The organism is Azospirillum sp. Sh1 (assembly GCF_008365135.1).
Classification (GTDB): domain Bacteria; phylum Pseudomonadota; class Alphaproteobacteria; order Azospirillales; family Azospirillaceae; genus Azospirillum; species Azospirillum oryzae.
Window position 1 is genome coordinate 1 of the sequence record NZ_VTTK01000020.1, and the last position, 111,744, is coordinate 111,744.

Consider the following 111,744-nt stretch of genomic DNA (forward strand, 5'->3'; position numbering starts at 1 on the left):
CCCGACGACGAAAACGCCAGACCGAAAACATACCGGCTCCCTTCATAAGGAAGCCGGTATGTTAGCGCCTATGCCCTAACCCTCCCCCACCTTCGGTGGGAGAGGGAACTGCCGCCGCTTCGCATAAGGCACCCTCTCCCGCGTAGCGGGGGAGGGTTGGGGAGGGGGCAACAGCACTTTGCCCCTCACGCATAATCCCGGAAGCTCTCCGCTGTCGCGCGGTCATAACCCAGGCTGGCGCGCAGGAGTTGCAGGGTGTAGGGCTCGCGCGCGGCACCCCGGCGCAGTTCCTCCACCGTCATCTCCTCCACCAGACGGCCGCGGTTCATCACCGCCAGCCGGTCGCACAGGTTGGCGACGACGGCAAGGTTGTGGGTGACCAGCACCAGGGTCAGGCCATGCTCCGCCCGCAGCCGGCGGAGCAGGTTCAGGATTTCCGCCTGGACCGACACGTCGAGCGCCGAGGTCGGCTCGTCCAGCAGCAGGACGCGAGGCTCCAGCACCAGGGCGCGGGCGATGGCGACGCGCTGGCGCTGGCCGCCCGACAGCTGGTGCGGGTAGCGGAAGCGGAAGGCGGGGCCAAGACCGACATCGCGCAGCACCCGGTCGATGCGCGCATCGGCGTCGTTCAGCCCGTGGATGGCGATGGGCTCGGCCAGGATGCGGTCCACCGTGTGGCGCGGGTGCAGCGAGCCGTAGGGGTCCTGGAACACCATCTGGCAGAGCTTGTAGAAGGCCTTTTGCCGCTTCGGTCCCTGATCCGCGCCGGCGACGGCGATGCGGCCGGTCCAGTCGTCGTTCAGGCCGCTGACCGCGCGCAGGACGGTGGACTTGCCGGAGCCGGACTCGCCGACGAGGCCGAAGCTTTCCCCCTCCCGCACCGACAGGGTGACGCCGTCCACCGCGGTGACGGCGTCGGCGCCGTCGCCGAAACTGACCCGCAGGTCCTGGATGTCGATCATCATCGTCAGCCCTCCAGCCCATCGGCCAGCCCATCGGCCAGCCATGCGGGATCGCGGCTCAGCACCGGCAGGTCGCCCGGCGGCTCGTCGATCTTCGGCAGGCTGGCCAGCAGGCCACGGGTGTAGGGGTGCCGCGCCGCGTGCAGATCCGACGCGCGGCAGCTCTCCACCACCCGGCCGGCATACATGATGAGGATGCGGTCGCAGAAGGAGGCGACGAGGTTCAGGTCGTGGCTGACGAAGATCATGCCCATGCCGCGCTGGGAACAGAGGTCGTCGAGGATCGCCAGCACCTGCATCTGCACGGTGACGTCCAGGGCGGAGGTCGGTTCGTCGGCGATCAGCAGGTCGGGGTCGGGGATCAGCATCATCGCGATCATGATGCGCTGGCCCATGCCGCCCGACACCTCGTGCGGGTAGCGGTCATAGACCCGCTCCGGATCGCGGATGCGCACGGCGGCCAGCATCTCCAGCGCGCGGCGCTTGGCCTCGGCGGCGCCGGCCTTGCTGTGGACGCGATAGGCCTCGGCTATCTGGCGGCCGACGGTCATCACCGGGTTCAGCGAGTATTTCGGATCCTGCATCACCATGGCGATGCGCCGGCCGCGGATGTCGCGCATGCGCTTGGCCGAGGCCGTCAGCAGATCCTCGCCGTTGAAGGCAAGCCGGTCGGCGGTGACCCGGCCCGGCGGCGGCACGAGGCGCAGGATGGAGCGGCCGGTCATCGACTTGCCGGAGCCCGACTCGCCGACGATGCCCAGTTTCTCCCGGCCCAAGGTGAAGGAGACGCCGCGCACCGCCTCGGCCATGCCGGTGCGGGTGGGGAAGGCGACGCGGAGGTTGGAGACTTCAAGCAGGGGAGTGTTGTCCGCCATCTTTTGATTGGCCATGGCTCAATCCCCCTTCGGGTCCAGCACGTCGCGCAAGCCATCGCCCAGCAGGTTGAAGCCCAGGCTGACGATGAAAATGGCAAGGCCGGGCATGGCGGCGACCCACCATTGCTCCAGCACATATTGCCGGCCGCTGGCGATCATCGCCCCCCATTCCGGCAGCGGAGGCTGGGCGCCGAGGCCGAGGAAGCCCAGCCCGGCGGCGGTCAGGATCACCCCGGCCATGTCCAGCGTCGTCCGCACGATCAGCGAGGCGACGCACAGCGGCATGATGTGGCCGAGGATGATGCGCAGGCTGGACGCGCCCTGCAGCCGGGCGGCGCTGATGAAGTCGGCGCGGCGGACGGTCAGCGTCTCCGCCCGCGCGATGCGGGCATAGGGCGGCCAGGAGGTGATGGCGATGGCGATCACCGCATTCTCGATGCCGGGGCCGAGCGCGGCGACGAAGGCCAGCGCCAGGATCAGCTTGGGAAAGGCCAGCGCGATGTCGGTGATGCGCATCAGCACGGTGTCGACCCAGCCGCCGAAATAGCCGGCGACCGTGCCGATCACCAGCCCGGCCAGCGGCGCCGTCGCCGCCACCAGCGTCACGATCATCAGCGTCAGCCGCGCGCCATGGATCAGTCGGGACAGGATGTCGCGCCCGAAGGCGTCGGTGCCCAGCCAATGGGCCGCGCTTGGCGGCATCAGCCGGTTGTCCAGATTCTGGGCATAGGGATGGTAGGGCGCCAGCACCGGGGCCAGCGCCGCGACGACGACCAGGGCCAGCACGATCAGCAGCCCGGCGACGGCCAGCCGGTTGCGGCGGAAGGCGGTCCAGCCGGCCCAGGCGCGGCCCAGCCGGGCCTGCGCGCGGGACTGCGGCGTGTCGGTGGTCAGCCATTCCCGCCAGCCGGCGGATTGGGTTTCGGTGCGCGCGGTCATCGGGCCCGGGGATCCAGTAGGCGATAGAGCAGGTCGGACAGCAGGTTCAGCGCGATGAAGACCGCGCCGACCACCAGCGTCCCGCCCAGCACCGCGTTCATGTCGGCGCTGAGCAGCGAATTGGTGATGTAGAGCCCCAGGCCGGGCCAGGCGAACACCGTCTCTGTCAGTACCGACCCTTCCAGCAGGCTGGCATAGGACAGGGCGATGACGGTGATCAACGGCACCGCGATGTTGCCCAGCGCATGGCGCCAGACCACCCGGGTCTCCGACAGTCCCTTCACCCGTGCGGTGGTGATGTATTCCTGGCGCAGCTGGTCCAGCATGAAGCCGCGCGTCATCCGCGCGATGTAGGCGACGCTGTAGAGCCCGAGGATGGCCGACGGCAGAACCAGATGATGAACGGCGTTCCAAAACATCTCGGTCTCGCCGGCCAGCAGGGCGTCGACGGTGACGATGCCGGTCACCGGATCGACCATGCCCTCGTAGAAGACGTCGACCCGCCCCGGTCCCGGCACCCAGTCCAGCTTGGCGTAGAACAGCAGCAGCGCCATCAGCCCCAGCCAGAAGATCGGCACCGAATGGCCGATCAGACCGAGCAGGCGGATGGCGTGGTCGGGCCAGCGCCCGCGGTGGGTGGCGGCGAACACCCCGGCCGGCACGCCCAGCAGGGCGCCGAGCACGACGGCGACCGTCGCCAGTTCCAGCGTCGCCGGGAAGACGCGCAGCACATCCTCCAGCACCGGGCGGGAGGTCAGCACCGAGGTGCCGAGGTCGCCCTGCAGCACATCGCCGACATAGCGGAGGAACTGCTGCCACAGCGGCAGGTCGAGGCCCAGCTGCGTGCGCATCTGCGCATAGCTTTCGGCGTTCGCCCGGTCGCCGAGCGCGGACAACACCGGGTCGATCGGCACGACGCGGCCGATCAGGAACGTGACCAGCAGCAGGCCCAGCAGGGTGGCGGCGACCGTGACCAGCAGGGTCAGGCCGCGTTTCAGCGTAGGCAAGAGGACTCCCTCGCGAATGGACGCGCTAAGGAATCACAGTCGCGGCTTTGTGCAAAGCCCGTCAAGGGCATAGGGGGGTATGGGGAGGTGGGTGCGGTGGATGCCCCCTCCCCAACCCTCCCCCGCTTCGCGGGAGAGGGAGTCGGTCGCATAGCGGCGGAGTTCCCTCTCCCACCGAAGGTGGGGGAGGGTTAGGGAGGGGGCATCCGCCGCGTATCCTTACCTGCCGCTCACCACGTCCCGGCCGGGCTGGGGTCGCCATGGGCGCCGGCGGCGGGCTCGTGGTGGGCGAGCCAGCGCTCGGCCTCCAGCGCGGCCATGCAGCCCATGCCGGCGGCGGTGACGGCCTGACGATAGACCTTGTCCTTCACGTCGCCGGCGGCGAAGACGCCCGCGATGTCGGTGGCGGTCGAATCGGGGGCGGTGACGATATAGCCCGACTCGTCCATCTTCACCTTGCCCTTGAAGATGCCGGTCGCCGGCTCGTGGCCGATGGCGACGAAGACGCCGGCCACGGGAATGACGCGCTCCTCGCCCGACTTGACGTTCTTCACGCGCACGCCGGTGACGGCGCGCGGGTTGCCCATGGTGCCGTCACCCTCGCCGACGATCTCCTCCACCGTGCTGTCCCACACCACCTCGATCTTCGGGTGACGGAACAGGCGGTCCTGCATGATGCGTTCGGCGCGGAAGCTGTCGCGGCGGTGGATAACCGTCACCTTGGTGGCGTGGTTGGTCAGGTACAGCGCCTCCTCGACCGCGGAGTTGCCGCCGCCGATCACCGCGACCTCCTTGCCGCGGAAGAAGAAGCCGTCGCAGGTGGCGCAGGCCGACACGCCGAAGCCGCGATAGATCTCCTCGGTCGAGATGCCGAGCCAGCGCGCCTGGGCACCGGTGGCGATGATGACGCTGTCGGCGGTGTAGGTGTCGCCGCTGTCGCCCTTGCAGACGAAGGGACGCTGGCTGAAGTCGACGTCGGTGATCAGGTCGAACACCATCTTGGTGCCGACATGCTCCGCCTGCTTCTGCATCTGCTCCATCAGCCAGGGGCCCTGGATCGGATCGGCGAAGCCGGGGTAATTCTCCACATCGGTGGTGATCATCAGCTGCCCGCCCGGCTGCATGCCCTGGACCATCAGCGGTTCCAGATTGGCGCGCGCGGCATAGATGGCGGCGGTGTAGCCGGCCGGGCCGGCGCCGATGATGAGGACCTTGGTGTGGTGGGTCGTGGCCATGGACGTGATCCCGCAGTGTATCGGCAGAATGGGAGGCGATTGAAACGGTTCTAGAAACCGAACATATGGTCGAGGCTGAAGGCGCTGTCACCGGCCGCAAGGCAGCCATGGTAGCCGAACAGGCGGCAGGTGGTGTCGCGGATCAGCACATAGGCATGCTCGCCCGCCGCCAGCCGTTCCGCTTCCGTAAACATCTCGTGATAGCGCCAGAAGCGCGAGCCGCCGCAGGGGATCGCCAGCCGCTTGCGCGCCACTTCGACACCGTCGCGCCGCACCAGGATCAGGCTGGTGTCGGACGTGGCATGCCACCGGGTCGAGGCAGGGTAGACGAGGTGGCAGAGCGTGTCCCACGGGTCGGTGCCCAGCCGCAGGAACAGGCGGGTCGACAGTCCGGGCGGGCGGCCATGGTAGCTCTGGGGTTCGTCGCGATAGATCATCGCCATGTTGAACATGTGGCTGCCGAAGCTGGTCTCCGCAACATGGCCGGTCGTTACGTCCTCGTAACGGACCAGCGCGTGCAGCCAACCGTCGGCGATCGTTCCGGCTTCGAAATCATAGACCAGTTCGACATGGCCCCAGCCGCCATCTCCTGTTTCATCGACGACGCCTTTGTCGGCGACCAGCCCAGTCACGTCCAGCGCCACGCTGTCGGACCGCTTGAGGTTGCCGAAGCGGTGTTCGGCCACCGCGGCGCCGTTGCGGTCGTAGACGACGGCCTTCACCGGCAGTTCGTTCTGCGCCGTGCTCATCGGCGTCGGCAGCAGAATGGTGCGCCAGCGGCCCATCGGCAGCAGCGGCGCCGGCAGGATGTGGCCCTTGCCGACGACGCCCTTGTCCATGGCGCCACCGGTCAGTTGCGGCAACTTCGGATCGGGCTTCAGGTCGGTGCGCTCGACATTGGCATGGGCCATGCGGCGTCGGCCGTCGGCGGCGACGATCTCGTAACGCGGGCGGACGAAATGCTTGCCGGCCTGAACCTCGAACTGCTGCGGCCAGCGCGCCTCGGGGAACAGGTCGGCGACGTCCAGTTCGACGGTGGCGAAGGCCGGGACCGTCCGGTCGAGCCTGCGGATCTCCGGCGACCCCATCAGGTTCAGGCCGACGGCGCCGGCCGGGATCGGCGTCGGGTGGCTGTTCTGGATCCACAGGGTCACCCGCTCGCCCTCGCGCGGGGCGGGCAGGCCGGCATAGAGGTCGGCCGGCCAGGCGTTGGCGTCGTGGGTGCAGGACAGCACCGTGTCGTCGTCGCCATAGGTGTCGAGCGCGTATTTGACCACGTCATGCCCGGCGGCGCCGATGACGTGCAGGAACAGCGAGCCGCAGAAGTCGGACAGGTTGAAGCGCTCGCGCACCTGCCGGCTGTCGATCACCACCGTGCCGTCGGTCGGCGGCATCGGCTCCGTCCAGTCGGCGATGGGGCGCCCCTCGCCGTCGAACAGGCAGGCCCACAGCCGGGTGCCCTTGGCGCCGTAGCGCGGCCAGTAATTGGCCGACACCACGCGGGTGTGGTGGCCGTCGCCGTCGCGGAACCAGGCGAAGTTGGTCGCCCAGTTGAACTTCGACAGGTAATGGCCGGGGTCGTTCAGCATGTCCTCCGGCACGCGCATGGCGTCGAGCGAGACGACGCCGGCCTGCTTCGGGATCAGGTGCGCGATGTGGCCTTCCAGCCGCTGGGAATCGAAGGCGACGATGAAGACGGTGCGGGCGCCGCTGGACGGCAGGTCGGTCACCGGGCGGGCGGCGTGGCCGAACGCCTCGCGGCCCACCTGCTCCACGTCCTGGACATAGATGCCGCCGATGTCGATCGACGACAGGTCATAGAACTCCGCCAGACCCGACAGCAGGCCCAGCGGGTCATAGACCGCCACCGGGCCGAAGGAAGCCAGCCGTGCGATCAGGATCGCGGCCTTGGGCGCCGCCAGCGGATGGCCCACCGCCTTGAAGAAGCTGGAGCCGCCGGTGACGTTGGAAAAGGTCTCGATCCGAAGAGGCATGAGGACACACACGCGCGATAGCAATGCCAGGGCGTCGGTTATAGCCCCTTCGGCCGGGCGGGCGACAGAGATTTGCAGGCGGACGCGATTTGTCCGGGGGTACGAACGCCTGCCCGAACGATCCCTCTTGTCTGAGAGCGGGTTTCGATATATCTAAGTTTTCGTTATATCGAAACTGCATCAAGAGAGGGTTCCATGTTTCGGCACCTGTTTCACAATCACGGCCGCCGCTTCTCGCGTCCGGAATTTGAAGACGAGGCTCCGGAGGGACGCGGCCGGCACGGGCGCCACGGCCATCGCGGCGGCTGGGAAGGCTGGGGCGGCCAGGGGAAAGGCGGCCGGGGCGAGCGGCGCATCTTCGACCATGGCGACCTGCGCCTGGTCCTGCTGTGGCTGATCGCGGAGAAGCCGCGCTCCGGCTACGACCTGATCAAGACGATCGAGGAGAAGGTCGGCGGCGCCTACAGCCCCAGCCCCGGCGTCGTCTACCCGACCCTGACCCTGCTGGAGGAGCAGGGTCACATCCGCGTCGGCGCCACCGAAGGCAACAAGAAGCTCTACGAGATCACGCCGGAGGGCACGGCGGCGCTGGCGGCGGCGGAGCCGACGGTGGCGGCGGTGCGCGAACGCATCGCCCATGCGAAGGCCTGCCGCCAGCGTGAATCGTCGCCGCAGATCGTCCGTGCCGTCGAGAACTTCAAGATGGCCCTGCGGATGCGCCTGTCGCGCGGCGACCTGACGACGGAGCAGACCCAGGCCATCGCCGACATCATCGACAACGCCGCCCGCAGCGTCGAACGCATCTGACCGGACAGGAGACAACGGCCATGGCCGCATCGACCGCACGCATCGTAACGCCGAACGGGCGCCGCTACATGACCCAACTGTGCAAGCACTGGGCGCACAAGTTCGAGGTCGTTTATGACGAGACCCAGGGCCTCGTCCCCTTCAGCCCCGACAGCCGCTGCCGCATGGCGGCCGACGACGCGGGACTGACCCTGACCCTGGAAGTGGAGGATTCCGGGCAGATGGAGCGTATGCAGGGGGTGGTGATCGACCACCTGAAACGCTTCGCCTTCCGCGAAGAACTGGGGCAGGTGGCCTGGGCTCCGGTGGGGTGAGGCGCATTTTCCCGAATCTGTCTGCGACAAATCCTGTTGAGAATTACCGCGTCTGCGGTGTAAAACGGTTCTTAACCAACAGGCGGGAATGGGAGAGAAGGCGGTTTTCCACCGCCGGGCCGCCCATGGACAGATCACCGGGAGTCTTTCGTGATGCTCCGCATCTCCAAGAAGCTGATGTTCGCCATCGAGGCGGTCCTCGACATCGCCTACAACGCGGGCACCGAGCCGGTGCAATCGGGGGAGATCACCCGGCGCCAGGGCATCCCGAAGCGTTATCTGGAACAGGTGCTGCAGCAGTTGGTGCGCGAAGGCGTGCTGGCGGGTGTGCGGGGCCCGCGTGGCGGCTACCGGCTGGCGCGCGAGCGGCGGCGGATCACGCTGGGCGAGATCGTCAAGGTCGTCCGCGCGATGGAGACCGCCACCGACCCGATCGAAGAGCCGGCCGGTTCCGTGCTGGGCCATCAGGTGGTGCGCCCGCTGTGGGGCGAACTGCAGGAAGAATGCATGTTGAAGCTCGACACCATCACCATCGAGGACCTGTGCATGCGCGCCCGCCGCGCCGGGGTGGAGAGCGAGACCGAGGACCGGATCGACTTCACCATCTGATCTGGCCGGGCTGACGGGGTCGGCATAGGCTGGTGCGGACGGCCGGGGCACCCCACTTGCCGTTCGCCGCACTTGCCGTTTGACAGTGCCCCTGTGCTGGATAATGCTCCGCCTGGGGTGTTGAACTCACTTATAACACAAATCTCAGAGGTGGAATCATGGCTGCACCGGAGTTCCGCGGCAAGATCTACGACAGCATCCTCGACACGATCGGCGCCACGCCGCTGGTACGGCTGGACCGCCTCGCCGCCGAGGCGGGGGTGAAGGCCCAGATCATCGGCAAGCTGGAGTTCTTCAACCCGCTCGCCAGCGTCAAGGACCGCATCGGCCGCGCCATGATCGAGGCCGCCGAGGCCGCCGGCACCATCGCCCCCGGCCGCACGACGCTGGTCGAACCCACCTCCGGCAACACCGGCATCGCGCTGGCCTTCGTCGCCGCCGCCAAGGGCTACAAGCTGATCCTGACCATGCCGGAAAGCATGTCGGTGGAGCGGCGCAAGATGCTGAAGCTGCTGGGCGCCGAGCTGGTGCTGACCCCGGCGGCGGAAGGCATGAAGGGCGCCATCCGCAAGGCGGAGGAGATCCTGGCCGCCGACCCGAACGCCTATCTGCTGCAGCAGTTCAAGAACGCCGCCAACCCGGCCGTCCACCGCGCCACCACGGCGGAGGAGATCTGGAAGGACACCGACGGTCAGGTCGATTTCCTGATCTCCGGCGTCGGCACCGGCGGCACGCTGACCGGGACCGCCGAGGTCATCAAGGCGCGCAAGCCCTCCTTCAAGGCGGTGGCGGTCGAGCCGGAAGACAGCCCCGTCCTGTCCGGCGGCATGCCCGGCCCGCACAAGATCCAGGGCATCGGCGCCGGCTTCGTGCCCGACATCCTGAAGAAAGAGCTGATCGACGAGGTGGTGCGCATCTCCAACCAGCGCGCCTTCGAGACCGCCCGCAACGTCGCCCGCCTGGAAGGCGTGCCGGTCGGCATCTCGTCCGGCGCGGCGCTGGCGGCGGCGCTGGAGATCGGCGCCCGGGCGGAGAATGCGGGCAAGCAGATCGTCGTGATCCTGCCGTCCTTCGCCGAACGCTACCTGTCGACCGCCCTGTTCGAAGGGCTGGAGTAAAGGCGCATCGATGCGGGTGGGGGGTGATCTTCGCCCCCACCCGCAGCTTCGGTTCGCAGCTTGGCGGCGAAATTCCGGCCCGAAATTTGACGGATTTCGCCGTTTCGGCTAATCTTCCGGGTGACCGCACCGCCGTTCCGTCCGTGCCGCCGGGGAGTGACCGCCATGACGGATATTACCGCCGCCACCTACGTTCCGAACCTGTCGAGCAGCGCCTTCTCCCAGTTCAAGGGGAAGACGACCAAGATCGGTTCGGACGGGGCCAACGCCGATAGCCAGACCTTCACGGTCAGCAAGTCCGGCGAGTTCAATTTCAAGATCAACGACACCTTCACCAACGTCGAGATCCGCAACGACCGCAACGAGGTGGTGACCACCATCCGGTCGAAGGAATCGGCGGCGGACGCCAGCGCGCGGCTGGGACCCGGCACCTACACCGCGACCTTTTCGCAGGCCAACCGGGCGGCCGGCGTGCGCGACTATTCGATGGATGTCACGGAACGGCAGAACGTTCTGGTGACCGGCGGCGGCGCGACCTTGAAGGGGACCGCACAGCCGCCGGGGAACGGCGACACCGGCGTCCAGAAGCACACCTTCAACGTCGTGCAGGGCGGCACCTTCACCGCCGACATCTCGCTCGCCAACACGCGCTGGGCGATGATGGACAAGGACGGCAAGGTGGTGGCCGCCAGCGACTCGGGCAAGACCGATGCAGAGCAGAACTTCCTGCAGAAGCCGACCTACAAGCTGGAGCCCGGCCAATATTCGATGGTGGTGGTGCCGCCGTCCAGCCTGAAGAGCCCGACGGATTTCCGGCTGAGCTTCGTCCCGCGCAATCCGGACCTGTCGGACAGCGGCCTCAACCAGGAAAGCGCCATCCAGAAGACTCTGCGCGAACGTCAGGACCGGCTGCGCCAGTGGGCGTCGGAAGCGAAGCCAACCACCTCGACCAAAGCATAACGGGAGCGGGGCCTGACCGGCGGCACTGCCGGCTTGCGGAAAACGCGGCATCGAATGTTGCTGCAACGGCCCGTCCTTGCGCTATGCTGCGGGCCATGGACTTCACGGATACCCAGCTTCACCGCTATTCCCGCCACATCGTGCTGCCGGAAGTCGGCGGCATCGGCCAGGAAAAGCTGTTGCGTTCCAAGGTGCTGGTCGTCGGTGCCGGCGGCCTGGGCGCGCCCCTGCTGCTCTATCTGGCGGCGGCCGGCGTCGGCACCATCGGCATCGTCGACGACGACACCGTCGACCTGTCGAACCTGCAGCGGCAGGTGATCCACGACGAGTCGTCGCTCGGCCTGCCGAAGGTGGACAGTGCCGCCGCCCGCATCCGGGCGCTGAACCCGGATGTCCGGGTGGAGACGCACCGGACGCGGATCAGCCGCGACAACGCGATGGAGCTGATCGCCGGCTATGATCTGGTCGCCGACGGGTCGGACAATTTCGCCACGCGCTTTCTGCTGAACGACGCCTGCTTCCTGGCCGGCAAGACGCTGGTGTCGGCGGCGATCCTGCGCTTCGACGGGCAGCTGACCACCTTCAAGGCGCATCTGGGCGCGCCGCACCCCTGCTATCGCTGCCTTTTCCCCGAGCCGCCGCCGCGCGGCACGGTGCCGTCCTGCTCGGAAGGCGGGGTTCTAGGTGCGTTGGCCGGCTCCGTCGGCTCGCTGCAGGCGACGGAGGTGCTGAAGGAACTGCTGGGGCTGGGCGAAAGCCTGTCGGGCAGCCTGCTGATGATGGACACGCTCTATGCGTCCTATCAGCGCATCTCCATCAAGCGGGATCCCGACTGCGCGCTTTGCGGCGATCATCCGACGATCCACGACCTCTCCGCCCATTGAAGGGCGCCACGGCAACGACGGGAGGCGGCCACCATGTCCACTGCCCTGCCTGAAACCATGCCCAACTCAATACCGGCGACGGGAGCCGGCGGCACGTCGGCCCTGTCCATCGTCTTATTCGCCGGCGGCTTCGACCGCGTCCATTACGCGCTGGTGATGGCCAGCGCCGCGGCGGCCACCAACCGCAAGGTCACGCTGTTCTTCACCGGCCGCGCCCTGCGTGCCCTGGTGCATGAGACGGAGCCGGGGGTGCTGGGCTGGCACGACCTGGACCCGGCCGACGACGGCAGCACGCCGGTGGCGCGCGACCGGTATTTCGCCACCCACGGCCTCGCCACCTTCGAGGAATTGCTGGAGGCCTGCGTCGCCATGGGCGTCACCGTGATGGCCTGCGAGATGGGGCTGCGGGCTTTGGGGTTGCCGCCGGGCGTCTCGCTGCGGGCGGACGTGCCGGTCGCCACCGGCGGGGTCGTCACCTTCCTCAACCAAGCGTCCAGCGGGGCGCCCGGCGGCGGCGCCATGCTGTTCGTCTGAAGCTGTTGGATAGAGCATGACCGACAACCGCGAGATCCTCGACCTCGCCAACCGGTTCGAGTCGATCGCCACCGACGGGTTCGAGGGGCGTCCCTACCGGCCGGCGCTGGCCGAGCTTGCCGTCCGCGTGCGCGAGCGGCCGGGCATGGCGCCGCGCGTCGCCCATGCGCTTGGGATCATGATCCAGCTGATCGGCGAGAGCGATCCCGAGGGGCGGTTCGCCGCCAAGATCGCCATCCTGCGCGAGGCGGTTGGGCTGCTCGGCGACGCCTGAGGTGCGCGCCCGAGCCAAGCGCAAGGCAGCCATGCGTCACGCTGGAGATGGGCGCCCCGTCATGGGGGGTGAAGACACTCCAGATGAGGATGAACACCATGGCTTTCCGTTTCACCGTCGCCACCGACGCTCCGTCCCTGTACGCCACGCTGTTCGCCACCGCCAAGACCATCCGCGGCAGCGGCCTGCCGACCGGGCTGATCCACCTGATCGACCTGCGCGTGTCGCAGATCAACGGCTGCACCTATTGCATCGATTTGCATACCAAGGAAGCCCGCCACGACGGCCAGTCCGACCAGCGCATCGCCGCCCTTGCCGAGTGGGAGCGGTCGGACCTGTTCCTGCCGGACGAGCGCGCCGCCTTCGCCTGGGCCGAGGTGCTGACCCGCACCCAGCATGACCGCATCGACGAAGCCTACCGGGCGCTGCAACGCCATTTCAGTGCCGAGCAGATTGCCCAACTGACCGTGACGGCGGCGCAGATCAACGCCTGGAACCGCATCGGTATCGCCCAGCATATCGAGGGCACCGCCGTCGGGATGGCGGCGTGACGGCGCTGGCCGACCCGGACACCGCACTCGCCGCCTTCGCGGGCGAGCGGGCGCGGCTGCGCGCCCTGGCCTACCGGCTGCTCGGCTCGGTGGCGGAGGCGGAGGACACGCTGCAGGACGCCTGGCTGCGCTGGTCCACGGTTGCGCCCGGCAGCGTCGGGTCGGCCCCCGCCTTTCTGACGACGCTGGTGACGCGGCTGGCGCTCGACCGGCTGCGCTCCGCCCGGGTGGCGCGGGAACGTTATTACGGGCTGTGGCTGCCCGAGCCCGAGGTCGCCGACTGGGATGACGGGCTGGAGGACGGGCCAGGGGACGGAGCGGAGGCCGAGTCGGTGCCGATGGCGATGCTGCTGCTGCTGGAACGGCTGGCGCCGGACCAGCGGGCGGTCTTCGTCCTGCGCGAGGCGATGGATCTGGATTACGCGGAAATCGCGGCGATGCTCGGCAAGTCGGTCGAGGCCTGCCGCCAGATCATGCGGCGCGCCCGCGCCCGCATGGCCGAGCCGTCCGCCGCGATGGCCGATCCGGATGCCGGACGCCGTCTGGCCGCTGCCTTCGCCGAGGCCAGCGTCCGGCGCGACTATGCCGCCATCGTCGCCCTGCTGTCGGACGACGCCCAGTGGCTGAGCGATGGCGGTGGGATGGTGCGGACGGCGGTCAAGCCGCTGTTCGGCGCCGACCGCATCGCCCGCTTCCTGATCGGCGTCCAGCGCAAGCGCGCCGTCAGCTTCCGATTCGTGCCAGTGCGGGTCAATGGCGGGCCGGGACTGCTGACCGATCTGGGCGGATCGTTCCGTAGCGTGCTGGCCTTCGATGTTGCCGATGGTCGCATCCTGCGGGTCTATCAGGTCGCAAACCCGCAGAAGCTGGAGCGCGTGCGGAGCTTTTAAGCCGTCGCCTCGTCCAGCCAGCGGTCGAGCGCGGTCAGATCGACCGGGCGGGGCAGGATGGGGAAGGGCAGGTTCGGCATCCGCGGACCGGTCATCAGGATGCGGGTCTGCGGATAGAGCATCGCCGCCAGCGTCGCGGCGCGGTCGCCCTCGTCGCCCTCATGATCCAGCGGCAGCAAGGCGACGACCGGCGCCTCCGCACCGATGAGGGTCAGGGCCTCCAGCGCACCGGCGGTCTGCGAAACCTGAAAGCCGCGGCCGGACAGATGGCCGGCCAGCGCCTCGCGCTGGATGCGGTCGGCATCGGCGACCACGGCGCGGCGCCCGCCGTACCCCGGCATCCGGATGTCCGCTTCGATGCTGAAAGCCACGTTCCCCCTCCGTCCATCATGTTTTTGTTATGGACGAGGGGAGTATGCGGGTGGGTGGACGGGTTGTAAACGGCCGCTACCTGTGGTTCGACCTTCGTCGAATACGGACCACTTCGCCCTTGTGCATCAGCGCCAGCATCGGCAGGTCGCTGGGATGGTTGCCATAGCCCCAGGTGGCGGCGACCGGGCCGTTGCCGGCGATCCAGCCCGTCACCCGTTCCGCCTTGTCCAGCCGCACGCAGTTGGCGGTGCTGAGCCGGCCGGTCAGCCTGCCGTCCACCACCTCCATGCCCGTCGCCAGCAGGTCGTCCACCTCCAGCCCGCGCAGCAGCGCCGGCATGTAGAGGTCGAGCGCGCCGGTGGCGACCACCACGCGGCGACCCTGCCGGCGATGCTCCTTCAGCACATCGAGCATCGGCTGGTGCCAGCGCACGCGCGGGACCATCCGCTCCGCCGCGGCCAGCGCGTCGGCCACCGGCAGGCCGCGCAGGGTGCGCTTCAGATAGATCGCCTTGACCGACCCCGGAAAATCGCAGCCCGGCCCGCGGCCGCGGACATGGCGGTGCAGGGCCGATCGGATGGCATCGGCCAGTGCCAGGGCGGCGCGGCGCCGGCCGATCACCTCGCCGACGAACATCGGCAGGCTGTCGCCATGGATCAGCGTCCCGTCGAAGTCGAAGAAGGCCACACCGGCCGGCCCCAAAACCGATGACTCGATAGCCGGCGAATCGGGAGCCATCGCCAGCAGCGGCGTGGGCGGCGTGAGGCTGGTCCGGGGCTCGATGCCGCGGGGCGGAACGGACGTCGTTTGCATGACCATGTTTATCCGGCCGGCGCGGTGCGGCAGGCAAGGACTTTCAGGTCAGCCCTGGCCAAGTCGGCTCTGGCGATACCGATCAATGCAGCATGGTGGGGCCGCAGGGCGCTTCGAAGAGCGGTCCCTCTTCCGCCCCGTCCTCCGCGTCGTCGGATGCGAAGTCCGCTCCGGCGCTGTCGTCCACCTCTTCCAGCTGGGCGATCAGGTCGCCGGACGCCTCCTCCAGCCCTGCCTTGACGGCGATCAGCAGGTTGATGATCTCGCCATTGTCCTGCTCCAGGCTGCGGACACGCTCTTCCAGCCGGTCGATGCGTCGCATCAGCAGGTCGGACAGGCGGTCCAGCCGTTCGAGGACGGGGTCGGGGCCCGAGCCTGCGGCGTTGGCTGCGGTCTTGGGAATGTCCGGCCCGGCCGTGCTCGGCGGGCTTTCGGGCCGGGCGTCGGGGCGTCGGTCTTGGCGATTGTCGGGACGATCATCCATGGTGCGGCCGGTTCCGGTCAGTGAGGTTTGCTCCTCGCCTAACCTTGGACCAGTGGCCGGCAAGGTCCAGACCGGCACCCGATGCACCCCGCAAGCGATGGCCGCCTGACCCGCCCGTCCCGCGTGTGGAGATTCCGGGGAAGGGAGAGTTAGCCTGCACCCCTTGTGCGCATCGCCAAGAAGTTCTTCATAAAGTTAAGACTCAGATTTATCGGTCCGGCGTTTGCGCGGAACACCGTACAGTTCCAACCGATGGCCGATCAGGTCATAGCCAAGTTCGCGGGCGATGCTTTCCTTCAGCCGTTCCATTTCATCGTTGGTGAACTCGATCACTTCTCCTGAGTCGACATCGATCAGATGGTGGTGATGATCGGTTCTGGTTTCTTCGTAGCGCGCACGGCCGTCACCGAAATCCAGCCGGTCGATGACGTGCGCCTCTTCGAACAGCCGCATCGTGCGATAGACCGTGGCGATGGAAATGCGCGGATCGATGGCGGATGCACGGCGGTGCACTTCCTCCACATCGGGGTGGTCCGTCGCCTCCGACAGCACGCGCGAGATCACGCGGCGCTGATCGGTCATCTTCAATCCCTTCTTCACGCACAGTTCTTCAAGGCGCGAGGGCATGGACATCCCCTGTGTTCCTGTCTTTGTTCGACGGGCGACGGTTCGCCCCTCCGGTCTCCCTGATCCCCGGGCACGCCAGCACCGAACGCCGACCGGATGTTCCATCCCGGCCGGCCCTTTGCGGCACCCCGAATATCCGACCAATATACTGTGTTTCGGACGCATTCTCAAACACCCACGGCCACCGACAGCCCTGCCGGACGGCCGAGCGGAAGAGGCTTTGCCGGCCAAAGCCATAGTACTTTCCGGCTATCGTTCAGCGGGAGCGGATGGTTGGAACGGAAACGAATTGCTCATAATCCCCTGCTAGGTTTTGTCGGATGGAGCGCCGTGCAGTCCGGGACGGCGCCTGATCGGACGTGACCATGCCGGACAGGGAGGGGGAGGAGCCGCAATGACGCCATTCGATGTCCCGCCTCCCGCCCCGACGATTGCGGCGGAGCCGCCCATGGACGAACCCGCCTTCACCGCAGCGGGGCTGGCCGTTCCGGTGCCGCCGCTGACCCTTGACCAGGAGTGTGCCGCCGCGCTCGCCCGTTTCCGGCGCCAGCCGGAGCTTGCCGCCCTGCCGGTGGTCGACGGCGACGGCCGCGTCGCCGGGCTGCTGGAGCGTGGCCGGCTGCCGCCGGCCGGCGGGGGAGAGGGGGGCGGCATGCCGCTGGTCTCCGACGCGATGGACCCGCATCCGCTGCTGATCGAAGGGGCGACGCCGCTGGCGGAGATCGGTCGGCAGTTGGCCCGGCTGAAGCCGGCGGCGCTGGTGACGGGATTCCTGGTGGTGGAGCGGAGCCGCTATCTCGGCGTCGGCACGGTGACCGTGCTGATGGCGCGCTCGGCCGAACAGACGGAGCTGCGCGCCCGCCAGCTGGAGGAGGCGCGCCGGCAGGCCGAACAGGCGATCCGGGCCAAGACCGCCTTCCTCGCCAACATGAGCCACGAGATCCGTACGCCGCTGACCGCGATGATGGGCTTCGCCGAACTTCTGGAGCAGGAGGTGCTGGGGCCGCACGCCATCCCGCTCTATCGGGAATACGCCCGCGACATCGCCGAGAGCGGCCGGCACCTGATGGAACTGATCAACGACCTGCTCGACCTGTCCAAGGCCGACGCCGACCGGCTGGAACTGGTGGACGGCACGGTGGACGTGGTGCGGGTGGCGATCGGCACGGCGCGGCTGCTGGCCGAGCGGGCGTCGCGCCATGGTGTCAGCATCGCCACCGAGGTGCCGCTGGACCTGCCGCCGCTGCGCGCCGACGAACGCAAGCTGCGCCAGATGCTGCTGAACCTGCTGTCGAACGCGGTGAAGTTTACCCCGACGAATGGCGTGGTGACGCTCGGCGCCCGGGTGGCGGCGGACGGCGCCTTGTGGCTGTCGGTGCGCGACACCGGCATCGGCATGACCGGGGAGGAACTGGGCAAGGCGCTGGAGCCCTGGGGGCAGGTGGACAGCGCGCTGGCCCGCGCCCAGGTCGGCACCGGCCTGGGACTGCCGCTGACCAAGCGGCTGATCGAACTGCATGGCGGCCGCCTGGACGTCGTCAGCCGCCGCGACGAAGGCACCACCATGTCGCTGGTCTTTCCGGCCAAACGGGTCGGGCGGGGGTAAAGGAAAAGCCCCCTCCTCCGGGGAGGAGAGGGCTTTTCCGTCAGACTTTCCTGTTCAGGGCGAACCTTACGCCAGCCCCTTCTCCATTGCGCTCGCCAGACGGCGGGCGAAGGCGGCGGGGTCGGGCAGGGGCTCGCCTTCGACGATGCGGGCCTGATCGAGCAGGAGCCACGCCGCATCCTCCAGCGTGTCGGTGGCGCCGCTGCCCTTGGCCCGTTCGGCCAGACGCTTGATCAGGGCGTGGGATGGGTTGATCTCCAGGATGCGCTTGCCGACCTCGCCGTTCAGCTGCTTGTGCTGCTTCAGCAGGCGTTCCAGGTGCATGTCCATGTCGTTGTCGTCGGCGACCAGACAGACGGCGCTGTCGGTCAGGCGTTCGGACTTGCGGACGTCCTTCACCGCGTCGGACAGGGTCAGCTTCAGCAGGGCCAGCAGGTCGGTCAGCTCGCCTTCCGGCGCCTTCTCCTCCGGCTTCTCGGCCTCTTCGCCCTTGATCTTGCCGAGATCGGCGCCGCCGCGGGTCACCGACTTGAAGGGCTTGCCGTCATAGACGCCGACAGACGGCATCCAGAACTCGTCCACCGGGTCGGTCAGCAGCAGCACCTCGACGCCCTTGGCCTTGAAGCCTTCCAACTGCGGGCTGCGCAGCAGGGTGTCGATGTCGTCGCCGCTGATGGTGAAGATGGCGTCCTGGCCCTCCTTCATGCGGGCGACATACTGCTCCAGAGAGACCAGATCCTCGCCGGCGGTGGTGCGGAAGCGCAGCAGCTTCAGCAGCTCGTCCCGGTGCTCGTAGTCCTCGTAGAGGCCTTCCTTCAGCACCGCGCCGAAATTCTCCCAGAAGCTGTCGTATTCGGCCGCGTTCTCGCTGTCCTTGGCCTTCTTCGACAGCTCCGACAGGACGCGCCGCGTGATGCCGGCCTTGATCTTGGCCAGCATCGGGTTGTGCTGCAGCATCTCGCGGCTGATGTTCAGCGGCAGATCCTCGCTGTCGACCACGCCGCGCAGGAAGCGCAGATAGGGCGGGATCAGCCCTTCGGCCGCATCGGTGATGAAGACGCGCTTGACGTACAGCTTCACCCGGTGGGCGCGCTTGGGGTCGAACAGGTCGAACGGCTTGGTCGAGGGCACATAGAGCAGGTTGGTGTATTCCAGCGCGCCTTCGGCCCGCCAGTGCAGGGTCAGCCACGGATCGTCGAAGGCGTGGCCGACATGGTGGTAGAATTCCTTGTACTGGTCGGCGGTGATCTCCGACTTCGACCGGGTCCACAGGGCCGACGCGCTGTTCAGCGCCTTGGCGTCGTCACCCTCGCCGAACAGGATCGGGATGGCGATGTGGTCGGAATATTTGCGGACGATGCCGCCGAGCCGCGCCTCGTCCAGATACTCGTCATCGCCGGCGCGCAGGTGCAGGACGATCTTCGTGCCGCGCGGCAGGCCGTCGGTCTCGGCGATGGTGAACTCGCCCTTGCCGTCGGATTCCCAGCGCCAGCCCTGATTCTCGCCGGCCTTGCGGGTCAGCACGGTGACCTTGTCGGCGGCCATGAAGGCGGAATAGAAGCCGACGCCGAACTGGCCGATCAGGTTGACGTCCTTCTTTCCGTCACCCTTCTCGGCGGTTTCCAGCGACTTCATGAAGGCGGCGGTGCCGGAGCGGGCGATGGTGCCGAGATTCTCGACCAGATCCTCGCGGTTCATGCCGATGCCGTTGTCGGCGACGGTCAGGGTCCGCGCGTCCTTGTCGACCAGCAGGCGGACCTTGAGGTTCGGATCGTCGGCCGAGAGTTCCGGCTGGGTCAGCGCGGCGTAGCGCAGGCGGTCGCAGGCGTCCGACGCGTTGGAGACCAGTTCGCGCAGGAACACTTCCTTCTCGCTGTAGAGCGAGTGGGCGACGATGTCGAGCAGACGGCTGACCTCGGCTTGAAAACTGAGCCGTTCCTCGGTCATGGGGGCACCTTCGTTGGTTTTGCACGGGTGTTGGCGTCAAGACGGCGGAGATATGTGAAAGCGTCCCGGCCGTTCAAGAGGCTTGTGCCGTGCAACCGCGGGAGGTGTGCGGCGGGGTGTCGCGGTGGAGAGGCCTGAACCGGAGGTCCCGACACCTTCCTCCCTTCGCCGCTTCAGGGCCCCCGGCCTTCGTTCCTCCTTTCATTCCATGGGAGGCGATTCGCTGTACAGCTGTTCCGCCAGTCCTTTCTGGTACATCGCGTCGATCTGGTCGGCCGTCAGATCCGCCAGTCCCGCCTGGTCCTTCACCATCTGGCCGGGAGACGGCATGTCTTGCGGTACGGACCAGGCGTCCGGTTGCCACAGATGCGAGCGGCGCAGCGCCTTGCCGCAATGGAATAAGGCTTCCCGCACGGACAGGCGGATGGCGGCCTTGGGGATCCGCCCTTCCTCCGTCAGCCGTTCCAGCAGGGGCGGGGCCGTGGTGACGGTGGCGATGCCGTTGATCCGCAGGAAGATGTCCACGCCCGGCACCAGGAACACCAGTCCGCACCCGCCGTCGGAGGTGAGGATGTTGGTGATCGACGAAACCTTGTTGTTGCCGGGCCAGTCGGGCAGGGCCAGCGTCTGGCGGTCTTCGGCATGGACAAAGCCCGGCCGCCCGCCGCGCGGCGAACAATCCATCCCGCTTTCCGCCATGGTGGCGACGAAGACCAGCGGCGATTCGGCGACGAAGCGCAGGCAGTGATCGTCCAGGAAGGGGAAGCTCATCTTCACGATGCGCTCGGACGGCATGTCGTAGAGCTGCCGCAGCGCCTCGACCGTGTGGATGCGATGGGGATCCATGGACGTTCCTCTGCTGGGCCGCGGTGCGCGGCGACGGATAAACTAACGTTGTTAGATTTGGCCTAACAGCGTTAGTTTGTCAATCCCGGCAGGAAGAGGCGGACTTACGGCCATGCGTGTGCAACGACAGGACATCATCGACGCCGCGATGACCCTGCTCGACGAGGTGGGGATCGAGGGGTTGACGATGCGGCGCCTCGCCGGGGCGCTGCGGATTCAGGCCCCGTCGCTCTATTGGCATTTCGCCGGCAAGCAGGCGCTTCTCGATGCGATGGCCGACGCCCTGCTGGCCGAGATGAGGCTTCCCGCCGATGCCGGACTGCCATGGGACGAGTGGCTGCGCGAGGTGGCGACGGAGTTCCGCCGCGCCTTGAAGTCCCGGCGCGACGGGGCGCGTGTCTATGCCGGAACCTTCCCGGTCATGGACAATGTCCTGCGCGTCAGCGACCGCGCGATTGCGACCCTGCGCGCCGCCGGTGCCGACGAGCGCACGGCGGCCCATATGCTGTTCACGATGCTGTATTTCGTGATCGGCTTCACCATCGAGGAACAGGCGACCCTGCCGCCTCCCGGCGGAAGCAGTGAGGGGATCGACCTGAAACGGGTGGCGCAGCAGCTGACGGCGGAGCAGGAGGCACGCTACCCCCACGCCGCCGCCACGGTGAGGCTGCTCGTCGCGGACAATGACGACGAGGCCCGCTTCCGGTTTGGTCGGGACCGTCTGATCGACGGGTTGAGGGCCGCCATCCCCAGTTCCAGCACCAATCCAAACAAAGCCCCCGATCCAGGTTTGCCGGGATCGGGGGCTTGGCAGGTCTGAAGCTTCGGCGTGCTGTTTGCCGGGCTTACTTCTTCTTCGGCTTTTCCGCCGGGGCCGGGGCCGGGGCCGATTCGCCGCCGCCGGCCAGCAGCGGGGTCATGTCGGCGCCGTTCAACAGGAGCTGGCCGGCCTCCGTCACCTCGAACTTGTAGGTGCGGATGTCGGCGCCGGTGTCGTCCTTGCCGGCCTGCCCCATGGCCTGGACCATCGCCAGACCGCCCAGCAGATCCTGGGTCTCCTTGTCGGGCTTGGCGCCCGGGGCCGGCTGCATCGCCTTCACCGCGGCGTCGATGCCGCGCAGCAGGACGTTGGCGCCGCCGGTGACGCCGAAGGCGGCCTGGGTGGCGACCTTGACCGCGCCGGTGGCGGTGCCGGCCGTCGCCGGGGTGTCGAGGTTCAGCGCGTCGATCCGCAGCTCCGTCCCGGCCTCGCCCATCGCGGCCATCGCCTGCTGCATGACGACGTCGGAGGAGGGCGGCGGCGGCGGGGCGGCCTTGGCCTTGGCGCCCTTCTTCGGCGGCGGGGCCTCTTCCGCCTCGGCGGCCTTGGCCAGTTCGGTGAAGGCCTTCCACAGGGCGCTGTTCGGCAGCTTGGCGACCGACAGCTTCATTTCGAAGGCGCGCGGGGTGAAGGCGGCGGGCGCCGGCGACGGCGTCATGGCGAAGTCGCGCGCCTCGATGCCCATGCTGACGGTCGACATCGCCTGGTCGAGGTCGGTCAGGCCGCTGCGGAAGGCGAGCTGGCCCAGCGTCACCGTGGTCCCGTCCTCCGGATTGACGACGGACAGGTTGGACAGGCGCATCGCGCCGCTGACGCCGCCGAAGATGCCCTGCAGCTTCGGCAGCAGCTCGGCACTGGTCGGGGCAGCCCCCTTGGCGGCGGTCTGTTCCGACAGCTTCTGCAGCGCGCTGACCTTGGTCAGGTCGACGCGGGTATAGGTGGCCTCGGCGGTGACGCCGCCGATCTTCACCAGTTCCTTGTTCTTGTCGTCCTTCACCGACAGGCCGCCGAAGGCGAAGGCGGCCGGGCCGCTCCACAGGGTGGCGCCGCCGGTCCCGGCCTCCGGCTTCAGGTCCTGGACCATGGTCATGGAGGCGACGGAGATCTTGCCCTTGCCGTCGGCGGCGTTGACCGCGATGTCGTTGTAGGCGGCATCGACGGCCAGCAGCGTCTCCAGCGCGCCCGACCAGGTGCTGGTGAAGGACTGCTTGCCGATGGAGATGGTGGCGGCGTCGACATACTCGTCATTGTCGTCGAGGTTCTGCACCTTGATCGCGCTGGGCAGCGTGATCGACACGCCATACTGGCCGTCATCCTTCGGCGTCACCGACAAGAGGACGGTGCCGATGTCGAACAGCGTGCCTTCGGCATCCTCGGCCGACAGGCGGGGCAGGGCGACGTCGTAATGGTCGCCGGCCGGCTTGACGGTGGGTTCGCCCTGCCATTCGAAGCCGACTCCCTCGCCATCCTCGCTGGGCGGCGGGAACCAGCGGGGCAGGTCCTTCTTCAGCGAGGCGGCGAGCGCCTTGGCCCCGGCGTCGTCGACGGCGGGGGCGGCCTGGACGGGCGACCAGCCGGCCACCAGCGCCAGCATGCCGCCGGCGATCAGGGCGGGCCTCAGGGAACGGACCGGCAGGGCCGGGACGGGCGAAAGACGGCTGAGACGCATCGAGGAACTTCTCCCGGGTACGATTTGGGAGCACGTTAAGCTTGATACGCGAGGCCGGTCCATGCCCCTGATGGGCCAATTCTCAAGAAGCGGTTAAAAATCCAGGTCGGCGTAGTGCCTGGGCGGCGGGCAGCCGGTGATGTTGTCGGCCAGCAGCGCGCGGAAACTGGGGCGCGACTTGATCCGGGCGTACCAGTCCTTGGCCTCCGGACTGCGGTCCCACGGCACGTTGTCGATATAGTCCAGGCAGGACAGCTGCGCCGCGGCGGCGATGTCGGCCAGGGTGAAGACCGACCCGGCCAGCCAGGGCCGCCGTTCCGACAGGAAGGCGATGTAGTCGAGGTGATAGGTGACGTTGGCCAGTCCGGCGCGAATCGCCGGGGCGAAGGGGTGGCCCTGGCCGGACAGCCGCTTGATCAGCTTCTCGCCGACGAGGTTCTCGGTCACCTCGCGTTCGAACTTGTTCAGGAACCAGTCGGCGACCCGCCGCACCTCCGCCCGCGCCGCGATCTCGCGCGGCAGCAGGGGGGTATCGGGATAGGCCTCTTCCAGATATTCGATCACGGCGAGACCGCCGGCGACGACCGTCCCGTCCTCCTCCACCAGAACCGGAACCTCGGCGGCCGGGTTCAGCTTCAGGAAGTCGGTGCGCCGCTCCCATGGCCTTTCGACCACGGGTTCGAAGGGCAGGGCCTTCTCGGCGAGCATCACGCGCGCGGTGCGCGACAGGGCGTGGATCGGGTGGTGGTACAGGGTTCGCATGGCGGCGCGACTTTACCGCAACGCCGCAAAGGAAAACAGCCTGCGCATCCGGGCCTGCGGGTCTCGTTGGGGGTGGGTCGGACGGTGTCAGGAACGGCGTTTCAGGTATTTGCGCTTCAAAGCCTCACCAAATAAAAACAGGATAGCGCCCAATACCACTCCAGTTGGAAACGACATGTGGTAAGCGTCAGACAGTGAAGATATTCCGCTTGGTGTTATGGTGCTCGATAGAAAAAAACAGAATGATATCACCATGAATGCCGAATTCTCTAAACCATCGTCAATAAAATGACGAGCATATTTCTTTATCATATAGAAGATGTTTGTTATCGATCGGTGCATGATGAAAGCATATATGGCGGAAAGTATTGTTATGAATGTGCCATTATTTTGATGATAATTTGATAATACAGCCATAATAAAATATAGCATTGGCATCAATACAGATAAAATCCATAGCAATTTTCTATTTTTACTATCGACAACTGAAAAATTCTTCTTCGAAGATAGGAAAAATGATGCTCCATCGATAATGCGAAAAACTATAACGGGTATCATTATTGATGCTTCTGTGATTTTGCTCGGTGATATAACGAAACACAGAATTACTACTACTATCATATTTACTATACAGGATGTTATAATCTTCCTTTCTGGAGGATTTGATGATTCAATAAGGTCCATAATTTTTGGAATAAAAAAATAATATAAAGTAAATGCATATATCAAGAAAGAGGCAATTTCAATTACTGGGTCGTTGCTTCCTAAATTGGAATGCGGAGGATTTTTAAATTCAGGGAGAGTATCAATTGTTTCAAGTATCATTTTGGGCTCTAGTTTCGCACTAAATAGTTGAGAATTATCGATCTAGCTCGTATTATATCCTCCAATCCTATAGCGAACCAGCGTATCGGCTTGACTCGATGTCGCGTCCACCGGCGTCCAGCCGTTGCGCTCGTAGAAGGCGCGGGCGGCGGCGTTGCGGGCGGCGCAGGCCAGCTCGACCGGGTGGGGGCCGCCGCGCAGCAGGGCCAGCGCCTCGCGCAGCAGGGCGGATCCGATGCCGCGCTTGTGCCATTCAGGATCGATGAACAGGTTGTGGATGACGCCGGCCTTGGGATCGAGCGAGACGAAGCCGACCACCGTCCCAGCCCCGGCCCCGGTCCCGTCGACCTCGGCGACCAGCACCGAATCCTCGCGCACGCAGTCGTAGTAATCGTCCAGGCCGAATCGGTCGGCGGGTTGCCAGGAGAAGGCCTGGCGGCGGCCGTGCAGGAAGATCTCGGCACAGCGTTCGGAGTCGGCGCTGCGGGCGGAACGGATCGCGATGCGCACCCCTTCCCCGGCCGGCATGCCTTCCTCCTTCTGCCCGTTGCGCCCGATCCTGAGGATCAACCGGATCTCCGGTCAGACTATTCCACTGCCGGGCCATCCGGGAACGGTCCTTTCGTCCTGTCCGGAGCAAGGGAGGTTCAGCGCGGCGCCTTGTCCCCGGCCGCCTTCCCGGTGGCAGTCTTTTCGGCAGGGGGCTTTTCGGCCGGGGGCTTTTCGGCCGGGGTCTTCTCGGCGGGAGGCGTGTTGGCGGGGGGCTTCCCGTTCGCGGCCTTCTCGCCGCCGGCGGGGGTGGTGTCCGTGCCGGTCCCGCCGGTGGGCGCCCGTGCCGGTTCGTTGGCGGCGTTGCCGAGCAGGCCGGCCTCGCGGTAATAGCGCTCCGCCCCCGGATGCAGGGGAACCGAGACGTTGGCGACCGCGCGGGCGGGATCGAAGTTGCGGCCCTGCGGGTGGCCTTCGGCCAGGACGCGGCGGGTGTTCTCGTGCCACAGCGCACGGACGACGCCATAGATCAGGTCGGGATCGCGGTCGGCGCGGGTCAGCAGTTCCGCCCCCAGGCTGAGCGTCGGGGTGGGGGCGCTGCCGGGATAGGCGTTGGCGGGGATCTCGTGCTCGATATAGAAGCGCTGGGTCCGCAGCAGCCGGTCGGCGGGCTCGCCGTCCAGCGGCACCAGCCGGATCGGCACCCGCGCCGCCACGTCGCTGACCGCCGCCACCGGATAGCCGCCGACCATGAAGAAGCCGTCCAGCTCGCCCTTCGCCAGCCGGTCCGCCGCCATGCCGGGCTTCAGGTAGAGCGGCGTGATCGTGCTTTCCGACAAACCGTAGGCGTCCAGGATCAGCCGCGCCTCCACCAGCGTGCCGGAGCCCTCCTCGCCCAGCGAGATGCTGCGGCCCTTCAGGTCGGTCATGCGGTCGATGAAGCCGTCGGAACGGACGACGACCTGGATCGCCTCCGCATAGAGCATGCCGAGCGAGCGCAGTTCGGCGAACGGGCGCTTGCCGGTGAAGCTGCCGGTGCCGCTGTAGGCCCAATAGGCGACGTCGGCCTGGGCGAAGCCGGCCTCCACCGTGCCGGCGCGCAGCATCTCGACATTGTCGACCGAGCCGTTGCTGGCCTGCGCCACCACGATCAGGCCGGGGATGCCGCAGCTTCCCCCCTTGTCGCAGGGGCGGGAACCCGGCGGGTTGGAGATGGCGTTGGCGATCAGCCCGCCGATCGGGAAATAGGTGCCGGCGGTGGTGCCGGTGCCGATGCGGAAATAGCGCAGATCCTGCGCGGCGGCGGGCGTGCCCAGCAGCAGGCCGGCGGAGGGTAGAAGCGGCGCCAGGGCCACCCCGCCCAGCAGGCGGCCCAGCAGACGGCGGCGGGTCAGAATGGGCATCCGGGGGGCGGACATGCCGGGGCCGTCCCGAAGTCCCGATGAGGGGAGCTCCGGCGGGGTAAGGCAGGCTTTGGCGTCTGCGCGGGGCACCGGGGCGTTCCGTTCGTCTGGCCCGTTGGTCCCGGAAGGGAGGGGCGGGCGGGAAAGGAGGGGCGTGTCTTCAAAGATTTCCGCGCAACCCCGTCATTTCAAGGCGCAACCGGTCAAATCACGCCGACGAGGTCAAGAACGCCGGCGACTGCTACCACACCGCCACACAGCCGCACCGCGCGGTCCGACTCGGCCTGGGTCACCGCGACCGACAGACCCAGCCCGCCGCAGGCGACCAGCATCAGTCCAGCGGCGAAGCCGGCCCAATAAAGCGGCGGTCCCTGGTGGGCATGGCCGTGGAACACGGCAGCGACCGCGGCGATCAGCACCGCCAGCACGGCGGGCGCCCGCACCCCCAGCGCCACCAGCGATCCGATCACCAGCAGCGAGGCGGCCAGTCCCGGCCCGGCATAGGGCAGCCGCACGCCCATCTGGGCGGCGAAGCCCGCCGCCAGCGCGGCGGTCACGGCGGCGGCCGGCACCTGCCAGACCGCGGAGCCGCCGGCCTGCCCGGCCCACATGCCGATGCCGAGGATGCCCAGCAGATGCTGCAGCACCCACACCGGCGTGGTCAGCCCGGTGCCGAAGGCCCCCGTCAGCGTCGTCATGCCCCCGCATCTCCATCCCGTGTCGCTCCGGCAGCCGGTATGGCGGCTGAGGCGGGGCGGGGTCAAGCGGTCAGGCTCCAGGTCGGGGAAGGGGGGAGGCTACCGCGCCAGCGGGTCGCCCCATTGCCGCAGGTCGTTCTCGCGCTTCATCAGCTCGCGCTGGCCCAGCGGGTCGAGCCGTCCCATGGCGTCGTCGGTGCGCATGCGGTCGACCTCCGGCCGGATCAGGTCGCGCTTGAAGGCATCGGTGGCGCTCTGGGACGAGGGCGGGGGCGGCACCGGGATCGGACGCGGCGGCTGGGGCAGGGCGGCCGGGTCGGGCGGGGGCGACGAACTGCCGCGGCGGCGCTTGGGCGGCGGCCGGTCGTTGTCGCCTAAGTCGCGGCTTGCCTGCGGGACCTCTGCCTGTCGGGCCTGGGTGGTGGGCTTCGAGCCGGCGCGCGACTGCTCCGCCTGGATCTGGCTCCAGGTCCGCCGCTCCCCGCCGCCGGGAATCACCGTCTGCTCGTGGATCGGCGGAAAGGCCTGGGCGCGGCCGGGCATGTCGTCGCGCAGGTCCGGCGGCGCGCAGGCGCCGGCCGCCAGCAGGAGAACGAGCGGAGCCAGATGATAGGCCAGGGGCGGGAGATGTGGGGTCATCGATGGAATGTCGGCACTGCCGATCGTTTCGGCAAGATGACCCCAAAGGAGGGACTCGCCCCAAGGCCAAGCCAGCGCTAGAATGTTCTTTGTTTGTTCTTGGTTGTTGAGTTCCGTATGACGCACCCCCCTCGCCACCCGCCTTTATCTCCCTCTCCCCCCCGGGGAGAGGGTCGGGGTGAGGGGGATGTGCCGCGTGCCCTCCCGAAAATCCTCGCCACGTTCCCCCCTCACCCTAACCCTCTCCCCGCCTTTCGGCGAAGCTGCGCTTCGCCTGTCGGCGCCGTAAGCCAAGCTTACGGCGGGGGGGAGAGGGGATCTCAATGCGGCGAAAAGAAGGGATCTTATCGTGCTGGAGAGAAGGGAAAGCGCCGCATCCTCGCCTTGTGGCTCCCTCGCCTATCCACCGATGCGCGGGAGCGGCTGATGCCGCCGGACCAGCGCGCTCGTCCGTTCGCCCTGCTGCGGACGGAGCGCCAGCGGCGGATGGTGGTCGCGGTCAACCGGGCGGCGGCGATGCTGGGCATTGTTCCCGGTCAGACCCTCAGCGATGCCCGTGCGCTGGAACCGGCGCTGGAGGTGGCGGAGGCGACGCCGGAGGCCGACTCGGCCCTGCTCGGCCGCATCGCCGACTGGGCGCGGCGCTACAGCCCCTGGACCGCGGCGGACGAGCCGGACGGGGTGGTGATCGACATCACCGGCTGCGCCCACCTGTTCGGCAATCATCTTTTAGAGGGCGAAGAGGCGCTGGCCGCCGACCTGACCGGCCGGCTGCGCGCCGCCGGCTTCAGCGTCCGCGCCGCCATCGCGGACACTCCGGCCGCCGCCTGGGGGCTGGTGCGCTTCGGCAGCCCGGAGGAGCGGCGGCGGGAAGCGTTGGACGGCCTGCCGCTCGCCGCCCTGCGCTTGGCCCCGGAGATGGTGGAGGGGTTGCATGCGCTGGGTCTGCGCCGGATCGGCGACCTGCATGCCATGCCGCGGGCCGGGCTGGCCGCAAGGTTCGGGGGCAGGTTGCTGCAACGCTACGATCAGGCGTTCGGCCGGCTGGACGAGCCGATCTCGCCGCGCCGGCCGGTGGCGGACCATCGCGAGCGCCTGACCTTCGCCGAACCGATCGCCACGCCCGAGTCGATCGCCGGGGCGTTGCGCCATCTGCTGGGCCGGCTGTGCAAGGGGCTGGAGGCGGCGGGGCTGGGCGCGCGCCGGCTCCGACTCGACGCCCACCGCACCGACCAGCGGGTGGACGACGAGCCGCAGAGCCTGACGCTCGGCACCAGCCGCCCGACCCGCGACCCGGCGGCGCTGGCCCGGCTGTTCACTCCGCTGCTGGAACGGATCGAGCCGGGGCCGGGGCTGGAAACGCTGGTGCTGTCGGCGACGGAGACGGGGCCGCTGTCGGCCGTGCAGACCGGCATGGATGGGGAGGGGGCTGACGGCCCAGGGATCAACGATGGATTGGCCGAGCTGGTAGACCGGCTGACGCTGCGGCTGGGGGAGCGGGCGGTGCTGCGGCTGGTGCCGCGGGAAAGCTGGCTGCCGGAGCGCTGCGTGGCGCCGCATCCGCCGCTGGAGAGGTTGCCGTCGCCGAAGCCCTGGCCGGCGGGACAGCCGCGCCCGTTGCGCCTGCTGACCCCGCCCGAACCGGTGGAGGCCACCGCCCCGCTGCCCGACGACCCGCCGCTGCAATTCGTCTGGCGCGGCGTGCGCCACCGCGTCAGCCGGGCCGAGGGGCCGGAGCGGATCGAATGCGAATGGTGGCGTGGAGAAGGGTCGCTGGGGCTGGCCGTGCGCGATTACTACCGCGTGGAGGATGGCGACGGCCGCCGTTTCTGGCTGTTCAGGGCCGGGCTGTACCGGCCGGGGGAGAACCCGCGCTGGTTTCTGCACGGGTTCCTGGGGTGAAACTCACCCCAGCCCCTTCTGCCCCATCTCAAGGAACTTCTCACGGCGCTTGGCGCGCAGGGTGGCGCCGTCCAGGCCGTCCAGTTCGCCCAGCGACTCCTCGATGCAGTCGCCCAGCTTCTTGATCGTCTCGGCCGGATCGCGGTGGGCGCCGCCGATCGGCTCGCTCACCACATGGTCGATGACGCCCAGTTCCTTCAGGTCCTGGCTGATCAGGCGCAGCGCGATGGCCGCCTCGCCCGCCATGTCGGAGCTGCGCCACAGGATCGACGCGCAGCCTTCCGGTGAGATCACCGAATAGATGGCGTGTTCCAGCATCAGCACGCGGTCGGCGGTGGCGATGGCGATGGCGCCGCCCGAGCCGCCCTCGCCGATCACCGAGGCGACCATCGGCACGTTCAGCCGCAGGCAGCGTTCGATGCTCTTGGCGATGGCCTCGGCCTGGCCGCGCTCCTCCGCCTGGACGCCGGGGAAGGCGCCGGCTGTGTCGACCAGCGAGACGACCGGCAGCTTGAAGCGGTCGGCCAGATCCATCAGGCGCTGGGCCTTGCGGTAGCCCTCGGGCTTCGCCATGCCGAAATTGTGGCGGACGCGCGTTTCGGTGTCGTTGCCCTTTTCCTGGCCGATCACCACCACCGAGCGGCCACGGAAGCGACCCAGCCCGCCGATGACCGCGCGGTCCTCGGCGAAATGGCGGTCGCCGGCCAGCGGCGTGAAATCCTCGATCAGGCCGTTCACATAGTCCAGGCAGTGCGGCCGATTGGGGTGGCGGGCCACCTGAACCTTCTGCGCGGGCGTGAGCTTGGCGTAGGTCTGCCGCAGGAGCTTGTCGACCTTGGCCTGCAGCTTGGCGACCTCGTCGGCGATGTTGATGTCGCCGGCGTTGGTCAGGTGCCGCAACTCCTCGATCTTGCCTTCAAGCTCGGCGATCGGCTTTTCGAATTCCAGGAAGGTCTGCATGCCGGACACGGGTGGTTGGCGAGGCGCACAAAAAAGCGCGCGCTTGGTAGCACGCCCGGCGCGCCTGCGCCACAGCGGAAAGATGCGGGACAGCCTGGGAAGGGTTCCGCGACGAACCCACAGGGTTTATCCTTAACCGCCGGGAAATTCCAAGCCTAATCGTTGCCCGGATCGTGCAAGGCGGATCGCTGCATGTCGCTCTTCAAGGACCATTTTTCCGGCCATGCCGGCGATTACCGCGCCTTCCGCCCCACCTATCCGTCCGGTCTGGCCGCCGCCCTGGCCGATGCGGCGCCGGCCCGCGACCTGGCCTGGGACGTCGGTTGCGGCAACGGGCAGTTCTCCGTTTCGCTGGCCGACCAGTTCGCGGCGGTCCACGCCACCGACGCCAGCGCGGAGCAGATCGCGCAAGGACAAGCGCATCCGCGGGTCCGCTACGCCGTCGCCCCGGCGGAGGACAGTGGATTGCCCGACGGCTGCTGCGACCTGATCGTCGCGGCGCAGGCGGCGCATTGGTTCGACCTGGGTCGCTTCTATGCCGAGGTGCGGCGGGTGGCGAAGCCGGGGGCGGCGGTGGCGCTGGTCTGCTACGGCCGGCAATGGCTCGACGATCCCATGCTGGATCCGGTGGTGGAGCGCTTCCACAACGGCACGCTGGGACGGTATTGGCCGGCCGACCGCTGGAAGGTGATCGGGGGCTATCGCGGCATGGACTTCCCGTTTCCGGAACTGCCGGTGCCGCCGCTGGCGATGGAGGCGGTTTGGACGCTGCCGCGGCTGCTCGGCTACATGAACACCTGGTCGGGGGTGAAGGCGGCAACCAAGGCGCTGGGCTGCAACCCGTTGGAGGCGTTTGCGGAGCAGATCGCGCCGCTGTGGGGTAATGCGGAGACGGAGCGGCGGATCCGCTGGCCGCTGACGGTTCGGTTGGGGCGGGTTTTGCCCCCTCCCTAACCCTCCCCCACCTTCGGTGGGAGAGGGGACTGCCGCATTCTTACCCTCCACCGCCAACGGCGGGGGAGGGAGGGACCCGCGGCGAAGCCGTGGGAGGGAGGGGGCAAGGAGGCCGGCGCTTACGCCCCCTCCGCCACCACGCGCTCATAGGCCGGCAGGGTCAGGAAGTCGGTGAAGTCCTCGCGCGCGACCAGATCGCGGAACAGCGACGCGGCGTCGGCGTAGCGGCCCTTGGCGTAGGCGTCGGCACCGACGCGGGTCTTCCAGGCCGATAGCTCTTCGGCAATCACGCGGTCGACGAGGTCCAGCGTGACAACCTGCCCGTCGTCCAGCGCCGTGCCGGTGTGAAGCCACTGCCAGACCTGGGTGCGGCTGATCTCCGCCGTGGCGGCGTCCTCCATCAGGTTGAACAGCGGGACGCAACCCTGGCCGCGCAGCCACGCCTCGATATAGCCGATGCCGACCGCCACGTTGTTGCGCAAGGCCCCTTCCGTCTTCGGCCCGGCGGGCACCGCCAGCAGGTCGGCGGCGGTGACGGTCACGTCGGTGCGCTTGCGGGCGATCTGGTTCGGCGTGGGCATGTAGGCGTCGAACACCTCGCGCGCCACCTGGACCAGTCCGGGATGCGCGACCCAGGTGCCGTCATGGCCGTTGGACGCCTCGCGCTCCTTGTCGGCGCGGACGCGGGAGAAGGCGGCCTCGTTGGCCTGGAGGTCGTCCTTGACCGGGATGAAGGCGGCCATGCCGCCGATGGCCGGCGCGCCGCGGCGGTGGCAGGTCTTGATCGCCAGCTGGCTGTAGGCCGACAGGAAGGGGGTGGCCATCGTCACCTCCGCCCGGTCGGGCATGACGGCGGCGGGATCCTTCCGGAACTTCTTGATGAAGCTGAAGATATAATCCCAGCGCCCGCAGTTCAGGCCGGCCGAATGCTCGCGCAGCTCATACAGGATCTCGTCCATCTCGAAGGCGGCGAGGATGGTCTCGATCAGCACCGTCGCCTTGATCGAACCGTGCGGCAGGTGGAGATACTCCTCCGCCACCAGGAAGACCTCGCGCCACAGCCGCGCCTCGAAATGGCTTTCCAGCTTGGGCAGGTAGAAATAGGGACCGCTGCCGCGCGCCAGCAGCTCCTTGGCGTTGTGGAAGACATGCAGGCCGAAGTCGAACAGCGCGCCGGACATCGGCTCGCCGTCCATCAGCACATGGCGTTCCTCCAGATGCCAGCCGCGCGGCCGGACCTTCAGCACCGCGGTCTTGTCGCTGAGCCGGTATTTCTTCCCGCTGGCGGGGTCCTCGTACGAAATGGTCCGGCGCACGGCGTCGCGGATGTTGATCTGCCCCTCGACCAGATTGGTCCAGGTCGGGCAGGTCGCATCCTCGTAATCGGCCATGAAGACATTGGCGCCGCTGTTCAGCGCGTTGATGACCATCTTGCGGTCGACCGGGCCGGTGATCTCCACCCGGCGGTCGAGCAGATCGACCGGCAGCGGGGCGATGGTCCAGTCGGCCTCGCGGATCGCGCGGGTTTCCGGCAGGAAATCGGGCTTGTGGCCCTGGTCGAGCAGCGCCTGCCGCTTGGTCCGCACATCCAGCAGCCGCAGCCGTTCGCCGCCGAAGCGCCCCTCCAGCTCCGCCAGGAAGGCCATCGCCTCCGGCGTCAGGATTTCCTCGAAACCGGGCTTGATCGGACCACGGATTTCAAGACCGGACATGCTGGTGGCCATCGTGCTGCTCCCCTTCCCGCATTGTGACGAACCGCTCTCGCGACGGTTGGACAACCGGTATAGCACGGGAAACGCACGATCCGGGGACGGCCTAAGGTCGCAGATGGGCGGGCGGGATCAGCCCGTGCTTCTTCAGCATGCCGCGCAACTGGTGATAGCCAAGCCCCAGCGCATCGGCGGTCTGGCGCTGGTTGAAGCGGTTGCGCTCCAGCGCCTCGCGCAGCCGGGCGGCCTCGAAGGCGCGGACCTGATCGAGGATGCCGCCGTCGAACTCGGACGTTGCGACCTTCTCCGCGATGGGCGCGGCCTCAATGCGGGCAGTCGGTGCTGTGGCCAGGGCGGCTGTGGGGCGCCAGGGCGACTCGAAGGGGTCGAGGATGACGTGGTCGAGCGGCCCGTCGGGATCGGCGGCGGCGACGGAGCGCTCCACCGCGTTGCGCAGCTCGCGAACGTTGCCGGGCCAGTCATGGCCGCGCAGCCGGTCCAGCGCGGCGGCGGTGAAGCCGTGGAACAGCGGGCGTTGCAGTTCGCGCACCATGCCCAGCGCGAAATGCTCGGCCAGCGGCGGGATGTCGTCGGGACGGGCGCGCAGCGGCGGCAGGGTCACCACGTCGAAGGCCAGCCGGTCCAGCAGGTCGGCGCGGAACCGCCCGGCGGCGGCCAGCGCCGGCAGGTCGGCGTTGGTGGCGCCGACCACCCGGACATCGACGGTGGCGGTGCGGCCGCCGACCCGTTCGATCTCGCCATACTCGACGGCGCGCAGTAGCTTTTCCTGAACGGCGGGGGAGGCGGTGGCGATCTCGTCCAGGAACAGGGTGCCGCCGTCGGCCTGCTCGATCCGGCCGATCTGCCGGCGGGTGGCGCCGGTGAAGGCCCCGGCCTCGTGCCCGAACAGCTCCGAATCCAGCAGCGACTCAGGCAACGCCGCGCAGTTGACCTTGACGAAGGGGCGCTCCCACCGCTGCGACAGGTAGTGCAGGCGGGCGGCGATCAGCTCCTTGCCGGTCCCGCGCTCGCCGATCACCAGCACCGGCCGCTCCAGCGGCGCCACCCGCGACACATGCGCCAGCGCCGCCAGGAAGGCCGGCGATTCGCCGAGCAGGGACGGGGGAGTGATGGTCATCGTGATTTTCACCACTGTTTCGCCAAATTGACGATTATATCGTCCTATCGGCAAAGCCGCAATCCTGGGCATGCACGGGCGTAAGCTTGGCAAGTCCAGGCTTCCCAACGGTTTGGCGCCGATTCGCCGGGATTGGCACGGCGGTTGCGATACCGGTGGCATGGCAAGGAGGTCATCCATGAGCGACTTCAGCGATTTCCGCCGCCGCTATGGCGGTGACCGCTTCAACACCACGCAAGCGCGCCCGACGATGCGGCGCGTGCGCAACTATCTCGCCACCCGGCCGGCGGAAAGCTGGCTGTTCTTCTTCGCCGGCATCGTCGCCGGCGCCATCCTCGGCTGATTCACGGGACATCCATCATGAGCATCTTTTCGCGCCTGACCGACATCGTGCAGTCGAACCTGAATTCCCTGCTCGACCGCGCCGAGGAGCCGGAGAAGCTGATCCGCCTGATCATCCAGGAGATGGAAGACACGCTGGTCGAGGTGCGCTCCTCCACCGTCAAGATCATCGCGGAGAAGAAGGAGATCGAACGCCGCGTCGCCGATCTCCACCGTGAGCGCGACGAATGGGACCGCAAGGCCGAGGTGGCGCTGACCCGCGACCGCGAGGATCTGGCCAAGGGCGCCCTGATGGCGAAGTCCAAGGTCGCCGAGCAGGCCGACGCGCTGGCCGAGCAGCTGGTGCAGGTCGAGGCCGCGCTGTCCAAGGCCAACGAGGATATCGGCCGCCTGCAGGCCAAGCTGACCGACGCCAAGACCCGCGAGAAGGCGCTGGTCGCCCGCACCCAGACGGCCAGCAACCGCGTCAAGGTCCGCACCGTCCTGCATGACGAGCGCATCAACGACGCCCTGTCACGCTTCGAGCAGGTCGAGCGCAACCTGGACGAGATGGAGGGCCGGGTCGAGGCCTATGACGTCGGCCGCACCAAGAGCCTGACCGAGGAGATCGCCGAGCTTGAGGCGACCCACAAGGTCGAGGAGGATCTGGCCGCGCTGAAGGCCCGCATCGCCGCCCGCCGCAACGGCTGACCGTGGCTTGGTGCCGGGGTGGGGCGGTGACGCCCCGCCCGCTCTTCTCACGACAATAAGAAGGCCCGACGACCATGGGGTTCCTGGGTTTCGTCCTCGCGGTGCTGTTCATGGTGGTGGTGGCGCCGGTCTGGATCGTCTTCCACTACATCACCAAATGGCGCTCCCAGCGCGGGCTCACCGCGCAGGACGAACGGCTTCTGGCCGAATTGTGGGAGATCTCCAACCGGCTGGAGGCCCGCGTCCACTCGCTGGAGCGCGTGCTCGACACCGAGGCGCCGAACTGGCGCAACAAGGTGTGAGGGGCAGACGGAGTGTCGGCTTCGAATGCCCCCTCCCTAACCCTCCCCCGCTAAAGCGGGAGAGGGGACTGCCGCAGCTTCGGCAGTTGCGTGATGTCGCCAAGCATCCTGCCCCCTCTCCCTCGAAGAGGGGGAGGGATGGGGAGGGGGCAACCGCTGCAGAACCTCCCGCCCAACCCGAAACTTAATGAAAGGACCGAGCCCGCCATGGACCGCGCGTCCCCCTACGACTCGCCGAATCCGCACCGGCTCTATCGCGATCCGCAGCGCGGGGTGCTGGGCGGGGTGTGCACGGGTGTTGCCGATTACTTCGGCGTGCAGCCGGCCGTCATCCGGCTGGCGATGCTGTTCGCCCTGTTCTTCTTTTCGGTGCCGCTGGTGATCGCCTATGTCATCGCGCTGATGGTGCTGCCGGTGCGTCCGGCGCAGCTGTATCGCGATGCCGAGGAGGAGGCCTTCTGGCGCACGGTGTCGACCAAGCCCGACCGGACGCTCGCCGGTCTGACCCAGCGCTTCCGCGACATGGAGAAGCGGATCGTCGGAATGGAGGCCTACGTCGCCTCCAAGGAATTCGAGCTGAACCGCGCGATCCGCGACCTGGATCGCTGATTGCCTTCGGCAATGATCGCCGCTTGCCTTCGACAAGCCGAACCGCTGATCCCCGACCGGAAAGGCCGGGGGCCGGTGTCGTCAACGCCGCTGGCGGCGCCGGTCGCGGACGCGGATCGGAATCGGTTTCGGCGTGGGCATCGTGGCGATCAGACCGGCCAACGCCGCAGCCGTCGCCACCGCACCACCGAGCAGAACGAGATCCATCATAGGCCCTCCACCATCGAGATCCCCGCGTTCACCCACATGGTGAAGCAGATGGTTAGAACATGGTAGCGAAAAGAGAGACTGACAACATCTCTCCCATCGGGGCAGCCCCCAGTACATAGGTCATGGGACACCCTCCGCGTCGCCCGGGCCTTGATCCAAATCACGAGCCGGGCCGTTATTGGTCGAAGGAACAGGGTGCGGTCCTTTCCAGATGGGAAGCGATCGTGCCTTTGTCGAATCCCCGGCCTTTGACGGAGCCCCGCCCCGATGTCCGATACCAGTCTTCGCCAAAGCGCCCCCCGCCGGCGCAGGTCCATGGTGCTCCGTGCCCTGATGCTGAACGGCGCGTCAATGGTGGTGACGGTGCTTCTGTTCGTCCTGCTGCTGTCGCTGGTGGCGCCGCCGATGGGCATCAACGCGCCGGGCGCGCGGATGGCGCTGTGGGCGCGGCTGGTCGTCTGGCCGGCGCTGGTCCTGTTCGGCATGGTCATCGGGGTGATGGCGATGCGCGGCCGCACCCAGGCCTTCAATCCCATCGAGGACCCCGAATCGCGCTGTCAGCGCGTCTGCCAGCGGGTGCTCGCCAACAGCGTTGAGCAGTCCGCCATCTTCGTGCCGGCGCTGGCCGCCCTGGTCGCCACCCTGCCGCAGCCTTCGCTGGGCGCGGCGGTGGCGGCGACCGGGCTGTTCGTGCTGGGCCGGCTGCTGTTCTGGGCGGGCTATCTGGTGCATCCCTTCGCCCGCGCGCCGGGCATGGCGATGACGCTGACCGTCAATCTGATCGTGCTGGGCTGGGCCGTTCTGCTGCAACTGGGCGGGATGCAGCCCGGCTGACGGGCTTCTCCGCCGGCTTTCTTTCAGGAGGCGCGCTGGCCGGGGCCGCCGTCTTCGCCAGATGCAGCCAGCGGCGGTAGGCCTCGGCGCTCACCGGCGCCCGGTGCTTCAGCCCGATGCGCAGGATCTGCGGCAGGGCGAGCAGCACCTTCAGGTCGGTCATCCGCGGGCCGTGGCGCAGGTTCTTCCAACTGTTGCCGGCCCAACTGCGCGCCAGCCGCCACGCCATCAGCGAGGACGGGCAACGCGCCACCTCGCGGATCAGGTCGTTGCGGTGGTTGTAGAAGCGCTCCATCCCCGGCTTGCGGCCCTTCTCGCTCTTGTCGTGGTAGACCATGATGTCGGGCAATGCCACGACGCGGTAGCCGGCGCCGACCAGCCGCAGGCAGCGGTCCTTCTCCTCCCCCTGGCGGTAGAGTTCCGGCATGTAGAGTCCGACCTGCTCGACCGCGCTGCGCCGCAGCAGATGGCCGCAGCCGACATACCAGGGCACGTCGAAAGGGGCGGCGCCCTTGGGGAAATAGACCAGCCCGTCGCGCGTCTCGATGTTGCAGGCGACGGCGGCGACCTCCGGGTTCTCTTCCAGATAGGCGACGCAGCGGGCCAGCCCGTCGGGATCCTCGAACCAGCTGTCGTCGTCAACCGACAGGATGCAGTCGCCGGTGGTGTTCACGAAACCGAAGTTGCGGGCGAGGATCAGCCCGCCATTGTGCGGCTGGCGGACATAGCGGACGGTCGGGAACTCCGCCCGCATCATGGCGCCGGTGCCGTCGCTGGAGCCGTCGTCGATGACGATGATCTCCATCGGCGGGGTGGTCTGGCTCATCAGCCGGGTCAGCGCGATGCGCAGCTCCGGCCCACGGTTGTAGGTGGCGATGACGGCGCTGACGGTCAGCGTCATGACGGCTCCCTTCTGACGAGATTGGGCCGGACAAGATTGGGTGGCGCCACCACCGGGCGCATCGGGTCGTCCTCCAGGATCCCCCAGGCGCGGAGCGCCCGGGTCAGCCCGATCCACAGCAGGATCGGCAGCAGCGAGAAGAAGCCGAACTTCACGATGGTGATGTTGCCGTCGCGGAACCACTGCAGGCACAGCGGCAGGAAGGCGCAATAGAACAGCACGGCGTAGCGGTTGCGGAAGCCGCTGGTCCAGAACCAGCTGTGCATGCGGCCCAGGATCAGGCCGACCACCACCATGGTGACGATCATGCCGATCCAGCCGGCGCTCATCCAGCCGTCGCCGGGCAGCGAGGTGGTCAGGTTGTAGAAGACGCCGTAGTCGTTGAGGTCCACCCACTTCACCGGCGCGCCGACCGGCTTGCCCGGCCACAGCAGGCGCGGGATCGGTTCGGTGAACAGCTGCAGGTACTGGGTGAACCAGGTGTAGGTGCCCGACTGTTTGGGCACCACCCACAGGATGTAGGCGAGGAAGTCGAAATTCGCCAAATCCTGGCCGGCCAGCGCGTCGAGCGCCCGGCCGCTGCCGCTGCCGCCGTTGAAGCGCAGCAGGACGGAAGCCGGGGCGTCGCCGGCCAGCACATCGCGGAAGGCGTCGCGGTTGTTGCCCAGAACGGTGAACAGGCCCATCACCGGGATCGCGGCCAGCACATGCCACAGCCGGAACCAGCGCGTGCGGGTGCGGTACAGCATCAGCAGCACCAGCCCCAGGATGCCCATGATGATCGCCCAGCGCCCCCAGCCCAGATAGGCGCGGTAGGCGACGAAGCCGGCGAAGGGGATGAAGGACAGCGGGTGGAAGCGGCAGACCCAGATCAGCCCCAGCGTCAGCGGCAGGCCCATCGAATGGGCTTCGGCGATGTAGCCTGTGGTGTTGGTGTAGATCGGCTGGCCGGTCAGCGGATCGCGCTCCATCTGCACGTCGCCGGTCCCGTCGAAGCTGGCGCCGGCCTGGCGCTGGACCGCCGAATAGATGGCGAGCGGACCCAGCAGCAGCGCGGTGGTCAGGAAGGCCACGATGTCGACGCGGTCGAAGGAGAAGGCCGGCGCCGGCTCGCCGTTCGGGGTCCAGTCGGGCTTGACCAGACCGGCCCACATGCAGGCGGCGGCGAAGGCGATCAGTCCCACCGAACTGACCACCAGCGTCATGACGAACTGCTGCTCGTTCGGCCAGAAGCCCATGAACAGCCAGACATCGTCGAAATTCTGGGTGTGGACCAGGATCGGCCGCATGACGAAGACCAGGGCGTGGAAGATCAGGTACAGCGTCAGCGGATGGAACATCGATGCGCTGCCGGAGCTGAGGAACACCACGGTTACCAGCACCAGCACCAGGACCTGCGCGATCAGCGCCATTTCGATCATCGGCAAACAGTCCCCGGTAATTAGGCTGCGCCTGCACGGGGTGCGCGGCCCGCGGGCAAGCGGGTACGACCGGCCGGTCAGGCTAGGATGAAAAGTCAGCCTATACGCCCCGTCCCGGTCCGGCAGGGGGGCAGAGGGCGTGGCCCCTTCGCACCCGCACACCCCCTTCGCGCTTTTGCCGGTGCGGCGGGGCTGGGTCAGTCTCCCTCCTTCGGCGGCTTCGCCGTTGTTTTGGAGGAGGTTCTCCCATGTTCCGTTCCCAGCCTCGTCATCGGAGTGGAGCGGCCCAAATCCTGCCTCGGATTTTGCTGACATCTGCATTTCTGTTTGCCGCCGCCGGTTGGGGGCCGGCGGTGGCGGCACAGACCAGTTCCGCCGAAACGACCTTCTATGTGTCTCCCAGTGGCAACGACCGCTGGTCGGGACGCCTGTCCCAGCCGTCGGCGGACGGGCGCGACGGTCCCTTCGCCACCCCGGCCCGTGCGCTGGCCGCCGCCAAGGGCAACGGCCCGGCGACCGTGCGGCTGCATGGCGGGACCTATCGGCTGACGGCGCCGCTGGTGGTGGACGGCTCGCTGCCGGGGCTGCGGCTGACCGCGGTGGAGGGGGAGCAGCCGGTGCTGTCCGGCGGCGAGACGGTGGGTGGGGCGCAATTGGCGAACGGCCTGCTGTCCGCCCCGCTGGCGCGCGATCCGGGGCTGGATGTCTCGATCGGCGGCCCCGGTGAAAGGTTGCGCCTGGACGCCGCGCGCAGCGGCGACTTCAATCCCGGCGACCCGCGCAGCGGCTGGTTCCCGGCCAAGGCGGTGCAGTCCGATCCCAAGAGCCAGGGGAGCAAGCGGCAGATGCGGCTGCCCCCCGGCGTGCTGAAGTCCGGCTGGGCCGGGCCGGGGGTGCGGGCGCAGGCGCTGGACCGGGAGCGGCTGTCCGACGATCTGCTGGACGTGGCGTCGGCCGATCCGAACGGGCTGCTGACCCTTGGCGGCGACGGGCAGTATCCTTACCGCGACGGCTCGACCGTGCGGCTGCTCGGCCATCCCGATTTCCTGACGCGGCCGGGTGAGTTCGCCTGGGACGCCAAGGCCAAGCGCCTGTTGGTGAAGCCGCCGACCGGGCTGGACAGCGCCGGGGCGGAGCTGGTGGTGGCGCGGCAGCCGGCGCTGTTGCGGCTGGACAACGCGCGCAACGTGACGGTGCAGGGGCTGACCTTCACCGATGTGCCGTGGGACGGCAACGCGGTGCTGGTGAAGGGCGGCAGCGGTATGCGGATCGCCGACAACCGCTTCCTGCTGGTCGGCACCGCGGTGATGCTGGACGGCGCCGGCCGAAGCGAGGTGTCGGGCAACCGTATGGAGCATCTCGGCCGCTCCGGCGTGGTGCTGGCGCCGGGCAGCAGCGACAACCGCATCCTCGCCAACCGCATCAGCGACATCGGCGAGGTGCGCTTCTTCAGCGGCGGCGTGATGGGGGCCGGCATCCGCAACACGCTGATCGCCCACAACGACATCCGCCGGTCGGCCCGCTACGGCATCTCGATCAAGAACTGGAACCCGCAGACGGTGAACAGCGACAACACCATCGAGTTCAACCGCATCCGCGACACCTCGCGCCAGACCGCGGACGCCGGCGCCATCGAGATGCTGGGCCGCAGCGGCAACGACACCCGCAGCATCATCCGCTTCAACGACATCCGCGACACCGGCGGCCTCGCCACCGACGCGCAGGGGCGCTGGCTGGCCCGCTACAAGGGGTTCGGCATCTATCTGGACGACATGACCAGCGGCGTGACGGTACAGGGCAACCTGCTGGAGAACACCGGCATGGCGGCGATCTTCCTGCATGGCGGCGACAACAACCGGGTGTCGGACAACATCACGGTGATGAACGACGGCAAGGACCGCTTCCTGCGGCTGGAATGGGTGCCCAGCGCCGGAAAGAACGGACTGATGCACGGCAATGTCGCCGATGGCAACGTGGTGGCCGGCCCGTCGCCGAAGGAGCAGATCGTCAACAGCCTATCCGGCGGCGAATACCGGATCGAACGCACGCAGCTGGAAAATGCGGCGCCGGTTGCGGCGCCCGCCGGTATCGCCAGCGCCGCCAGGGCCGCCGCCCCACCGGCGGCCAACGCCCCGGCTGGGGGCCGCCTGCTGGACCGGCTGCTGGCGATGAAGGAACTGCCCCTCGACCGCGTCGGGCCGGAGGGGATGCGGTAATAGAAAAACCCTCTCCCGCCCCGGGAGAGGGGAGGGACCCAAGCAAAGCTTGGGAGGGGTGAGGGGTGGGACAAGGATCGGAAATCCATGCCCACATCGCCCCTCACCCTCCCGCCTTCGGCGGGCCCCTCCCTCTCCCGGGGCGGGAGAGGGGATCTTTAGCGGGTAACTCTCACGCCGTGGCCGGACGGGCCAGCGCCGGGGGGAGGTCGGTCGGTTCCATCACCGGGACGGCGACCGTCGGAGCCTTCCAGGTCAGGGTGTCGAAGGCGCCGCAATGGCCGCACAGGCCACCCCAGTTGTGGCTGACCGCCCCGCAGGAGCTGCAGGTCCACACCGGATCCTCCGGCGCATTGGCGGCCTTGGCCAGCCAATCCTTCGCCGCGTCCTCGTCGTGGCGCTCGCCGCGGTCCAGCTCGGCCATCAGGCGGTAGGTGCGGCGGGTGGGGCCGATCTCCATGGCGCGGTTCAGGTGCTGGCGCGCCTCGCCCCACAGCTGGGCGTCGATGGCGGCGCGGGCGACGGCGAGGTGCGATTCGGCCGAGTCCGGGGCCTGCCGCACCAGCTTCTGGAACAGCCGGACGCGGGTCAGCGTGTCATAGCTGGAGACGATGGTCCGGTAGATGTCGGCCAGTTCCGGGTGCGGCGACTGACGCCACGCCCGTTCCACCACCTTGGCGGCGGGCTTCAGCCGGTCGGCGGCGAGCTGCAGGCGGGCCAGACGGACGGCGGCGGGGACGAAGCCCGGCATCATGTCGTGCGCCGCCTGGGCGTGCGACAGGGCGGCGTCGGCACGGCCGCGGCGTTCCGCCTCGAAGCTGCGCTCCAGCAGCAGGACGGCGCGGTGGCGGCGACCCTCGTCGGTCGGGATGGCCCCGGCCTGGATCGCCTGCTGCAGCGTGCCTTCGGCGGCAGCCCAGTCGCCGGCCTGCGCCTCCAGGTCATAGAGCGTGCCGAGCAGCCAGGGCGTGTTGGGCTGGAGCCCGCGCGCCTTGCGGGCCAGCGTCAGTGCCTCCACCCGGTCGCCCGACTTGATCGCCTGGGTCAGCAGCCCGCGCATGCCGAGGAAGGCCGTCTCCGGCCGCTCCAGCATGGCGGTGAAATATTCCCGGGCGGCGCGCTCGTCGCCCTGCAGCTGGGCGGCCTGGGCCGACAGCAGCATGGTCAGCGGCGGCTCGTTCAGCAGCCCGTCGGCCTTGCGCGCCATCTTGCGCGCGGTCTGCGCGTCGCCGGCGGCGATGGCGACCATGCCCTGGGTCAGGGCGCGGTAACCGCGTTCGCGGCGGCGGACCCGGCTGTGGCGGCGGATGCGATACGGCGTGCGGATCAGCCCGCGGATCAGGCGATACCCCAGCGCCGCGATGCCCAGCGCCACGATCGTGACCAGCAGGGCGACCCAGAAGGGCGCCTCGACGGCATAGCCCAGCCAATGGACGCTTACGGTGCCGGGACGGTCGGCGAGCCAGATCGCGGCGGCGATGACCACCGCGACCTTCAGAAGGAACCAGAGGGCGCGGATCATTGGGCCGTCCCCTTCCCGCCGGCGGCGGTGGTCATCAGGGCGATGGCGCGGTCGTTCAGCTGGCGCGCGGCCTGATCGGCGGCCAGACGCGCCTTGGCGTCGGCCAGCCACGGGGCGGCGGTCTGCGCCGCCGGACCCTGCAGGGCCGACAGCTCCTCAACCGCCTTGGCGAGGTTGCCCTCGTTCAGCGCGGCCTCGGCGCGGGCGACGATGGCGGTGGCGGTGGTGCCGACCACCCCGCCGCCCTCCTGGCGCACGGTGACCAGGGTGGACAGTTTGCCGACCGCGGTGTCGATCCAGCTCTTGCCCTCGCCGCGGATGTCGGCGCGGACGATCTCGCCGGCCAGCGGCTGGAAGCGGTCGGTCAGCTGGGCGCGGGTCGGGATCCCCTTGGCGGCATAGGGCGCCACGGCGTCGAGCGGCTGGGTCACGCCAGCGTCGGAGATGTTGAGGGCGCGGACCGCCTGCAGGTCCTGCTGGAACGGCTGGCCGCCCGACAGGGAGGCGCGCAGCTGCCCGGCGGCCAGCACCAGCGCCTGGGCGGTGGTGGCGGCGTCCTGGCGCTCGCTGATGGCCTTGTTGACGCTGGTGACCTGCTGCTTCAGCTGGTCGACCTCGCTGCGCAGTTCCTGTGCCGCCTGGGTGTTGCCGGAGACGGCGGAGATCTTCTGCTCCAGCGCGGCGAGGCGGTCAGCCTGCGCCTTCTGGGCATCTGCGGCGCCGGTGTCGGCGGCCGGGCGCTTCTCCAGCGCGTCGATCCGTTGGGTCAGGGCCGAGACGTCGACGCTGCCGCCATTGCCGGCGGCGGCCGGACGCTGCTCCAGCTTGCCGACACGGTCGGCCAGCTGCTGGATCTGCGCGCGCAGAGCCGGATCGGCCGGAGCCGACGCAGTGCTGGAGGCGGTGGGTGCCGAGGTGGCTGGCCAGCCGGGCAGGGCGGGACCCCACCAGGGCTCCGACAGGGCGGCGGCGCCGACCAGCAATGCCACCACCGACAGGGCGGTGGCGAACCCGCCGCCGGAGCGCGGCTCGTCGATGTAGGACGGTGTCGGCGAGATACTGGGGGCGATGGTCGGACGCGCCGGCTCGGCATCGGCGCTGCGGCTGTAGCCCGCGCTGCCGCTGGTGCCGGACGGCGTCCAGCTGCCGGTGGTGGTCTTCGACGCGTCGGACTTGATGGCATCGTCCTTGGCCGCTTCGACCTTCTCCGCGTCGCCCTTCGGCGCATCGGCGAGGCTGTCGGTCGCGCCGATCGGCGTGGCCGGCGGGATCAGGGCGTCGGACGATTGCAGTTCGGTCGCGGCACCGATGGTCTGGCCTGCCGCCGGGGTGTCGGCCGCCGGGGTGTCGGCCGCCGGGGTGTCGGCGCCGGGGATGGTGTCGGCCGGGGAAGCGGTCGGAACCGGCTCCACCACCGGAGCGGCGTCGACAGTCGTGGCGGTCGTGGCGGCCGGGGTGATGACGGACGCGGCGGAGGCGTCGGTCTGCCGGTCCTCGCTGGGGGTTGCCGCGTCCAGGTCGGCGTCATCCAGCTTGATGCGGTGCTTGGCGGCGGCGGTGCGCAGGTCGGCATGGCGGGCCAGCGGGATCGCGCCCCGCTTCTTCCAGCCCTGGACCGTCGTCACCGGGGTATCCAGCTTGTGGGCCATCGGGCGGATGCCGCCGAAACGTTCGACGATGCGGTCGACCGCCGCATTGCCGGTGCTGGCGCCGTCGCCGTCACGGTCGGTGCCGGGGCGTTCGGGGCCTGGACGAGAGGTCATGGGCTGTACCTTCGGTTCGCTGTTGTTCGTTTTAACGTCACAGCCCCCTGACCGGTCCCCCTCGTCCCCCGTACGGCTGACGCACCCACCCGGAAGCACCGGGGGTGTAAGCCGTACGGCCGGACCGCGCCGGGTTCATCCGGCGACCGGCAACAGATCGAGCAGGGCGTCCTGCTCCGGCCGCGCCGCCACCCGTACGCTTCGCCACGGCGTCACTCCCTGGTCGCCGTACGCACGGGCAGCCTCCGCGACCGCGGGGCTGAGGCAGAACGCATCGACCGTACGACAACAATCGACCAGCCCCGCCTCGGCCAGCAGCCTAACAAAGGATGCGGCGGTACGGGGAGAGAAAAACAACACGCCGCCGAGCGCCGACGTACGCAAAAATGTCGCGGTCTCGTCCGACAGGGTTAACGCGGGTACGGCATCGTACATCACGCTGCGCCGCAGCGTGAACCCGGCCGCTCCCAGCAGGCCGGCGAGGTCGCCCGCCACCTTGCTGCCGGCCACATGCAGGAGCGTACCGGCGGCCGGATCGCGCAACCGGCGGACATGTTCGGCCAGTGCGTACACATCGCCCGACGCGCTGTCGACCTGCGCGAAGCCGGCCGCCCGCGCCGCCCGTGCCGTGGCGTCGCCGACGGCGTGCACCGGACGGTCGCGCCGGCTCGTACGTTTGGAGTAGGCGCGTACGCCGTTCGCGCTGGTGAACAGCAGGGCTTGTACGTCGGACAGGTCGGGCTCCGGTCCGTCGAGCCAGACCATCGACAGCATCGGCTCCACCGCCGTGGCGAAGCCGAGCGCCTCCAGCCGGCGGACCAGCGGTTCGGCATCCTCCGCCGGGCGGGTCACCAGAAGACGCGTACGGCGGAGGGCGGAAGAGGACTGAGACTGTTTTCCCGTCATGCGGAAAACCCGGCCGGAGGGGCGGTCAGTGCGGCGCCGCGGCGAAGAAATCGGGCGGCAGCTGCGCCCGGATCTCGGCCCCGGCGTCGGTGCCCAGCGACTCGGCCTCTGCCGCCTTGCCGCGGCGTTCCGCCCGGAAGATGACGCGTCCGTCGGTCGACAGCACCTTGGCGCGCAGGTGCAGGTCGTCGCCGTCCAGCATCGCCAGCGCCGCGATGGGCGTGCGGCAGGAGCCGTCCAGCGCGGCAAGCAGCGCGCGTTCCGCCGTGACGCGGACCATGGTTTCCGCACAGTTCAGCGGAGCCAGCAGGGCGCGGGTGGCGTCGTCGTCGCTGCGGATCTCGATGCCGATGGCGCCCTGGGCCACTGCCGGCAGCATGGTTTCCGGCTCCAGAACCGCGGTGATGCGGTCGGTCAGGCCGAGACGGCGCAGGCCGGCCAGCGCCAGCAGGGTGGCGTCGACCTCGCCCGCGTCCAGCTTGGACAGGCGGGTCTGCACGTTGCCGCGCAGCGGGAAGATCTTCAGGTCGGGGCGCAGTTCCAGCACCTGGGCCTGACGGCGCAGGCCGGCGGTGCCGACCACGGAGCCGGCCGGCAGATCGGCCAGACCGCCGCCGGACCGGGCGAAGAAGGCGTCGCGCGGGTCTTCGCGCGGCAGCAGGGTGGCGATCTCCAACCCGTCGGGAAGCTGGGTCGGCACGTCCTTCATCGAATGGACGGCAAGATCAGCGCGGCCGTCGAACAGCGCCTCCTCCAGCTCCTTGGTGAACAGGCCCTTGCCGCCCGCTTCCGCCAAGGTGCGGTCGAGGATGCGGTCGCCGGTGGTCTTGAAGACGACGATCTCGATGGCGCCGGGGGCGGCGAGATGCGGATGGGCGGCGATCAGGCGGTCGCGGGTTTCGTGGGCCTGCGCCAGCGCCAGCGGGCTGCCGCGCGTCCCGATACGGAGCGGGTGGGTCGTCATAGGGCGTGTTCTAGGGGATCCGCGCAGCTTTGCAAGGATTCGTCTGCCCCTCATACATAAGATTGAGGCGGATCAAATTTCATGCGCCCGCTTTCCTGCGCCCGCGCGCCCGCAACTCCATCCTGTACCCGGACGGCCAAGGCGGCTAGTTTGGCGCCATGATCGTTCTTGGAATCGAAACGAGCTGCGACGAGACGGCCGCCGCCGTCGTCACCGACGCGCGCGAAATCCGCGCCGACGTCGTGCTGTCGCAGTTGGACGACCACACGCCCTATGGCGGCGTCGTCCCGGAAATCGCCGCCCGCGCCCATCTGGAACATCTGGACGGGCTGATCCGCCGCGCCATGGACGAGGCCGGGATCGGCTTTGGCGACCTCGACGCGGTGGCGGCCACCGGCGGGCCGGGGCTGATCGGCGGCGTCATCGTCGGCGTGATGACCGCCAAGGCCATCGCCGCGGCGCGCGGGCTGCCCTTTGTCGCCGTCAACCATCTGGAAGGCCACGCGCTGACCGCGCGGCTGACCGACGACGTCGCCTTTCCCTACCTGCTTCTGCTGGTGTCGGGCGGCCATTGCCAGCTTCTGGCGGTGGAGGGGGTGGGGCGCTACCGCCGGCTCGGCACCACCATCGACGACGCGGTGGGCGAGGCGTTCGACAAGACCGCCAAGCTGCTGGGTCTGGGCTATCCCGGCGGGCCGCTGGTGGAGAAGGCGGCGGCGCGCGCCACCAACCCGGCGCGGTTCGATCTGCCGCGGCCGATGCTGGGGCGTCCGGGCTGCGATTTCTCCTTCTCCGGGCTGAAGACCGCGGTGCGGCGGCATGTGGAGGAGTTGGGCGGTGTCTTGTCGGAGGCCGATCGCGACGACCTCGCCGCCGCCTTCCAGGCGACGGTGGCGGAGGTGCTGGCCGACCGCTGCGCCCGCGCCATCCGCCGCTTCAAGGAGGACCATCCGCAGGGCGGCGCCCTGGTGGTCGCCGGCGGCGTCGCCGCCAACAAGGCGATCCGCAGCCGGCTGTCGACCCTGGCGGAAAAGCAGCGCATGCCGTTCGTGGCGCCGCCGCTGCGCCTGTGTACCGACAACGCGGCGATGATCGCCTGGGCCGGGATCGAACGCTTCCGGCTGGGCGAGAGCGACCCGTTGAATTTCGCCCCCCGTCCGCGCTGGCCGCTGGACCCCACCGCCGCGCCGGTGATCGGGCGCGCAGGCGTGGGTGCGGGGGTGAAGGCGTGAAGCGCATCCTTACGTCCCCTCTCCCGCCGGAGAGATCCCCTCTCCCCCCCGGGGAGAGGGTTAGGGTGAGGGGGGTGCGTTGCGAGGATTCGCTCGACGCGCGATGGTTCGGCTTCTTCCATGAATCCTCCCTGTGCATCCCCCTCACCCCGACCCTCTCCCCGGGGGGGAGAGGGGGAGACGAGCGTGGTCGTTTCATTGATGTGAGAGACTTGCCATGAGTGCCGTGCCCTCCTCCCCCCTCAACCGCATCGGTGTCGTCGGCGGCGGCGCCTGGGGAACGGCGTTGGCGCTGGCGGCGTTGCGGGCCGGACGCGAGACGCTGCTGTGGGCGCGTGAGCCGGCGGTGGTGGAGGCGATGAGCATCCGCCGCGAGAACCGCGATTACCTGCCCGGCGTGCCGCTGCCCGACGCGCTGCGGGTCACCGGCGAGCTGGCCGATCTCGGCGATTGCGGCGCGGTGCTGCTGGTGTCGCCGGCCCAGCATGCGCGCAGCGTCACCGCAGGCATGGCGCCGCTGCTGAAGCCGGGGGCGCCGGTCGTCGTCTGCGCCAAGGGGATCGAGCTGGACAGCCACGCGCTGATGAGCGAGGCGGTCGGCGCCGCGCTGCCGGCCGGCAACCCGGTGGCGATCCTGTCCGGCCCGACCTTTGCGGCGGAGGTGGCGCGCGGGCTGCCGACGGCGGTGACGCTGGCCTGCGCCGATCATGACCTCGGCACGGCGCTGGTCGCCGCGCTGGGCAGCCGTACCTTCCGGCCCTACCTCTCGGACGACGTCGTCGGCTCGCAGATCGGCGGGGCGGTGAAGAATGTGCTGGCCATCGCCTGCGGCGTGGTCGAGGGGCGGCGGCTGGGCGACAACGCGCGCGCCGCGCTGATCACACGCGGGCTGGCGGAGATCACCCGGCTGGCGCTGGCGCTCGGCGGCCGGGCGGAGACGCTGATGGGGCTGTCGGGGCTGGGCGACCTGACGCTGACCTGCTCCAGCCTGCAGTCGCGCAACATGTCGCTGGGGGCGGCGCTGGGCGAGGGCAAGTCGCTGGCCGAGATCCTGGCGGCGCGCCGTTCGGTGGCGGAGGGCGTATACACTGCCGCCGCGGTGGTCGGGCTCGCGGCGAAGCTGGGCGTCGACATGCCGATCTGCGCCGCCGTGGATGCCATCCTGAACCGCGGCGCCGGGCTGGACGAGACCATCGACGGGCTGCTGTCGCGGCCCTTCCGCGGAGAGGGCGTTTAGGGGCGTTTAGGAGACCGCTTTCTCGGTCCAGCCGGCGGCGCGCACCGAGGGCGCGTGGGTGCGGCTGACCGGGACCAGCAGGCCGTTGGTCAGGCGCAGCGACAGCTTGCCGTCCGGCTTGCGCTCCACCGCCGCGACAGCCGATGCTGCGACCCAGTAGGACCGGTGGACCTGCCGGCCGTCGATGCCCGCCAGTTCCGCCACCGCGTCGCGCATCCGCATCAGGATCAGGTCGCTGCCCAGCGCCGTGTGGACGCGGACGTAATGGTCCTCCATCTCCAGCGCCAGCAGATCGCGCCCCAGCTTCGCCGGAATGCGCCCGAGGAAGGGGGCGGGGCGGCTGGGGGCTGGCTCGCCGCCGGGGAAGGGCGTTTGCGGAGGGGCGGAGGGTTGGTGGCCGACGACGCCATGGTCGCGCAACTCCAGCCACACGGGCAGAGCCGATACCAGCGTGGTGATGACCAGCACATAGCCGTACATCTCGGCCAGCCCGGCGGGGGTGAGGAAATCCTGGCCGCGCAGCCGGCTTTCCAGCAGGGCGACAACCAGTGTCTGCAGGATGCTGACGGTCAGATAGGCCGCAGCCAGCATCAGCGGCCATGTGCGCTCCAGGTTCGGCAGGAGGCGGCGGGTGACCAAAATCACCAGTTCGAACATCGACCAGCCGCTGACGATCTGCCCGCCCCAGTAGGCAAGCCGGACGGCAAAGCCCATTTCACGGAAGGTGCCGAACGGTCCCAGCAGAGCCAATGCTAGGATGGAGGCCGCCAGCAACGGCAGGCGGCGGCGCAGCACGCGCCGGCCATAGGGAACGGGCGGAGACTGCCAGGGGAGGGCTGGGGATGAGGTTTCGGTGTCGGGTCGCGCGTTGGTCTGCAAGGATGGTCGCCCCGGTGACTCTGCTGGCGCTGGCCGCCACGGGGACGGCCGCCGCGGGGGAGCTTCGCGCAACCGTCCGCAACGTCAAGCCCAATCAGGGCAAGGTGATGGTGGCGCTGTTCGACAGCGCCGAGGCGCAGGCGGCGAAGAGGCCGCGCGCGGGCTATTTCGTCGCCGCGCTGGGGACGGAGCTGCAGGTGGTCTTTCCCGACCTGCCGGCCGGCCGCTATGGGCTGATCGCCTTCCAGGACCTGGACAACAACGGGGAGCTTGCCACCGGCCTGTTCGGCATCCCCGCCGAACCGCACGGCTTCAGCCGCTCTGCCCGCGGCAGCTTCGGTCCGCCGGGGTTCGACGACTACGCGGTGGCGGTCGGGGCGTCTGGCGTGGCGACGACGGAGATCAAGCTGGTGGAGTGACGTGCGGATGCCCCCTCCCTAACCCTCCCCCGCTTTGCGGGAGAGGGGACTGCCGCTTTCTTCCCCTCTACCGCCGAAGGCGGGGGAGGGAGGGACCCACGCGGCAGCGTGGGAGGGAGGGGGCGCAGACGCCCCTCACCCGCGCGGGCAGCCCTCCTGGCGCCAGCGGGCGAGATAGTCGTCCAGGCCGCGGCCGGGGATCTCGTCGAATCGGCGCTCCAGCGCCAGCAGGGTTTCCATGCGGTCGATGCGGAAACTGCGGAACTCCTCGCGCAGCTCGCACCAGGCGCCCAGCGTCCAGACGCGGCCCCAGAAGAACAGGCCCAGCGGTTGGACCGCGCGGGCGGAATGGGTGCCGTCCTCGCGCCGGTAGTCGAACAGAACGACGCGCCTGGCGTTGATGGCGCAACGCAGCACGTCCATCCGCTCGCGCAAGGGGGCGGGGAAGGAGAAGTCGGGGACGAAGACGCGGCTGTCGGCCAGTTCGCGCCGCCGCGCCTCGGGCACCACTGCCTCGACCTTGTCCAACGCGCGGGCGGCGGCATCTGCCAGCGCGCCGCCGACCCAGGCGCGGGCGAGGCGGGCGCCGACCACCAGCGCCTCCACCTCGTCCTGGGTGAACATCAGCGGCGGCAGGTCGTAGCCGTCACGCAGCAGATAGCCGACGCCGGCCTCGCCTTCCACCGGCACGCCGGAGGAGGCGAGGTCGCGCATGTCGCGGTAGACGGTGCGCTCCGACACCTCCAGGCACCGCGCCAGTTCGGCAGCCGTCACCAGCCGCCCCTTGCGGAGATGCTGGACGATCTGGAACAGGCGGTCGGCGCGGCGCATGGCGGCGGCTCCGGTCAGACGTGTCAGTGCATCGAATAGAGGCCGACGCGGTTGCCCTCGCTGTCGATGAACTGGGCGAAATAGCCGATCTCGGGGGTGATGAGCGTCTTCGGCACGACGATCCGGGCGCCGGCCTGCTCGGCACGGGCCAGCGGGGCGGACAGGTCGTCGCCGCCGTTCAGGTAGACGGTGGTGCCGTCGGCGCTGGGCTTGCACGCCTCGTGCTGGATCAGGCAACCCTTGACGGCGGTGCCCTCGGCCGGGAAGACGGCCATGGTCATGCCGCTGGGGCAGGGTTCCTGGACCATCTTGGCGGCGAAGACGGTCTCGTAGAAGCCGACGGCGCGGGCGAGGTCGGTGACCGGGATTTCGAACCAGGTGACGACGTGCGGAATGTTCATCGGATTGGCTCCTGACAGTGGGGGGAGGGATGTTCGTGGTTCGTGCCGGCACACCCCCTTGATAGCACACCCCCTCCTGACAGCGTGATGTCAGGAGCAATCAGCGCCCTCAATGAAAATTGCGGCCCTTGGGAAATGGTCCGGCTGCGGGCCGGTCCTCGCCGGTCAGTTCGGACAGCCGGTGGGTCAGGTCGATCAACGATTCCACGCGCAGATGCACGACTCCCTCCTGGTTCTGCACCCGGCCGGTGGCGGCCATCAGCCGGGCGGTCATGATCGGGCGGCGGAAGGTCTCGAAGGCGTCGGGCATGACGACGAGATTGGCGACTCCGGTCTCGTCCTCCAGCGTGATGAAGACGACGCCCTCGGCGCTGCCCGGCCGCTGACGGACCAGGACGAGGCCGGCGGTGGTCAGGCGCCGGCCGTCGCGCGTCCAGGCCAGCCGCTCGGCCGGGGTGATGCCGGGCAGCCCGTCGCGCAGCAGCGACAGCGGGTGGGCCTTCAAGGACAGCGACAGGCTGGTGTAGTCCATCACCACATGCTCGCCCAGCGCCATGGCCGGCAGCGGTGCCTCGGGTTCTTCCGCCATTGGGCCGTCCAGGCGGGCGAAAAGCGGCAGCGGCTGGTCGCCCAGCGCCCGCACCGCCCACAGCGCCGCCCGGCGGTCGAGCCCGACGGAGCGGAAGGCGTCGGCCTTGGCGAGCTTCTCCAGCGCCGCGACCGGCAGGCGGGCGCGCCGCCACAGGTCGTAGGGGTCGCGGTAGCCGCCGGCGCGGGAGAGCACGATCGAGTCGGCATGCGACTCGGCGAAGCCCTTGATGAGGCGGAGGCCGAGTCGGAGGTGGAGGCTTTTCCCCCTCTCCCCAGGGGGGAGAGGGGATTCGCCAGAACATTCCACCGCGCAATCCCACCCCGACAGGTTCACATCGGGCGGCAGCACCGTCACGCCATGCTCGCGCGCGTCGCGGACGATCTGGGCAGGGGCGTAGAAGCCCATGGGCTGGCTGTTCAGCAGGGCGGCGGCGAAGATGGCGGTGTGGTGGCGCTTGATCCAGGCGGAGACATAGACCAGCAGCGCGAAGCTGGCGGCGTGGCTTTCCGGAAAGCCGTATTCGCCGAATCCCTCGATCTGCTGGAAACAGCGCTCGGCGAAGGCGGGGTCGCAGCCCCTGGCAGTCATGCCGGCGATGAACTTGTCGTGGAACAGGTGGACCTGCCCGGTCTTGCGGAAGGCGGCCATGGCGCGGCGCAGCCGGTCGGCCTCCTCGGCGGTGAAGCCGGCGCCGACCATGGCGATCTTCATCGCCTGCTCCTGGAACAGCGGCACGCCCAGCGTCTTGTGCAGCACCGGCTCCAGCGCCGGCATCGGATAGGTGATGTCCTCCGCCCCGCTGCGGCGGCGCAAGTAAGGATGGACCATGCCGCCCTGGATCGGGCCGGGGCGGACGATGGCGACCTCGATCACCAGATCGTAGAACTTCCGCGGGCGCAGCCGGGGCAGCATGCTCATCTGCGCGCGGCTTTCGACCTGGAAGACGCCCAGGCTGTCGGCGCGGCAGAGCATGTCGTAGACCGCCGGGTCCTCCTTGGGCAGGCTGTCGAGCGTCCAGCGTTGCCCGTGCACCTGCTCGATCAGGTCGAAGGCCTTGCGCACGCAGGTCAGCATGCCCAGCGCCAGGATGTCGACCTTCAGGATGCCCAGCGCGTCGATGTCGTCCTTGTCCCACTCGATGGTGGTGCGATCCTCCATCGCCGCGTTGGCGACCGGGCAGAGGTCGGACAGCGGGCCGCGGGTGATGACGAAGCCGCCGACATGCTGCGACAGGTGGCGGGGGAAGCCCATCAGTTCGTGAGCCAGCTCCAGCGTGCGCTTGAGCCTGGGGTCGTCGGGGTCGACGCCGAGCGAGCGCGCGCGCTCCTCGTCGACGCCGTCGCGGCTCCAGCCCCAGATCGACCCGGTCAGCCGCGCCACCAGATCGGCCGACAGCCCCATCGCCTTGCCGACCTCGCGCAACGCGCCGCGGGCGCGGTAGCGGATAACGGTGGCGGTCAGGCCGGCGCGGTGGCGGCCGTATTTTTTGTAGATGTACTGGATCACCTCCTCGCGCCGCTCATGCTCGAAATCGACGTCGATGTCCGGCGGCTCGTTGCGGGCGGCGGAGATGAAGCGTTCGAACAGCAGGTCGAAGCGGGCGGGATCGACCGCGGTGATGCCCAGGCAATAGCAGACGGCGGAGTTGGCGGCGCTGCCGCGCCCCTGGCAGAGGATGCCCTGGCCCTTGGCGAATCGGACGATGTCATGGACGGTCAGGAAATAGGGGGCGTAGCGCAGCTCCCCGATCAGGGCCAGTTCATGTTCGACGGCGGCACGGACCTTGTCGGGGACTCCGCCTGGAAATTTCTCGGGCGGATACTTCTCCGCAGCCCCTTCCCAGGTCAGGGTAACCAGCGTGTCCTGCGGGTCGCGGCCCTCGGCCACCTCGTCGGGATATTCGTAGCGCAGTTCTTCCAGGGAGAATCGGCAGGCCTCGGCGATCTCCACCGTCCTGGCGACGGCGTCGGGGTGGTCGCGGAACAGGCGCACCATCTCGACGGCCGGCTTCAGGTGGCGTTCGGCATTGGCGGACAGCCGCCAGCCGGCCTCGTCGATGGTGGTGTGGTGGCGGATGCAGGTCATCACGTCGGCCAGCGCCCGCCGCCCGGCGCCGTGATAGAGCACGTCGTTGGTCGCGACCAGCGGCACCCCCTCCGCCTCCGCCAGCCCGGCCAGCCAGTGCAGCCGCCGCGAATCGTCGCCCTGGTAGCGGTGGCTCGCCGCCAGATAGAGCTGCCCGCGCGCCAGCCCGCCGCGCCAGGCGCGCAGTTCGCGCAGGAACGACTCGGCAGACTGGCCGGCGCGCTGGTGGGGGCCGATCAGCAGGAACAGCATGCCTTCGGCATGGGCCAGCACGTCGGCGCGGGCGATGAAGCATTCGCCCTTCGGCGCCCGCATCTTGCCCAGGGTCAGCAGCCGCGACAGCCGGGCATAGGCGGCGCGGTCGGTCGGGTAGGCCAGCAGGCTGTCGGCGTCGGTCAGGTCCAGCCGGCAGCCGATCAGCGCCCGGATGCCCGCTTTCTTCGCCGCCGCATGCATCTGCACCACGCCGGCCAGCGAATTGCGGTCCGTCACCCCCACCGCCGCCAGCCCGAGCGCCGCCGCGGTCATCGCCAGCTCGTCAGCGTGCGAAGCCCCCTCCAGAAAGCTGAAGTTGGTGGCGACCTGCAACTCGGCGTAACGGATCATGGCAAGGCTCCCCGGCACTGGCGGATGGGTGCGCGCGGGGATGATAGTCCGAAAATGGGACTTATGTCATTATTGTGGCGGGGGAGAGGATAGGTGTCGGCTGACGATGCCCCCTCCCTAACCCTCCCCCGCTAACGCGGGAGAGGGGACTGCCGCTGAACTCCCGCAAAGCTCTTGCCCCCTCTCCCGCGAAGCGGGGGAGGGATGGGGAGGGGGCACCCGCGGCAGCCCCACATTCACCCCAAGTAGGACTCTACGCCCATGACCGCGAAGCCCTTGTTTTCCGGGAAGCGGGCGTTGACCTTTTCGCGGGCCTTCTTCTCGTCCAGCGCCCAGACCAGGAAGCGGCGGCCGCGCTTCCAGCTGTCCAGCGCGGTGGGGGTGAGGCTGGCGTTGACGCGGGCGCCGTATTCGATGTTGACCACCCGCAGCAGCCAGCCCTGGTCCTTCTGGGTGCGGCGGTCGTCCAGCACATAGATGCGGCGGTCGGCGGCGCCGGCGGCCTTCAGGCGCTGCTCGAGATCCTCGCAGCCCAGCTCGGCCATCGCCTTGCGGCGGCGGGCGTCGCGCAGGTCGCGGGCCTGCTGCAGCGTGACGCGGGCGATCTTCTTGATCCGCTCCACCTGCGCCTGCTTGCGCGAAACGGCGGTGGCGATCCGCTCCTCCGACGTCTTCAGGCGGCGCAGAGCCAGCAGCAGCGACACCGCCAGCGAGGCGAGGCCGATGAGGCCGGCGAAGATGTAGGGCATGCTGTCCATGGCGCGTCCTCTGTCTCAGCTCGCTTTGGCGACGGGCGTGTCGGCGGACAGGAACTCCTGCATCCGCGTCACCGCATAGCCGAAGGCGGGCGGGTAGCGCCGCTCGATCTCCGTCCGCGCTTCCGCCATCGAGCGCGCCCACACCTCGATCATCTGCGGCTGCGCCCAACTGGGGTCGACCAGCGCGTGCTGGCTCTGCTGGGCGGCGCCGGTGCCGACATATTTGTTCACGACCATGGCGACATAGCAGGGGCTGCCCTGGACCTCCTCGCCGATCAGGCGGACCAGCCGTTCGCCGGATTGGCGCGCGTCCTCGATCTGGCGTTCCATCACCTTGCGGCGGCGCAGCACATCCTCCACCGCGCCGTCCAGTTCCTTCAGCTCGCGGATGCGGTCGCCGCGGCGGGCTTCGAACTTCGTCTCCATCTTGGCGCGGCGGGCGATGACGTCGCGCACCCCCTCCGACCCGTGGCGGCGTTCGATGGCGCGTTCGCCGAGCACGATGACGAGCTTGCCGATGCCGAACCCCAGCCCCGACAACCCGAAGGCGGTGATCAGCGCGTTGGTATAGTCCTGCCACATATGCGAATCCCCGATCGGGAATGCCATCCGGGTGGATGCTTCCGACCCTAAGGAGTACCCCCTCGCTTGCCGCGGTTCAATCGCGGCGCTGTAACGATATTTCACATGAAACATGCCGGTGGAGGACGGATGCCTTATCCCTCCGCCCGTTCCACCCGGTTGCGGCCGGCCTGCTTGGCGGCGTGCAGCGCATGCTCGGCGCGGTGCAGGGTCTGTTCAACGCCGGGTTCACCGGGCAGCCAGCTGGCGACGCCGATGCTGGCGGTGACGGGGATCGCCCGCTCCTCCACCAGGATGGGGCTGTCGGCCAGGGCAGCGCGCACCCGTTCCGCCACCACGGCGGTGCCGGCCCCGTCGGTTTCCGGCAGAAGCACGACGAACTCCGCCCCGCCGGAGCGGGCGATGTGGTCGGAGATGCGCAGCGCCGCCCGCACCCGCTTCACCACCGCGCGCAGGACCGCATCGCCGGTGGCGTCGCCATGGGCGTCGTTGACCGCCTTGAAGCCGTCGAGGTCGAGCAGGAAGACGCCGAGATGCCGGCCGTAGCGGCGCGCCCGCGCCAGTTCCGCCGCCGCCAGCTCCAGGAAGCGGCGGCGGTTCCACACGCCGGTCAGCGGGTCCAGCGTCGCCATGCGGTTCAGGCGGACGGTCGCCTCCTCCAGCGCGCGGCTGCGCTCGGCGAGCCGGCGTTCCAGCTCCGCCAGCCCGGCATAGGCGCGGAGCGCCGTGACCACGCTGGTGAACAGGCGGCGCGCCGTCAGTTCCGTCTTCGCGGTATAGCCGTCGATCTCATAGGCGAGGACCAGATCCTCCTCCGGCACGCGGGCCGGCTGGCCGGTGCGCAGGATGATGCGGACGGCACTGTTGCCCACATCCTGGCGGATGCGGCGAACCAGCTGCAGGCCGGCGTCCTCCGTCTCCATCACCACGTCGAGCAGGATGACGGCGATGTCCGGGGTGTCGCGCAGGATGCGCTCCGCCTCCGCCGCGCTGGTGCAGTCGAGCAGGCGGACGGGACGGTCGCGGAAGCGCAGCCGGGCGAGCGCCAGCCGGGTGACGGCATGCACCTCCGGCTCGTCGTCGGCGACCAGCACCAGCCAGGGAGGAGCGCCGGAATCGGCGGCATCCGCCGCGGCGGAGGAATTCCGCGGGTCGGGAGACTCGTCCGAGGCGAACAGGAGATCATTGGACATGGCTGCCGGCTCGGAACTGTCCACGGTACACGTAAGGATAGAACCACGCTGCCGCCGCCGATGCAACGGTGCCGAGCGCCGCGCCCGCCCCATATCATTTTGGATGGGGTGCGGCAAAATTGACGGCGGATCGGTCGGGCCGGTGGCGCGTTTCGCCATTCGGGGCTTGCGCGGCGACGCCAAGCCACCTTAGGCATGGCCGTGTGTATGCAACGATCGGAGCGGACCGGGTATGGAAGCAAGCATGGACGGGCGGGAGCATGCGGCCAAGCTGCGCGCGCTCGCGCTGGGGGCGCTGGGTGTCGTCTATGGCGACATCGGCACCAGCCCGCTCTACACGCTGCGCGAATGCCTGACCGAGGGCGGCGGCTTCCCGCTGACGCCCGAGGTCATCCTGGGCGTGCTGTCGCTGATCTTCTGGGCGCTGGTGATCACGGTGACGGTGAAATACGTCGTCTTCATCATGCGCGCCGACAACCAGGGCGAGGGCGGCATCCTGGCGCTGACCGCGCTGGCCCTGCGCGGCATGCGGCCGGGACACCGGCGCACCGGCATGGTCATGGCGATCGGCGTGATGGGCGCCTCGCTGTTCTACGGCGACAGCCTGATCACCCCCGCCATCTCGGTGCTGAGCGCGGTGGAGGGGCTGCATGTCGTGGCGCCGGCGCTGGACAGCTACGTCATCCCGATCACGCTGACCATCCTGATCGGGCTGTTCGTCCTGCAGCGCTTCGGGACGGAGAAGGTCGGCAAGCTGTTCGGCCCGGTGATGCTGGTCTGGTTCGTGACGCTGGCGGCGCTGGGCATCGGGCAGATCGTCCGCTATCCCGGTGTGCTGGGAGCGGTGTGGCCCGGCCATGCGGTGGAGATGCTGTTCAACCACGGCTGGCACGGCTTCCTGCTGCTGGGCGCCGTGGTGCTGGCGGTGACCGGGGCGGAGGCGCTCTATGCCGACATGGGCCATTTCGGCCGCAAGCCGATCCGCGGCGCCTGGTACACGATCGTGCTGCCGTCGCTGCTGCTGTGCTATTTCGGCCAGGGCGCCCTGCTGCTGCACGAACCGGAAGCCATCGAGAACCCCTTCTTCCATCTGGCGCCGGACTGGGCACAGGTGCCGCTTCTGCTGCTGGCGACCGCCGCCACCATCATCGCCGGGCAGGCGGTGATCTCCGGCGCCTATTCGGTGACGCTGCAGGCGATGCATCTGCGCTACCTGCCGCGGATGGAGGTGATGCACACCTCGGAGCATGAGAAGGGCCAGATCTACATGCCGCAGCTGACCTGGCTGCTGCTGGCCGGGGTCATCGTGCTGGTGCTGAGCTTCCAGACCTCCAGCAACCTCGCCGCCGCCTACGGCATCGCGGTCACCGGCACGATGGTGGCGACCACGCTGCTGGCCTACAAGGTGGCGCGCTCGCTCGGCCGCTGGAAGCTGTGGCAGGCCGTGCTTGCGCTGGTGGTGTTCCTGTCGGTCGATCTCGCCTTCTTCCTGTCCAACCTGATCAAGGTGGAGGAGGGCGGCTGGTTCCCGCTGGTGGTCGGCGCGATGGTCTTCCTGCTGATGGCGACGTGGCGGCGCGGGCGCGAGGTGGTGCGCAAGCGGCTGGCCGAGGATGCGCTGCCCTTCGACATGCTGCTGGAGCGGCTGAAGGGCGGGTCTGTGCAGCGGGTGCAGGGCACCGCCGTCTTCCTGACAGGCAACCCGCGCGGCCTGCCGCCGGGGCTGCTGCACAGCCTGAAGCACTACAAGGTGCTGCACCAGCGGGTCGTGCTGCTGACCGTCGACATCGAGGACGTGCCCCATGTGCCGGATGACCGACGCTTCGAACTGAAGGCGCTGTCCGCCGGCTTTTTCCGGCTGATCGTGCATTTCGGCTTCAAGGACGAGCCCGACATCCCGCAGGCGCTGGAAATCCGGCGCATCCCGGGATTGCCCTTCGAGCCGATGGAGACGACCTATTTCGTCAGCCGCGAGACGCTGATCCGCACCCACGGCAAGTCCGGCCTGCCACGCTGGCAGGAACCGCTGTTCATCTTCCTGTCGAAGCTGTCGTCCAGCGCGTCGGAATATTTCTGCATCCCGCCCAACCGGGTGGTCGAGCTGGGCATGCAGCTGGAGATTTAGGGCAGAGTTTTGGGGCAGAGTTTGCCGGCCAGATTTTACCGATGAGGCGGCGGGCGGGGGCGGTTTCTGCCGCCCCCGCCCGAAGGCCGCCCGCCTCATGCCGTTACCGGCCGGTGTTCACCAGACAATGGATACCGGCGGCTTGTAGGCGGAGGCGGCGAACATTTGCCGCACCGCCAGTTCCAGCTTGATCTGCGCCTCCGACTTCTTGACGAAGGACAGGTCGATGTCGCCCAGGGACTTCACCACGCAGCCGGAGCGGCTGAGGTTGCGGAGGGCGGCCTGGGATGCCTGCTGTTTTTCCTCGGGGATGGCGGTGACGGTGGCCGATCCCTCCGGCGGCCGGACGACGTAGAGGTCGAATTTCGGCATGGGCACTCTCCGTTCTGACGAAAGGTCGAGTGCCCCACCGCAAAGGCCGGGCCAACTGCCGCAATGGGCTCAGCGCCGGACCATCGGCGCCAGATCCTTGCGGATGCCGGCGTCCAGGCGGGCGTTCAGGTCCTCCATCATCCGGCGGGTGATGTCGAGGAAGGTGGCCTCGCGGTCGGCCAGCGAGATGTTCTCCGCCACGGTGGTGGAGTGGGTGACGGTGGAGCGGGTCACGCCGCGGAAACCGCCGTTGCCGGTGTCCGGCACCTCGCCGGTGATTTCCACCTCGATGCGCCCGTCATAGCGCTGGGCCTGGTCGTTGGTGAAATAGCCGGTGATGCCCTTCTTGGTGGGCAGGGGCACCTCGACGATGCTGGCGTCGCGGATGGTGACGCGCACGCGCCCCGGCCCGCCGGCCGCCTGCAACCGCTCCGCCGCCCAGCGCCGCACCGCCTCGGCCGGCGGAACGGCGGAGCGGTTCTCCACATGCTTGGCCCCCGTCGGCCGATAGGCATCGACCGCGTCGATGGTGCCGGCATTCAGCACGATCGGCCCGAAATTGGAGAAATCGACCGGCCGCGGCGCTGGCCGCGGCGGCGCGCTCTGGCAGGCGGCAAGCAGGAGGGTGGCCATTCCGGCGGCAAGGGCAAGGCGGCGCGACAGCATGGGGACTCCGGTTCTTGGGCTGCGTTCGGCAACCTGGGTTACTGGAAAAGGAAAGGGGCGCGGCGCGGACGCCGCGCCCCCATGAACGCGCTGATATCGGACCCTATTCCCCGTTACGAGGCAGGTCCATACACGCGGTCGAGGTCCGCGTCGGTGAAGTGGTAGTCGGTCGAGCAGAACTGGCAGGTCACCTCGACCCGGCCGTCGTCGATCTTCAGCTCCTGCACCTCTTCGCGGGGCAGGCTGCGCAGCATGGTCTCCACCCGCTCGCGCGAGCAGCGGCAGCCGAAGCGGAGCGCATGTCCGTCATAGATGCGCACGCCGTCCTCGTGGAACAGGCGGTAGAGCAGGTCGGAGGCGGCAAGGTCGGTCGACAGCAATTCGTCGCCGGTGACGCTGGCCATCAGCACCATGGCGCGGCGCCAATCGTCTTCCTTGTCGGACGCGACCAGACCCTGCTCCTGCGGCAGGCGCTGGATCATGACGCCGCCGGTGCGCCACTGGCCCGGCGTGCCGTCCGGCTTCACCTCGCGGTCGACCGAGACGGTCAGGCCGGTGTCGATCTGCTCCGACTGGCGGAAGTAATGCTGGACGCAGTCGGTCAGCGTCTTGCCGTACAGCTCGACGATGCCTTGGTAACGGTCGGTGTCCTGACCCTGGTCCACCGTGAAGGCGATGTAGCCCTTGCCGAGCAGCGCCGCGGCCGGGGCGATGTCGACGTCCCGCTCGGCCTTGGCCAGCGCTTCCGGATCGAACTGTGCATAGGCGCGCACGTCGCCGACCGAGGTGACGTCGGCCACCATCAGGCGGATCGGCCCGTCGCCCTTGGTCTGCAGCGTGAAGATGCCTTCGTACTTCAGCATGCTGGCGAGCAGCACGGCCAGCGTCGCCGTCTCCGCCAGGAAGCGGGCGACGGTGGGCGGATAGTCGTGGCGGGTCAGGATCTCGTCGATCGCCGGCCCCAGCTTGACGACGCGGCCGCGCAGGCGCGACGCCTCGATCTGGAACGGCAGGACGAAATCATCGGTGAGCGGGCGGACGGACGGATCGTCCATAGGGCGGATTCCTTAAGACAGAGACCGGTTATGCAGGCGTAGGGCCGAAGATCGGGGCGGCGAGCGGCCGAATCAAGATCGGCAAGGCACCCATGCATGGGGGTGGCCTGTGGGTGTGGGGGCGTCTTGCCCCCTCCCTAACCCTCCCCCGCTCACGCGGGAGAGGGAACTCCGCCGCTTCGAAACCTACTCCCTCTCCCGCGAAGCTCTCGCACAAACCTGTGGTTTGTGCTGACGCGGCAGGCGGACCTTTGGTCCGCCGAGAGCGGGGGAGGGTCGGGGAGGGGGCAAGTGGCGCCGTTAGTCCAGAACGCCCATGCACCAGCCGAGGATGGCCTTCTGGGCGTGCAGGCGGTTTTCCGCCTCGTCCCAGACCACCGAATGGCGGCCGTCGATGACGCCGTCGGTCACTTCCTCGTTCCGGTGGGCCGGCAGGCAGTGCATGAACAGCGCGTCGGGATGGGCGTGCGCCATCAGCGCCTCGTTCACCTGATAGGGGGCGAGGATCGCCGCGCGCTCGTCCACGTCGGTGTTGTGCATCGACGCCCAGGCGTCGGTGATGACGCATTCGACCCCGCGCACCGCCTCTTCCGGCGATTCGGTGACGACCAGACGCCCGGTGCCCTCGCGCTCCGCCCAGGCCAGCAGCTCCGGCGACGGGCCGTAGACGGTGGGGCAGGCCAGACGCAGCTCGAAGCCGAAGCGGACGGCGGCATGGGCCCAGCTGACCGCGACGTTGTTGCAGTCGCCGATCCAGGCGACGGTCCGGCCGTTGATCGGACCGCGATGCTCCTCGAAGGTCATCAGGTCGGCCATGATCTGGCAGGGGTGGGTCTGGTCGGTCAGGCCGTTGATGATCGGGATGCTGGCATGGGCCGCCAGTTCATGCACCCGCTCCTCGCCGGTGGTGCGGACCATCACCGCATCGACGAAGCGCGACAGCACGCGGGCGGTGTCGCCGATGGTCTCGCCGCGGCCCAACTGCATGTCGTCGGGCTTCAGAACGACGACGCTGCCGCCGAACTGCTGCATGCCGACCTCGAACGATACGCGGGTGCGGGTCGAGGGCTTCTCGAAGATCAGGGCCAGCGAGCGGCCGGCCAGCAGGGTGGAATGGGCCAGCCGGTCCTTCTTCAGGTCGGCCTTGATGCGGACGGCATGGTCGAGCAGGCGGCGCAGGGTGGCGCCGTCCATCCGGTCGATGTCGAGAAAATGCCGGACCGTGTTGGTATTGTCGCCGCTCATCCCACGCACTCCTGCGCCGTCCGGTCGAGAATCCCGACGGCTTCGTTCACTTCGGCTTCGCCGATATTCAGGGGCGGCAGCAGCCGCACCACATTGTCGCCGGCCGGAACCGACAGCAGGCCGTTGGCGCGCAGCTTCGCCACCACGTCGCCGACCGGCTGGCCAAGCCGCAGGCCCAGCATCAGGCCCTGGCCGCGCAGTTCCAGGAACAGCGACGGATACTTGGCGACCAGCTCTTCCAGACGGCCGCGCATATAAGCGGACGTCTGCTGGACATTGTCGAGGAAGCCCGGCGCCAGCACGACGTCCAGCACGGCGTTGCCGACGGCGGTCGCCAGCGGGTTGCCGCCATAGGTCGAGCCGTGGGTGCCGGCGGTCATGCCCGACGCCGCACGCTCCGTCGCAAGGCAGGCGCCGAGCGGGAAGCCGCCGCCGATGCCCTTGGCGACGCACATGACGTCCGGCGTGATGCCGGCCCATTCATGGGCGAACAGCTTGCCGGTACGGCCCATGCCGCACTGGATCTCATCCAGGAACAGCAGCAGGCCATGCTCGTCGCACAGCGCGCGCAGGCCGCGCAGGAACTCCACCGAGCCGGCGCGGATCCCGCCTTCACCCTGGATCGGCTCGACGCAGATGCCGCCGGTCTGGGGGGTGATGGCGGCGCGCACGGCGTCGAGGTCGCCGAACGGCACCTGATCGAAGCCGTCCAGCAGCGGGTCGAAGCCGTGCACCAGCTTCTCCTGCTTGGCGGCCGAGATGGCGCCGAGCGTGCGGCCGTGGAAGGCCTGCTCGAAGGTGATGATGCGGTTCTTCTGCGGGTTGCCGCTGTCATAGTGGTACTTGCGGACGGCCTTGGCGCCGCATTCCCACGCTTCCGCACCGGAGTTCGTGAAGAACACGGTGTCGGCGAAGGTCGCCTCGGTCAGGCGCTTGCCCAGGCTCTCCTGCCCGGCGACCCGGAACAGGTTGGAGGTGTGCCACAGCTTCTTCGCCTGCTCGGTCAGCTTTTCGACCAGATAGGGGTGCGCGTGACCCAGCGCGTTCACCGCGACGCCGGCGGCGAAGTCGAGGAATCGTCGCCCGTCGGTCGCGTAGAGATACGGACCTTCACCGCGCTCGAACACGACGTCGGCGCGGGCGTATGTGGGCATAACGACGGGGATCACGGCTTGGTCTCCAAAATGGAAAATCCGGCGGCCATGCCTGACCGCCGGGAACGGCAAATATCCGGAGATTGATGGGTTCTGTCAACGGATAGGGGTGGAAAAGCGCGGCGAACGCGACGTCTTTACGCCTTGAGCTTGTAACCGGTCTTGAACATGCGCCAGGCGAGCCACCACAGGCCGGCATTCACGCCCAGCATCACCGCGACGCCCAGCCAGCGCGCCCCGTCGGACACCCCGATGAAGCCGTAGCGGAAGCCGTCGATCATGTAGAAGAAGGGGTCGAAATGGGCGACCCACCAGAAGACCGGCGGCAGGGTGTCGACCGAATAGAAGGTGCCGGACAGGAAGGACAGCGGCGTCACCACGAAGTTGGTGACCGCGGCGATGTTGTCGAACTTCTCCGACCAGACGCCGCCGACCAGACCCAGCAGCGCCAGCAGCATCGACGCCATCACCGCGTGGAACAGCACGAATCCCGGATGCGGCATATGCATCGGGATCACCGCCCAGATGGCGAGCCCCGTTACCAGACCGACCACGACGCCGCGGGTCACGCCGCCCAGCACGAAGCCGCTGACCAGCTCCATCGGCGACAGCGGCGGCATCAGGATGTCGACGATGTTGCCCTGGACCTTGGCGATGACGACGGAGGAGGAGGTGTTGGCGAAGGCGTTCTGCACCATCGCCATCATGATCAGGCCGGGCGCCAGGAATTCCAGGTAGGGTGTCGCGCCGACCATCCGCACCGCCGATCCCAGCGACAGGGCGAACACCGCGTAATAGAGCAGCGTCGTCACCACCGGCGCCCAGACGGTCTGCTGGTGCACCTTGATGAAGCGCCGTACTTCGCGTGCATAGAGCGTCCACAGGCCGATCCAGTTGACGGAACCGACATTGCGCGGCATGGGAGGAAGGGGAAGGGTCATCGCGTCACGAACTGCCTGTTGGGCTGCCTGTCGGGCTGCCTGTTGGGAACCGGCCGGTATCAGGCCACGGACTGTACGTGCGGCCTGTCCATCCGGCAACCGCCGCCGCCGAAGGGACTGCCATGAACACCGACGACAAGCGTTCCGCTCCCCCGGCCCGATCGCCGGCCAGGAAGCCGCCGAAGCGGGTCACGCCGCAATATCTGGAGAACGCGGCGCTGCATTATCTGGAGCGCTTCGCCAGTTCGACAACCAACCTGCGCCGGGTGCTGATGCGCAAGGTCGACCTGTCGGCCAAGGCCCACGGCACCGACCGCGAGGAGGGGGCTCGCTGGATCGACGAACTGCTGGCCCGCTATGTCCGCAGCGGCTTGTTGAACGACGAGACCTATGCCCGTATGCGGACGGAGAGCCTGCACCGGCGCGGCGCTTCCACCCGGATGATCGCCCAGAAGCTGGCCGGCAAGGGCATCGGCCGTGACGAAGCCGACAAGGCGCTGGACAGCCTGCGCGAGGATGTCGGGCCCGATCTGGACCTGACCGCGGCGCTGGCTCTGGCGAAGCGGCGGCGGCTCGGGCCGTACCGGCGGCCGGAACAGCGCGAGGCGCACCGCGACAAGGACATGGCGGCGCTGGGGCGGGCAGGGTTCGGGTACGAGATCGCCCGGCGCGTGGTGGATGCGGAAGACCCGGACGAGCTGCTGGGGGAGTGAGTTCTCGCCCGGCGCCCCCTCCCCATCCCTCCCCCGCGTTCCGCGGGAGAGGGGGCAGGACGCTTGGTGGCGTGATGTTATGCGAAATGGCGGCGGAGTACCCTCTCCCGCGCCAGCGGGGGAGGGTTAGGGAGGGGGCAACCGGCGCAACAACGCCACCAAGATTCCCCCCAGAAACGACGAAACGCGCGGCACCCTTTCGGATGTCGCGCGCCGCTCTCTTACCGGGAGTCGGAATCGTCCTGTACGCGTCTTAATTCTTGTCGGCGGAGCGGCAAGCGCCCCGCCTCAGCACACCAAACGCGCCCCAGATGCCGGGGAAGCTATCAGGCCGCGACCTGCTGCTTCTCCTGGGCCTTGGCGATCCGGCGCTTGATGCGACGGGCGTCGAGGCTCAGGACGGCGTCCTTCGCATCGAGCAGGAAGGCGTCGAGGCCGCCCTTGTGCTCGATCGAGCGGATCGCGTTCACCGAGAGGCGCAGACGCACCAGCTGCCCCAGGCTGTCGCTGAGCAGCGACGTTTCCTGGAGGTTCGGCTGGAAGCGGCGGCGATTCTTGTTGTTGGCGTGGCTGACGTTGTTGCCAAACTGCGTGCCCTTGCCGGTCACGGAGCACCGACGTGCCATCGGACTGATCCTTTATTTTAGCAAATGAAACCCGGTAACGGACGGCCCACCGCCCGAAGGAGGCCGCTATATAGTCGAACAAAAGCGCCGCCGTCAAGCCGGGATCCGCGATGAAACCGTCAAAAGCCGAGTCGTCGCGGAAATGTGGAGAGTCGAAGCGCGGCGGCCTCTTCCATCTGGCGAAGAGACGCGCCGCGCCAATCTTGCCGTGACCGGTGTCAGTTCACGGTGGGGGAGGTCTTCGACGCCGGTTTGGCGGCAACCGGCTTGCCCTGGCGGCGCGGCGCCTGCTTGGCCGCGGCCTTCACCTCGTCGGCGATGGCGGCGGCCGGAGCGGCCTGCTCGGCCTTCACCGTCTCGACCAGTTCCTTCACCGGAACCTCGGCCGGCTTGGCGGCAGCGGTGGCGGCGACCGGAGCGGTCTCGGCAGCCTGGACCGGAACCGGCGCCGGAGCCGGAGCGGCTTCCGGAGCCTCGACGACCGGGGCCGGAGCGGGGGCTTCGACCTTCGGCGTCTCGACCTTCGGGGCGGCGGCCTGCGGAGCGGCGACCGTCACCTGCGTCGGCTTCGGAGCTTCGGCCTTGGGGGCCGGAGCGGCAACCGGAGCGGCATCGGCGGCCGGAGTCGGCAGGGTGGTGATCTCGGCGGCGATCTTGGTGGAGACGTCCAGGAAGCCCTGCACGCTTTCGGTCACACGGGCCTGGGTGGTGGACAGCCAATCGCGCTGCAGCGCCGCCAGATCGGCGGGGGTGCGGGCCTTGCCCAACCCGGCGGCCAGACGGCTGGCGTCGTTCACCGACGCGGTCACGCCGTCGAACCAGCGGCGGTAGCCGTCCTGGACCAGGTTGGCGACGCGGGCGGACTTGGCCGCGGTGGTCTGGGCGTTGGACTTGAACAGGTTCAGGACGTTGGCGGGGGTCGGCTGAGCGGTCATGGCGTTGTCTCCCGTAGGTGATGGCACGTTGGCGGAAACGGAAAGGCCGCTCCGGCGTAACCCCAGGAGACCGCGGGCACCCCGGCCCAAGCGTCATGTACGAATCGACAAAGGCCGAATCGACACACGTCGCCCCTTTCCCGCCCGGCGCAGAATAGCCCTACGGCTGGTGCGGTGCAACGGATTTGTTGCGGTGCAGCATAAGCTGAACGGATTATGCTGGATTGGATTGGTCGAGGAACCGCCCCAGCAGGATATGGGCGGCGGCGGCCGGGATGGTGGTTCCGGCGGTCACCTCCGCCTCGAGTCGCGCCAGATCGGCCCGCACGGCGGGGTGAGAGCGGAAACGGTCGATCAGCGTCTCGCGGATCTCGCTCCACAGCCAGGCGCGGGCCTGCTCCGCCCGACGGGTGGCGCGGGCGCCGTTGGCTTCGGTCAACGCCTTGTGCTCGCCGATGGTCTGCCACACCGTGTCGATGCCGATCTTCCGGAAGGCGGAGCAGCTGAGCACCGGCACCCGCCAATCGCCGTGGCGCAGCAGGGCCAGCGCGTGGCGGTAGTCGGCGACGGTGTGGCGGGCGGTGGCGGCGAGGTCGCCGTCGGCCTTGTTGACGACCACGAGGTCGGCCAGCTCGACGATGCCCTTCTTGATGCCCTGCAGCTCGTCGCCGCCGGCCGGCAGCAGCAGCAGCATGAACAGGTCGACCATGTCGGCGACCGCCGTCTCCGACTGGCCGACGCCGACCGTCTCCACCACGATCACGTCGAAGCCGGCGGCCTCGCAGATCAGCATCGCCTCGCGCGTGCGGCGCGCCACGCCGCCCAGCGTCGTCCCGGCGGGGGAGGGGCGGATGAAGGCGTTGGCCTCGCGCGACAGGTCGACCATGCGGGTCTTGTCGCCCAGGATCGAGCCGCCGGTGCGCTGCGACGACGGATCGACCGCCAGCACCGCGACCTTGTGGCCCAGCCCGATGACATGCAGCCCGAACGCCTCGATGAAGGTCGATTTCCCCACCCCCGGCACACCGGAGATGCCGAGTCGCACCGAGTTGCCGGTATAGGGAAGCAGCGCCGCCAGCAGCGCTTCGGCTGTGGCGCGATGGTCGGCGCGCGTCGATTCGATCAGCGTGATCGCGCGGGCCAGCGCCCGCCGGTCCCCCGACCGGACGGCATCGGCGAGGCGGGCGGCGTCTTGCGGGGCGGTGTCGGTCATGGCGGCGATCATGATGGTGACGTCGGCTGCTGCGAGGGGAGGGCTACCCTACCTGCGGAGCGGCCGCGGATAAAGTCTCCGCCTCACGCCAATGCCTCATGTCCGCACTGACGGCGACTCCATGGCTTCCAGGTTCAGGGCGGCGGCGAGCAGGGCGCGGGTGTACTCCTCGCGCGGGTTCTCGAAGATGCGCTGGGTCGGACCCTGTTCGACCACCTTGCCGTCCTTCATCACCATGACGTGGCTGGACAGCGCCCGCACCACCCGCAGGTCGTGGCTGATGAACAGGTAGGCGAGGTTGTGGCGGGCCTGGATGTCGCGCAGCAGGTCGACGATCTGCGCCTGCACCGACATGTCCAACGCCGAGGTCGGCTCGTCCAGCACGACGAATTTCGGCTTCAGCACCAGGGCGCGGGCGATGGCGATGCGCTGACGCTGGCCGCCGGAGAACTCATGTGGGTAGCGGTTGCGGGCCTCGGGCGGCAGGCCGACCTCCTCCAGCGCGCGGGCGACCATCGCCTCGCGTTCTTTGGCATCGCCGATGCCGTGGATGCCCAGCCCCTCGCCGATGATCTGGCCGACCGACAGGCGGGGCGACAGGCTGCCGTAGGGATCCTGGAAGACGATCTGCATCTCGCGCCGCAAGCCCCGCAGGCGCTTGGGTTGCCAGCCCTGGATGTCGGTGCCGTCGAAGCGGATGGCGCCCTCGCTGGCGTGCAGGCGCAGCAGGGCGAGGCCCAGCGTCGTCTTGCCCGATCCCGATTCGCCGACGACGCCCACCGTGTGGCCGCGGCGCACCGCGACATCGACGCCGTCCACCGCCTTGATATGGCCGACGGTGCGGCGCAGCAGGCCCTTCTTGATCGGGAAATAGACCTTCAGCCGGTCGGCAGCCATCACCTCCGCGGCGTCGTCGGGCGGGTTCAGCGGGTTGCCGCGCGGCTCGGCCGACAGCAGCTTCTGGGTGTAGGCATGGCGCGGGCGGATGAACAGGTCGTCGACCTTGGCCTGCTCGACGATCTCGCCCTGGTTCATCACGCAGACGCGGTCGGCCATCTTGCGCACCACGCCCAGATCATGGGTGATCAGAAGCAGCGCCATGCCGAAGCGGCTTTGCAGATCCTTCAGCAGCGCCAGGATCTGTGCCTGGATGGTGACGTCGAGCGCCGTGGTCGGTTCGTCGGCGATCAGCAGGTCGGGTTCGTTGGCGAGCGCCATGGCGATCATCACGCGCTGGCGCTGTCCGCCCGACAGTTCGTGCGGGTAGGCGGTCAGCCGCTTTTCCGGGTCGGGCAGGCCGACGAGGCGCAGCAGCTCCAGCGTGCGGGCGCGGGCGGCACCGGTCGACAGGCGCTTGTGCAGGAACAGGGTCTCGTTGATCTGCCGTTCGATGCTGTGGAGCGGGTTCAGCGAGGTCATCGGCTCCTGGAAGATCATGGCGATGCGGTTGCCGCGCACCTGTCGCAGCGTCCGTTCGTCGGCGCCCAGCAGTTCGGTGTCGCGGAAGCGGATCGAGCCGGCGGGATGGTGCGCCATCGGGTAGGGCAGCAGCTGCAGGATCGACAGGGCCGTCACCGACTTGCCGGAGCCCGATTCGCCGACGAGCGCCAGCGTCTCGCCCTTCTGGATGTCGAAGGACACGCCCTTGACGGCCTGCGTCGCGCCGGCGCCCGACCGGAAATCGACACGCAGGCCCCGCACGGACAGCAGGTCGGGATTGGGGGGCATGATGGTCATGTCGGGCTCTCGGGCTGTTGGGCCTTCTTCGTTGGCGGGAGATGCGTTGCGCGTGCCCCCTCCCTAACCCTCCCCCGCTTCGCGGGAGAGGGAACTCCGCCACACTTCTGCAAAGCTCCTGCCCCCTCTCCCGCGAAGCGGGGGAGGGATGGGGAGGGGGCAATCCAGGCCATCACTCCGCCGCCTCCTTGCGCGCGGCGGTGGCCGCGGCGGCCTCGCCCGGCATCGCGGTGGACATCTGGGCGATGGTCTTGCGCGGGTCGAAGGCGTCGCGCACCGCCTCGCCGATGAAGATCAGCAGGCTCAGCATGATCGCCAGCACGAAGAAGGCGGTCAGGCCCAGCCAGGGTGCCTGCAGGTTGGCCTTGCCCTGGGCCAGCAGCTCGCCCAGCGACGGCGAGCCGGGCGGCAGGCCGAAGCCGAGGAAGTCCAGCGCGGTCAGGGTGGTGATGGAGCCGTTCAGGATGAAGGGCATGAAGGTCAGCGTCGCCACCATCGCGTTGGGCAGCACATGGCGCGCCATGATGGTGACGTCGCCGGCCCCCAGCGCCTTGGCCGCCCGCACGTAATCCAGGTTGCGCGCCCGCAGGAACTCCGCCCGCACCACATGGACCAGCGCCGTCCAGGAGAACAGCAGCAGCAGGCCCAGGAGCCACCAGAAGGTCGGCGTCACCACGCTGGCCAGGATGATCAGCAGGAACAGGGTGGGCAGCCCCTGCCAGATCTCGATGAAGCGCTGGAACAGCAGGTCGGTCAGGCCGCCGAAATATCCCTGGACCGCGCCGGCCGCCACGCCGATGACGGACGAGAATGCGGTCAGCACCAACCCGAACAGCACCGAGATGCGGAAGCCGTAGATCAGCCGCGCCACCACGTCGCGCCCCTGGTCGTCGGTGCCCAGCCAGTTGTCGGCGGACGGCGGCGCCGGGGCGGGAACCGGCAGGTTGTAGTTGATGGTGCGGTAGCTGTAGGGGATCGGCGGCCAGACCATCCAGCCCTTGGAATTGATCAGGTCGCGGACATAGGGGTCGCGGTAATCGGTTTCCGTCTCGAACTCGCCGCCGAAGGTGGTCTCCGGGTAGGCGTTGAAGACGGGCCAGTAGTAGTGGTTCTCGTACTCGATCACCAACGGCTTGTCGTTGGCGATGAACTCCGCCCCCAGCGAGACGAAGAACAGCACCAGGAAGATCCAGAAGGACCAGAAGCCGCGGCGGTTCGCCTTGAAGTTGGCCAGCCGGCGCCGGGTCAGCGGAGTCATCACACCCTCCGCGATTCGAAGTCGATGCGGGGATCGACCATCACATAGGTGATGTCGCCGACCAGATTCATGATCAGCCCCAGCAGCGTGAAGAAGTACAGCGTGCCGAACATCACCGGATAGTCGCGGTTGATCGCCGCCTCGAAGCCCAGCAGCCCCAGCCCGTCGAGCGAGAAGATCACCTCGATCAGCATGGCGCCGGTGAACAGGATGCCGATGAAGGCGCCGGGGAAGCCGGCGATGACGATCAGCATGGCGTTGCGGAAGACATGGCCGTACAGCACGCGGTTTTCCGTCAGGCCCTTGGCGCGGGCGGTGATGACGTACTGCTTGCCGATCTCCTCCAGGAAGGAGTTCTTGGTCAGCATGGTCAGGCCGGCGAAGCCGCCGATCACCATGGAGATCACCGGCAGCGCCATGTGCCAGAAGTAATCCAGAACCTGCTTGTACCAGGGCAGGTCGCCCCAATTGTCCGACACCAGCCCGCGCAACGGGAACCAGTCGAAATAACGCCCGCCGGCGAACAACACGATCAGCAGCACGGCGAACAGGAAGCTGGGAATCGCATAGCCGACGATGACGACGCCGGAGGTCCAGACGTCGAAGGGCTGGCCGTCGCGCACCGCCTTGGCGATGCCGAGCGGGATGGAGACCAGATAGACGATCAGCGTCGTCCAGATGCCGAGCGAGATCGACACCGGCATCTTCTCGATCACCAGATCGACGACCCGGCGGTCGCGGAAGTAGCTGGTGCCGAAATCGAAGCGGATGTAGTTCGACATCATGTGGATGAAGCGTTCGTGCAGCGGCTTGTCGAAGCCGAACTCCTTCTCCAGCTGCTTGATGAAGGCGGGATCCAGGCCCTGGGCGCCGCGGTACTTGCTGCCGCTGTCGCCGCCGGCCTGGTTCTGGCGCTGGGCGGTGTTGGCGTCGCCGCCGGCCGAACCGCCGATGCGCGAGGTCGCCTCCACCGCCGTGCCCTGGACGCGGGCGATCATCTGCTCGATCGGGCCGCCGGGGGCGATCTGCACGATCAGGAAATTGATCACCATGATCCCGAACAGGGTGGGGATGATCAGCAACAGGCGGCGGATGATGTAAGCCAGCATCGCGGGTGTCCCGACCCTCCCCAATCCTCAAAGGAAACGACAGCGTAGACCAGACCGCTCCACGTGTCCGAGCATTGTACGTCTCAGGCGGTTCAGGGTTCCGTGCGGCGCGCGCTGCTGGCCAGCTTGGCGTTCTTTTCCGGATCGACCCACCAGGTGTCCTGGAAGCCCAGGCCGTATTTGGGTGCAACCGCCGGATGGGAGAAACGGTTCCAGTAGGCGACGCGGTACACCGTGTCGTGCCAGTGCGGGATGACGTACCAGTTCCACAGCAGCACGCGGTCCAGCGCCCGGGTGGCGGCGATCAGCGACTCGCGGTCGGGGGCGGCGATCAGCGTCTCCACCAGCTTGTCGACCACCGGGTTCCTGATGCCGATGGCGTTGCGGCTGCCGGGCTGGTCGGCGCGCGAGGATTCCCAGTAGTCGCGCTGTTCGTTGCCGGGCGACAACGACTGCGCGAACCGCTCGATGATCATATCGTAATCGAAATTATCGGTGCGGTTCTGGTACTGCGCGCTGTCGACCACGCGGATCTGCGCCTCGATGCCGGCGCGCTCCAGATTGCGGACGAAGGGCTGGACGATGCGTTCCATGTCGGCCTGCACCAGCAGGATCTCGAAGCGGAAGGGCTGGCCCTGCGCGTTGACCAGCTTGCCGTTCTTCAACTCCCAGCCGGCTTCCTTCAGCAGGCCGAGCGCGGTGCGCAGGTTGCCGCGGATGTTGCCGCTGGCGTCGGTCTTCGGCGGCTCGTAGGGCTTGGTGAACACCTCGTCCGGGATCTGGCCGCGGAAGGGTTCAAGCAGCTTCAGCTCGGCGGGGGAGGGCAGGCCGGTGGACGCCAGTTCGGTGTTGGCGAAATAACTCTTGGTGCGCTGATAGAGGCCGTAGGACAGGTTGGCCCGCGTCCATTCATAGTCGAACAGGTAATTCAGCGCCTCGCGCACGCGGCGGTCCTCGAAGATCGGCCGGCGGATGTTGAACACGAAGGCCTGCATCCCCTGCGGGTCCTGGTGCTTGATCTCCTCCTTGACGATCTGGCCGTTCTGCACCGCCGGAACATTGTAGCCGGTGGTCCAGTTCTTTGACGAGTTCTCCAGCCGGAAATCATAGGCGCCGGCCTTGAACGCCTCGAACGCCACGTCGAGGTCGCGGTAATAGTCGTAGCGGATGCGGTCGAAATTGTAGCGGCCACGGTTGATCGGCAGGTCCTTCGCCCACCAGTCCTTCACCCGCTCGTAGGTGATGGAGCGGCCGGGCTGCACGTCCACCACCTTGTAGGGACCGCTGCCGACCAGCGGCTCCAGCGTCGTGGTGGCGAAGTCGCGATTGGCGAAGGCGTGCTTGGGCAGCACCGGCAGCTGGCCCATGATGACCGGCAGCTCCGGATTGTTGCCATCCCGGAACGAGAATTTGACTGTGCGCTCGCCTGTCTTCTCCGCCTTCGTCACGTCGGCGTAATAGGTGCGGTAGAGCGGGTGGCCCTTTTCGCGGAGCGTGTCGAAGCTCCAGATCACGTCGTCCGCCGTGACCGGCTTGCCGTCCTGGAAACGGGCCTCCGGCCGCAGGGTGAAGGCGACCCAGGTATGGTCCGGCGCCACCGCGATGCTTTCGGCCAGCAGGCCGTATTCGGTGATCGCCTCGTCGCCGTTGCTGGTGGTCAGGGTCTGGAACGCCAGCCCGGAGCCGGCGGCGGCCTGTCCGCGCAGGATGAAGGGGTTCAGGTTGTCGAAGCCGCCGAAGGCCATCAGCTTGACCTCGCCGCCCTTCGGCGCGTCGGGATTGACGTAGTCGAGATGCTGGAAATCCGGCCCGTATTTCGGCTTGCCGTGCAGCGCCAGCGCGTGGCTGCCCCGGCTCTGGTCCTGGCCCTGCGCCAGGACCGGGGCCGCCAGCAGCAGAAGCCCTGCCATCGCCGCCGTCATACCGGTGCCCAGCCACCGCATCCGACCCGTCATGCCCGCTCCCCTCCCTCGCTTGTTTTCGCGAAAACCGTTCAGATGTACGGAGTTAGCCCGGCAATGGGGCGTCATCAAGGCTGTGCCGCCTTCTGCGCCGGATCGACCCACCAGGTCGCCGGGAAGTTGGTGCTGCGATAGTCCTGGTCGTATTTCGGCCAGACCGCGGGATGTGCCAGCCACGCCTTGTGGGCGATCCAGCTTTCCGGGTTGTACCATTGCGGCACCATGTAGAAGCCCCACAGCAGAACGCGGTCGAGCGCGCGGGTGGCGGCCTGGACGCTGTCCAGATCCTTGGCGGCCAGCGCCTTTTCGATCAGCGCGTCGGCGACCGGGTCGTGGATGCCGGAATAATTCGCCGAACCCTTGGTGCCGGCGGCGGCGGAGCCGAAATAGCCGCGCAGCTCGGTGCCGGGCGGGGTGAAGAAGGCGAGGTTGACGATGATCGCGTCGAAATCGAACTCGTCCAGCCGGGCCTGATACTGGGCGGTGTCGACAAGGCGCAAGGACGCGTCGATGCCGACGCGGCGCAGCGTCTCGACATAGGGCTGGATGACGCGGGTCAGCGCCCCGGTGCCGTCGAGGAACTCGATGGCCATCGCCTCGCCGGTCTTCACATTGGTCAGCTTGCCGTTGCGGACCTCCCAGCCGGCCGCCTTGAACAGGCGCGTCGCCTCGCGCACCTGGGTGCGGTTGTTGCCGCTGCCGTCGCTGGTGGGCAGCGTGAAGGGCTGGGTCAGCAACCGCTCGGACAGCTGCGCCTTGTAGGGGTCCAGCAGCGCCAGCTCCGCCGGGCCGGGTGGTCCCTTCGCCCCGAAATCGGAGTTGGGGAAGTTGCTGAGCGTACGCTTGTACTGGCCGTACAGGATGTTCTTCTGGATCCAGTCGAAGTCGAACAGCAGGGTCAGCGCCTCGCGCACCTGCGGATCGGCGAACTTGGCGCGCCGGGTGTTCAGGCGGAAGCCCTGGGCGCCGAGCGGCAGTTCGCTCGGCACTTCAAGCGTCTTGACCCGTCCGTCCTTGACGGCGGGGAAGTCGTAGCCGGTGGTCCAGCGCTGCGCCCGGTATTCGCCGCGGAAATCATAGGCGCCGGCCTTGAACGCCTCGAACATCACGTCGTCGTCGCGGTAGAAGTCGTCCTTCACCGTATCGAAATTGTAGAAGCCGCGGGCGGTCGGCAGATCCTTCGCCCACCAGTCGGCGACCCGTTCATAGGTGATGGAGCGGCCGGGATCGACGGTCTTGATCCGGTAGGGGCCGCTGCCCAGCACCGGTTCCAGCGTCGTCTTGGAGATGTCGCGGCCATTGGCGGTCCACCAATGCTTGGGCTGCGGCGAGAAGGTCGTGGCGAAGTCGATGATCGGCTTGATCTCCCCCGTGCCGGTCAGGGTGATCTTGAAGCGGCGGTCGTCCAGCGCCTCCACCTTGGCGATGTGGTCGAGGAAGGACTTGATGAAGGGCGCGCCGTGGGCCTGGATGGCGTCCCAGGTGAAGACCACGTCGGCGCTGGTGATCGGCGTGCCGTCATGCCAGTGGGCACCCTGGCGCAGCGTGAAGGTAGCCCAACCGTAGTCGTCCGGCACCTCGACGCTTTCCGCCAGATGGGCATAGGCGGCATCCAGTTCCCAGCCGGACCCGACCATCAGCGTGTCGGAGATCAGCCCCAGCGTGCGCGGCCGCACCCCGCGCAGGATCAGCGTGTTCAGGCTGTCGTAGGTGCCCGGCTGCGATTCGGCCAGCCCGATCGACCCGCCCTTGGGCGCGTCGGGATTGACGTGGGGGAAATGGGTGAAGCCGGGCTTGAATTGCGGCTCCCCGAACTGCTTCAGCGCGGTGACGGTCCTGGTCGTTGCCGGGCTCGCGGCCTGCGCCTGCGTAAGGTTCGCCGGCGTGGACAGACTCAGGATCGTGGCGGCAATGGCGAGAAGGCGGCGCATCGGCGGTCCTGTGTGGGGAGCGGACGTTCTGGTTAGATTGCCACGCCCGCGCCCCCGTCAAGCGCAATTCCGGTTCAGGTTCAGCGGCTTTGCGAGCTTCGCCAGTGGTCGGCCATGCGGTCCATCAACTGGCGATAGCGGCGGTCGTCCCGCATCAGCCGGCGCACCGACTTCCCGTTGCGCGGGTCGGCCAGCATCCAGGCTTCCGCCGCCGCCTGATGCTCGGGATGGATCGACAGCAGGTAGATGGCCGCCTGTTCCGGGGACGCAATGGCCGTTTCCTTCAGCCCTTCCAGGATGGCGCCGACATAGAGCGGCAGGACCTTGCGGAAATCCTCCGGCCCGCCCTCCGCGTCGGCGGCATCGGACGGGACGCCGTCATCGGCCATCAGCGCGCTGCGTTCGGCCGCCGGCAGGGCGAAGAAGGCGTCCAGCCCCAGCAGCAGGTCGCAGACGGTCTTCTTGCGCACCATCCAGTTCGACCCGCCCGACACCCGCGCGGCCAGGCTTTCCAGAAAGGGCCGCAGCTTTTCAGGGGACGTTTCGAAGACGGAACGGGCAGGCGGTTCGATGGAGGTCATCGTCGGGGCGGTCATCTTGGTGTCCTCAGCCGGCCAGCGCCTTCATGGCCTCCTGGTGGGTCAGAGGTTCGCCGGCGGCGATCACCCGGCCGCTGGACTTGGCGTCGAGCGGCTTGCCCTCCCAATCCGTCATCAGTCCGCCGGCCCCGGTCACCACCGGCACCAGCGCCGCGAAGTCGTACAACTTCAGCCCCGACTCGACGACGAGGTCGTAATAGCCCGACGCCAGCAGGCCATAGGTGTAGCAGTCGCCGCCATAGGCCGCCGTCTTCACCTTGGCGGCGACGCGGCGATAGGCGTCGTAATCGCTGCCGGGGAACAGGTCGGGCGAGGTGGTGCCGAACATGGCGGTGCCCAGCCCGCCGGGGCAGGGGCGGACGCGCACCGGCTGGCCGTTGTGGGTGGTCGGCCGGCCTTCGACGCCGATCCAGCGGTCGCCGACGATGGGCTGGTCGATGATGCCCAGAACCGGGCGGCCATGGTGCAATAGGGCGATCAGCGTGCCGAAGATCGGCCGGCCGGTGATGAAGGACTTGGTGCCGTCGATGGGGTCGATCACCCACACCCATTCGGCGTCCAGGTTCTTGGTGCCGTGCTCCTCGCCATAGATGCCGTCGTCGGGGCGCTGGCTTTCGATGATGGTGCGGATGACATGCTCCGCCTCGCGGTCGGCGATGGTGACCGGCGAGGCGTCGGCCTTGTCGTCGATGGTGACGGGGGTGCGGAAATAGCGGCGGACGACGCTGCCGCTGGAGTCGGCCAACCGCTGGGCGAGCGCCACCATCGGGGCGGGGCAGGGTTCGGTCATGGTCGCTCCTTGAATCTGTCAGACTGGTTGCCGCATCCTACCGGCCCCCGCCCTCCCCGGAAACCCGAAAGCGCCCTGTCCAGGCTTCAGGCTTCGTGGGAGGAGGGCGGTTCGTGCCGTCGCAGGACAGCTACGCCACCGGCAGGGCTTTTCGCCCGGCACGGCTTGTGGCAGCCTCCACCAGCCATGACGAACCGACCCAACATCTATGCCGCCGCGCCGGTCGACCGCGCCTCCCTCCGCCGCAAGGATGAGGATTGGCTGACGGAGGCCTGGCTCGCCCCCGCATCCCGTGTCCTGCCGGTCTGGCAGACCAAAAGCTTCGTTGCCGGTCCATTGGATGCGCCGCGCGCCGTCCTGTTGCCGGCGGAAGGGCTGGATGCCGTGCCGATCTTCCTCGGGCTGATGGAGGATGGCGCCCCGCTCTTCACCGTCGACCTGTCGATGGTGGAGGAGCCGGATGCGCTGCCGGCCTTGCAGGGCCACGGCCGGTTCGAGGATCTGCGCGCCACCGGACCGCTGATGCCGGAAGGGGAGGCGGCGCTGTGCGCCTATGCCCGCGGCATGGTGTGGTGGAACGCCCGCCATCGCTTCTGCGGCGTCTGCGGCTCCCCGGCCGCGTCGGCGGAAGGCGGCCATGTGCGCCTCTGCACCAACCCCGACTGCGCCACCCACCATTTCCCGCGCACCGACCCGGCCGTCATCATGCTGGTGCATGACGGCGGCGACCGGATCGTGCTGGGCCGCCAGAGCCGATTCCCGCCGGGCATGCATTCGGTGCTGGCCGGTTTCCTCGAACCGGGCGAAAGCCTGGAGGACACCGTCGCCCGCGAGGTGTTCGAGGAGGTCGGGCTGACCGTGACCGACATCCGATATCGCTCGTCGCAGCCCTGGCCCTTCCCGTCGTCGCTGATGCTCGGCTTCACCGCGCGGGCCACCAGCTTCGACATCGACACCGGCAACGACGAGCTGGAAAGCGCCCGCTGGTTCGACCGCGACTTCCTGCGCACCCACACCCCGGACGAGACCTTCCGCCTCGCCCGCGCCGACTCGATCGCCCACCGCCTGATCCGGGAATGGTTGGCGGAGGGGTGAGGGGGAGTCAGTGGATGAACAGCTTCACGAAAATGCCGATCTGAAAAGCAAGGACGAAGCCGAGCATCCACTTCATCAGGTTCATGTCGGATTTCAGCGCCCCGACATCGTCGTCCCGTTTGCTGAGGGCTGCCGCTGCTTTCACGGCTTTGTCCTCCGGCACGTCGATGGACCGGAACGCCTCATAGACTTCGCTCTGCATCGTGGTCATGAGGCGCCGCTCCGGTCCCTTTCCATGAGAACAGGCTATAAGATGATCGGTGCCGTCCGTCCGTTCAACGGCCGAATGGTCGCGGTTCCATCATCTGTCTCAAGGCCGGTGTCCCCCTCAATGCCGCCGCTGCGGCCCGACCGCGCGGGCTGGGGAGCAGCGGCGGTCGAATGGGTTCGGATGACGTGTGCAGGTGTCGTTGTAGAGCGTCATCAGCGAGGCCGCTTCGGCCGGACGGCGGCGGTCGGCGCTGCACAGATTGTCCCACACCATCTGGCGGACGGCGGCGTCGCCCCAGGGCTCATGCAGAAGCGAGGCGCCCTTTTCCAGGGCGGTCATGAAGGGGAGATGTTCGTGGGCGGCGATCTGCGCCACCTCCTCCGCCTCCAGATTAGCCAACCCGAGGCAATCGTCCATCGTGAGCATGGCAACCTCCATCCGTGGCGCCATGGCCGTCGGCGGGGTTTCACCCGTCAGCCGCCGTGGTGTCTTGTTGTATTCGTAGGCTTATGACCCCGGTCCTTGCCGGTCTTTATTGTATAACAACTTTCGCTAATCATGCCCAGCACCTGCCGGACGCGGCCACGGCTAAGTCGCGTCACTGCGGCGGAATGACGCGCGACTTGCGGCGGCTGCGAAAGGACTTGCGGCGTTGCGGGAGAGAGACGCCGGGACGGCGTCAGTCCTCGCCGACGCGCTGGCTTTCCTGATAGCGGAAGGGGTTGGCCGGATAGACGCCGAGGATCTTCACCTCGCGGGCGAAGAAATCCAGTTCCTCCAGGGCGAGGCGCAGCGGGCGCTCGTCCGGATGGCCCTCCACGTCGGCATAGAACTGGGTCTGGGTGAAGTGGCCGCCGACCATGTAGCTTTCCAGCTTGGTCATGTTGACGCCGTTGGTGGCGAAGCCGCCCAGCGCCTTGTACAGCGCGGCCGGCACGCTGCGGACGCGGAAGACGAAGGTGGTGATCGTCTTGCAGGAGCCCAGCGCCGGCAGCTTCGGTTCGCGCGCCAGGATCAGGAAGCGGGTGGTGTTGTGGGCGGCGTCCTCGATCCCGCTCTTCAGGATGTCCAGCCCGTAGATTTCCGCGGCCAATGACGAGGCGATGGCGGCATGGCGCGGGTCGTTCATCGCCGCGATCTCTTTCGCCGCCCCCGCCGTGTCGGCATGGTTGATCGCCTGCAGCCCCAGCTCGCGGATGGCGGTCTGGCACTGGGACAGCGCCTGGATGTGGCTGCGCACGGTCTGGATGCTGTCCAGCGTGGCGCCCTTCGGCGCCAGCAGCTGGTGGTTCACCCGCTGGAAATGCTCGCCGATGATGTGCAGGCCGCCTTCCGGCAGCAGGTAATGGTTGTCGGCGACGCGGCCGGCGATGGAGTTCTCCACCGGAATCATCGCCAGCGAGGCCCGACCCTCGCGCACCGCCGAGAAGGCGTCCTCGAAGGTGGCGCAGGGCATCGTCGTCATGGTCGGCCGCGCATTGCGGCAGGCCAGATCGGAATAGGCGCCGGGGAAGCCCTGGAAGGCGATGATGTTGGACGTGGGCATGGACGAAGTTCCCCCGGCGAATCTTTATTGAGGCTGGTTGGTCAGGCTATCGGCCAGCCTTGCGGCCGGAAACATCAGGTTTCAGCCGCCCTTGCGGGCGGAGAGGAGGGCGCAGGCGCGCTCCAGGTCGGCGGGAGTATCGACACCCAGCGGAACCGCGTCAACGACCGCCGCGTCGATGCGCATGCCGTTCGACAGGGCGCGCAGCTGCTCCAGCCGCTCGCGCTGTTCCAGCACCGAGGGCGGCAGCGACACGAAACGTTCCAGCGCTGCCCGGCGATAGGCGTAGAGGCCGATGTGGTGATAGAGCGGCCCGTCGCCGGTCGGCGCGGTGGCGCGGGTGAAATACAGCGCGCGGCCCTGGCGGGCGCCGGGCGGCAGCTCCAGCACCGCCTTGACCACGTTGGGGTCGCTGATTTCCTCCTCCCGCGTGATCTCGACGACCAGCGTGGCGATGTCGACCTCCGGATCGGCCAGCGGGGCGAAGACGGCGCGCACGCTCTCCGGCTCGATGGTGGGCAGGTCGCCCTGCACATTGACCACCGCGTCGTGCCGCCCCTCCGGGTCGATCAGCCGCAGCGCCTCGAAGATGCGGTCGGAGCCCGAGGGATGATCGGGGCGCGTCAGCACGGCGGTGCCGCCGGCGGCCTCGACGGCGCGGGCGATCTCCGGCTCGGCGCAGGCGACCACCACCGGGCCGATGGCGGCCTCCATGGCGCGGCGCAGCACATGGACGATCATCGGCGCCCCCAGGATGTCGGCCAGCGGCTTGCCGGGCAGCCGGGTGGAGGCCATGCGCGCCGGGATCACCACGATCGGGTTGGCGGGACGGGTGGGGCTGGAGGCGGTCGGCATGGCGCGGAAGCTCCGGTGGTAAAGGCATCAGGTCCGCCAGAGCGGGCCAGAGGGCATTGGCGCGGGTGAAACATGGACGCCGGTGCGGCGTCAAGTGCCGGTATGACCCGAGTGGAGGGCGTTTTGCAGTGCAGCGTGATGCGCAAGCAAATTAAGAGGTTGGTGACTGCGACAAATTTGTATGCGACCTTTTTTCGCGGTCCGCCGGGCTATGACAAGCTTCGGACCGCGGGCTATGGTAACCGCGGCGCGTTCGGCCGCGGGCGGGAGAAACGCCGAGTGTACTGAAATAGGGAAAAAAGGGGCTCTCAATGAGCATGGAGTGGAACAAGGTTTTCGGCGCCGTGCTGCTGGCCGGGCTGATCGCGATGCTGGCCGGATTCGCGTCCAAGGTGCTGGTTCATTCGAAGCCGCTCGAACAGAGCGTCTATGTCATCGCGACGCCCGAGGGGGCCAGCGCGCCCGCCGACAAGGGTGCCGCTCCCACCGGTCCGGCGCCGATCGCGCCGCTGCTCGCCGCCGCCAGCCCGGAAGCCGGCCAGAAGGTCGCCAAGGCCTGCGCCGCTTGCCACGGCTTCGACAAGGGCGGTTCGGCCAAGGTCGGCCCGAACCTGTACGGCGTCGTCGGCGGTCCGAAGGGCCATATGCAGGGCTTCAGCTATTCCGATGCCCTGGTCAAGACCGGCGGCACCTGGACCTACGACGAGCTGAACAAGTTCCTCTACGACCCGAAGGCCTACGCTCCGGGTACCAAGATGACCTTTGCCGGCCTGAAGAAGGACGACGACCGCGCCGCCGTCATCGCCTACCTGCGCTCGCTGGCCGACAGCCCGCAGCCGCTGCCGCAGTAACTGCAAGGTACCGGGCGCCGCCGCGGCCGGAAGAAAACGGCCCCGCTCTCGCAAGAGGGCGGGGCCTTTTTTGTGTGGGTGACGGTAGAGGCGGAGGTCTATCCGAAGTCTGCGCCTCCTCCCCTCGACCGTCATTCCCGCGAAGGCGGGAATCCAGTCCGTTCGACGGCCTGTCTGCGGAGTTTTCTGGATCCCCGCCTGCGCGGGGATGACATCGGAATTGGAGACGTGTCGGTTCCAGAGTGTCGATCGAATCCTAATCCAATGACACAGAGCCCTACCGCCGCAGGCCGCAGGCGATCTCCAGATAGTCGGGGTCGTTCTCCGGGGTCAGCCAGCCGTGGCGGACCAGGAAATCGATCACCACGAGGTTGACGTTGAACTTCCAGTCGCCGGTGCTGCGCACCGAGTCGGCCACCTTGTCCAGCGGCCAGAGTTCGAAGCACTCCACCTCGCCGTCGGTGTTGACCGGGGTGACGCCGGGCGGAAGTTCCAGGTCGTAGACGAACAGGCGGTCGCGCTTCAGACCGGCCGGCGTCTCCATGGTGTAGCTGATGGCGCCGACCGGCACGGCGCGCCGCGCGGTCTCGGCGTCGAGCCCGGCCTCCTCCGCCGCCTCCTTCTCCAGATTCTCGGCCAGCGTAAGGCCGATGGGCTGGCCGCCGGCGATCAGGTTGTCGAACTGGCCCGGCGCCACCTCGCGGTCGCGGGCGCGGCGGCCGACCCACAGCAGCAGGCCGCCGGCCCCATTCCCGCCGGCCTCGTCGCGGACAAAGCCGTTGATGTGCAGGCCATAGGCCTCGATGCCGAAGGCGCCGACCGCGGCGCGGTCCAGCCGGGCCATCGGCTCCGCCCCCCAGCGCGGCAGGATGGGGTAATATTCGCCGCGCAGCGCCTTGACCGTGCCCTGCTCCACCAGATAGGCGGCGGCATGGTCGAGCAGGGTGGAGCGCGCTTCGAAGTCCCGGATCTCGGGCGCAATGGTCAACCGGTCGGCGGTGACGACGAAGCCGGGATCGACGCCGGGCAGCGCGTCGGCCAGGGCGTGGCGCACCCAGCCCACGGTGTGGCCGTCCAGCTCGAAGGGGCGGAAGCCGGACAGGTCGTGCGCGTTGCACGCGCGGATGTGATCGAGGAAGCTCATGTATCCCATCTAAGCGGGGCCGGTGGACCGGCGCAACCGCTCATCCAGGGCAGTCCGCCCCTCTTGTTTTTGGATATCTTGCGCGGTCCTGGTTGCCATCGTACACAGGTTCAGTCACGAAATGATCCCCGGTGCCAGTCCGCCGCGGGTGGTTCAAGCGAAAGGGCGGGCGTGGTGGCTGACCGGTCGGCTGAGGATGCTGCTGAAGGCACTGGGGCAGGCGGGACGGAGACGCCGTTCGGCGCCCTGTCGGTCCTGGTGATCGAGGACGAGTCATTCACCCGCATGGTGTTGGCGAAGATGCTGGGCACGCTGGGCGTCAAGGCGGTGCATCAGGCCGCCGACGGCGAGTCGGGCCTCGCCGCCGTCGCCGCCCACTCTCCCGATCTGGTGCTGTGCGACGTGGAAATGCAGCCGATGGACGGCCTCGGTTTCGTCCGCGCGCTCCGCGCCGGCGGCGAGCCGTACCGGCAGGCCCTGCCGGTGGTGTTGATGAGCGGCCGTGTCGACGGCGACCGCGAGGCCCAGGCGCGCGACGGCGGCGCCGACGCGGTGCTGGCCAAGCCGGTCACCCCCGCCAGCCTGCGCGAGGTCCTGGCCATGGGGCTGGGGACCAGCCTTCCGGTCTGAGCGGGCCTTGGCCGAAAGTCTCGTCTACCGCCTGTGATTGTCGCTCCCCACGGCGGCGGCCGGCCGGGCGCGGCCCCCTCCGTAAAATTTCCCACCCCGTGGCAAGCTTGCCAAGTTGTTGAAACAATTCGGTAATCCAGCGGTAGTCCCCCACCGCGCCGCATGGGCGCCGCATCCTCACCCAATTTCCGCCTTGTTGATGGGGACGATTGGGACGCAACATGATCTCAAAGAGGTATTGGGGCGAAGTGCTGCGGAGCACCGGCCATGCGATACGGCCAGCCGCAATGTCGCTTGCGAGATTTTGTTAAGGTTTGGAGTTCAGCATCGACGGTAAATCCCTGCGCCGTGCTTGGTCGAGGCGGCGCGCTTGCTTGAGGAGGCCGATGGCGTGATCAAGAGGGCCCGATCGAACCGCAATGGATCGACCAGCACTGGGCAACTCTCCCCGACCGGACGGGCAACGACGACTGCCGCCGGATACACGCCGTCTCTCCGCAATACCGTCACAGTCCAATCGCCGAACCTTCCGCCGCACGCGCGGCAAACACGCGCGTTGGTTGAACAGGTGCGCTCGCCGCACCCACACTGGCCGTGGGACCTAGGTCCTATGGCTGAGGCCGGCTTCACGGCGGGCTTTCCGGCTATGGAGCCTGAGTGCCTGGAAAGCTCTAGGTGGAGCATTACATTCAAAAATGACTCGTTCGGGGGTTGCCGCGTCGCAGGACGGACGGCTCCCGGCCTTCACAGGACCGTTCCTTACACCAGACCGCTGGCTTCTACCGCTGAGCGGGGAGGCTGTGGACCCGACGAGGTCCGCGTCTTCCCTGGAGTGCCCCATGGATCGCGGCATGCGCCGCGGCCTGCCGCCGCAGCCACCGGCGGCGCCCCGGCGCATCGGACCAGATAAGACGGAGCGACGAATGTTCCCGGCCGACGAACTGTTCACGCGCTACACGCAGAATTACGAGACCCGCCGCGAGACCGAGATGTCCCTGATGGACTATCTCCAGCTGTGCCGCGACGACCCCATGTCCTACGCCTCGGCCTCCGAACGCATCCTGGCCGCCATCGGCGAACCGGAGGTGGTCGACACGGCCCGCGACCCGCGGCTTGGCCGCATCTTCATGAACCGGACCATCAAGGTCTATCCCGCCTTCTCCGAGTTCTACGGCATGGAAGAGACGATCGAACGGATCGTCGGATTCTTCCGGCACGCAGCCCAGGGCTTGGAAGAGCGCAAGCAGATCCTCTACCTGCTGGGCCCGGTCGGCGGCGGCAAGTCGTCGCTGGCGGAGCGGCTGAAATCGCTGGTGGAGAAGTGCCCGATCTATGTCCTGAAGGCCGGCAAGGAGATCAGCCCGATCTTCGAAAGCCCGCTCGGCCTGTTCAACCCGGACGAGATCGGCGACGAACTCGAGGAACGCTTCGGCATCCCGAAGCGCCGCCTGACCGGGCTGATGAGCCCGTGGGCGGTCAAGCGCCTCGACGAATTCGGCGGCGACATCAACCGCTTCAAGGTGGTGAAGCTGCATCCCAGCAAGCTGCGCCAGATCGGCGTGACCAAGACCGAGCCGGGCGACGAGAACAACCAGGACATCTCGTCGCTGGTCGGCAAGGTCGACATCCGCAAGCTGGAGATCTACAGCCAGAACGATCCCGACGCCTACAGCTTCTCCGGCGGCCTGAACCGGGCGACCCAGGGCATGCTGGAATTCGTCGAGATGTTCAAGGCCCCGATCAAGATGCTGCACCCCCTGCTGACCGCGACGCAGGAGAGCAATTATGTCGGGTCCGAGAATATCGGCGCCATCCCCTTCCAGGGCGTGATCCTGGCCCACTCCAACGAGGCGGAGTGGCAGACCTTCAAGAACAACAAGAACAACGAAGCCTTCATCGACCGCATCTGCGTCATCAAGGTCCCCTACTGCCTGCGGGTGGCGGAGGAGCAGAAGATCTACGAGAAGCTGGTCCGCAGTTCCGATCTGGCGACGGCCCCCTGCGCCCCGGCGACGCTGGAGATGCTGGCCCGCTTCTCGGTGCTGTCGCGCCTGCGCGAGCATCCGAACAGCAGCTTCTACAGCAAGATGCGGGTCTATGACGGCGAAAGCGTCAAGGAAACCGATCCCAAAGCCAAGTCGATGCAGGAGTACAAGGACCAGGCCGGCGTCGACGAGGGCATGGGCGGCATTTCCACCCGCTTCGCCTTCAAGGTTCTGGCCTCCACCTTCAACTACGACTCGACCGAGATCTCGGCCGACCCGGTGCATCTGATGTATGTGCTGGAACAGGCGATCCGGCGCGAACAGTTCCCGGAGGAGACGGAGAAGAAGTACGTCGAGTTCATCAAGGCCGAACTCGCCCCGCGCTATGCCGAGTTCATCGGCAACGAGATCCAGAAGGCCTATCTGGAATCCTACTCCGACTACGGCCAGAACCTGTTCGACCGTTACGTGGACTATGCCGACGCCTGGATCGAGGATCAGGACTTCAAGGATCCCGACACCGGCCAGCTGATGAACCGCGAGCTGCTGAACCAGGAGCTGACCAAGATCGAGAAGCCGGCGGGCATCGCCAACCCGAAGGACTTCCGCAACGAAGTGGTGAAGTTCGCCCTGCGCGCCCGGGCGGCGAATGCCGGACGCAACCCGTCCTGGACCTCTTACGAGAAGATCCGCGAGGTCATCGAGAAGCGGATGTTCAGCCAGGTCGAGGATCTGCTGCCGGTCATCAGCTTCGGCTCGAAGAAGGACGGCGAGACCGAGAAGAAGCACACCGAGTTCGTCTCGCGCATGATGACGCGCGGCTACACCGAGCGGCAGGTCCGCCGGCTGGTCGAGTGGTACATGCGGGTCAAGCAGGCGGGCTGAGGCCAGTGGGTTGAAGTTTGTCCGCTGACGGGGTGCATAATTGCCGCGGGGCGGGGTGTTGCAACGCCCCGCGGCAACCCCACTGTCATAGAATGCTGTCAGAGTTCGAAGGCCGCGTGACGAAACGGGTGGGAGGGCCAGCCCCTTGATGAACATCATCGACCGTCGCCTGAACCCGCAGGGCAAGAGCCTGGCCAACCGCCAGCGCTTCCTTCGCCGTGCCAAGGAACAGGTGGTCAAGGCGGTCCGCGACGCCTCGGGCAAACGGGGCATCCAGGATATCGAGAACGGGGAGAAGGTGACGATTGCCGCCGGCGGGGTGCGCGAACCGTCCTTCCACCGCGCTGCCCAAGGCGGGGTGCGCGACTATGTCGTGCCCGGCAACAAGGAATATGTGGAAGGCGACACCATCCAGCGCCCGGACGGCGGCGGTGGCGGCCGCGGCAGCGAAGGCAGCGCCGACGGCGAGGGCGAGGACGAGTTCCGCTTCGTCCTGTCGCGCGACGAATTCCTCGACATCTTCCTGGAGGATCTGGAGCTTCCCGATCTGGTGAAGCAGAAGGTCAAGCAGTCCGAATCGCACACGCTGACGCGGGCCGGCTATTCGGTGTCGGGATCGCCCGCCAACCTCAATCTTGTCCGCACCATGCGGAACAGCCTGTCGCGCCGCATCGCGCTGAAACGCCCCAAGCGCGACGAGATCCGCGAACTGGAGGAGATGCTGCGCGAGGCCGAGGAGGCCGGCGAGGATGCCGACCAGATCCAGGCGCTGCGCGAACAGCTGGAACACATCGTCCTGCGCTCCAAGCGCATTCCCTTCATCGACCCGATCGACGTCCGCTACAACCGGTTCGAATCGGTGCCGAAGCCGATCGCCCAGGCGGTGATGTTCTGCCTGATGGACGTGTCCGGTTCGATGACCGAGCACATGAAGGACCTGGCCAAGCGCTTCTTCATGCTGCTGTACCTGTTCCTGCGGCGGCGCTACCGCGCGGTCGACATCGTCTTCATCCGCCACACCCACGAGGCCAAGGAGGTGGACGAGGAAACCTTCTTCTACTCCACCGAAACCGGCGGCACCGTGGTGTCGACCGCGCTGGAGGAGATGCAGAGGGTCGTGCAGGAGCGCTATCCGCATAATGAATGGAACATCTACGCCGCCCAGGCGTCGGACGGCGACAACATGTCGTCGGACAACGCCAAGTCGGCGACCCTGCTGCGCGACGTGATCCTGCCGATGTGCCAGTATTTCGCCTACATCGAGGTGGCGGCGGAACACAACATGGGCCTGTCGGCGCTGGGCCGCGAAACCGAATTGTGGCGCACCTACAAGCAGGTGCAGAGCCCGGAACGCCCGCTGGCGATGCGCCGCGTCCGCTCCCGCCGGGAGATCTTCCCGGTCTTCCGCGAGCTGTTCGCCCGCGAGAAGGCGGGGGCGTAATCTCCCTCTCCCGTCCCGGGAGAGGGAAGGGGCCCATGCGGAGCATGGGAAGGGTGAGGGGTGATCCAAGGAACCATGCGCTTCTGGCCCTTTGAATCACCCCTCACCCTCCCGCCTTCGGCGGGCCCCTCCCTCTCCCGGGGCGGGAGAGGGCAGTTTTGAACTCCTTCCAAGAATGGAAGGCTGGGGGAGATCGAGAATGACGGCTGTGATCACCAGACCCGACGCGCTGCTGTATGACGGCGTCGAGTGGGATTACGACAAGATCAAGCGCGTCTACGACGCCGTCGAGCACATCGCGCTGAAGGAGATGGGCCTCGACGTCTATCCCAACCAGATCGAGGTCATCACCGCCGAGCAGATGCTCGACGCCTATTCGTCGATCGGCATGCCGCTGATGTACCGGCACTGGTCCTTCGGCAAGCATTTCGCCCGCGACGAGATGATGTACCGCAAGGGCTACCGCGGCCTGGCCTATGAGATCGTCATCAATTCCAGCCCCTGCATCAGCTACATCATGGAAGAGAACACCATGACGATGCAGACGCTGGTGATCGCCCACGCCGCCTTCGGCCACAATCATTTCTTCAAGAACAACCAGCTGTTCCAGCAATGGACCGATGCCCAGGGCATCCTGGACTATCTGGAATTCGCCAAGACCTACATCACCCATTGCGAGGAACGCTACGGCCACGCCGCGGTGGAACGGGTGCTGGACGCCGCCCATGCGCTGATGAGCCAGGGCGTGCACAAGTATCCGAAGAAGCGCTCCGACCTGCGGACCGAGCAGCGGCGCGAGCGCGAGCGGCAGGAATATCAGGACCAGACCTTCAACGATCTGTGGCGCACGGTGCCGAAGCCGGCCGCCGGCCAGCGCCCGGCCAAGTCGGTGTCGGAGCGCAAGAAGCTGCTCGGCCTGCCGGAAGAGAACATCCTCTATTTCCTGGAGAAGAAGGCGCCGCGGCTGGAGCATTGGCAACGCGAGATCCTGCGCATCGTCCGCCACATCTCCCAGTATTTCTACCCGCAGAAACAGACGAAGGTGATGAACGAGGGCTGCGCCACCTACGTCCATTACCAGATCATGAGCCGCCTGCACGAGACCGGCCAGATCAGCGAAGGCGCCTTCCTGGAGTTCCTGCACTCGCACACGTCGGTGGTGTTCCAGCCGGAATTCGACGACAAGCGCTTCTCCGGCCTGAACCCCTACGCGATCGGCTTCGCCATGATGCAGGACATCGCCCGCATCGCCGAGAAGCCGACCGACGAGGACCGCCAGTGGTTCCCCGACCTCGCCGGCCGCGGCGACGGCATGGCGGCGGTGCGCGAGGCCTGGGCCAACTTCCGCGACGAAAGCTTCATCCTGCAATATCTCAGCCCGCATCTGATGCGGAAGCTGAAGCTGTTCAGCGTGCGCGACGACGCGGAGGACCCCTATCTGCTGGTCGATCACATCCACAACGAACGCGGCTATCGCGACATCCGCAAGAAGCTGGCCCGCCAGTACGACCTGGGCTATTTGGAACCGGACATCCAGATCGTCGACGTCGACCTTGCCGGCGACCGCAAACTGATCCTGCAGCACCGCGTCACCAACGGCGTGCTGCTGGACGAGAGCGACGCCAAGGCGGTGCTGCGCCACATCGCCAACCTGTGGGGCTACGAGGTGCAACTGATCGAGGTGTCGGCGATCTCCGAAGCGATCCTGAAGGAACATGCCGTGACGGCGCCCAGCGGGATCGGCGTGATGTGACGTTGAGGGCCGGCTCCGCTACACTGCCGCCCATGCCAATATGGGGGGGAGCGATGGCGGAGGATCTGTTGGGCGGTGCGGGGCCGGTCGGGCTGGTCAGGGCGAGGCACGGCCTGATGATGTACCGGCGCACCGACAGTGTCGTCGGCCGGTCGCTGGACTATTACGGCGAGTATTTCGAGCAGGAGGTCGCGCTGTTCCGCCAGTGCGTCCGGGCGGGGGACCGGGTGATCGACGTCGGCGCCAACATCGGCGCCCACACGGTGGCGCTGGCGCGTCTGGTCGGTCCCACCGGCCGGGTCCTGGCGCTGGAGCCCATCGACGCCAACCACCGGCTGCTGTGCGGCAATCTGGCGCTGAACGGGCTGGACTGGGCGGACGGCATGCTGGCCGCCGCCGGGGCCGCCGATGGGGTGCTGCATCTTGCCGGCGTGGCGATGGATGCGGAGGGCAATTACGGCGCGCTGTCGCTGGATGCGCTGCACGGCGACCGGCCGGTGCCGGTTCATCGGCTGGATGGTCTGGGACTGGATGGTCTGGCTCCTGACGGGGCGGGCCGCATCCGTCTGATCAAGATCGATGTCGAAGGGATGGAGGCCGAGGTTCTGGAGGGCGCGCGCGGCCTGATCGCCCGCGACCGTCCGGTCCTCTATGTGGAGAATGACCGGCCGGACAAGTCGGCGGCCCTGATCCGCCTGCTGGGGGAACTGGGCTATGCCAGCTATTGGTATCTGCCCGCCTTCCACAATCCCGCCAACTTCGCCGGCCGGTCCGAGGCGATCTTCGGCCATGGGCTGGTGGACAACGGCACGGAGATCCACGGGCTTGGCATGGGGATCAACCTGTTCTGCCTGCCGGCAGAGGCGGGGGCGCGCATCAATGGACTGCTGCCCGTCGCCGATCCGGACGAACATCCGTTGCGTCGCGGCCATAACGGGCGCTTCATTGGTGGTTGAGGGCGGCGGTTGACGGCGCGGTGCAGGCCTGAGGGCGTCAGCGCTCCGGTTCGGGCTTGATGCCGGCCTCCTTCATGGCGTGTATCAGGTCCAGCATCACGGTGCTGATGTCGGGGAAGGACAGGGCCACCGCGCGGCGGTCGGGGTCGAGGCGCACCACATGGGCGATCTGCCGGCCGCCGACGCGATGGCTGATCTTATCGGGACCGACGGTCTCCGGAACCTCGGGGCAATACAGCTCCAGCCGCAGCTTGCCGCCGACGGCGTGGGCGAACTCCTCCGGCGGCAGATCGACCAGCAGGCCGCGGGTCGACCAGTTGATCGTGGTGCAGCGCCGCCCCTCCGCCTCCACCGCCAGGACCGGGTCCATGTAGCGGATGGCGCGGCGGCGCTCGATGCCGTTGGGCGGCTTGGCGCCGACGTCGTGCTGGTCCAGCTTGTGCTTGGCCGCCTGCTTGGTGCGGTCGTCCACACCGTCCTTGCTGGTCATCAGCGTCGCCTGCACGCGACGCTCGACACCGTGGCGGAATTCGTCGTCGGCGCCGAAGCGCAGGGCCTTGGCGAAATGGTCCTTGGCCTGGGTCAGCAGCGCGTTGCGTCCCTTTTCGTCGCCGCGATGGCCGCAGCGTTCGGCCTGGATCAGCAGCGAATCGACGCTGCGCTGATAGGCGCCGCGCTGGATGGCGCGGGTCAGCTCGCGGAACTCGGCGGCGCGCAGACTGGGGAATTCCCGGGTCTTCAGCAGCCCGGCCATTCCCTCCGCCAAGGAGTCGACGCGGGCGGGGTCGCCGGTCTCCGCCTCCCGGCGCAGGGTGCGTATCGCTTCCTCCGCCTTGCGAAGCAGCTGGTCTTCCAGTTTGCGGCGCTGGTCGGCGTCCATCACAGGCATGGCACGTCCCTCCACGGGGGCGGTTTCATAAGGATACAGCAGGCCGGCACCGGGTGACAGCTGGCAGTTGTGGTTAACGGCCCACCTGCGGGGCGCCCCAGTAGGAGCGGACCCGATTTTCCTTTGCCTTGTGAGTGCCTTCTTATCTGTGGTGACAAACAGGACGGGTAGCGGGAGTGGGCGAGCAATGGACAAGAACAAAATGGCGGGCGCGGATACCGAACTGGGCCTGCTGACCGCCGCCCTGACCGGCCTGCTGGGGGAGGAAAGCGCAAGCCCCGCTCCGGCCGCGACCGCCATCGTCGCCTTCGTCCGTGGCCGGGGGGCCGATGCGGAGCCGGTCCGCACGCTGGTGCTGCGGCGGAAGCCCGTGCGCGGTGTGTCGGCGGCTGATCCGGCCGACCGGCGCGCCCTGGTCTACAGCCTGACCAAGACCATTCTTGCCGCCGCCGTGCTGCGGCTGGCCGCGCGCGGCGTGGTCGATCTCGACGGGCCGGCGGAGCGCTGGCTGCCGGAACTGGCCGGGCGGCCCGTGTCGGTCAGCGTGGCGCAGATCCTGACCCACCGCGCCGGCCTGCCCGAGTATGGCGGCCGGGCCGACTACCATGCCGCCGTCGCGGCCGGCGCGGAGCCCTGGAGCGGCGACGAGTTCCTGGCGCGCTCCGGGGTGGCGCAGGGCGAAGGACCGCCGGTCGGCAGCTTCGCCTATTCCAACATCGGCTATCTGCTGATCGGCCGGCTGCTGGAGCGGGCGGGCGGCGCCCCGCTGGCGGAGTTGCTGGCGCGCGAGGTCTTCGGCCCGCTCGGCCTGTCCAGCGCATCGCTTCTGCGCGACCGGTCCGACCTTGACGGGCTGTTCTTCGGACCGAGCCCGACCTTCGGCGGGGCTCCGGTGGCGGAGGCCTATCATCCCGGCTGGGTGTCGCATGGGGTGGCGGCGATGACGGCGGTGGATGCCTGCCGCCTCATCCACGGCCTGACGGAGGACTATCTGCCGGACGCGCTGCTGCGGCGGATGCGGGACGGGCTTCCGGTCGGCGGGCCGATGGGCGGGCGGCCCTGGGTCGAGCCGTCCTATGGGCTCGGCATGATGGTGGAGCTGGACCCGGTGGCCGGACCCTATTGGGGCCACACCGGCGGCGGGCCGGGGGTCACGCCCGCGGCCTTCCATGCGCCGGGGCCGGTCCCGGTCTCCGTCGCCGTCTTCCTGGATGGCGAGGACGGAAACCTCGCCGAATGGATGGCGGTGGAGGTGCTGCACCGGCTGCGCGGCGTGCGATAGCGCGGCACGCGGCACACCTCCTGCTTGTGCAAGATGGCTGCTTGTTCCGGATGGCGGCGATCCCATCTCCTCTCCAGGGGACAATCCCCCGCTTCCCGGCGTAGACTCAGGGCAGCGGCGGTGCCGGGCGAAACCGGCCACCGGGACGAAGAACCAAGGGGAGGAACCGCACATGGGAGACGCTGCCCGCAAGCTGCCCGATTATCCATGGCTGGCCTCATACCCACCGACGGTGGATTGGGCGATGCCCATCCCGGCCCGGCCGCTGACCGAGTTGCTGGAAGGCGCGGTTGCCCGCCACGGCGACAAGCCCTGCCTGAACTTCCTGGGCAAGCGCACCAGCTATCGCGAGCTTGGGCGGCTGGTCGACCGCGCCGCCCGCGGCTTCCAGGCGATCGGGGTGGGGAAGGGCACGCGGGTCGGGCTGTTCCTGCCCAACACGCCCTATTACGTCATCGCCTTCTTCGCCATCCTGAAGGCCGGCGGCACGGTGGTGAACTTCAACCCGCTCTATGCCGAGCGCGAACTGGTCCACCAGATCGGCGACAGCGACATCGACCTGATGGTCACGCTGGACCTGAAGCTTCTCTACGGCAAGATGGCGCGGATGCTGGAGGAGACCGGGCTGAAGCGGCTGGTCATCTGCCGCATGGCCGACATCCTGCCCTTCCCGAAGAACTGGCTGTTCCCCATCGCCAAAAAGGCGGAGATCGCGGCGATCCCGCGCGACGACCGCCACATCCCCTTCGCCAGACTGATCGCCAACGACGGCCGGCCGACTCCGGTCGCCATCGATGCGCAGGAGGATGTCGCGGTGCTGCAATACACCGGCGGCACCACCGGTGTGCCGAAGGGTGCGATGCTGACCCACGCCAACCTCTACGCCAACACCATCCAGTGCGCGACCTGGTACGCGGCGAAGGAGCGCAAGCCGGGGGAGGGCGGAGCCGAGGATGCGCAGGAGCGCATGCTGGGCGTGCTGCCGCTGTTCCACGTCTTCGCCATGACCGCGGTGATGAATTTCGGCCTGCATCTGGGGGCGGAGATCGTCCTGCTGCCACGCTTCGAGCTGGAGCAGGTGATGCGTACCCTGCAGAAGGAACGCATCACCCTGTTCCCCGCCGTGCCGACCATCTACACCGCGATCAACCATCATAAACATCTGGAGAAGTTCGATCTTTCGTCGATCCGCTTCTGCATGTCGGGTGGGGCGCCGCTGCCGCTGGAGGTGAAGGAGGCGTTCGAGCGCACGACCGGCTGCACGCTGGTGGAGGGCTATGGCCTGTCGGAATGCTCGCCCGTCGCCACCGTCAATCCGGCGGTTCTGCATTCGGACAAGAAGGGCTCCATCGGCCTGCCGCTGCCCGGCACCGTCGTCGAGATCGTCAGCCTGGAGGAACCGCGCCGCGTCCTGCCGCCGGGCGAGAAGGGCGAGGTCTGCATCCGCGGGCCGCAGGTGATGAAGGGCTATTGGCGCCGGCCGGCCGAGACGGCGCAGACGCTGGTCGACGGCCGCCTCCACACCGGCGATGTCGGGGTGATGGACGAGGACGGCTACACCACCATCGTCGACCGCATCAAGGACATGATCCTGTGCAGCGGCTTCAACGTCTATCCCCGCAATGTGGAGGAGGCGATCTACCTGCACCCGGCGGTCGCCGAATGCGTGGTGGCCGGCTTGCCGGACGAGTATCGCGGCCAGACGGTGAAGGCCTATGTCCGGCTGGACGACGGCAAGAGCCTGACCGCGGAGGAACTGATCGCCTTCCTGAAGGACAAGCTTTCGCCCATCGAGATGCCGAAAGTCGTCGAATTCCGCCAGGAGCTGCCCAAGACCATGATCGGAAAGCTGTCCCGCAAGGCCCTGCTGGACGAGGAGCAGGGCAAACGGAGCGCCGCATGACCGCCGTTGATCGCAAGGCGGTGCGCGTCCGCATCCAGGGCAGGGTGCAGGGGGTGTGGTATCGCGGCTGGACCGTCGATCAGGCGGGGGCTCTCGGCCTGACCGGCTGGGTGCGCAACCGCAGCGACGGCACGGTGGAGGCCCTGTTCGCCGGCCCCGCCGACGCCGTCGACCGCATGCTGGACGCCTGCCGCCGCGGCCCGCCCTCGGCCATCGTCCGCGACGTGGTGTCCGAACCGGAGCAGGACCCCGGCATGGCCGGTTTCGAGCAGCGGCCGACGGCGTAAGGTCGCGCATTAGCGTTCCGCTAACCATGACGGCGGCATGCTGGCCCCTGAGAGGTTCGGGGCGAAATGGTTTGGGGACGGTGGCTGGATGACCGCCAGAAAGCCGGATGTGGCCGACATGAAGGCCATGCTCACCGGCGTCTTTGCCAAGGCGGCGGAGGCGAAGGTCAAGGCTGTCCGCGCGCCCGTGGCTTCACCGCCGCCAAAAACTCCCTCCGTGCCAGGACGCGGCGACCCCGCCGTTCGCCTCAGCCTGGGGCCGGAGGCGGCGGAGGATGTGTCGGCGCGGCCGTCCGGACCGCCGGTTGCCGACTTTGCCGACCGGCTGGGGCCGGCGATCCAGGCGCTGGCACGCGATTTGGCTCGGCTGCTGACCGCCTTCGGCATGGACCGGAGCGATGCCGATGCTGCCGAAGCCGCGCTCGTCGCCCGCTTCGGCGTCGCGGAGCGCGGGGCTACCGTGATGGCGCTGGATGGACCGGCCGGCGAGTTGCGGCCACTGGCAACGGATGCCCGGCAGGACGTGGCGGTCGAACTGCGGGGGATTGGCCTCACCCTTGCTGACGGGAATGTGGAAGTGAGGCTGGACGAGACGGCCCTGGTACTGGCGCGGGTGCCGGCCGAGGAGAAGGGGGAGGGGCTGGCCGCCATGCGCTCCGCCATCCGTCCGGGCAAGGGGCTGACGGTCGAGACCGACCGGGTCGCCATCGACGATCTCGGCCGCGTCATGGAGATGCTGACCGGGGCGATGTCCGGGCCGCCGCAGGGACTGGAAGGCACGGTGACGCTGCAGCCGCTGGGGGTGCCGGAGGCAGGTGGAGCGCTGGACCTGTCGCTGTCGCTCTCCGGACGTTTGGGGGAGGTGATGCACCCCATGCTTTCAAAACACATGCCGGCAACGGAGAAGCCGGTCGGCGAGGTCAAGGAGCGTGGGTTCGATGTCCGGATTTGATGCGCCGATCAAGGCAGCCCTCTGGCTGTGCGGGCTGACGCTGCTGGGTGCCGCCCCGGCGCTGGCCGGTGCGCTGGAGCGGACGGAGCAGGGCCACATGGCGCCGCCGCAGCCGGGAGCCAGCCTGCCGATAGCGCCGCCGATCGTGCAATACGCGCTGCCGTCGCAGTGGATGACGATCCGCTCCAAGGAGGACTGGCGCAAGGCCGGCAAGTTCGAGAAGGAACTGAGCAAGGAGTGCGCCGCCCTGCGCTTCAACGAGATCGAACCGATGCGTTTCCGCGCCTATTACAAGGGCGAGGTGCTGGGCGTCGCCTTCGGCCACGGGCTGAACCTGAACGATCCCGGCAAGAAGGCCGACCGCAAGAAGATCTACCTGTTCCGCAACGGCGATTCGACCGGCTGCACCGTGCAGTCGATGGACAACCAGGACCCACGCGTGAACCCTGCCGGCAGCCAGGCCGCCACCCCGGCCGCCGGCGGGTTCAAGAAGTACTAGCCTTACCCCTCGCCGTCCTCCTCGCCCCGCATCGGGCCGCCGAACACCTCCGGCCATGCCGCGATCAGGGCGGAATCGACGTCCTCCATCGTCACCAGCTGGCCCAGCGCCACGATGGAGGTGACGCCATGCTCGGCGATGCCGCAGGGGACGATGCCGCCGAAATGGGACAGGTCCGGCTCCACGTTCAGGGCGATGCCGTGGAAGCTGACCCAGCGCCGCACCCGCACGCCGATGGCGGCGATCTTGTCCTCCTGGCCCTTCAGCCCGCCATAGGGCTGCTTGTCGACCCAGATGCCGACGCGGCCCTCGCGCCGCTCGCCCTTGATGTTGAAGGCGGCGAGCGTGCGGATGATCCATTCCTCCAGATCGCGGACGAAGCCGCGGATGTCGGCGCCGCGCTTCTTCAGGTCCAGCATGACGTAGGCCACGCGCTGTCCCGGCCCGTGATAGGTGTACTGGCCGCCGCGCCCGCTGCGGTAGACGGGGAAGCGGTCGGCCTCCAGCAGATCCTCGTCGCGCGCGCTGGTGCCGGCGGTGTAGAGCGGCGGATGCTCCAGCAGCCAGACCAGCTCCGGCGCGGTGCCGGCGCGGATCGCCTCGACGCGGGCCTCCATCTCGGCGATGGCGTCGGGGTAGGGCACCGGCACGTCGGAGATGCGCCACTCCATCGCCTGCGGGGCGGGCATGTCGGACTGGGGGGGACTGGCGGTCAGGCTGGTCGGGACGGTCATTCGATCTGGTCTCTAACGATGTCGGCTTGCGGTGTGGGCGGAGCGGCCGGAGGGCCGTTCCGAATTTTTCTTCGCAGACGATGATTGTAACGCTTGATCGGCCATCGGGAAGCTGATATCTACCCGCTCCACCCGATGAGGCGCGCGAGCGAGCGTCGGGGACTACCAGCCTGATGCGGTCGTGGCGGAATTGGTAGACGCGCAGCGTTGAGGTCGCTGTGGGGCAACCCGTGGAAGTTCGAGTCTTCTCGACCGCACCACTCTCCCATGCAGATGGGACCATCCCGGGGATACGGGAACACCGAAAGGCCCGCTGGTCGCAAGACCGAGCGGGCTTTTTCGTATCTGGGATTTGAGCGTCCGGGCCTTACCCCGCCAGCGCGTGCAGCAGCTTAGACGCTCCCCCGGCCGCGCGGCGGGCATCCTCGAACAGCACCATCATCTCGTAGATCACCAGGAAAGCGGCGCTGTAGAACCAGGGGCGCCAGCGTTCCTCGACCCAGGCGACCAGCCGGTGGACGCCGCCCATCGGCAGCAGCCGGGCGACGGCGAAGGCGCTCAGCATGCCGATCAGGGCGCCGCCGATGACGTCGCCCGGATAATGCAGGCCCAGATAGACCCGCGGCAGCGCGATCACCACCGCCGCCCACAGGCAGGCCAGCAGCCCCCACGGACGCGAGGCGCGGAGGAAGGTGGCGGCCAACGCGAAGCCCAGGGCGGCGTTGTCGCTGGGGAAGGAACTCCAGTTCTTCAGGGCGTCGCGGCTCTGGCCGATCGGCGGGACGAAGGGCAGGCCGGCGTCGTGCAGGGGGCGCGGCCGGGCCGGCATCACCGCCTGGATCAGGATGGACATGGCCACCGCCAGCACCACCGCGGCGATGGCATCCACCACCAGCCGGCGCCCGGCCTCCGTCTCCTCCCGGCGGAACCACAGCCACCAGAGGGCGGCGCTGAACAGCCCCAGTTTGATCAGATAGATGTTGGCGATCCCGCGCACCGCCATGTCCAACGCCGCGCTGTGTCCCGCGAACTGGTTCAGCCACAACAGCAGCGATTGGTCGAGACGATGCAGAAACTCCACTGCGACTCCTTTGGTGAGCGGGAGGCAAACGTCAGTGTTGCGTTTTCATGACAAGGACGGTCAACGGAGCATCGGAAGACGCCTTCCGGGGAAGGGGCGGGGCGTTTCGAGGTGCCCCTCTCGTCGCGTTCAGGGCGTTCGGTGCCGGCCGCAGGCGGCCGGATACTCTCAAGGTGCAACAGTATTTGATATCGTATTCGATAATAAAAATGAAAATATTCCACGTTGGATGATGTGGACTGAAAACCATTTTCTGTGAATTCACGTGCGCATCTCTTGCCGCCTATCGAAAGAGGTACTATCCTGCGCTGCGATTGGTGGAATGGGTGGCGTTGTGCCAGACCATTTGACCTGGGGATGCGACGGGGGATTTTATGGCGACTGTTGTGATGATGAAGCACCCGCAGACGGGGCTGCTCAAGAAGGGTCTGGTTGGGTTCAGCTGGACCACTCTGTTCTTCGGCGGTTTCCCGGCCCTGTTCCGCGGCGACTGGGGGATGGGGCTTCTTCTGATGCTGCTGGCTATCTTCACCGGCGGCATTTCCGGCATCATCGCCGCCTTTCTCTACAACAAGCACTACACGTCGAAGCTGATCGAGAAGGGTTATGTCTTCGCCGACACCGAGGCGCTGAACAGCCTCGCCCGCGCCAAGCTCGGCGTCGACGCGGCTTCCGCGGTTCCGAACCCGACCTGATCGGTTTCGAAGACCGGGCAAGACGAAGGGCGGTGCACGGTGCGGCACCGCCCTTCGTCTTTTTCAGCGGAACTCGATGTAGCGGTCCAGCGTGGCGCGGCGCAGCGCGCGGACGATGTGCGGGGCGGCCCCGCTGGCGACGATGTGGCCGCCGGCCTCGCGGCAGCGGTTCGCCAGGATGAACATCATGCCGATGGCCGCGGAATCGATGAAGGTGACGAAGCGCAGGTCGATCGGGACCACCGGGCTGGCCGCGAAGTCCCAGTCGCGCAGCATGTCGTGGAAGCGGGTGCCGTCCTCGTAGGTGCAGCGGCCGGACAGCAGGATGCCGTCGCGACCGCCGACGGTGGTGAAGGCATACTCCATCGGCGCGTCCGGTCCCTCTCCCCATCATGCGCCGCCTTGGTTGCGGCGCAGATGCATGGGAGCATGAAGGGTCGCGGCGGTGCAAGGATATGGTGGCAAAAGCGGCCGATGCCGCCGGTTCCTGCCGAACCGGGCTGGACAAACGGGGGCGGCGCCTCTATGTCGGGGGCGCTTCCGCCGTCACCGGTCCCGTCCCTTGACGGACGGCACCCGGCACCGGCCGGAAGGCTTCCACAACCCGCAAACCCCGAACGCCGCCGGCCCCGTCCGAAATCGCGGAGCCGTCCCGCCGTTCCCATGCCGTCGGAGTCCCGAGGGTATCCGGGTCCGGCATTCGGGGTTGCATCGTCGAAGGGAGGGTGCCGGCATGCACTCCGATCCCCACACGCCGGATCTGCGGCCGGACGGCGCCGCCCGCGCTCACGGCCAAGCCCACGCCCACGGCCGTCCCCATGCGGGTCCCGAGGCGGAGGACGAACGTCCCTACGGCGTCGAGCCGGATTTCGTGGAAGAGATCGTCGGCCTGCTGCGCGCCCGTGAACGCGAGGCCGTGCTGGCGCGGCTGGACGGGCTGCATGCCGCCGACATCGCCGATCTGATCGAACAGGCGGAGCCGACCGAGCGCGCCGACCTGATCGACCTGCTCCCCGCCGAACTGGACGGCGAGGTGCTGTCCTACCTGAACCCCGATCTCCGCGAAGCGCTGATCGAACGGTTCGAGCCGCAGGAGCTGGCCGACGCCGTCGCCGACCTCGACACCGACGACGCGGTGGAGCTGATCGAGGATCTGGACGCGGAGACGCGGGCGCAGATCCTGGCGAAGCTGCCCGACGCCGAACGCGCCCTGGTGCAGGAGAACCTGACCTACGACGAGGACAGCGCCGGCCGCATGATGCAGCGCGAGCTGGTCGCGGTGCCGGAATTCTGGACGGTCGGCAAGACCATCGACTTCGTCCGTGCGGCGACCGACACGCTGCCGGAGGATTTCTACGACATCTTCATCGTCGACCCGATGCACCGGGTGGTGGGTGCGGTGCCGCTGTCGCGCCTGCTGCGCCAGCGCCGGGCCGTGCGCATCGCCGATCTGGTGACCGGCGAGGTCGACGCCATCCCCGCCACCATGGAGCGGGCGGAGGTGGCGAACCTGTTCCGGCAATACGCCCTGGTCTCCGCGCCCGTCATCGACCCCGCCGGCCGGCTGATCGGCGTCATCACCGTCGACGACGTCGTCCGCATCATCGACGAGGAGGCGGAGGACGACCTGCGCAAGCTGAGCGGGTCGGGCGACACCGGCGTGTTCAGCGGCATCGCCGACATCGCCCGCAGCCGCGTCGGCTGGCTGACCATCAACCTCGCCACCGCCTTCCTGGCGTCGGGCGTCATCTCGCTGTTCGAGGCCACCATCGAGCAGATCGTGGCGCTGGCGGTGCTGATGCCGATCGTCGCCTCGATGGGTGGCAACGCCGGCACCCAGACGCTGGCCGTCGTCGTCCGCGCGCTGGCGACGCACGACCTGTCGTCGGCCAACGCGCTGCGCGTGGTGGGGAAGGAGTTGCTGGTCGGCCTCATCAACGGCGGCATCTTCGCCGTGATGGTCGGTCTGATCGCGCTGGTCTGGTACGGCCCCCTGATCGGCATCGTCATCGGGCTCGCCATGATCATCAATCTGGTGGTGGCGGGCCTGAGCGGCGCCCTGATCCCGCTGGGGCTGGAAAAGCTGGGGGTCGATCCGGCGGTGTCGAGCGCGGTGTTCCTGACGACGGTGACGGACGTCGTCGGCTTCCTGGCCTTCCTGGGGCTGGCTTCGGTGTTCCTGCTGTAGGTGCTGCGGTGGGTGGGGGCACCCGCCGCGCGTGCTCTCACCCCGCCCGGTCGAGCTGCTTCAGGAAGCCGATGTAATGGTTGATGTCCTCCATGCGGCGGGCATGGTCGTTCATGTCGGACAGGCGGCCTTCGATGGCCTTCTGCGCCCCCTCCACCTCGTCGATCACCGCATGGATGTCGGTCTGCAGCTCCTGCGAAGCGGAGGCGGCTTCGTCCATGCGGGCGCTGGTGTCGTCGAGCTGGCCGCCGACCGAGCGGACGGAGGTCACCACCTGATCGATGGCGCGGCGGGTGTCGCCCAGTGTCTGCTTGGTGTCGTTGGCCAGCTTGCGCACTTCCGCCGCCACCACGGCGAAACCCTTGCCCGCCTCTCCGGCACGGGCCGCCTCGATGGTGGCGTTCAGTGCCAGCAGGTTGGTCTGGCTGGCGATGCCGTCGATCACCGCCAGCACCTTCTCGATGCTCTTCACCACGGTGTTGAGCTGGGTGAACTCGCGCACCAGCGCCTCCTTGCGGTCGGCGTGGCCGTCGAACAGGGTGGCGTGGCGGTTCAGCGTCGCCTCGATCGCCGACATCGAACCGCCGATGCGCGCGGCATAGCTGGCGGTCTCCTGCACGCCGCCGGTCAGCGTCACCAGCGCGTCGAGATAGCTGTGCATCCGCTCGATCACCGCGTTGCGGATGCGGCTGAGCAGTTCAAGCCGGTTGTAGCGGGTGGCGATGAAATAGCTCTGGAACCGGGCGTAATGCACCGGGAAGCGGTCGACCATGTCGTCGGCAAAGGCGGTGCCGGGCGGCACCTCGAAGAACATCAGCGCCGACAGGGTCTGGTTGATGTTGATGCCCAGCAGTTCGCCGAAGGTGGAGAAGCCGGCGGCGGCCAGCCCGTCGAAGGCATGGACCCGCGACAGCTGGTCCGGGTTGTTCAGCCGGCGCAGGATGCAGTCGTTCAGGATGGCGCCCACCGGTCGCGGCTTGCCGCGCAGATAGGCCGCGAGGTCGTCCTCCGTCTGGCGGACGAAGTCGGTCGCCTCCACCAGACACAGCGAATCGCCGGGATTGACGTCACAGTAGAAGCCGACCTCGCCCTTCTCGAAATCGAAGCCAGAGATGGAACGGACGAACAGCTCCCCCTCCATCTCGACGGCGAAGGTGTTGTTGGCCAGTTTGCCCGGCAGGTCCTGCGGCTTGCAGCGCAGGGATTTGGCCAATGCGTCGATGAAGCCGATGACCTCGAAGCTGTCGCGGTCGATCACGCTGCGCACGATGCGGCGCATCGGGTCGGCATCGACCACGGCGAAGCGGGTCTGGGTCGGGCGGAAATTCTGCGACTTGAAGATGCCGTAGCGGATGCCGGGCGCCATCTTCAGGAAAATGGTCACCGCCGAATTCTCCAGCACGCGCTGGCCGTCGAACAGGTGGGTGTTGCGGAAATCGAGCTTGCCGCCGGCCGAGCCGCCGATGAACAGGCAGGGGAAATGGCCGGACCGGTAGACCGCCTCCATGAACCAGCTTTCGCTGGCCGACAGGCCGTCGATGAAGGTCAACGCCACCGTGTCGTGGCTGTCGACGGCGAAGGGGACGCGGATGCGGTCAAGCTCGCCGCGGATCGCCTCCACCCGCGCCGGCACGTCGCGGGTCGGGCGGCCGGCGCGCAGGTCGTCGCAATGCAGCGGCACCGTGTGGATGCTGACTCCGGCGAACAGGCGCGGGCTGAAGGATTGCAGCACCACGCTGTCCCAGCGGTCGCCGGCCTTGCGATAGAGCGGCTGGCCTTCGGCCGCGCACAGCTCGCCCGAGGTGGAGACCAGCACCAGTTGCGTCGACGGCGGAAGGGCGGAGCGCAGGGCGCGGGAGGTGGCGGCGAAATCGACATGCGGCGACACGAAGCCGACGACCAGAGCCGGCGCGCCGGCGGCGAAGCCCAGCCCCTCCAGCGCCGTGGCGCCGATCTGGGCGGCCGGCAGGCACAGGCTGCGGACCGGCGCTTCCGCCGGCGCGGTCGCCGGCGTTGCCGGATCGGATTTGCCAGCCGGGTTGCCGACCGGACTGCCGGAAATGGGGGCGTTCGGAGCGTCCGAGCGGAAGAATGACAGCATGCTGGCGAATCCTCGGTCGTCTTTGTTGTTCGTTCCGCACACCGGTCGCGCCCGTTTGTTGCAGCGAGTGCCCCGGTATGGCTTATTTTACGGATGGTTTAGCTGCCGATTGGTAGCGTTTCTTATCCGGGGAACTCCTTATTGTGCTGTGGCATGTCGCCGCATCGGCGGCAGTCGGCTGGGTGGGGCGGCGGGATGGATGAGTGTCGATTCCGCTTGTGGGGCCAGCGAAACATTGGCATAAGGCGAGCCATAGGCCTGGGGTGCCGCGCGGTGGTAGCGCGGCTGAGAACACACCCATCGAACCTGTCTGGGTAATTCCAGCGAAGGGAGCCGCCGCATGATCCATGCGCCAGAACCGTATTCTATTTCGGAGTGCGTCTCCGGATTCCGCCCATCCGTCGCCATCATCGGCGCCGGCTGCATCGGCCTCGCCATCGCCTGGAGGCTGGCGTCGGCCGGCTGCCGCGTCGATGTGTTCGAGCGGGGAGAGGCCGGCCGCGGCGCCACCCATGCCGCCGGCGGCATGCTGGCCGCCTGCGTCGAAACCGAACCGGGCGAGGAGGGGCTGCTGCCGCTGACCCGCGCCTCGCAGGCGCTGTGGCCGGACTTCGCCCGCGATCTCGAAGCCGCGAGCGGCATGGCCGTCGATCTGCGCAGCGAAGGCACGATGGTCATCGCGCTCACTGCCGACGATGCCGCCAAGGTCCGTTTCCTGCACGGTTTCCAGCGCGACCTGGGCTTGCCGGTGGAATGGCTGAGCGGGGCCGAGGTGCGGCGGCGCGAGCCTTTCCTGCAGCCCGGCGTCGCCGGTGCGCTGTTCTGTGCCGGCGACCATCAGGTCGACAACCGCAAGGTCGCAGCCGCCCTGCGCTGCGCCGCCGAGGCTGCCGGTGCCCGCCTGCATGAGCGCTGCGGCGAGGTGGCGCTGGCGGTGGAGGGCGGCCGCGCCGTGGGCGTGCGGGTTGCTGAAACTCTGCACCGGGCCGACCGGGTGGTGCTGGCCGCCGGGGCCTGGTCGGCCGGGGTGCCGGGACTGCCGCCCGCCGCCAAGCCGCCGGTGCGGCCGGTGAAGGGGCAGATGGTCTGTCTGAGGATGGACGCGCGGTTGCCGCTGCTGCGCCATGTGGTGTGGACGCCGGGCACCTACCTGATCCCGCGGCTGGATGGCCGGCTGCTGATCGGCGCCACGACGGAGGAGCGCGGCTTCGACGACCGCCTGACCGCCGGCGGGCAGTTCGCCCTGCTGGAGGGGGCATGGCGGGCGCTGCCGGGCATCGCCGAACTGCCGATCGAGGAGGCCTGGGTCGGGTTCCGTCCGGGCAGCCGCGACGATGCGCCGATCCTGGGCGAAAGCGGTGTTCCCGGCCTGATCCACGCCACCGGCCACCACCGCAACGGCATCCTGCTGACCCCGGTGACCGCCGACGGCATCGCCCGGCTTGTGCTGACCGGCGAGACCGACCCGCTGTTGCGCCCCTTCGCCGCCTGCCGATTCGTTGCGGCGGGAGCCGCCGCATGAGCGCCGTCCTCCGCGTCAACGGCCGCGAAGAGCCGCTGTCCGCCGCGTCCGTCGCCGAGTTCCTGGCCGGCCGCGGCATCGCCGAGTGTGCGCCGGGCGTCGCCGTCGCACTGAACGGCGCCGTCGTTCCCCGCCGCCGCTGGCCCGAAACCCCGCTCCAGCCCGGCGACAGCCTGGAAATCGTCCGCCCGATCCAAGGCGGCTGACCCCCTGACATCTCCCTCTCCCGGCCCGCGACACGGTAAGAATCCCCTCTCCCCCCTGGGGAGAGGGGGATTTTCCGGGGAGTCGCGGCTTCGGGAGAGGGCCTTTGCAAAGGCTCCCCACATGCTCCATTCCACCCCCGACACCCTCACCATCGCCGGGCGCAGCCTCGGTTCCCGTCTCTTCCTCGGCACCGCCGGCTATCCGAACCAGCAGGTGATGCTCGACGCGCTGGCGGCCAGCGGCAGCGAGCTGGTCACGCTGGCGATCCGGCGCATCAGCCTGGACGGCTATTCGGAAAGCCTCGTCGACGTGCTGGCCCGCGCCACCGCCGGGCGCCCCACCGGCCCGGTCGGGCTGCTGCCCAACACCGCCGGCTGCATGACCGCCAAAGAAGCCGTGCTGACCGCCCAGCTGTCGCGCGAGGCGCTGGATACGCCCTGGATCAAGCTGGAGGTCATCGGCGACCGTGAACTGCTCTATCCCGATGTCGAGGAACTGCTGCGGGCGACGGAGGAACTGGTGAATGACGGCTTCGTCGTGCTGCCCTATTGCAACGACGACCCCGTCACCTGCCGCAAGCTGGCTGATCTGGGCGCGGCGGCGGTGATGCCGCTGGGCGCCTTCATCGGCTCGGGCATGGGCATCCGCAACCCGCACGCCATCGAGACGATCTGCGCCCGCAGCCCCGTGCCGGTGGTGCTGGACGCCGGCATCGGCACCGCATCCGACGCGGCGCTGGCGATGGAGCTGGGCTGCGCCGCCGTGCTGCTGAACACGGCGGTGTCGAAGGCGCGCGATCCGGTGCGGATGGCGGCGGCGATGCGCGACGCGGTCTGCGCCGGCCGCTCCGCCCATCTGGCCGGCCGCATGCCGATGCGGGCCCAGGCCGAGCCGTCCAGCCCGCAGATGGGCCTGATCGGCAGCTGAGATCGGCAGGTGACCTATAGGGATACGGGCTTGATCCGGCGGGGCGGCTGTCGCAGGCTGTCCCGCAACGTCCCCTTCCCGGAGTGCTTCGCCTTGGCCGACACCTTCGTTCCCCGCGATCCCGACTGGAAGGCGCGCTGTCTCGCCTCCTTCGAACAGCAGCCGATCTGCCGGACGCTCGGCATCGAACTGACGGCGGTGGAGCCGGGATTCTGCGAGATGCGGCTGCCGTTTCGCGCCGAGCTGACGCAGCAGCACGGCTTCTTTCATGCCGGCATGGTCAGCACGCTGGCCGACAATGCCGGCGGTTATGCCGCCTACAGCCTGATGCCGGCCGGTGCCGAAGTGCTGGCGGTGGAGTTCAAGATCAACCTGATGGCGCCCGCCAAGGGCGACGTGATGATCGCCCGCGCCCGCGTGGTGAAGCCGGGCCGCACCCTGACGATCACCCAGGTCGAGGTGTCGATGTTGGATGGCGGCGCTGAGAAGGATTGCGCCCTGATGCAGCAGACCGCCATCTGCCTGTTGCCGAAGTGACGGTTCAACCGGTTCGAAAGGGCTCTTCCATGCTGTCTGTACGTCTGATGTCCGTGCCTGCCGCCCTTCTGCTGGCCGGCGGCTTTGCCACGCTGGCCGCCGCCCCGGCGGAGGCCAAGGACCCGCCGTCCTGCGCCGCCATCTCCTTCCGCGCACTGCCCGGCGGCGCGCCCGACGGCGAACAGGATGCCGGCCTCTACAAGTCGCGCTTCGGCAAGATCGAGGTGAAGGCCGACGTCAAGGGCGGGCAGGCCACCAACTATTATATGGTGCTGAACGGCAAGAAGGTGGACGGCCCGGCCAACCCGCCGAAGATGTCGGACTCCTGCCTGAAGTCCAAGCACGTCAAGCTGCCCTTCGCCAAGCAGCCGCAGGGCACCTGCACCGGCAGCCGTTTCCGCGTCGTCGTCGACCGCTCCAGCGGCAAGCCGGTCGCCGCCTTCTTCGGTCTGCAGGGGGAGGATTGGGCCTATTGCAGCGCGACGACGCTGTAGGAGGTGAAGTGTCGCGGCGGGTGCCTCCCTAACCCTCCCCCACCTTCGGTGGGAGAGGGAACTCCGCCGCTCCGCATTTCAGTAAGGCTGACAAGCGTCCTACCCCCTCTCCCACCAAAGGTGGGGGAGGGATGGGGAGGGGGCATCCAGGCCGCCACCTAACTCTTCGCTACCCTCAGATCGCCAAAGCCTTCACCCGCTCGCGCAGGGTCTGCCGCGCCGCTTCCGCTTCCGAGCGGGCGGTGGTCAGGTCGCGCGCCAGCGCATCCAGGCGGTTTTCCGCCTCCGCCATCTTGGCCAACGTCCGCTTGTGCAGGTCGCTGCCGGCCGGCAGGGCCTTCAGGTTCTCGCGCAGGCGGTCCTGGTCGGCGATGCGCTCCGCCCGCTCGTGCTCCAGCTCGGCGATGCGACGCTCCTTTTCGGCGACGGCGGCGCGCAGGCCGGCCAGCGTGGTCAGCGCCTGACGAACCTCCGCCGGCAATTCGGGGGCGGAGGCGCGGGCGGCGATCTGGTCGGCGGTCAGGTCGGTCAGGACGATCCGCTCCTGCCGCGGCCGTTCCAGCGTGGCGGTCAGCGTCACCGTCTTGCCGGCCGGCACCGCCAGCGGCAGACGATAGGCGGTGGCGGTCGCTTCCGGCTTGCCGTTCGCCGGTTCGGTCAATTCCCAGCCGGGACGGCGCGGATGCTCGATCACGACATCGCGGTCGGCATCCGGGGCACCGGCCACCGTATAGGTCGTACTCTGCCGGTCGATCACCGACAGGGTCAGCACGCCGTCGGCGATGGTGGCGCGGGACAGCCGGCGGCTCGGCTTCTCCTCGCGGTCGACGGTGACCGCCTGATCGACGGCGAAGGACAGCAGCCGGCTCTCGCCCGCCGGCAGGGTCGCCATCCGGGCGTCGCCGACGTAAGCGCTGTTCGCCGTGCCCCGGTCATAGAAGGTCAGCAATCCCGGCGGCAGGGCGGTGTCGCCGTCGTTGCGCAGCCGCAGGGATGCCAGCGGATGGCGGGCGTCGGCGGCGGGCTGGTAGAGCGCCACCCGCTCCACCGGCAGGGTGCTTGCGGCGATCGGCATCATCAGCGTCCCGCCATTCGGCACGCTGACCGGCTGCGGGTAATGGAACAGCACCTGGGCGCCCTCAGCCGCACCGGCCTCGGCACCCTGCACCGCGGCCATCGCCGGCGTTCCCGCGGCGCTGCCGTAGGGGGCGGCCTTCGCCAGCGCTTCACCCATCGGCGCCGGAGCCGGCGCGCCGGGCATCGGCGGGGGGGCGGCCATGGCGGTGACGGGCGGCGCCCCGGCACGCGAGGCCTCCGATTGTGCGCGCATCGCCGAACGGGCGTCGTTCAGCGTCACCGCGCCCTCGTCGGCGCTGGGCAGCACGCGGCCGAGCACCTCCACCGGCACCTCCGGCCGCTCGACGAAATAGGGGGTGTAGAGCGCCTGGCGCAGGGTCACCGGGTTGCCCGACACCACGGTCAGGTCGACGCCGCGCCAATCCTCGCCGCTCAGATTCTCCAGCACCGCCCAGCCCTGCAGTGCGCCCTTGCCCTTATCCGCCTGCCCGTTTTGCCCCTGTCCGTTTTGGCCTAGCCCGGTGCCGAGGCTGAGCCGGTATGTCGCCTTCCACAGCGGCATCTCCGCGACAAAGCCGACCCGGACCCGCCGCTCGCCGGCCGCCTGCCCATCCTGCGGCGCCCGGCTGTGGACGGTCAGCCGCCGCCGCTCGCGCCGGGCGTTCTCCGCCACCGCCGACAGTGCCCGGTCGATCTGCGCCTGCACCGCCGGATCGGTGAAGCGCAGCGCGTCGGCCTCCTCCAGCACCAGCTGGCGCAGGCCGTCGGCCGTCATCAGCGTCACGCGGTGGCGCGTGGTGGTGGCGCCGTCGTTCCCCGGCAGGCGCGCCGTCTCCTCCGTCACCGACATCAGTCGGCCGGTCAACTGGCGGGAGCCGCCGGTCGTCACCTCCGCCCCGCGCATCGCGTTCAGCAATGCGGCGGGGGAGGTGAGGTCGTCGGCCGAGAAGGGCAGCTCGCGGAAGGCGGTGTCCAGCGGTTCGGCTCCCGGCAGGGCGATGGTGCCGACGCCGCCCTTGTCGTCATAGACGACGATGCTTTTCAGCACGTCGTCGACCTGATCGCGCCGCACCTCCAGCGACAGGTCGGCGTCGCCGCTCACCGCCGCCTCATATTCGAAATAGCCGACGCCGCCGGTCGACAGCAGAACCCGCGTCAGCGCCAGCTGCCCGCCGGCCGGTCCGCCTGTCGCGGCAAACGCCGCCGGGGCCGCCATCAGCAGGGCAGTGGAGGCGAGAAGGATGGCGCGGGTCATGATGGGTCTCTCCGTGTTGTGACTCCCGAATGCCGACATAGGCGCGAAATCGGGCGGGAATAGGGAGAGCGCAACAGGAGGCTGTCCGAAAGTCCGGACAGGTCAGGGGGCCGCGGCCAGCCAGCGTTCCATCATCGTGCGCCACAGCGGCGCGCCGCCGTGGACTGCGATCTGGGCCGCGACCTGCGCGGCACCGGGCATGCAACCGGAATGATGGGCGCAACGCTCCGTCGCCGGACGGCGGTGGCCGTCGGCGGGCAGCCGCCTCGCCGCCCTGGAATGGGGTTGGCCATGGGACTGGCCATGGGGCGCGGTGCGGTGGGGCGGCATCGGTGTCGCCTGGGCGTTGCAGCCGGACATGATGATGGTCTTGCCGACGGTCCTCAGCCCAGCCGCCCGACCGAGCGCGCCGAGTCGAGGTGGCGCCTCGCCTCCCCCAGCAGCAGCCGGTGCTGCGCCAGCGTTTCGCGGATCGAGCCATGCTGTCCGTAGACCCGCACCTCGTTCAGCAGACGGTCGGCGCGGTCGAGCAGGGCCAGGCGCTCCAGGCAATGATCGATGTTCGACATGGCGGTGCTTCCCCATCACGGCATTGGTCCGGCGCCCATTGGCGGGCCGCCGTCCCCTGTTCGATGGTCTGGATTTAAACCGCAGCTTGTTTCTGGTTAATGTCCGCGCAACGGTATTTTTATGTCGCCGGTGCAGGACGCGGTTTCAACCAACTCATGTGGTCGGCGAATCGGCCGCGGCTGTTACGGGGTTGTAACGCATTGCGTGCCGCTCGCGCGTGAGATAAGAAGATTTGGGGAGGTAACAGGCATGCACATTCTCGCTGTCGACGACGACGAGCCGATTCGGGAGCTTTTGGCCTCATATCTGGCGGGAGAGGGCTACCGGGTCACGACGGCGCAGGACACCGCATCGGCCCGGCAGGCTCTGGATGGCGATCCTGTCGATCTCGTGGTCTGCGATCTGCGCCTGCCCGACGGCGACGGGCTGGGCCTGGTCCGCCAGATCCGCACCGAATCGCAGATCCCCGTCATCATCCTGTCCTCCAAGGATCAGGACGTCGACCGTATCGTCGGGCTGGAACTGGGGGCCGACGATTACCTGACCAAACCCTTCAACCCGCGCGAACTGCTGGCACGCATCAAGGCGGTCCTGCGTCGCGTCTCCAACGACGCCCGCCCGGCGCGCAGCGCGGACGAACTGCGTGCCGTG

The 111,744-nt window shown here is 68.3% G+C and carries 110 protein-coding genes, 1 tRNA gene and 1 riboswitch (1 of these 112 only partly in view); of the genes, 46 read left to right on the plus strand and 65 right to left on the minus strand.

Annotated elements, in window-relative coordinates; all coding sequences use genetic code 11:
* Positions 1–185 precede the first annotated feature (185 nt).
* From FZ029_RS19430 to FZ029_RS19455, 6 genes are all read right to left on the minus strand, one after another.
* Entirely contained in the window at positions 186–965 is a 780-nt protein-coding gene (locus FZ029_RS19430) for an ABC transporter ATP-binding protein (RefSeq protein WP_149271127.1), read from the minus strand.
* A 2-nt stretch (positions 966–967) separates the two neighbouring features.
* Positions 968–1,852, minus strand: a complete 885-nt coding sequence (locus FZ029_RS19435; RefSeq protein ID WP_247892399.1) for an ABC transporter ATP-binding protein — start codon at positions 1,850–1,852, stop codon at positions 968–970.
* A gap of 3 nt (positions 1,853–1,855) precedes the next feature.
* On the minus strand, positions 1,856–2,776 hold the full coding sequence (gene nikC, locus FZ029_RS19440) for a nickel transporter permease (protein WP_149271129.1): 921 nt from the start codon (positions 2,774–2,776) through the stop codon (positions 1,856–1,858).
* Entirely contained in the window at positions 2,773–3,783 is a 1,011-nt protein-coding gene (locus FZ029_RS19445; protein ID WP_149271131.1) for an ABC transporter permease, read from the minus strand. The genes nikC and FZ029_RS19445 overlap by 4 nt, the downstream gene beginning before the upstream one ends.
* 230 nt (positions 3,784–4,013) lie before the next feature.
* Entirely contained in the window at positions 4,014–5,018 is a 1,005-nt protein-coding gene (gene trxB / locus FZ029_RS19450; protein WP_149271133.1) for a thioredoxin-disulfide reductase, read from the minus strand.
* Positions 5,019–5,068: 50 nt separating this feature from the next.
* Positions 5,069–7,012, minus strand: a complete 1,944-nt coding sequence (locus FZ029_RS19455; protein ID WP_149271135.1) for a hypothetical protein — start codon at positions 7,010–7,012, stop codon at positions 5,069–5,071.
* A 195-nt stretch (positions 7,013–7,207) separates the two neighbouring features.
* Between FZ029_RS19455 and FZ029_RS19460 the strand changes: the two genes are divergently transcribed.
* The 10 genes from FZ029_RS19460 to sigJ all read left to right on the plus strand — a co-directional run bounded on the left by FZ029_RS19460 (position 7,208) and on the right by sigJ (position 13,953).
* Positions 7,208–7,819, plus strand: coding sequence for a PadR family transcriptional regulator (locus FZ029_RS19460; RefSeq protein WP_149271137.1), 612 nt, complete (start codon positions 7,208–7,210; stop codon positions 7,817–7,819).
* A 20-nt stretch (positions 7,820–7,839) separates the two neighbouring features.
* Positions 7,840–8,133 (plus strand): DUF2218 domain-containing protein, encoded by a 294-nt coding sequence (locus FZ029_RS19465; RefSeq protein ID WP_149271138.1) that lies wholly within the window; start codon positions 7,840–7,842, stop codon positions 8,131–8,133.
* A gap of 153 nt (positions 8,134–8,286) precedes the next feature.
* The gene (locus FZ029_RS19470; protein WP_149271140.1) at positions 8,287–8,742 is read left to right on the plus strand and encodes an Rrf2 family transcriptional regulator; all 456 of its coding nucleotides are present in this window, start codon (positions 8,287–8,289) and stop codon (positions 8,740–8,742) included.
* 158 nt (positions 8,743–8,900) lie between these two features.
* The gene (cysK, locus tag FZ029_RS19475) at positions 8,901–9,860 is read left to right on the plus strand and encodes a cysteine synthase A (protein ID WP_149196788.1); all 960 of its coding nucleotides are present in this window, start codon (positions 8,901–8,903) and stop codon (positions 9,858–9,860) included.
* A gap of 165 nt (positions 9,861–10,025) precedes the next feature.
* Positions 10,026–10,820, plus strand: a complete 795-nt coding sequence (locus tag FZ029_RS19480; protein ID WP_149271142.1) for a hypothetical protein — start codon at positions 10,026–10,028, stop codon at positions 10,818–10,820.
* A 95-nt stretch (positions 10,821–10,915) separates the two neighbouring features.
* Positions 10,916–11,704: a molybdopterin-synthase adenylyltransferase MoeB gene (gene moeB / locus FZ029_RS19485; RefSeq protein ID WP_188051986.1), complete on the plus strand. Its 789-nt coding sequence runs from the start codon at positions 10,916–10,918 to the stop codon at positions 11,702–11,704.
* Between the two features lie 33 nt (positions 11,705–11,737).
* Complete coding sequence (locus tag FZ029_RS19490) at positions 11,738–12,238, plus strand: DsrE family protein (RefSeq protein ID WP_247892400.1); 501 nt, start codon at positions 11,738–11,740, stop codon at positions 12,236–12,238.
* Positions 12,239–12,254: 16 nt separating this feature from the next.
* Entirely contained in the window at positions 12,255–12,512 is a 258-nt protein-coding gene (locus tag FZ029_RS19495) for a hypothetical protein (protein ID WP_149271146.1), read from the plus strand.
* A gap of 98 nt (positions 12,513–12,610) precedes the next feature.
* Positions 12,611–13,063: a carboxymuconolactone decarboxylase family protein gene (locus tag FZ029_RS19500; protein WP_149271148.1), complete on the plus strand. Its 453-nt coding sequence runs from the start codon at positions 12,611–12,613 to the stop codon at positions 13,061–13,063.
* Positions 13,060–13,953 (plus strand): RNA polymerase sigma factor SigJ, encoded by an 894-nt coding sequence (sigJ, locus tag FZ029_RS19505; protein WP_149271150.1) that lies wholly within the window; start codon positions 13,060–13,062, stop codon positions 13,951–13,953. The genes FZ029_RS19500 and sigJ overlap by 4 nt, the downstream gene beginning before the upstream one ends.
* On the opposite strand, the gene FZ029_RS19510 is transcribed toward sigJ, so the two are convergent.
* From FZ029_RS19510 to FZ029_RS19525, 4 genes are all read right to left on the minus strand, one after another.
* Entirely contained in the window at positions 13,950–14,324 is a 375-nt protein-coding gene (locus tag FZ029_RS19510; RefSeq protein ID WP_149271152.1) for a response regulator, read from the minus strand. The two genes, sigJ and FZ029_RS19510, sit on opposite strands and share 4 nt — an antisense overlap.
* A gap of 76 nt (positions 14,325–14,400) precedes the next feature.
* Complete coding sequence (locus tag FZ029_RS19515; RefSeq protein WP_149271154.1) at positions 14,401–15,138, minus strand: HAD family hydrolase; 738 nt, start codon at positions 15,136–15,138, stop codon at positions 14,401–14,403.
* Positions 15,139–15,220: 82 nt separating this feature from the next.
* Positions 15,221–15,622: a hypothetical protein gene (locus tag FZ029_RS19520; protein WP_149271156.1), complete on the minus strand. Its 402-nt coding sequence runs from the start codon at positions 15,620–15,622 to the stop codon at positions 15,221–15,223.
* Positions 15,623–15,817: 195 nt separating this feature from the next.
* Positions 15,818–16,249, minus strand: a complete 432-nt coding sequence (locus FZ029_RS19525) for a Fur family transcriptional regulator (RefSeq protein WP_085090580.1) — start codon at positions 16,247–16,249, stop codon at positions 15,818–15,820.
* Between the two features lie 394 nt (positions 16,250–16,643).
* Here FZ029_RS19525 and FZ029_RS19530 point away from each other — a divergent pair, with 394 nt between their 5' ends.
* Positions 16,644–17,855 carry an ATP-binding protein gene (locus FZ029_RS19530; protein WP_149271158.1) on the plus strand — a complete coding sequence of 404 codons (1,212 nt, stop codon included), beginning with the start codon at positions 16,644–16,646 and terminating at the stop codon, positions 17,853–17,855.
* 66 nt (positions 17,856–17,921) lie between these two features.
* Here the strand turns inward: FZ029_RS19530 and htpG are convergent, their stop codons facing one another.
* Positions 17,922–19,802, minus strand: coding sequence for a molecular chaperone HtpG (gene htpG / locus FZ029_RS19535; protein ID WP_149271160.1), 1,881 nt, complete (start codon positions 19,800–19,802; stop codon positions 17,922–17,924).
* A 201-nt stretch (positions 19,803–20,003) separates the two neighbouring features.
* Positions 20,004–20,648: an MSMEG_1061 family FMN-dependent PPOX-type flavoprotein gene (locus FZ029_RS19540; protein ID WP_149271162.1), complete on the minus strand. Its 645-nt coding sequence runs from the start codon at positions 20,646–20,648 to the stop codon at positions 20,004–20,006.
* 112 nt (positions 20,649–20,760) lie between these two features.
* Here FZ029_RS19540 and FZ029_RS19545 point away from each other — a divergent pair, with 112 nt between their 5' ends.
* Positions 20,761–21,468 carry a TetR/AcrR family transcriptional regulator C-terminal domain-containing protein gene (locus FZ029_RS19545; protein WP_149271164.1) on the plus strand — a complete coding sequence of 236 codons (708 nt, stop codon included), beginning with the start codon at positions 20,761–20,763 and terminating at the stop codon, positions 21,466–21,468.
* Positions 21,469–21,493: 25 nt separating this feature from the next.
* Here the strand turns inward: FZ029_RS19545 and FZ029_RS19550 are convergent, their stop codons facing one another.
* From FZ029_RS19550 to FZ029_RS19580, 7 genes are all read right to left on the minus strand, one after another.
* A complete protein-coding gene (locus FZ029_RS19550) occupies positions 21,494–23,137 on the minus strand; it encodes a DUF945 domain-containing protein (protein ID WP_149271166.1) in 1,644 nt (547 codons plus the stop codon).
* A gap of 93 nt (positions 23,138–23,230) precedes the next feature.
* Positions 23,231–23,899, minus strand: coding sequence for a glutathione S-transferase family protein (locus FZ029_RS19555; protein ID WP_149271168.1), 669 nt, complete (start codon positions 23,897–23,899; stop codon positions 23,231–23,233).
* A gap of 87 nt (positions 23,900–23,986) precedes the next feature.
* Positions 23,987–24,724, minus strand: a complete 738-nt coding sequence (locus FZ029_RS19560; RefSeq protein WP_149271170.1) for a hypothetical protein — start codon at positions 24,722–24,724, stop codon at positions 23,987–23,989.
* Positions 24,725–24,766: 42 nt separating this feature from the next.
* Complete coding sequence (locus FZ029_RS19565; RefSeq protein WP_247892401.1) at positions 24,767–25,294, minus strand: GNAT family N-acetyltransferase; 528 nt, start codon at positions 25,292–25,294, stop codon at positions 24,767–24,769.
* Between the two features lie 77 nt (positions 25,295–25,371).
* On the minus strand, positions 25,372–26,631 hold the full coding sequence (locus FZ029_RS19570; protein ID WP_247892402.1) for a TAXI family TRAP transporter solute-binding subunit: 1,260 nt from the start codon (positions 26,629–26,631) through the stop codon (positions 25,372–25,374).
* A gap of 188 nt (positions 26,632–26,819) precedes the next feature.
* Positions 26,820–27,314 (minus strand): HupE/UreJ family protein, encoded by a 495-nt coding sequence (locus FZ029_RS19575; protein ID WP_149271172.1) that lies wholly within the window; start codon positions 27,312–27,314, stop codon positions 26,820–26,822.
* A 99-nt stretch (positions 27,315–27,413) separates the two neighbouring features.
* Complete coding sequence (locus FZ029_RS19580) at positions 27,414–27,953, minus strand: hypothetical protein (protein ID WP_149271174.1); 540 nt, start codon at positions 27,951–27,953, stop codon at positions 27,414–27,416.
* A 426-nt stretch (positions 27,954–28,379) separates the two neighbouring features.
* Here FZ029_RS19580 and FZ029_RS19585 point away from each other — a divergent pair, with 426 nt between their 5' ends.
* Positions 28,380–29,855, plus strand: coding sequence for a DNA polymerase Y family protein (locus tag FZ029_RS19585; protein WP_247892403.1), 1,476 nt, complete (start codon positions 28,380–28,382; stop codon positions 29,853–29,855).
* 3 nt (positions 29,856–29,858) lie between these two features.
* On the opposite strand, the gene FZ029_RS19590 is transcribed toward FZ029_RS19585, so the two are convergent.
* The gene (locus tag FZ029_RS19590; RefSeq protein WP_149271176.1) at positions 29,859–30,815 is read right to left on the minus strand and encodes an acetyl-CoA carboxylase carboxyltransferase subunit alpha; all 957 of its coding nucleotides are present in this window, start codon (positions 30,813–30,815) and stop codon (positions 29,859–29,861) included.
* A gap of 192 nt (positions 30,816–31,007) precedes the next feature.
* Between FZ029_RS19590 and FZ029_RS19595 the strand changes: the two genes are divergently transcribed.
* On the plus strand, positions 31,008–31,769 hold the full coding sequence (locus FZ029_RS19595; protein ID WP_149271178.1) for a class I SAM-dependent methyltransferase: 762 nt from the start codon (positions 31,008–31,010) through the stop codon (positions 31,767–31,769).
* Between the two features lie 119 nt (positions 31,770–31,888).
* On the opposite strand, the gene aceB is transcribed toward FZ029_RS19595, so the two are convergent.
* Complete coding sequence (gene aceB, locus FZ029_RS19600) at positions 31,889–33,493, minus strand: malate synthase A (protein ID WP_149271180.1); 1,605 nt, start codon at positions 33,491–33,493, stop codon at positions 31,889–31,891.
* 91 nt (positions 33,494–33,584) lie between these two features.
* Positions 33,585–34,616: a phage shock protein operon transcriptional activator gene (gene pspF, locus FZ029_RS19605; protein ID WP_149271182.1), complete on the minus strand. Its 1,032-nt coding sequence runs from the start codon at positions 34,614–34,616 to the stop codon at positions 33,585–33,587.
* A gap of 178 nt (positions 34,617–34,794) precedes the next feature.
* Between pspF and FZ029_RS33060 the strand changes: the two genes are divergently transcribed.
* The 4 genes from FZ029_RS33060 (at position 34,795) to pspC (ending at position 36,559) form a co-directional block, all read left to right on the plus strand.
* Positions 34,795–34,959 (plus strand): hypothetical protein, encoded by a 165-nt coding sequence (locus FZ029_RS33060; protein WP_188051987.1) that lies wholly within the window; start codon positions 34,795–34,797, stop codon positions 34,957–34,959.
* 17 nt (positions 34,960–34,976) lie between these two features.
* Positions 34,977–35,648 carry a phage shock protein PspA gene (gene pspA, locus FZ029_RS19610; RefSeq protein ID WP_085087733.1) on the plus strand — a complete coding sequence of 224 codons (672 nt, stop codon included), beginning with the start codon at positions 34,977–34,979 and terminating at the stop codon, positions 35,646–35,648.
* Between the two features lie 74 nt (positions 35,649–35,722).
* Positions 35,723–35,950 (plus strand): envelope stress response membrane protein PspB, encoded by a 228-nt coding sequence (gene pspB / locus FZ029_RS19615; protein WP_149271184.1) that lies wholly within the window; start codon positions 35,723–35,725, stop codon positions 35,948–35,950.
* A 207-nt stretch (positions 35,951–36,157) separates the two neighbouring features.
* A complete protein-coding gene (pspC, locus tag FZ029_RS19620) occupies positions 36,158–36,559 on the plus strand; it encodes an envelope stress response membrane protein PspC (protein WP_149271186.1) in 402 nt (133 codons plus the stop codon).
* 81 nt (positions 36,560–36,640) lie between these two features.
* On the opposite strand, the gene FZ029_RS33965 is transcribed toward pspC, so the two are convergent.
* Positions 36,641–36,769, minus strand: coding sequence for a hypothetical protein (locus FZ029_RS33965; RefSeq protein ID WP_256379242.1), 129 nt, complete (start codon positions 36,767–36,769; stop codon positions 36,641–36,643).
* 315 nt (positions 36,770–37,084) lie between these two features.
* Here FZ029_RS33965 and FZ029_RS19625 point away from each other — a divergent pair, with 315 nt between their 5' ends.
* Complete coding sequence (locus FZ029_RS19625) at positions 37,085–37,603, plus strand: MAPEG family protein (RefSeq protein ID WP_247892404.1); 519 nt, start codon at positions 37,085–37,087, stop codon at positions 37,601–37,603.
* Here the strand turns inward: FZ029_RS19625 and FZ029_RS19630 are convergent.
* Together FZ029_RS19630 and FZ029_RS19635 are read right to left on the minus strand one after the other, a co-directional pair.
* Complete coding sequence (locus FZ029_RS19630; protein ID WP_149271190.1) at positions 37,542–38,504, minus strand: glycosyltransferase family 2 protein; 963 nt, start codon at positions 38,502–38,504, stop codon at positions 37,542–37,544. The two genes, FZ029_RS19625 and FZ029_RS19630, sit on opposite strands and share 62 nt — an antisense overlap.
* On the minus strand, positions 38,501–39,925 hold the full coding sequence (locus FZ029_RS19635) for an O-antigen polymerase (RefSeq protein WP_149271192.1): 1,425 nt from the start codon (positions 39,923–39,925) through the stop codon (positions 38,501–38,503). Before FZ029_RS19635 ends, FZ029_RS19630 begins: the two co-directional genes overlap by 4 nt.
* A gap of 353 nt (positions 39,926–40,278) precedes the next feature.
* Between FZ029_RS19635 and FZ029_RS19640 the strand changes: the two genes are divergently transcribed.
* The gene (locus tag FZ029_RS19640) at positions 40,279–42,141 is read left to right on the plus strand and encodes a right-handed parallel beta-helix repeat-containing protein (protein WP_247892405.1); all 1,863 of its coding nucleotides are present in this window, start codon (positions 40,279–40,281) and stop codon (positions 42,139–42,141) included.
* 172 nt (positions 42,142–42,313) lie between these two features.
* Here FZ029_RS19640 and FZ029_RS19645 read toward each other — a convergent pair whose 3' ends face one another.
* The 4 genes from FZ029_RS19645 to hemC all read right to left on the minus strand — a co-directional run bounded on the left by FZ029_RS19645 (position 42,314) and on the right by hemC (position 47,296).
* Positions 42,314–43,663 (minus strand): heme biosynthesis HemY N-terminal domain-containing protein, encoded by a 1,350-nt coding sequence (locus tag FZ029_RS19645; RefSeq protein ID WP_149271196.1) that lies wholly within the window; start codon positions 43,661–43,663, stop codon positions 42,314–42,316.
* Entirely contained in the window at positions 43,660–45,426 is a 1,767-nt protein-coding gene (locus FZ029_RS19650; protein ID WP_149271198.1) for a mitofilin family membrane protein, read from the minus strand. The genes FZ029_RS19645 and FZ029_RS19650 overlap by 4 nt, the downstream gene beginning before the upstream one ends.
* A gap of 135 nt (positions 45,427–45,561) precedes the next feature.
* A complete protein-coding gene (locus FZ029_RS19655; protein ID WP_149271200.1) occupies positions 45,562–46,332 on the minus strand; it encodes a uroporphyrinogen-III synthase in 771 nt (256 codons plus the stop codon).
* A gap of 25 nt (positions 46,333–46,357) precedes the next feature.
* On the minus strand, positions 46,358–47,296 hold the full coding sequence (gene hemC / locus FZ029_RS19660) for a hydroxymethylbilane synthase (RefSeq protein ID WP_149196759.1): 939 nt from the start codon (positions 47,294–47,296) through the stop codon (positions 46,358–46,360).
* 158 nt (positions 47,297–47,454) lie between these two features.
* Between hemC and tsaD the strand changes: the two genes are divergently transcribed.
* Positions 47,455–48,528, plus strand: a complete 1,074-nt coding sequence (tsaD, locus tag FZ029_RS19665) for a tRNA (adenosine(37)-N6)-threonylcarbamoyltransferase complex transferase subunit TsaD (protein WP_149271202.1) — start codon at positions 47,455–47,457, stop codon at positions 48,526–48,528.
* A 217-nt stretch (positions 48,529–48,745) separates the two neighbouring features.
* On the plus strand, positions 48,746–49,765 hold the full coding sequence (locus FZ029_RS19670; protein ID WP_149271204.1) for an NAD(P)H-dependent glycerol-3-phosphate dehydrogenase: 1,020 nt from the start codon (positions 48,746–48,748) through the stop codon (positions 49,763–49,765).
* A 6-nt stretch (positions 49,766–49,771) separates the two neighbouring features.
* Here the strand turns inward: FZ029_RS19670 and FZ029_RS19675 are convergent, their stop codons facing one another.
* Positions 49,772–50,644, minus strand: a complete 873-nt coding sequence (locus tag FZ029_RS19675; RefSeq protein WP_247892406.1) for a LytTR family DNA-binding domain-containing protein — start codon at positions 50,642–50,644, stop codon at positions 49,772–49,774.
* 14 nt (positions 50,645–50,658) lie between these two features.
* Between FZ029_RS19675 and FZ029_RS19680 the strand changes: the two genes are divergently transcribed.
* Complete coding sequence (locus FZ029_RS19680) at positions 50,659–51,063, plus strand: DUF2141 domain-containing protein (protein WP_211104178.1); 405 nt, start codon at positions 50,659–50,661, stop codon at positions 51,061–51,063.
* Positions 51,064–51,198: 135 nt separating this feature from the next.
* On the opposite strand, the gene FZ029_RS19685 is transcribed toward FZ029_RS19680, so the two are convergent.
* From FZ029_RS19685 to FZ029_RS19710, 6 genes are all read right to left on the minus strand, one after another.
* The gene (locus tag FZ029_RS19685; RefSeq protein ID WP_149271208.1) at positions 51,199–51,894 is read right to left on the minus strand and encodes a YafY family protein; all 696 of its coding nucleotides are present in this window, start codon (positions 51,892–51,894) and stop codon (positions 51,199–51,201) included.
* A 23-nt stretch (positions 51,895–51,917) separates the two neighbouring features.
* Positions 51,918–52,295: a VOC family protein gene (locus tag FZ029_RS19690; protein ID WP_109051944.1), complete on the minus strand. Its 378-nt coding sequence runs from the start codon at positions 52,293–52,295 to the stop codon at positions 51,918–51,920.
* A 109-nt stretch (positions 52,296–52,404) separates the two neighbouring features.
* The gene (locus FZ029_RS19695; RefSeq protein ID WP_149271210.1) at positions 52,405–55,578 is read right to left on the minus strand and encodes an error-prone DNA polymerase; all 3,174 of its coding nucleotides are present in this window, start codon (positions 55,576–55,578) and stop codon (positions 52,405–52,407) included.
* Positions 55,579–55,814: 236 nt separating this feature from the next.
* Positions 55,815–56,336 carry a hypothetical protein gene (locus tag FZ029_RS19700; RefSeq protein ID WP_149271212.1) on the minus strand — a complete coding sequence of 174 codons (522 nt, stop codon included), beginning with the start codon at positions 56,334–56,336 and terminating at the stop codon, positions 55,815–55,817.
* Positions 56,337–56,351: 15 nt separating this feature from the next.
* A complete protein-coding gene (locus FZ029_RS19705; protein ID WP_149271214.1) occupies positions 56,352–56,918 on the minus strand; it encodes a hypothetical protein in 567 nt (188 codons plus the stop codon).
* Between the two features lie 134 nt (positions 56,919–57,052).
* Positions 57,053–58,111: a diguanylate cyclase gene (locus FZ029_RS19710; protein WP_149271216.1), complete on the minus strand. Its 1,059-nt coding sequence runs from the start codon at positions 58,109–58,111 to the stop codon at positions 57,053–57,055.
* Between the two features lie 232 nt (positions 58,112–58,343).
* Here FZ029_RS19710 and FZ029_RS19715 point away from each other — a divergent pair, with 232 nt between their 5' ends.
* A complete protein-coding gene (locus FZ029_RS19715) occupies positions 58,344–60,236 on the plus strand; it encodes a potassium transporter Kup (RefSeq protein WP_149271218.1) in 1,893 nt (630 codons plus the stop codon).
* A gap of 117 nt (positions 60,237–60,353) precedes the next feature.
* Here FZ029_RS19715 and FZ029_RS19720 read toward each other — a convergent pair whose 3' ends face one another.
* The 6 genes from FZ029_RS19720 to FZ029_RS19745 form a co-directional block, all read right to left on the minus strand.
* Positions 60,354–60,608: a hypothetical protein gene (locus tag FZ029_RS19720; RefSeq protein WP_085087781.1), complete on the minus strand. Its 255-nt coding sequence runs from the start codon at positions 60,606–60,608 to the stop codon at positions 60,354–60,356.
* 69 nt (positions 60,609–60,677) lie between these two features.
* Positions 60,678–61,274 carry a hypothetical protein gene (locus tag FZ029_RS19725; protein ID WP_149271220.1) on the minus strand — a complete coding sequence of 199 codons (597 nt, stop codon included), beginning with the start codon at positions 61,272–61,274 and terminating at the stop codon, positions 60,678–60,680.
* A gap of 113 nt (positions 61,275–61,387) precedes the next feature.
* The gene (locus FZ029_RS19730) at positions 61,388–62,329 is read right to left on the minus strand and encodes an Hsp33 family molecular chaperone (RefSeq protein WP_149271222.1); all 942 of its coding nucleotides are present in this window, start codon (positions 62,327–62,329) and stop codon (positions 61,388–61,390) included.
* Between the two features lie 300 nt (positions 62,330–62,629).
* Positions 62,630–63,574: an ornithine carbamoyltransferase gene (argF, locus tag FZ029_RS19735; RefSeq protein ID WP_149196744.1), complete on the minus strand. Its 945-nt coding sequence runs from the start codon at positions 63,572–63,574 to the stop codon at positions 62,630–62,632.
* The gene (locus tag FZ029_RS19740) at positions 63,571–64,743 is read right to left on the minus strand and encodes an aspartate aminotransferase family protein (RefSeq protein WP_149271224.1); all 1,173 of its coding nucleotides are present in this window, start codon (positions 64,741–64,743) and stop codon (positions 63,571–63,573) included. Before FZ029_RS19740 ends, argF begins: the two co-directional genes overlap by 4 nt.
* A 122-nt stretch (positions 64,744–64,865) precedes the next feature.
* Positions 64,866–65,669 carry an ABC transporter permease gene (locus FZ029_RS19745; protein ID WP_149196742.1) on the minus strand — a complete coding sequence of 268 codons (804 nt, stop codon included), beginning with the start codon at positions 65,667–65,669 and terminating at the stop codon, positions 64,866–64,868.
* 122 nt (positions 65,670–65,791) lie between these two features.
* Here FZ029_RS19745 and FZ029_RS19750 point away from each other — a divergent pair, with 122 nt between their 5' ends.
* Positions 65,792–66,382, plus strand: a complete 591-nt coding sequence (locus tag FZ029_RS19750) for a RecX family transcriptional regulator (protein ID WP_149271226.1) — start codon at positions 65,792–65,794, stop codon at positions 66,380–66,382.
* A 326-nt stretch (positions 66,383–66,708) separates the two neighbouring features.
* Here the strand turns inward: FZ029_RS19750 and rpmB are convergent, their stop codons facing one another.
* The 10 genes from rpmB to hisN all read right to left on the minus strand — a co-directional run bounded on the left by rpmB (position 66,709) and on the right by hisN (position 78,541).
* Positions 66,709–67,008, minus strand: coding sequence for a 50S ribosomal protein L28 (rpmB, locus tag FZ029_RS19755; RefSeq protein WP_042696295.1), 300 nt, complete (start codon positions 67,006–67,008; stop codon positions 66,709–66,711).
* 218 nt (positions 67,009–67,226) lie between these two features.
* Positions 67,227–67,943 carry a phasin family protein gene (locus tag FZ029_RS19760; RefSeq protein WP_149271228.1) on the minus strand — a complete coding sequence of 239 codons (717 nt, stop codon included), beginning with the start codon at positions 67,941–67,943 and terminating at the stop codon, positions 67,227–67,229.
* A 214-nt stretch (positions 67,944–68,157) separates the two neighbouring features.
* Positions 68,158–69,156 carry a methylmalonyl Co-A mutase-associated GTPase MeaB gene (gene meaB / locus FZ029_RS19765; RefSeq protein ID WP_149271230.1) on the minus strand — a complete coding sequence of 333 codons (999 nt, stop codon included), beginning with the start codon at positions 69,154–69,156 and terminating at the stop codon, positions 68,158–68,160.
* A 96-nt stretch (positions 69,157–69,252) separates the two neighbouring features.
* Positions 69,253–70,893 carry an ABC transporter ATP-binding protein gene (locus FZ029_RS19770; protein WP_149271232.1) on the minus strand — a complete coding sequence of 547 codons (1,641 nt, stop codon included), beginning with the start codon at positions 70,891–70,893 and terminating at the stop codon, positions 69,253–69,255.
* A 172-nt stretch (positions 70,894–71,065) separates the two neighbouring features.
* Complete coding sequence (locus FZ029_RS19775) at positions 71,066–72,151, minus strand: ABC transporter permease (protein ID WP_149271234.1); 1,086 nt, start codon at positions 72,149–72,151, stop codon at positions 71,066–71,068.
* Complete coding sequence (locus FZ029_RS19780) at positions 72,151–73,260, minus strand: microcin C ABC transporter permease YejB (RefSeq protein ID WP_149271236.1); 1,110 nt, start codon at positions 73,258–73,260, stop codon at positions 72,151–72,153. The genes FZ029_RS19775 and FZ029_RS19780 overlap by 1 nt, the downstream gene beginning before the upstream one ends.
* Before the next feature lie 92 nt (positions 73,261–73,352).
* The gene (locus FZ029_RS19785; protein WP_149271238.1) at positions 73,353–75,215 is read right to left on the minus strand and encodes an extracellular solute-binding protein; all 1,863 of its coding nucleotides are present in this window, start codon (positions 75,213–75,215) and stop codon (positions 73,353–73,355) included.
* 74 nt (positions 75,216–75,289) lie between these two features.
* Positions 75,290–77,152 (minus strand): extracellular solute-binding protein, encoded by a 1,863-nt coding sequence (locus FZ029_RS19790; RefSeq protein WP_149271240.1) that lies wholly within the window; start codon positions 77,150–77,152, stop codon positions 75,290–75,292.
* A gap of 80 nt (positions 77,153–77,232) precedes the next feature.
* Positions 77,233–77,748, minus strand: coding sequence for a hypothetical protein (locus FZ029_RS19795; protein ID WP_247892407.1), 516 nt, complete (start codon positions 77,746–77,748; stop codon positions 77,233–77,235).
* 10 nt (positions 77,749–77,758) lie between these two features.
* Entirely contained in the window at positions 77,759–78,541 is a 783-nt protein-coding gene (hisN, locus tag FZ029_RS19800) for a histidinol-phosphatase (RefSeq protein ID WP_149271242.1), read from the minus strand.
* A gap of 186 nt (positions 78,542–78,727) precedes the next feature.
* Here hisN and nudC point away from each other — a divergent pair, with 186 nt between their 5' ends.
* Positions 78,728–79,636: an NAD(+) diphosphatase gene (gene nudC / locus FZ029_RS19805; RefSeq protein ID WP_149271244.1), complete on the plus strand. Its 909-nt coding sequence runs from the start codon at positions 78,728–78,730 to the stop codon at positions 79,634–79,636.
* A 7-nt stretch (positions 79,637–79,643) separates the two neighbouring features.
* On the opposite strand, the gene FZ029_RS19810 is transcribed toward nudC, so the two are convergent.
* The 4 genes from FZ029_RS19810 to FZ029_RS19825 all read right to left on the minus strand — a co-directional run bounded on the left by FZ029_RS19810 (position 79,644) and on the right by FZ029_RS19825 (position 82,248).
* Positions 79,644–79,847 (minus strand): integrase, encoded by a 204-nt coding sequence (locus tag FZ029_RS19810; RefSeq protein WP_109156943.1) that lies wholly within the window; start codon positions 79,845–79,847, stop codon positions 79,644–79,646.
* 117 nt (positions 79,848–79,964) lie between these two features.
* The gene (locus FZ029_RS19815) at positions 79,965–80,273 is read right to left on the minus strand and encodes a hypothetical protein (RefSeq protein WP_085090585.1); all 309 of its coding nucleotides are present in this window, start codon (positions 80,271–80,273) and stop codon (positions 79,965–79,967) included.
* 253 nt (positions 80,274–80,526) lie between these two features.
* The gene (locus FZ029_RS19820; protein ID WP_149196729.1) at positions 80,527–81,393 is read right to left on the minus strand and encodes a prephenate dehydratase; all 867 of its coding nucleotides are present in this window, start codon (positions 81,391–81,393) and stop codon (positions 80,527–80,529) included.
* 81 nt (positions 81,394–81,474) lie between these two features.
* Complete coding sequence (locus tag FZ029_RS19825; protein WP_149271246.1) at positions 81,475–82,248, minus strand: 3-deoxy-manno-octulosonate cytidylyltransferase; 774 nt, start codon at positions 82,246–82,248, stop codon at positions 81,475–81,477.
* 311 nt (positions 82,249–82,559) lie between these two features.
* Between FZ029_RS19825 and FZ029_RS19830 the strand changes: the two genes are divergently transcribed.
* Positions 82,560–83,099: a cytochrome c family protein gene (locus FZ029_RS19830; protein WP_149196727.1), complete on the plus strand. Its 540-nt coding sequence runs from the start codon at positions 82,560–82,562 to the stop codon at positions 83,097–83,099.
* 277 nt (positions 83,100–83,376) lie between these two features.
* Here FZ029_RS19830 and FZ029_RS19835 read toward each other — a convergent pair whose 3' ends face one another.
* Positions 83,377–84,243 (minus strand): DUF4743 domain-containing protein, encoded by an 867-nt coding sequence (locus FZ029_RS19835; protein ID WP_149271248.1) that lies wholly within the window; start codon positions 84,241–84,243, stop codon positions 83,377–83,379.
* A gap of 174 nt (positions 84,244–84,417) precedes the next feature.
* Between FZ029_RS19835 and FZ029_RS19840 the strand changes: the two genes are divergently transcribed.
* From FZ029_RS19840 to FZ029_RS19865, 5 genes are all read left to right on the plus strand, one after another.
* On the plus strand, positions 84,418–84,873 hold the full coding sequence (locus FZ029_RS19840; protein WP_247892408.1) for a response regulator: 456 nt from the start codon (positions 84,418–84,420) through the stop codon (positions 84,871–84,873).
* A gap of 923 nt (positions 84,874–85,796) precedes the next feature.
* Positions 85,797–87,743 carry a PrkA family serine protein kinase gene (locus tag FZ029_RS19845; RefSeq protein ID WP_149196724.1) on the plus strand — a complete coding sequence of 649 codons (1,947 nt, stop codon included), beginning with the start codon at positions 85,797–85,799 and terminating at the stop codon, positions 87,741–87,743.
* A gap of 148 nt (positions 87,744–87,891) precedes the next feature.
* Positions 87,892–89,184: a YeaH/YhbH family protein gene (locus tag FZ029_RS19850; RefSeq protein WP_149271252.1), complete on the plus strand. Its 1,293-nt coding sequence runs from the start codon at positions 87,892–87,894 to the stop codon at positions 89,182–89,184.
* 199 nt (positions 89,185–89,383) lie between these two features.
* Positions 89,384–90,937 carry a SpoVR family protein gene (locus tag FZ029_RS19860; protein ID WP_149196723.1) on the plus strand — a complete coding sequence of 518 codons (1,554 nt, stop codon included), beginning with the start codon at positions 89,384–89,386 and terminating at the stop codon, positions 90,935–90,937.
* Between the two features lie 53 nt (positions 90,938–90,990).
* Entirely contained in the window at positions 90,991–91,893 is a 903-nt protein-coding gene (locus FZ029_RS19865; protein ID WP_247892409.1) for an FkbM family methyltransferase, read from the plus strand.
* Between the two features lie 37 nt (positions 91,894–91,930).
* Here the strand turns inward: FZ029_RS19865 and FZ029_RS19870 are convergent, their stop codons facing one another.
* Entirely contained in the window at positions 91,931–92,782 is an 852-nt protein-coding gene (locus FZ029_RS19870; protein ID WP_149271256.1) for a PilZ domain-containing protein, read from the minus strand.
* A gap of 187 nt (positions 92,783–92,969) precedes the next feature.
* Here FZ029_RS19870 and FZ029_RS19875 point away from each other — a divergent pair, with 187 nt between their 5' ends.
* From FZ029_RS19875 to FZ029_RS19895, 5 genes are all read left to right on the plus strand, one after another.
* On the plus strand, positions 92,970–94,064 hold the full coding sequence (locus tag FZ029_RS19875) for a serine hydrolase domain-containing protein (protein ID WP_247892410.1): 1,095 nt from the start codon (positions 92,970–92,972) through the stop codon (positions 94,062–94,064).
* Positions 94,065–94,236: 172 nt separating this feature from the next.
* The gene (locus tag FZ029_RS19880; RefSeq protein WP_149271258.1) at positions 94,237–95,967 is read left to right on the plus strand and encodes a long-chain fatty acid--CoA ligase; all 1,731 of its coding nucleotides are present in this window, start codon (positions 94,237–94,239) and stop codon (positions 95,965–95,967) included.
* Entirely contained in the window at positions 95,964–96,254 is a 291-nt protein-coding gene (locus tag FZ029_RS19885; RefSeq protein WP_149271260.1) for an acylphosphatase, read from the plus strand. Before FZ029_RS19880 ends, FZ029_RS19885 begins: the two co-directional genes overlap by 4 nt.
* Before the next feature lie 88 nt (positions 96,255–96,342).
* Positions 96,343–97,206 (plus strand): hypothetical protein, encoded by an 864-nt coding sequence (locus FZ029_RS19890; protein WP_149271262.1) that lies wholly within the window; start codon positions 96,343–96,345, stop codon positions 97,204–97,206.
* Entirely contained in the window at positions 97,193–97,705 is a 513-nt protein-coding gene (locus tag FZ029_RS19895; RefSeq protein WP_149271264.1) for a hypothetical protein, read from the plus strand. Before FZ029_RS19890 ends, FZ029_RS19895 begins: the two co-directional genes overlap by 14 nt.
* A gap of 2 nt (positions 97,706–97,707) precedes the next feature.
* On the opposite strand, the gene lipB is transcribed toward FZ029_RS19895, so the two are convergent.
* Positions 97,708–98,394 carry a lipoyl(octanoyl) transferase LipB gene (gene lipB / locus FZ029_RS19900; RefSeq protein ID WP_149271303.1) on the minus strand — a complete coding sequence of 229 codons (687 nt, stop codon included), beginning with the start codon at positions 98,392–98,394 and terminating at the stop codon, positions 97,708–97,710.
* Between the two features lie 220 nt (positions 98,395–98,614).
* Between lipB and FZ029_RS19905 the strand changes: the two genes are divergently transcribed.
* A tRNA-Leu gene (locus FZ029_RS19905) sits at positions 98,615–98,699 on the plus strand.
* A 107-nt stretch (positions 98,700–98,806) separates the two neighbouring features.
* On the opposite strand, the gene FZ029_RS19910 is transcribed toward FZ029_RS19905, so the two are convergent.
* Positions 98,807–99,520, minus strand: a complete 714-nt coding sequence (locus tag FZ029_RS19910; protein ID WP_149271266.1) for a phosphatase PAP2 family protein — start codon at positions 99,518–99,520, stop codon at positions 98,807–98,809.
* A 374-nt stretch (positions 99,521–99,894) separates the two neighbouring features.
* Between FZ029_RS19910 and FZ029_RS19915 the strand changes: the two genes are divergently transcribed.
* Positions 99,895–100,215, plus strand: coding sequence for a hypothetical protein (locus tag FZ029_RS19915; RefSeq protein ID WP_149196701.1), 321 nt, complete (start codon positions 99,895–99,897; stop codon positions 100,213–100,215).
* Positions 100,216–100,278: 63 nt separating this feature from the next.
* Here FZ029_RS19915 and FZ029_RS19920 read toward each other — a convergent pair whose 3' ends face one another.
* Entirely contained in the window at positions 100,279–100,581 is a 303-nt protein-coding gene (locus FZ029_RS19920) for an STAS domain-containing protein (protein ID WP_085087879.1), read from the minus strand.
* Between the two features lie 367 nt (positions 100,582–100,948).
* Here FZ029_RS19920 and mgtE point away from each other — a divergent pair, with 367 nt between their 5' ends.
* Entirely contained in the window at positions 100,949–102,403 is a 1,455-nt protein-coding gene (gene mgtE / locus FZ029_RS19925) for a magnesium transporter (protein WP_149271268.1), read from the plus strand.
* A gap of 37 nt (positions 102,404–102,440) precedes the next feature.
* Here the strand turns inward: mgtE and FZ029_RS19930 are convergent, their stop codons facing one another.
* Positions 102,441–104,504 carry a methyl-accepting chemotaxis protein gene (locus FZ029_RS19930; RefSeq protein WP_149271270.1) on the minus strand — a complete coding sequence of 688 codons (2,064 nt, stop codon included), beginning with the start codon at positions 104,502–104,504 and terminating at the stop codon, positions 102,441–102,443.
* 249 nt (positions 104,505–104,753) lie between these two features.
* Positions 104,754–104,853, plus strand: a riboswitch (TPP riboswitch).
* Between FZ029_RS19930 and thiO the strand changes: the two genes are divergently transcribed.
* The 5 genes from thiO to FZ029_RS19955 all read left to right on the plus strand — a co-directional run bounded on the left by thiO (position 104,845) and on the right by FZ029_RS19955 (position 108,191).
* Positions 104,845–106,026: a glycine oxidase ThiO gene (gene thiO, locus FZ029_RS19935; protein WP_149271272.1), complete on the plus strand. Its 1,182-nt coding sequence runs from the start codon at positions 104,845–104,847 to the stop codon at positions 106,024–106,026. Its footprint overlaps the riboswitch before it by 9 nt.
* On the plus strand, positions 106,023–106,232 hold the full coding sequence (gene thiS / locus FZ029_RS19940) for a sulfur carrier protein ThiS (RefSeq protein WP_149271274.1): 210 nt from the start codon (positions 106,023–106,025) through the stop codon (positions 106,230–106,232). The genes thiO and thiS overlap by 4 nt, the downstream gene beginning before the upstream one ends.
* Before the next feature lie 121 nt (positions 106,233–106,353).
* On the plus strand, positions 106,354–107,160 hold the full coding sequence (locus FZ029_RS19945) for a thiazole synthase (RefSeq protein ID WP_149271276.1): 807 nt from the start codon (positions 106,354–106,356) through the stop codon (positions 107,158–107,160).
* A 93-nt stretch (positions 107,161–107,253) separates the two neighbouring features.
* The gene (locus FZ029_RS19950; protein WP_149196695.1) at positions 107,254–107,697 is read left to right on the plus strand and encodes a PaaI family thioesterase; all 444 of its coding nucleotides are present in this window, start codon (positions 107,254–107,256) and stop codon (positions 107,695–107,697) included.
* Between the two features lie 29 nt (positions 107,698–107,726).
* Entirely contained in the window at positions 107,727–108,191 is a 465-nt protein-coding gene (locus FZ029_RS19955) for a hypothetical protein (RefSeq protein ID WP_188051988.1), read from the plus strand.
* 175 nt (positions 108,192–108,366) lie between these two features.
* Here FZ029_RS19955 and FZ029_RS19960 read toward each other — a convergent pair whose 3' ends face one another.
* From FZ029_RS19960 to FZ029_RS19970, 3 genes are all read right to left on the minus strand, one after another.
* Positions 108,367–110,523 (minus strand): hypothetical protein, encoded by a 2,157-nt coding sequence (locus tag FZ029_RS19960; RefSeq protein WP_149271279.1) that lies wholly within the window; start codon positions 110,521–110,523, stop codon positions 108,367–108,369.
* Positions 110,524–110,625: 102 nt separating this feature from the next.
* A complete protein-coding gene (locus FZ029_RS19965; protein WP_149271281.1) occupies positions 110,626–110,883 on the minus strand; it encodes a hypothetical protein in 258 nt (85 codons plus the stop codon).
* Between the two features lie 23 nt (positions 110,884–110,906).
* Complete coding sequence (locus FZ029_RS19970; RefSeq protein ID WP_109151646.1) at positions 110,907–111,092, minus strand: hypothetical protein; 186 nt, start codon at positions 111,090–111,092, stop codon at positions 110,907–110,909.
* 250 nt (positions 111,093–111,342) lie between these two features.
* On the opposite strand from FZ029_RS19970, the gene FZ029_RS19975 reads away from it, so the two are divergent.
* Positions 111,343–111,744 carry the 5' portion of a response regulator transcription factor gene (locus tag FZ029_RS19975; RefSeq protein WP_085087905.1) on the plus strand. It continues 312 nt past the right edge of the window, so the window shows 402 of its 714 coding nt (coding positions 1–402); it begins with the start codon at positions 111,343–111,345; its stop codon lies beyond the right edge, outside the window.

Coding starts and splice junctions, on each gene's coding strand:
- FZ029_RS19700 (WP_149271212.1), bottom strand. CDS start 56,336: ATGGACAGCATGCCCTACATCTTCGCCGGCCTCATCGGCCTCGCCTCG.
- trxB (WP_149271133.1), bottom strand. CDS start 5,018: ATGGCCACGACCCACCACACCAAGGTCCTCATCATCGGCGCCGGCCCG.
- FZ029_RS19455 (WP_149271135.1), bottom strand. CDS start 7,012: ATGCCTCTTCGGATCGAGACCTTTTCCAACGTCACCGGCGGCTCCAGC.
- FZ029_RS19745 (WP_149196742.1), bottom strand. CDS start 65,669: ATGACCCTTCCCCTTCCTCCCATGCCGCGCAATGTCGGTTCCGTCAAC.
- FZ029_RS19750 (WP_149271226.1), top strand. CDS start 65,792: ATGAACACCGACGACAAGCGTTCCGCTCCCCCGGCCCGATCGCCGGCC.
- FZ029_RS19770 (WP_149271232.1), bottom strand. CDS start 70,893: ATGACCATCATGCCCCCCAATCCCGACCTGCTGTCCGTGCGGGGCCTG.
- FZ029_RS19515 (WP_149271154.1), bottom strand. CDS start 15,138: ATGCAAACGACGTCCGTTCCGCCCCGCGGCATCGAGCCCCGGACCAGC.
- FZ029_RS19810 (WP_109156943.1), bottom strand. CDS start 79,847: ATGACCACGATGCAGAGCGAAGTCTATGAGGCGTTCCGGTCCATCGAC.
- FZ029_RS19970 (WP_109151646.1), bottom strand. CDS start 111,092: ATGTCGAACATCGATCATTGCCTGGAGCGCCTGGCCCTGCTCGACCGC.
- FZ029_RS19895 (WP_149271264.1), top strand. CDS start 97,193: ATGTCCGGATTTGATGCGCCGATCAAGGCAGCCCTCTGGCTGTGCGGG.
- FZ029_RS19885 (WP_149271260.1), top strand. CDS start 95,964: ATGACCGCCGTTGATCGCAAGGCGGTGCGCGTCCGCATCCAGGGCAGG.
- FZ029_RS19490 (WP_247892400.1), top strand. CDS start 11,738: ATGTCCACTGCCCTGCCTGAAACCATGCCCAACTCAATACCGGCGACG.
- FZ029_RS19550 (WP_149271166.1), bottom strand. CDS start 23,137: ATGCGTCTCAGCCGTCTTTCGCCCGTCCCGGCCCTGCCGGTCCGTTCC.
- pspB (WP_149271184.1), top strand. CDS start 35,723: ATGGGGTTCCTGGGTTTCGTCCTCGCGGTGCTGTTCATGGTGGTGGTG.
- thiO (WP_149271272.1), top strand. CDS start 104,845: ATGATCCATGCGCCAGAACCGTATTCTATTTCGGAGTGCGTCTCCGGA.
- mgtE (WP_149271268.1), top strand. CDS start 100,949: ATGCACTCCGATCCCCACACGCCGGATCTGCGGCCGGACGGCGCCGCC.
- FZ029_RS19685 (WP_149271208.1), bottom strand. CDS start 51,894: ATGCGCCGCGCCGACCGCCTGTTCCAGATCGTCCAGCATCTCCGCAAG.
- FZ029_RS19570 (WP_247892402.1), bottom strand. CDS start 26,631: ATGTCCGCCCCCCGGATGCCCATTCTGACCCGCCGCCGTCTGCTGGGC.
- FZ029_RS19795 (WP_247892407.1), bottom strand. CDS start 77,748: ATGACCGCCCCGACGATGACCTCCATCGAACCGCCTGCCCGTTCCGTC.
- thiS (WP_149271274.1), top strand. CDS start 106,023: ATGAGCGCCGTCCTCCGCGTCAACGGCCGCGAAGAGCCGCTGTCCGCC.
- FZ029_RS19850 (WP_149271252.1), top strand. CDS start 87,892: ATGAACATCATCGACCGTCGCCTGAACCCGCAGGGCAAGAGCCTGGCC.
- pspA (WP_085087733.1), top strand. CDS start 34,977: ATGAGCATCTTTTCGCGCCTGACCGACATCGTGCAGTCGAACCTGAAT.
- FZ029_RS19650 (WP_149271198.1), bottom strand. CDS start 45,426: ATGACCTCTCGTCCAGGCCCCGAACGCCCCGGCACCGACCGTGACGGC.
- FZ029_RS19695 (WP_149271210.1), bottom strand. CDS start 55,578: ATGATCCGTTACGCCGAGTTGCAGGTCGCCACCAACTTCAGCTTTCTG.
- argF (WP_149196744.1), bottom strand. CDS start 63,574: ATGAGCGGCGACAATACCAACACGGTCCGGCATTTTCTCGACATCGAC.
- hemC (WP_149196759.1), bottom strand. CDS start 47,296: ATGACGACCCACCCGCTCCGTATCGGGACGCGCGGCAGCCCGCTGGCG.
- meaB (WP_149271230.1), bottom strand. CDS start 69,156: ATGACCGACACCGCCCCGCAAGACGCCGCCCGCCTCGCCGATGCCGTC.
- FZ029_RS19560 (WP_149271170.1), bottom strand. CDS start 24,724: ATGATACTTGAAACAATTGATACTCTCCCTGAATTTAAAAATCCTCCG.
- FZ029_RS19495 (WP_149271146.1), top strand. CDS start 12,255: ATGACCGACAACCGCGAGATCCTCGACCTCGCCAACCGGTTCGAGTCG.
- FZ029_RS19580 (WP_149271174.1), bottom strand. CDS start 27,953: ATGACCCCACATCTCCCGCCCCTGGCCTATCATCTGGCTCCGCTCGTT.
- FZ029_RS19890 (WP_149271262.1), top strand. CDS start 96,343: ATGACCGCCAGAAAGCCGGATGTGGCCGACATGAAGGCCATGCTCACC.
- FZ029_RS19785 (WP_149271238.1), bottom strand. CDS start 75,215: ATGACGGGTCGGATGCGGTGGCTGGGCACCGGTATGACGGCGGCGATG.
- FZ029_RS19595 (WP_149271178.1), top strand. CDS start 31,008: ATGTCGCTCTTCAAGGACCATTTTTCCGGCCATGCCGGCGATTACCGC.
- FZ029_RS19500 (WP_149271148.1), top strand. CDS start 12,611: ATGGCTTTCCGTTTCACCGTCGCCACCGACGCTCCGTCCCTGTACGCC.
- FZ029_RS19705 (WP_149271214.1), bottom strand. CDS start 56,918: ATGTGGCAGGACTATACCAACGCGCTGATCACCGCCTTCGGGTTGTCG.
- FZ029_RS19930 (WP_149271270.1), bottom strand. CDS start 104,504: ATGCTGTCATTCTTCCGCTCGGACGCTCCGAACGCCCCCATTTCCGGC.
- moeB (WP_188051986.1), top strand. CDS start 10,916: ATGGACTTCACGGATACCCAGCTTCACCGCTATTCCCGCCACATCGTG.
- FZ029_RS19670 (WP_149271204.1), top strand. CDS start 48,746: ATGAGTGCCGTGCCCTCCTCCCCCCTCAACCGCATCGGTGTCGTCGGC.
- aceB (WP_149271180.1), bottom strand. CDS start 33,493: ATGGCCACCAGCATGTCCGGTCTTGAAATCCGTGGTCCGATCAAGCCC.
- tsaD (WP_149271202.1), top strand. CDS start 47,455: ATGATCGTTCTTGGAATCGAAACGAGCTGCGACGAGACGGCCGCCGCC.
- FZ029_RS19530 (WP_149271158.1), top strand. CDS start 16,644: ATGACGCCATTCGATGTCCCGCCTCCCGCCCCGACGATTGCGGCGGAG.
- FZ029_RS19525 (WP_085090580.1), bottom strand. CDS start 16,249: ATGCCCTCGCGCCTTGAAGAACTGTGCGTGAAGAAGGGATTGAAGATG.
- pspC (WP_149271186.1), top strand. CDS start 36,158: ATGGACCGCGCGTCCCCCTACGACTCGCCGAATCCGCACCGGCTCTAT.
- FZ029_RS19465 (WP_149271138.1), top strand. CDS start 7,840: ATGGCCGCATCGACCGCACGCATCGTAACGCCGAACGGGCGCCGCTAC.
- FZ029_RS19955 (WP_188051988.1), top strand. CDS start 107,727: ATGCTGTCTGTACGTCTGATGTCCGTGCCTGCCGCCCTTCTGCTGGCC.
- FZ029_RS19545 (WP_149271164.1), top strand. CDS start 20,761: ATGCGTGTGCAACGACAGGACATCATCGACGCCGCGATGACCCTGCTC.
- FZ029_RS19815 (WP_085090585.1), bottom strand. CDS start 80,273: ATGCTCACGATGGACGATTGCCTCGGGTTGGCTAATCTGGAGGCGGAG.
- htpG (WP_149271160.1), bottom strand. CDS start 19,802: ATGACCGAGGAACGGCTCAGTTTTCAAGCCGAGGTCAGCCGTCTGCTC.
- FZ029_RS19430 (WP_149271127.1), bottom strand. CDS start 965: ATGATGATCGACATCCAGGACCTGCGGGTCAGTTTCGGCGACGGCGCC.
- rpmB (WP_042696295.1), bottom strand. CDS start 67,008: ATGGCACGTCGGTGCTCCGTGACCGGCAAGGGCACGCAGTTTGGCAAC.
- cysK (WP_149196788.1), top strand. CDS start 8,901: ATGGCTGCACCGGAGTTCCGCGGCAAGATCTACGACAGCATCCTCGAC.
- pspF (WP_149271182.1), bottom strand. CDS start 34,616: ATGACCATCACTCCCCCGTCCCTGCTCGGCGAATCGCCGGCCTTCCTG.
- FZ029_RS19470 (WP_149271140.1), top strand. CDS start 8,287: ATGCTCCGCATCTCCAAGAAGCTGATGTTCGCCATCGAGGCGGTCCTC.
- FZ029_RS19730 (WP_149271222.1), bottom strand. CDS start 62,329: ATGGACGATCCGTCCGTCCGCCCGCTCACCGATGATTTCGTCCTGCCG.
- FZ029_RS19715 (WP_149271218.1), top strand. CDS start 58,344: ATGGAAGCAAGCATGGACGGGCGGGAGCATGCGGCCAAGCTGCGCGCG.
- FZ029_RS19880 (WP_149271258.1), top strand. CDS start 94,237: ATGGGAGACGCTGCCCGCAAGCTGCCCGATTATCCATGGCTGGCCTCA.
- FZ029_RS19845 (WP_149196724.1), top strand. CDS start 85,797: ATGTTCCCGGCCGACGAACTGTTCACGCGCTACACGCAGAATTACGAG.
- FZ029_RS19860 (WP_149196723.1), top strand. CDS start 89,384: ATGACGGCTGTGATCACCAGACCCGACGCGCTGCTGTATGACGGCGTC.
- FZ029_RS19460 (WP_149271137.1), top strand. CDS start 7,208: ATGTTTCGGCACCTGTTTCACAATCACGGCCGCCGCTTCTCGCGTCCG.
- FZ029_RS19435 (WP_247892399.1), bottom strand. CDS start 1,852: ATGGCCAATCAAAAGATGGCGGACAACACTCCCCTGCTTGAAGTCTCC.
- FZ029_RS19870 (WP_149271256.1), bottom strand. CDS start 92,782: ATGCCTGTGATGGACGCCGACCAGCGCCGCAAACTGGAAGACCAGCTG.
- FZ029_RS19965 (WP_149271281.1), bottom strand. CDS start 110,883: ATGTCCGGCTGCAACGCCCAGGCGACACCGATGCCGCCCCACCGCACC.
- FZ029_RS19960 (WP_149271279.1), bottom strand. CDS start 110,523: ATGACCCGCGCCATCCTTCTCGCCTCCACTGCCCTGCTGATGGCGGCC.
- FZ029_RS19915 (WP_149196701.1), top strand. CDS start 99,895: ATGGCGACTGTTGTGATGATGAAGCACCCGCAGACGGGGCTGCTCAAG.
- FZ029_RS19645 (WP_149271196.1), bottom strand. CDS start 43,663: ATGATCCGCGCCCTCTGGTTCCTTCTGAAGGTCGCGGTGGTCATCGCC.
- FZ029_RS19780 (WP_149271236.1), bottom strand. CDS start 73,260: ATGCTGGCTTACATCATCCGCCGCCTGTTGCTGATCATCCCCACCCTG.
- lipB (WP_149271303.1), bottom strand. CDS start 98,394: ATGCCCGCCCCGCAGGCGATGGAGTGGCGCATCTCCGACGTGCCGGTG.
- FZ029_RS19725 (WP_149271220.1), bottom strand. CDS start 61,274: ATGCTGTCGCGCCGCCTTGCCCTTGCCGCCGGAATGGCCACCCTCCTG.
- FZ029_RS19480 (WP_149271142.1), top strand. CDS start 10,026: ATGACGGATATTACCGCCGCCACCTACGTTCCGAACCTGTCGAGCAGC.
- FZ029_RS19585 (WP_247892403.1), top strand. CDS start 28,380: ATGCCGCCGGACCAGCGCGCTCGTCCGTTCGCCCTGCTGCGGACGGAG.
- FZ029_RS19575 (WP_149271172.1), bottom strand. CDS start 27,314: ATGACGACGCTGACGGGGGCCTTCGGCACCGGGCTGACCACGCCGGTG.
- FZ029_RS19945 (WP_149271276.1), top strand. CDS start 106,354: ATGCTCCATTCCACCCCCGACACCCTCACCATCGCCGGGCGCAGCCTC.
- FZ029_RS19875 (WP_247892410.1), top strand. CDS start 92,970: ATGGACAAGAACAAAATGGCGGGCGCGGATACCGAACTGGGCCTGCTG.
- FZ029_RS19590 (WP_149271176.1), bottom strand. CDS start 30,815: ATGCAGACCTTCCTGGAATTCGAAAAGCCGATCGCCGAGCTTGAAGGC.
- FZ029_RS19775 (WP_149271234.1), bottom strand. CDS start 72,151: ATGACTCCGCTGACCCGGCGCCGGCTGGCCAACTTCAAGGCGAACCGC.
- FZ029_RS19625 (WP_247892404.1), top strand. CDS start 37,085: ATGGTGCTCCGTGCCCTGATGCTGAACGGCGCGTCAATGGTGGTGACG.
- FZ029_RS19835 (WP_149271248.1), bottom strand. CDS start 84,243: ATGAGCTTCCTCGATCACATCCGCGCGTGCAACGCGCACGACCTGTCC.
- FZ029_RS19540 (WP_149271162.1), bottom strand. CDS start 20,648: ATGGATCCCCATCGCATCCACACGGTCGAGGCGCTGCGGCAGCTCTAC.
- FZ029_RS19710 (WP_149271216.1), bottom strand. CDS start 58,111: ATGTCCAATGATCTCCTGTTCGCCTCGGACGAGTCTCCCGACCCGCGG.
- FZ029_RS19635 (WP_149271192.1), bottom strand. CDS start 39,925: ATGATCGAAATGGCGCTGATCGCGCAGGTCCTGGTGCTGGTGCTGGTA.
- FZ029_RS19630 (WP_149271190.1), bottom strand. CDS start 38,504: ATGACGCTGACCGTCAGCGCCGTCATCGCCACCTACAACCGTGGGCCG.
- FZ029_RS19655 (WP_149271200.1), bottom strand. CDS start 46,332: ATGACGGGAAAACAGTCTCAGTCCTCTTCCGCCCTCCGCCGTACGCGT.
- FZ029_RS19830 (WP_149196727.1), top strand. CDS start 82,560: ATGAGCATGGAGTGGAACAAGGTTTTCGGCGCCGTGCTGCTGGCCGGG.
- FZ029_RS19790 (WP_149271240.1), bottom strand. CDS start 77,152: ATGCGCCGCCTTCTCGCCATTGCCGCCACGATCCTGAGTCTGTCCACG.
- FZ029_RS19520 (WP_149271156.1), bottom strand. CDS start 15,622: ATGGATGATCGTCCCGACAATCGCCAAGACCGACGCCCCGACGCCCGG.
- FZ029_RS19825 (WP_149271246.1), bottom strand. CDS start 82,248: ATGCCGACCGCCTCCAGCCCCACCCGTCCCGCCAACCCGATCGTGGTG.
- FZ029_RS33965 (WP_256379242.1), bottom strand. CDS start 36,769: ATGATGGATCTCGTTCTGCTCGGTGGTGCGGTGGCGACGGCTGCGGCG.
- FZ029_RS33060 (WP_188051987.1), top strand. CDS start 34,795: ATGAGCGACTTCAGCGATTTCCGCCGCCGCTATGGCGGTGACCGCTTC.
- FZ029_RS19865 (WP_247892409.1), top strand. CDS start 90,991: ATGGCGGAGGATCTGTTGGGCGGTGCGGGGCCGGTCGGGCTGGTCAGG.
- FZ029_RS19555 (WP_149271168.1), bottom strand. CDS start 23,899: ATGCGAACCCTGTACCACCACCCGATCCACGCCCTGTCGCGCACCGCG.
- nudC (WP_149271244.1), top strand. CDS start 78,728: ATGACGAACCGACCCAACATCTATGCCGCCGCGCCGGTCGACCGCGCC.
- FZ029_RS19690 (WP_109051944.1), bottom strand. CDS start 52,295: ATGAACATTCCGCACGTCGTCACCTGGTTCGAAATCCCGGTCACCGAC.
- FZ029_RS19760 (WP_149271228.1), bottom strand. CDS start 67,943: ATGACCGCTCAGCCGACCCCCGCCAACGTCCTGAACCTGTTCAAGTCC.
- FZ029_RS19920 (WP_085087879.1), bottom strand. CDS start 100,581: ATGGAGTATGCCTTCACCACCGTCGGCGGTCGCGACGGCATCCTGCTG.
- nikC (WP_149271129.1), bottom strand. CDS start 2,776: ATGACCGCGCGCACCGAAACCCAATCCGCCGGCTGGCGGGAATGGCTG.
- FZ029_RS19820 (WP_149196729.1), bottom strand. CDS start 81,393: ATGCCCACGTCCAACATCATCGCCTTCCAGGGCTTCCCCGGCGCCTAT.
- hisN (WP_149271242.1), bottom strand. CDS start 78,541: ATGACCGAACCCTGCCCCGCCCCGATGGTGGCGCTCGCCCAGCGGTTG.
- FZ029_RS19720 (WP_085087781.1), bottom strand. CDS start 60,608: ATGCCGAAATTCGACCTCTACGTCGTCCGGCCGCCGGAGGGATCGGCC.